This window comes from Pseudomonas sp. GW821-FHT07G10 (genome assembly GCF_059418545.1).
The window spans coordinates 1-104,574 of the sequence record NZ_JBWKQB010000022.1; the positions used below are offsets into that span (position 1 = coordinate 1).

General features: G+C 57.4%; 89 protein-coding genes and 8 pseudogenes. 34 read left to right on the forward strand and 63 right to left on the reverse strand.

Annotated elements, in window-relative coordinates; all coding sequences use genetic code 11:
* Positions 1 to 152: 152 nt before the first annotated feature.
* Positions 153 to 1,961: a monovalent cation:proton antiporter-2 (CPA2) family protein gene (locus AC07O1_RS21715; RefSeq protein WP_495090064.1), complete on the reverse strand. Its 1,809-nt coding sequence runs from the start codon at positions 1,959 to 1,961 to the stop codon at positions 153 to 155.
* Positions 1,962 to 2,156: 195 nt separating this feature from the next.
* On the opposite strand from AC07O1_RS21715, the gene AC07O1_RS21720 reads away from it, so the two are divergent.
* Positions 2,157 to 3,077 (forward strand): LysR family transcriptional regulator, encoded by a 921-nt coding sequence (locus tag AC07O1_RS21720; RefSeq protein WP_495090065.1) that lies wholly within the window; start codon positions 2,157 to 2,159, stop codon positions 3,075 to 3,077.
* Positions 3,078 to 3,100: 23 nt separating this feature from the next.
* Here the strand turns inward: AC07O1_RS21720 and AC07O1_RS21725 are convergent, their stop codons facing one another.
* Positions 3,101 to 3,877: a substrate-binding domain-containing protein gene (locus tag AC07O1_RS21725; protein WP_494995239.1), complete on the reverse strand. Its 777-nt coding sequence runs from the start codon at positions 3,875 to 3,877 to the stop codon at positions 3,101 to 3,103.
* Positions 3,878 to 3,902: 25 nt separating this feature from the next.
* A complete protein-coding gene (locus tag AC07O1_RS21730) occupies positions 3,903 to 5,207 on the reverse strand; it encodes an MFS transporter (RefSeq protein WP_495090066.1) in 1,305 nt (434 codons plus the stop codon).
* A 209-nt stretch (positions 5,208 to 5,416) separates the two neighbouring features.
* Between AC07O1_RS21730 and AC07O1_RS21735 the strand changes: the two genes are divergently transcribed.
* Positions 5,417 to 5,755, forward strand: a complete 339-nt coding sequence (locus tag AC07O1_RS21735; protein WP_495090067.1) for an FKBP-type peptidyl-prolyl cis-trans isomerase — start codon at positions 5,417 to 5,419, stop codon at positions 5,753 to 5,755.
* A 5-nt stretch (positions 5,756 to 5,760) separates the two neighbouring features.
* Here the strand turns inward: AC07O1_RS21735 and AC07O1_RS21740 are convergent, their stop codons facing one another.
* Complete coding sequence (locus tag AC07O1_RS21740) at positions 5,761 to 6,666, reverse strand: LysR family transcriptional regulator (protein WP_495090068.1); 906 nt, start codon at positions 6,664 to 6,666, stop codon at positions 5,761 to 5,763.
* A gap of 110 nt (positions 6,667 to 6,776) precedes the next feature.
* Here AC07O1_RS21740 and AC07O1_RS21745 point away from each other — a divergent pair, with 110 nt between their 5' ends.
* A complete protein-coding gene (locus AC07O1_RS21745; RefSeq protein WP_495090069.1) occupies positions 6,777 to 8,027 on the forward strand; it encodes an SGNH/GDSL hydrolase family protein in 1,251 nt (416 codons plus the stop codon).
* Between the two features lie 14 nt (positions 8,028 to 8,041).
* Here AC07O1_RS21745 and gstA read toward each other — a convergent pair whose 3' ends face one another.
* The 4 genes and pseudogenes from gstA to AC07O1_RS21765 form a co-directional block, all read right to left on the reverse strand.
* Entirely contained in the window at positions 8,042 to 8,647 is a 606-nt protein-coding gene (gene gstA / locus AC07O1_RS21750; RefSeq protein ID WP_495090070.1) for a glutathione transferase GstA, read from the reverse strand.
* A 263-nt stretch (positions 8,648 to 8,910) separates the two neighbouring features.
* Positions 8,911 to 9,246: a hypothetical protein gene (locus tag AC07O1_RS21755; protein WP_494995245.1), complete on the reverse strand. Its 336-nt coding sequence runs from the start codon at positions 9,244 to 9,246 to the stop codon at positions 8,911 to 8,913.
* Between the two features lie 18 nt (positions 9,247 to 9,264).
* A pseudogene (locus tag AC07O1_RS21760) lies at positions 9,265 to 9,561 on the reverse strand (S-type pyocin domain-containing protein); the annotation flags it as partial.
* Between the two features lie 253 nt (positions 9,562 to 9,814).
* On the reverse strand, positions 9,815 to 10,948 hold the full coding sequence (locus tag AC07O1_RS21765; protein ID WP_494995247.1) for a cytochrome P450: 1,134 nt from the start codon (positions 10,946 to 10,948) through the stop codon (positions 9,815 to 9,817).
* An 81-nt stretch (positions 10,949 to 11,029) separates the two neighbouring features.
* On the opposite strand from AC07O1_RS21765, the gene AC07O1_RS21770 reads away from it, so the two are divergent.
* Positions 11,030 to 11,827, forward strand: a complete 798-nt coding sequence (locus AC07O1_RS21770) for an ArsR/SmtB family transcription factor (protein WP_495090071.1) — start codon at positions 11,030 to 11,032, stop codon at positions 11,825 to 11,827.
* Positions 11,828 to 11,840: 13 nt separating this feature from the next.
* Here AC07O1_RS21770 and AC07O1_RS21775 read toward each other — a convergent pair whose 3' ends face one another.
* On the reverse strand, positions 11,841 to 12,449 hold the full coding sequence (locus AC07O1_RS21775; RefSeq protein ID WP_494995249.1) for a LysE family translocator: 609 nt from the start codon (positions 12,447 to 12,449) through the stop codon (positions 11,841 to 11,843).
* Between the two features lie 105 nt (positions 12,450 to 12,554).
* Here AC07O1_RS21775 and AC07O1_RS21780 point away from each other — a divergent pair, with 105 nt between their 5' ends.
* The gene (locus AC07O1_RS21780) at positions 12,555 to 13,448 is read left to right on the forward strand and encodes a LysR substrate-binding domain-containing protein (RefSeq protein WP_495090072.1); all 894 of its coding nucleotides are present in this window, start codon (positions 12,555 to 12,557) and stop codon (positions 13,446 to 13,448) included.
* A gap of 98 nt (positions 13,449 to 13,546) precedes the next feature.
* Here the strand turns inward: AC07O1_RS21780 and AC07O1_RS21785 are convergent, their stop codons facing one another.
* The 5 genes from AC07O1_RS21785 to AC07O1_RS21805 form a co-directional block, all read right to left on the reverse strand.
* Positions 13,547 to 14,566: a branched-chain amino acid aminotransferase gene (locus tag AC07O1_RS21785; RefSeq protein WP_495090073.1), complete on the reverse strand. Its 1,020-nt coding sequence runs from the start codon at positions 14,564 to 14,566 to the stop codon at positions 13,547 to 13,549.
* Between the two features lie 234 nt (positions 14,567 to 14,800).
* On the reverse strand, positions 14,801 to 16,186 hold the full coding sequence (gene lpdA, locus AC07O1_RS21790) for a dihydrolipoyl dehydrogenase (RefSeq protein ID WP_495090074.1): 1,386 nt from the start codon (positions 16,184 to 16,186) through the stop codon (positions 14,801 to 14,803).
* An 18-nt stretch (positions 16,187 to 16,204) separates the two neighbouring features.
* Positions 16,205 to 17,488, reverse strand: coding sequence for a dihydrolipoamide acetyltransferase family protein (locus AC07O1_RS21795; RefSeq protein WP_495090075.1), 1,284 nt, complete (start codon positions 17,486 to 17,488; stop codon positions 16,205 to 16,207).
* Positions 17,489 to 18,547 carry an alpha-ketoacid dehydrogenase subunit beta gene (locus tag AC07O1_RS21800; protein WP_494995254.1) on the reverse strand — a complete coding sequence of 353 codons (1,059 nt, stop codon included), beginning with the start codon at positions 18,545 to 18,547 and terminating at the stop codon, positions 17,489 to 17,491.
* Between the two features lies 1 nt (position 18,548).
* Entirely contained in the window at positions 18,549 to 19,784 is a 1,236-nt protein-coding gene (locus tag AC07O1_RS21805) for a 3-methyl-2-oxobutanoate dehydrogenase (2-methylpropanoyl-transferring) subunit alpha (RefSeq protein WP_495090076.1), read from the reverse strand.
* Positions 19,785 to 19,978: 194 nt separating this feature from the next.
* On the opposite strand from AC07O1_RS21805, the gene bkdR reads away from it, so the two are divergent.
* Complete coding sequence (bkdR, locus tag AC07O1_RS21810; RefSeq protein WP_018929722.1) at positions 19,979 to 20,467, forward strand: Bkd operon transcriptional regulator BkdR; 489 nt, start codon at positions 19,979 to 19,981, stop codon at positions 20,465 to 20,467.
* 219 nt (positions 20,468 to 20,686) lie between these two features.
* The gene (locus tag AC07O1_RS21815; protein ID WP_495090077.1) at positions 20,687 to 23,470 is read left to right on the forward strand and encodes a TRAP transporter substrate-binding protein; all 2,784 of its coding nucleotides are present in this window, start codon (positions 20,687 to 20,689) and stop codon (positions 23,468 to 23,470) included.
* On the opposite strand, the gene AC07O1_RS21820 is transcribed toward AC07O1_RS21815, so the two are convergent.
* On the reverse strand, positions 23,457 to 24,320 hold the full coding sequence (locus tag AC07O1_RS21820) for an MBL fold metallo-hydrolase (protein WP_494995257.1): 864 nt from the start codon (positions 24,318 to 24,320) through the stop codon (positions 23,457 to 23,459). The genes AC07O1_RS21815 and AC07O1_RS21820 overlap by 14 nt on opposite strands.
* Before the next feature lie 162 nt (positions 24,321 to 24,482).
* Between AC07O1_RS21820 and AC07O1_RS21825 the strand changes: the two genes are divergently transcribed.
* From AC07O1_RS21825 to AC07O1_RS21835, 3 genes are all read left to right on the forward strand, one after another.
* Complete coding sequence (locus AC07O1_RS21825; RefSeq protein WP_495090078.1) at positions 24,483 to 25,283, forward strand: sulfite exporter TauE/SafE family protein; 801 nt, start codon at positions 24,483 to 24,485, stop codon at positions 25,281 to 25,283.
* 187 nt (positions 25,284 to 25,470) lie between these two features.
* Positions 25,471 to 27,138: an MFS transporter gene (locus tag AC07O1_RS21830; protein WP_495090079.1), complete on the forward strand. Its 1,668-nt coding sequence runs from the start codon at positions 25,471 to 25,473 to the stop codon at positions 27,136 to 27,138.
* Positions 27,135 to 28,283 carry an HlyD family secretion protein gene (locus tag AC07O1_RS21835; RefSeq protein WP_495090080.1) on the forward strand — a complete coding sequence of 383 codons (1,149 nt, stop codon included), beginning with the start codon at positions 27,135 to 27,137 and terminating at the stop codon, positions 28,281 to 28,283. Before AC07O1_RS21830 ends, AC07O1_RS21835 begins: the two co-directional genes overlap by 4 nt.
* 122 nt (positions 28,284 to 28,405) lie before the next feature.
* On the opposite strand, the gene copD is transcribed toward AC07O1_RS21835, so the two are convergent.
* Positions 28,406 to 29,281, reverse strand: a complete 876-nt coding sequence (copD, locus tag AC07O1_RS21840) for a copper homeostasis membrane protein CopD (RefSeq protein ID WP_495090081.1) — start codon at positions 29,279 to 29,281, stop codon at positions 28,406 to 28,408.
* Between the two features lie 3 nt (positions 29,282 to 29,284).
* Positions 29,285 to 29,650, reverse strand: coding sequence for a copper homeostasis periplasmic binding protein CopC (copC, locus tag AC07O1_RS21845; RefSeq protein ID WP_494995262.1), 366 nt, complete (start codon positions 29,648 to 29,650; stop codon positions 29,285 to 29,287).
* 177 nt (positions 29,651 to 29,827) lie between these two features.
* Here copC and AC07O1_RS21850 point away from each other — a divergent pair, with 177 nt between their 5' ends.
* Positions 29,828 to 30,448, forward strand: coding sequence for a TetR/AcrR family transcriptional regulator (locus tag AC07O1_RS21850; RefSeq protein ID WP_494995263.1), 621 nt, complete (start codon positions 29,828 to 29,830; stop codon positions 30,446 to 30,448).
* Between the two features lie 130 nt (positions 30,449 to 30,578).
* On the opposite strand, the gene preA is transcribed toward AC07O1_RS21850, so the two are convergent.
* The 3 genes from preA to hydA all read right to left on the reverse strand — a co-directional run bounded on the left by preA (position 30,579) and on the right by hydA (position 34,813).
* Positions 30,579 to 31,853, reverse strand: a complete 1,275-nt coding sequence (preA, locus tag AC07O1_RS21855) for an NAD-dependent dihydropyrimidine dehydrogenase subunit PreA (RefSeq protein WP_495090082.1) — start codon at positions 31,851 to 31,853, stop codon at positions 30,579 to 30,581.
* Positions 31,854 to 33,221, reverse strand: coding sequence for an NAD(P)-dependent oxidoreductase (locus tag AC07O1_RS21860; protein ID WP_495090131.1), 1,368 nt, complete (start codon positions 33,219 to 33,221; stop codon positions 31,854 to 31,856).
* A gap of 152 nt (positions 33,222 to 33,373) precedes the next feature.
* Positions 33,374 to 34,813: a dihydropyrimidinase gene (hydA, locus tag AC07O1_RS21865; protein ID WP_494995265.1), complete on the reverse strand. Its 1,440-nt coding sequence runs from the start codon at positions 34,811 to 34,813 to the stop codon at positions 33,374 to 33,376.
* A gap of 623 nt (positions 34,814 to 35,436) precedes the next feature.
* Here hydA and AC07O1_RS21870 point away from each other — a divergent pair.
* On the forward strand, positions 35,437 to 36,921 hold the full coding sequence (locus tag AC07O1_RS21870) for an NCS1 family nucleobase:cation symporter-1 (RefSeq protein WP_495023444.1): 1,485 nt from the start codon (positions 35,437 to 35,439) through the stop codon (positions 36,919 to 36,921).
* Between the two features lie 163 nt (positions 36,922 to 37,084).
* The gene (locus AC07O1_RS21875) at positions 37,085 to 38,368 is read left to right on the forward strand and encodes a Zn-dependent hydrolase (protein ID WP_495090083.1); all 1,284 of its coding nucleotides are present in this window, start codon (positions 37,085 to 37,087) and stop codon (positions 38,366 to 38,368) included.
* 88 nt (positions 38,369 to 38,456) lie between these two features.
* On the opposite strand, the gene AC07O1_RS21880 is transcribed toward AC07O1_RS21875, so the two are convergent.
* The 10 genes from AC07O1_RS21880 to AC07O1_RS21925 all read right to left on the reverse strand — a co-directional run bounded on the left by AC07O1_RS21880 (position 38,457) and on the right by AC07O1_RS21925 (position 51,063).
* Positions 38,457 to 39,572, reverse strand: coding sequence for a Gfo/Idh/MocA family protein (locus tag AC07O1_RS21880; protein WP_495090084.1), 1,116 nt, complete (start codon positions 39,570 to 39,572; stop codon positions 38,457 to 38,459).
* Positions 39,573 to 39,748: 176 nt separating this feature from the next.
* A complete protein-coding gene (locus AC07O1_RS21885; RefSeq protein ID WP_495090085.1) occupies positions 39,749 to 40,471 on the reverse strand; it encodes an amidohydrolase family protein in 723 nt (240 codons plus the stop codon).
* Between the two features lie 611 nt (positions 40,472 to 41,082).
* Positions 41,083 to 42,489 (reverse strand): phenylacetate--CoA ligase family protein, encoded by a 1,407-nt coding sequence (locus tag AC07O1_RS21890; RefSeq protein ID WP_495090086.1) that lies wholly within the window; start codon positions 42,487 to 42,489, stop codon positions 41,083 to 41,085.
* A 37-nt stretch (positions 42,490 to 42,526) separates the two neighbouring features.
* Positions 42,527 to 43,780 (reverse strand): saccharopine dehydrogenase family protein, encoded by a 1,254-nt coding sequence (locus AC07O1_RS21895; RefSeq protein WP_495090087.1) that lies wholly within the window; start codon positions 43,778 to 43,780, stop codon positions 42,527 to 42,529.
* A 20-nt stretch (positions 43,781 to 43,800) separates the two neighbouring features.
* Entirely contained in the window at positions 43,801 to 45,165 is a 1,365-nt protein-coding gene (locus tag AC07O1_RS21900) for an MATE family efflux transporter (protein WP_495090088.1), read from the reverse strand.
* Between the two features lie 2 nt (positions 45,166 to 45,167).
* The gene (gene asnB / locus AC07O1_RS21905; protein ID WP_495090089.1) at positions 45,168 to 46,862 is read right to left on the reverse strand and encodes an asparagine synthase (glutamine-hydrolyzing); all 1,695 of its coding nucleotides are present in this window, start codon (positions 46,860 to 46,862) and stop codon (positions 45,168 to 45,170) included.
* 18 nt (positions 46,863 to 46,880) lie between these two features.
* The gene (locus AC07O1_RS21910; RefSeq protein WP_495090090.1) at positions 46,881 to 47,321 is read right to left on the reverse strand and encodes a hypothetical protein; all 441 of its coding nucleotides are present in this window, start codon (positions 47,319 to 47,321) and stop codon (positions 46,881 to 46,883) included.
* Entirely contained in the window at positions 47,308 to 48,483 is a 1,176-nt protein-coding gene (locus AC07O1_RS21915) for an aminotransferase class I/II-fold pyridoxal phosphate-dependent enzyme (RefSeq protein WP_495090091.1), read from the reverse strand. Before AC07O1_RS21915 ends, AC07O1_RS21910 begins: the two co-directional genes overlap by 14 nt.
* A gap of 705 nt (positions 48,484 to 49,188) precedes the next feature.
* Positions 49,189 to 49,956, reverse strand: a complete 768-nt coding sequence (locus tag AC07O1_RS21920) for an SDR family oxidoreductase (RefSeq protein ID WP_495090092.1) — start codon at positions 49,954 to 49,956, stop codon at positions 49,189 to 49,191.
* Positions 49,957 to 49,995: 39 nt separating this feature from the next.
* Positions 49,996 to 51,063: a phosphotransferase family protein gene (locus tag AC07O1_RS21925; protein ID WP_495090093.1), complete on the reverse strand. Its 1,068-nt coding sequence runs from the start codon at positions 51,061 to 51,063 to the stop codon at positions 49,996 to 49,998.
* A 231-nt stretch (positions 51,064 to 51,294) separates the two neighbouring features.
* Between AC07O1_RS21925 and AC07O1_RS21930 the strand changes: the two are divergent.
* A pseudogene (locus AC07O1_RS21930) lies at positions 51,295 to 51,483 on the forward strand (DUF4280 domain-containing protein); the annotation flags it as partial.
* 20 nt (positions 51,484 to 51,503) lie between these two features.
* Here AC07O1_RS21930 and AC07O1_RS21935 read toward each other — a convergent pair.
* From AC07O1_RS21935 to AC07O1_RS21960, 6 genes and pseudogenes are all read right to left on the reverse strand, one after another.
* A pseudogene (locus AC07O1_RS21935) lies at positions 51,504 to 51,854 on the reverse strand (toxin-antitoxin system YwqK family antitoxin); the annotation flags it as partial.
* A 33-nt stretch (positions 51,855 to 51,887) separates the two neighbouring features.
* A pseudogene (locus tag AC07O1_RS21940) lies at positions 51,888 to 52,043 on the reverse strand (hypothetical protein); the annotation flags it as partial.
* Positions 52,044 to 52,079: 36 nt separating this feature from the next.
* Positions 52,080 to 53,033, reverse strand: coding sequence for a 2-hydroxyacid dehydrogenase (locus AC07O1_RS21945; protein WP_494995272.1), 954 nt, complete (start codon positions 53,031 to 53,033; stop codon positions 52,080 to 52,082).
* 305 nt (positions 53,034 to 53,338) lie between these two features.
* Positions 53,339 to 53,881: a cysteine hydrolase family protein gene (locus tag AC07O1_RS21950; RefSeq protein WP_495090094.1), complete on the reverse strand. Its 543-nt coding sequence runs from the start codon at positions 53,879 to 53,881 to the stop codon at positions 53,339 to 53,341.
* A gap of 213 nt (positions 53,882 to 54,094) precedes the next feature.
* A pseudogene (locus tag AC07O1_RS21955) lies at positions 54,095 to 54,193 on the reverse strand (TetR family transcriptional regulator); the annotation flags it as partial.
* Positions 54,194 to 54,536: 343 nt separating this feature from the next.
* Positions 54,537 to 54,920: a tautomerase family protein gene (locus AC07O1_RS21960; RefSeq protein ID WP_495010893.1), complete on the reverse strand. Its 384-nt coding sequence runs from the start codon at positions 54,918 to 54,920 to the stop codon at positions 54,537 to 54,539.
* Positions 54,921 to 55,183: 263 nt separating this feature from the next.
* Between AC07O1_RS21960 and AC07O1_RS21965 the strand changes: the two genes are divergently transcribed.
* The 4 genes from AC07O1_RS21965 (at position 55,184) to AC07O1_RS21980 (ending at position 58,188) form a co-directional block, all read left to right on the forward strand.
* Positions 55,184 to 55,900, forward strand: a complete 717-nt coding sequence (locus AC07O1_RS21965; RefSeq protein ID WP_495090095.1) for a helix-turn-helix transcriptional regulator — start codon at positions 55,184 to 55,186, stop codon at positions 55,898 to 55,900.
* Positions 55,901 to 55,954: 54 nt separating this feature from the next.
* Complete coding sequence (locus tag AC07O1_RS21970; RefSeq protein ID WP_494995276.1) at positions 55,955 to 56,296, forward strand: nuclear transport factor 2 family protein; 342 nt, start codon at positions 55,955 to 55,957, stop codon at positions 56,294 to 56,296.
* An 89-nt stretch (positions 56,297 to 56,385) separates the two neighbouring features.
* The gene (zapE, locus tag AC07O1_RS21975) at positions 56,386 to 57,507 is read left to right on the forward strand and encodes a cell division protein ZapE (RefSeq protein WP_495090096.1); all 1,122 of its coding nucleotides are present in this window, start codon (positions 56,386 to 56,388) and stop codon (positions 57,505 to 57,507) included.
* Positions 57,508 to 57,696: 189 nt separating this feature from the next.
* Positions 57,697 to 58,188 carry a GNAT family N-acetyltransferase gene (locus AC07O1_RS21980; protein WP_495090097.1) on the forward strand — a complete coding sequence of 164 codons (492 nt, stop codon included), beginning with the start codon at positions 57,697 to 57,699 and terminating at the stop codon, positions 58,186 to 58,188.
* 157 nt (positions 58,189 to 58,345) lie between these two features.
* On the opposite strand, the gene AC07O1_RS21985 is transcribed toward AC07O1_RS21980, so the two are convergent.
* Positions 58,346 to 58,567: a hypothetical protein gene (locus AC07O1_RS21985; protein WP_495090098.1), complete on the reverse strand. Its 222-nt coding sequence runs from the start codon at positions 58,565 to 58,567 to the stop codon at positions 58,346 to 58,348.
* Positions 58,568 to 58,923: 356 nt separating this feature from the next.
* Here AC07O1_RS21985 and gnd point away from each other — a divergent pair, with 356 nt between their 5' ends.
* Both gnd and zwf read left to right on the forward strand, forming a co-directional pair.
* Positions 58,924 to 59,904, forward strand: a complete 981-nt coding sequence (gene gnd, locus AC07O1_RS21990) for a phosphogluconate dehydrogenase (NAD(+)-dependent, decarboxylating) (protein ID WP_494995280.1) — start codon at positions 58,924 to 58,926, stop codon at positions 59,902 to 59,904.
* On the forward strand, positions 59,901 to 61,421 hold the full coding sequence (gene zwf, locus AC07O1_RS21995) for a glucose-6-phosphate dehydrogenase (protein ID WP_495090099.1): 1,521 nt from the start codon (positions 59,901 to 59,903) through the stop codon (positions 61,419 to 61,421). The genes gnd and zwf overlap by 4 nt, the downstream gene beginning before the upstream one ends.
* 127 nt (positions 61,422 to 61,548) lie before the next feature.
* On the opposite strand, the gene nhaB is transcribed toward zwf, so the two are convergent.
* Entirely contained in the window at positions 61,549 to 63,051 is a 1,503-nt protein-coding gene (gene nhaB / locus AC07O1_RS22000; protein WP_495090100.1) for a sodium/proton antiporter NhaB, read from the reverse strand.
* 125 nt (positions 63,052 to 63,176) lie between these two features.
* On the opposite strand from nhaB, the pseudogene AC07O1_RS22005 reads away from it, so the two are divergent.
* A pseudogene (locus tag AC07O1_RS22005) lies at positions 63,177 to 63,455 on the forward strand (aldehyde dehydrogenase family protein); the annotation flags it as partial.
* Between the two features lie 152 nt (positions 63,456 to 63,607).
* Here AC07O1_RS22005 and AC07O1_RS22010 read toward each other — a convergent pair.
* Positions 63,608 to 63,874, reverse strand: coding sequence for a hypothetical protein (locus AC07O1_RS22010; RefSeq protein WP_494995283.1), 267 nt, complete (start codon positions 63,872 to 63,874; stop codon positions 63,608 to 63,610).
* Between the two features lie 352 nt (positions 63,875 to 64,226).
* Here AC07O1_RS22010 and AC07O1_RS22015 point away from each other — a divergent pair, with 352 nt between their 5' ends.
* Positions 64,227 to 65,552, forward strand: a complete 1,326-nt coding sequence (locus AC07O1_RS22015; protein WP_495090101.1) for a sigma-54 dependent transcriptional regulator — start codon at positions 64,227 to 64,229, stop codon at positions 65,550 to 65,552.
* A gap of 57 nt (positions 65,553 to 65,609) precedes the next feature.
* Here AC07O1_RS22015 and fapF read toward each other — a convergent pair whose 3' ends face one another.
* The 8 genes from fapF to pnuC all read right to left on the reverse strand — a co-directional run bounded on the left by fapF (position 65,610) and on the right by pnuC (position 72,041).
* Positions 65,610 to 66,890 carry a fibril amyloid transporter FapF gene (fapF, locus tag AC07O1_RS22020; RefSeq protein WP_495090102.1) on the reverse strand — a complete coding sequence of 427 codons (1,281 nt, stop codon included), beginning with the start codon at positions 66,888 to 66,890 and terminating at the stop codon, positions 65,610 to 65,612.
* Positions 66,891 to 66,937: 47 nt separating this feature from the next.
* On the reverse strand, positions 66,938 to 67,678 hold the full coding sequence (gene fapE, locus AC07O1_RS22025; protein WP_495090103.1) for a fibril amyloid subunit FapE: 741 nt from the start codon (positions 67,676 to 67,678) through the stop codon (positions 66,938 to 66,940).
* Positions 67,679 to 67,711: 33 nt separating this feature from the next.
* On the reverse strand, positions 67,712 to 68,392 hold the full coding sequence (fapD, locus tag AC07O1_RS22030) for a fibril amyloid maturation endopeptidase FapD (protein WP_495090104.1): 681 nt from the start codon (positions 68,390 to 68,392) through the stop codon (positions 67,712 to 67,714).
* 70 nt (positions 68,393 to 68,462) lie between these two features.
* Positions 68,463 to 69,563 carry an amyloid-like fimbrin subunit FapC gene (fapC, locus tag AC07O1_RS22035; protein ID WP_495090105.1) on the reverse strand — a complete coding sequence of 367 codons (1,101 nt, stop codon included), beginning with the start codon at positions 69,561 to 69,563 and terminating at the stop codon, positions 68,463 to 68,465.
* 52 nt (positions 69,564 to 69,615) lie between these two features.
* A complete protein-coding gene (fapB, locus tag AC07O1_RS22040; protein ID WP_495090106.1) occupies positions 69,616 to 70,188 on the reverse strand; it encodes a fibril amyloid subunit FapB in 573 nt (190 codons plus the stop codon).
* A gap of 1 nt (position 70,189) precedes the next feature.
* Positions 70,190 to 70,627, reverse strand: a complete 438-nt coding sequence (fapA, locus tag AC07O1_RS22045; RefSeq protein WP_495090107.1) for a functional amyloid chaperone FapA — start codon at positions 70,625 to 70,627, stop codon at positions 70,190 to 70,192.
* Between the two features lie 329 nt (positions 70,628 to 70,956).
* Positions 70,957 to 71,481: an AAA family ATPase gene (locus AC07O1_RS22050; RefSeq protein ID WP_495090108.1), complete on the reverse strand. Its 525-nt coding sequence runs from the start codon at positions 71,479 to 71,481 to the stop codon at positions 70,957 to 70,959.
* Positions 71,478 to 72,041 (reverse strand): nicotinamide riboside transporter PnuC, encoded by a 564-nt coding sequence (gene pnuC, locus AC07O1_RS22055; protein ID WP_495090109.1) that lies wholly within the window; start codon positions 72,039 to 72,041, stop codon positions 71,478 to 71,480. The genes AC07O1_RS22050 and pnuC overlap by 4 nt, the downstream gene beginning before the upstream one ends.
* 436 nt (positions 72,042 to 72,477) lie before the next feature.
* Between pnuC and AC07O1_RS22060 the strand changes: the two genes are divergently transcribed.
* Both AC07O1_RS22060 and AC07O1_RS22065 read left to right on the forward strand, forming a co-directional pair.
* Entirely contained in the window at positions 72,478 to 73,308 is an 831-nt protein-coding gene (locus AC07O1_RS22060; protein WP_495090110.1) for an undecaprenyl-diphosphate phosphatase, read from the forward strand.
* Positions 73,305 to 73,730, forward strand: coding sequence for a DUF1294 domain-containing protein (locus tag AC07O1_RS22065; protein ID WP_495090111.1), 426 nt, complete (start codon positions 73,305 to 73,307; stop codon positions 73,728 to 73,730). Before AC07O1_RS22060 ends, AC07O1_RS22065 begins: the two co-directional genes overlap by 4 nt.
* Here the strand turns inward: AC07O1_RS22065 and AC07O1_RS22070 are convergent.
* On the reverse strand, positions 73,725 to 74,084 hold the full coding sequence (locus tag AC07O1_RS22070; RefSeq protein WP_495090112.1) for an MmcQ/YjbR family DNA-binding protein: 360 nt from the start codon (positions 74,082 to 74,084) through the stop codon (positions 73,725 to 73,727). The genes AC07O1_RS22065 and AC07O1_RS22070 overlap by 6 nt on opposite strands.
* Positions 74,081 to 74,989 carry a LysR substrate-binding domain-containing protein gene (locus AC07O1_RS22075; protein ID WP_495090113.1) on the reverse strand — a complete coding sequence of 303 codons (909 nt, stop codon included), beginning with the start codon at positions 74,987 to 74,989 and terminating at the stop codon, positions 74,081 to 74,083. Before AC07O1_RS22075 ends, AC07O1_RS22070 begins: the two co-directional genes overlap by 4 nt.
* Positions 74,990 to 75,118: 129 nt before the next feature.
* On the opposite strand from AC07O1_RS22075, the gene AC07O1_RS22080 reads away from it, so the two are divergent.
* The gene (locus AC07O1_RS22080; protein ID WP_495090114.1) at positions 75,119 to 75,730 is read left to right on the forward strand and encodes an FMN-dependent NADH-azoreductase; all 612 of its coding nucleotides are present in this window, start codon (positions 75,119 to 75,121) and stop codon (positions 75,728 to 75,730) included.
* A 251-nt stretch (positions 75,731 to 75,981) separates the two neighbouring features.
* Positions 75,982 to 77,019, forward strand: coding sequence for an alpha/beta hydrolase family protein (locus tag AC07O1_RS22085; protein WP_495090115.1), 1,038 nt, complete (start codon positions 75,982 to 75,984; stop codon positions 77,017 to 77,019).
* Between the two features lie 6 nt (positions 77,020 to 77,025).
* Here AC07O1_RS22085 and AC07O1_RS22090 read toward each other — a convergent pair whose 3' ends face one another.
* Positions 77,026 to 78,210: an MFS transporter gene (locus AC07O1_RS22090; protein WP_495010878.1), complete on the reverse strand. Its 1,185-nt coding sequence runs from the start codon at positions 78,208 to 78,210 to the stop codon at positions 77,026 to 77,028.
* 253 nt (positions 78,211 to 78,463) lie between these two features.
* On the opposite strand from AC07O1_RS22090, the gene ampC reads away from it, so the two are divergent.
* Together ampC and AC07O1_RS22100 are read left to right on the forward strand one after the other, a co-directional pair.
* A complete protein-coding gene (ampC, locus tag AC07O1_RS22095; RefSeq protein WP_495090116.1) occupies positions 78,464 to 79,645 on the forward strand; it encodes a class C beta-lactamase in 1,182 nt (393 codons plus the stop codon).
* A 37-nt stretch (positions 79,646 to 79,682) separates the two neighbouring features.
* Positions 79,683 to 79,814 (forward strand): annotated as a pseudogene (locus tag AC07O1_RS22100) (IS5/IS1182 family transposase); the annotation flags it as partial.
* A gap of 9 nt (positions 79,815 to 79,823) precedes the next feature.
* Here AC07O1_RS22100 and AC07O1_RS22105 read toward each other — a convergent pair.
* The 11 genes from AC07O1_RS22105 to AC07O1_RS22155 form a co-directional block, all read right to left on the reverse strand.
* Positions 79,824 to 80,768, reverse strand: a complete 945-nt coding sequence (locus AC07O1_RS22105; RefSeq protein ID WP_495090117.1) for a carbohydrate kinase family protein — start codon at positions 80,766 to 80,768, stop codon at positions 79,824 to 79,826.
* 14 nt (positions 80,769 to 80,782) lie between these two features.
* A complete protein-coding gene (gene xylB / locus AC07O1_RS22110) occupies positions 80,783 to 82,279 on the reverse strand; it encodes a xylulokinase (RefSeq protein WP_495090118.1) in 1,497 nt (498 codons plus the stop codon).
* Between the two features lie 120 nt (positions 82,280 to 82,399).
* Positions 82,400 to 83,875: a mannitol dehydrogenase family protein gene (locus tag AC07O1_RS22115; protein WP_495090119.1), complete on the reverse strand. Its 1,476-nt coding sequence runs from the start codon at positions 83,873 to 83,875 to the stop codon at positions 82,400 to 82,402.
* Between the two features lie 16 nt (positions 83,876 to 83,891).
* Positions 83,892 to 84,995: an ABC transporter ATP-binding protein gene (locus tag AC07O1_RS22120; protein ID WP_495090120.1), complete on the reverse strand. Its 1,104-nt coding sequence runs from the start codon at positions 84,993 to 84,995 to the stop codon at positions 83,892 to 83,894.
* A 108-nt stretch (positions 84,996 to 85,103) separates the two neighbouring features.
* The gene (locus AC07O1_RS22125) at positions 85,104 to 85,934 is read right to left on the reverse strand and encodes a carbohydrate ABC transporter permease (protein WP_494991692.1); all 831 of its coding nucleotides are present in this window, start codon (positions 85,932 to 85,934) and stop codon (positions 85,104 to 85,106) included.
* Positions 85,935 to 85,944: 10 nt separating this feature from the next.
* Positions 85,945 to 86,871, reverse strand: a complete 927-nt coding sequence (locus AC07O1_RS22130; RefSeq protein WP_495090121.1) for a carbohydrate ABC transporter permease — start codon at positions 86,869 to 86,871, stop codon at positions 85,945 to 85,947.
* Positions 86,872 to 86,953: 82 nt separating this feature from the next.
* Complete coding sequence (locus AC07O1_RS22135; RefSeq protein WP_495090122.1) at positions 86,954 to 88,264, reverse strand: ABC transporter substrate-binding protein; 1,311 nt, start codon at positions 88,262 to 88,264, stop codon at positions 86,954 to 86,956.
* A gap of 334 nt (positions 88,265 to 88,598) precedes the next feature.
* Positions 88,599 to 89,504 carry an AraC family transcriptional regulator gene (locus tag AC07O1_RS22140; protein WP_495090123.1) on the reverse strand — a complete coding sequence of 302 codons (906 nt, stop codon included), beginning with the start codon at positions 89,502 to 89,504 and terminating at the stop codon, positions 88,599 to 88,601.
* Positions 89,505 to 89,606: 102 nt separating this feature from the next.
* Positions 89,607 to 90,464, reverse strand: a complete 858-nt coding sequence (locus tag AC07O1_RS22145) for a phosphatidylinositol-specific phospholipase C domain-containing protein (protein ID WP_495090124.1) — start codon at positions 90,462 to 90,464, stop codon at positions 89,607 to 89,609.
* 252 nt (positions 90,465 to 90,716) lie between these two features.
* The gene (locus AC07O1_RS22150) at positions 90,717 to 92,009 is read right to left on the reverse strand and encodes a glycosyltransferase (RefSeq protein ID WP_495090125.1); all 1,293 of its coding nucleotides are present in this window, start codon (positions 92,007 to 92,009) and stop codon (positions 90,717 to 90,719) included.
* A 197-nt stretch (positions 92,010 to 92,206) separates the two neighbouring features.
* Complete coding sequence (locus tag AC07O1_RS22155; protein WP_495090126.1) at positions 92,207 to 95,164, reverse strand: hypothetical protein; 2,958 nt, start codon at positions 95,162 to 95,164, stop codon at positions 92,207 to 92,209.
* A 411-nt stretch (positions 95,165 to 95,575) separates the two neighbouring features.
* Here AC07O1_RS22155 and AC07O1_RS22160 point away from each other — a divergent pair, with 411 nt between their 5' ends.
* A complete protein-coding gene (locus tag AC07O1_RS22160) occupies positions 95,576 to 97,960 on the forward strand; it encodes a hypothetical protein (protein WP_495090127.1) in 2,385 nt (794 codons plus the stop codon).
* 15 nt (positions 97,961 to 97,975) lie between these two features.
* On the opposite strand, the gene AC07O1_RS22165 is transcribed toward AC07O1_RS22160, so the two are convergent.
* Positions 97,976 to 98,344, reverse strand: coding sequence for a response regulator (locus AC07O1_RS22165; protein ID WP_495090128.1), 369 nt, complete (start codon positions 98,342 to 98,344; stop codon positions 97,976 to 97,978).
* Positions 98,345 to 98,607: 263 nt separating this feature from the next.
* Here AC07O1_RS22165 and AC07O1_RS22170 point away from each other — a divergent pair.
* Positions 98,608 to 98,995, forward strand: a pseudogene (locus tag AC07O1_RS22170) (histidine kinase); the annotation flags it as partial.
* Between the two features lie 45 nt (positions 98,996 to 99,040).
* Entirely contained in the window at positions 99,041 to 99,418 is a 378-nt protein-coding gene (locus AC07O1_RS22175; protein WP_495090129.1) for a response regulator, read from the forward strand.
* 166 nt (positions 99,419 to 99,584) lie between these two features.
* On the opposite strand, the gene AC07O1_RS22180 is transcribed toward AC07O1_RS22175, so the two are convergent.
* Entirely contained in the window at positions 99,585 to 100,640 is a 1,056-nt protein-coding gene (locus tag AC07O1_RS22180; protein WP_495024011.1) for a tetratricopeptide repeat protein, read from the reverse strand.
* Between the two features lie 323 nt (positions 100,641 to 100,963).
* Here AC07O1_RS22180 and AC07O1_RS22185 point away from each other — a divergent pair, with 323 nt between their 5' ends.
* The 3 genes from AC07O1_RS22185 to AC07O1_RS22195 are packed head-to-tail and all read left to right on the forward strand — an operon-like array spanning position 100,964 to position 104,280.
* On the forward strand, positions 100,964 to 103,111 hold the full coding sequence (locus AC07O1_RS22185) for an FUSC family protein (protein ID WP_495090130.1): 2,148 nt from the start codon (positions 100,964 to 100,966) through the stop codon (positions 103,109 to 103,111).
* Complete coding sequence (locus tag AC07O1_RS22190; RefSeq protein WP_494995315.1) at positions 103,101 to 103,301, forward strand: DUF1656 domain-containing protein; 201 nt, start codon at positions 103,101 to 103,103, stop codon at positions 103,299 to 103,301. The genes AC07O1_RS22185 and AC07O1_RS22190 overlap by 11 nt, the downstream gene beginning before the upstream one ends.
* 4 nt (positions 103,302 to 103,305) lie before the next feature.
* Complete coding sequence (locus AC07O1_RS22195; RefSeq protein ID WP_494995316.1) at positions 103,306 to 104,280, forward strand: HlyD family secretion protein; 975 nt, start codon at positions 103,306 to 103,308, stop codon at positions 104,278 to 104,280.
* Positions 104,281 to 104,574 lie beyond the last annotated feature (294 nt).

Genomic DNA, 104,574 nt, shown 5'->3' on the forward strand with positions numbered 1-104,574 from the left:
CGGTGTATGCCGCTCTACCTTTCTGCCGTTTTTGTAGGAGCCGAGCTTGCTCGCGATGGCGACCTGACAGTCGACCTATCTCTCGCAGACGTATGCGAATCAAAACTGTGGGAGCAAGGCTTGCCCGCGATATGGCGCCGTCACTTACACCCTCAATTTTTGCCCGTCTCTTCCTCAAGTTGATCCGCCTCGAACAGCCGCGCCAGTTCGGCTCGGGCTTCCTGGGCGCTCTGCATGACTTTCGCGGCATCGTCGTAGATCGCGTGCTGGGCTTCGAGCACTTGTTCGTCGTGATGCTTGAAACGCTCGATGCGGGCATCGGCCTGGGTCTGGCTCAAGCCCAGACCGAGCAGGGTCCGGCGACTCATTTCCAGGCTTGAATAATAGGTTTCCCGGATAGCCTCGGCACCGAGGTCGACCAGGCGGTGCACATGCTGACGGTTACGGGCGCGGGCGATGATTTTCATGTGCGGGTAGAGCTTGCGCACCCGCTCGGCGGTCTTGATGTTGGTGTCCGGGTCATCGGTGGCGATCACAAAGAATTCCGCCTGCCCGACCTTGGCCGCGCTGAGGATCTCCGGGCGCATCGGGTTGCCATAGAACACCGGTACGCCGCCAAAACTGCGGGACAGCTCGATGGTTTCCACCGACGTGTCGAGGGCGACGAACTGGATTTTTTGCGCTCGCAGAATCCGCGCCACGATCTGTCCCATGCGGCCCAGGCCGGCGATCACCACGCGAGGGGCGTCAGTGTCGATCTCGCGTAGGTGGGGCGGCACGGCGACAGGTTGGATTTTCGATTTCACCAGTCGGCCGCACATCAAAAGCAACAGCGGTGTCACCGCCATGGACAGGGTGATGGTGAGCACCTGAAGGTCGTACATTCGTGGTTCGAACAAGCCTTGATCGCGGCCGATCTTGAACACCACGAACGCAAACTCACCACCCGCCGCCAGAACGATACCCAGGCGCAGTGCACTCAGCCGGCTCAGGCCTGCGGCCAGCCTGCCGACGACAAATAGCAGAGGCAGCTTGAGCATGATCAACAGCAGCGTCAGGCCTAACACGGTCGCCGGAGCGCTGAACAACAGGCTGATATTGGCGCTCATGCCGACGCTGATGAAAAACAGCCCTAGCAGCAGCCCCTTGAACGGTTCGATCTGGGCTTCCAGTTCATGGCGGTATTCCGAGTCCGCCAGCAGCAGACCAGCGAGGAATGCACCGAGCGCCATTGACACACCCACCAGGTCCATCAGCCACGCGGTGCCGATCACCACCAGCAGCGCAGTCGCGGTCGAGACTTCCGGCAAGCCGGTTTTGGCGACGACGCGAAACACCGGTCGCAACAGATAACGCCCACCGATCACCACCACCGCGATGCTGCCCAGCACTCGCAGAACATGGTTCAAGTCCTCAGCGGCGGTCGTGGTGTGATCACCGCCGGCGAGCAGCGGCACCATGGCGATCAGCGGGATTGCGGCGATGTCCTGAAACAGCAGAATGGCAAACGCCAGCCGCCCGTGAGGGCTGGTCAGTTCCTTGCGTTCAGCGAGGCTTTGCAGGCCGAATGCGGTGGACGACAACGCCAGCCCCAGACCGAGCACGATGGCACTGTTGAGCGCCTGGCCGAACACGTAGAACGCCAGCACGCCGATCACCGAACCGGTCAACAGCACCTGCGCCAGACCGACACCAAACACTGCTTTGCGCATCACCCACAGCCGTCGCGGTGAAAGCTCAAGGCCAATGATGAACAGCAGCAACACCACGCCGAGCTCGGAAATATGGCTGACGCTTTGCGGGTTGCCGATCAACCCCAGCACCGATGGCCCGATGATTACCCCGGCCAGCAGATAGCCCAACACCGCGCCCAGTTGCAGACGTTTGGCCAAAGGCACGGTGAGCACCGCCGCGAACAGAAAGACCACAGCGGCTTGCAACAGGTTGCCTTCATGGGGCATGGCTTACTCCTGGGAATACGTCGAGCGACAAAAATTGCGGAAAATCATGGGTCAGGAAGGCGCGCAGGATAAAGGTTGCGCCGGCATCAGTCAGTCATGAGTGCCGGCTATCGCGGATTAGCGCGTTACAATTTGCATCAATTTGTTACATTCATAGGATAAGCTGATTAATTCGTTTGTCGCTGAGTGGGCGCCATGGCCATCAATTTCGACCTGAATGACTTGCAGGCTTTTCGCGCCGTGGTCGAGCAGGGCAGCTTTCGCAAGGCCGCCGACACGGTGCGCATCTCCCAACCGGCGCTGAGTCGACGGATTGAAAAGCTCGAAGACGCGCTGGGCGTCAAGCTGTTTGAGCGCACCACCCGCCGCGTTAGCCTGACGCAGGCAGGGCGAGCGTTTGCGCCCAGTGTCGACCGTTTGCTGGATGACCTGGATGTGGCACTGCTGGGGCTCAGCGATGTCGCGTCGACCCGTTTGGGTTACGTCACCGTGGCCTGCGTGCCTTCGGCGGCCTACTACTTCATGCCACGGGTGGTCGCCCAATACCATCAGCGGTTTCCACGAATCAAGGTCAAGGTTCTCGACTCGAGCGCCCATGACGTGCTGAGTGCGGTAGTCAATGGCGAGGCGGATTTCGGCTTGAGTTTCATGGGCACACTGGAGGCCGAGGTCGAGTTCGAACCACTGGTGCAGGAGCGCTATGTGGTCGCCTGTCGACGCGATCATCCCTTGGCCAGTCGCGCAAGCGTGAGCTGGAGCGAGCTGTACCAGCAGGATTACATTTCCCTCGACAAGACCTCGGGCAATCGTTTTCTGCTGGATCAGGCGCTGAGCGGGATCGTACCGGCGCGTCAGAGCATCTGCGAAACCCGTCATGTCACCACGATGATCGGCCTGGTCGAAGCCGGGTTGGGTATTGCCGCGGTGCCGTTGATGGCGATGCCCGGCAGTGACCACCCGATTCTGACTCATGTAATGCTGACCGACCCGCAAGTGATGCGCAGCGTTGGCCTGCTCAAACGCAGGGGACGGACCTTGACGCCTGCGGCGTTGGAGCTGGAGCGATTGATCGTCGAAATGAAGGTCAGCCAACCGCCAGAACCGGTCTCAGCGTAGACCGGTTCTGGCCGGCGCCAGGTTTAGCGGCTGACCGAGTCGAGTCCGGTTGCCGTGACATCTGGTTGGGCGGCCGGGGAGGCGAGGTAGTCGAGCAACGCCTTGGCTTGCGCCGGGTGTTGCGCGTCGACCGGAATGCCAGCGGCGAAGCGTGTCACCGACTGCACGGATTCCGGGATCTTGCCGACGAATGTCACGCCGGGCACCGGAAGTAATTCACTGACCTGTTGGAATCCCAGTTGGTAGTCGCCAGTGGCAACCACGGAGCCCACCGGGACTTTGGGCACCATGGTGGATTTGGCTTTGAGCTGCGGTTCGATGCCCAGGCGCTTGAACATCTGGTCCTGTATGTACACACCGCTGGCGCTGTCGGAGTAGGCTACGGACTTGGCGTTCAACAATGTCGCCTTCAGCGCCTCGACCGAGCTGATGTCCGGCTTCGCCGCACCCTCGCGCACCACCAGGCCAATCCTCGAATCGGCCAGTTCAACCCGCGACTCGGGCAAGACCTTGCCTTGTTTGATCAACTCATCCAGGGCGTAGCCAACCATGATCACCACATCTGCGTGCTCGCCACGGGCCAGGCGATTGGGAATTGCCTCAGGCGACTTGCCCATGGACGGACCGAGTGCGGTGTCGAGGGTGTTGCTGGTGGCGGCGGCGAACTTCGGGCCAAGTACTTTGTAGGCGGCGGTAAAGCCACCGGAGGTCATCACCCGCAGCTCTTCGGCTTGCACAACGGTGCTCAGGCCCATAGCGCCGAGCAATGTCAGCGCCGCGAGGTTCAGTAATTTTTTCATCGACACATCTCTGTCAGGGGTTGGCTTATTGCACGGCGGCTTGCAAACGACCGGTCGAGCGCCGGTACAGGTAAAGCGTTGCGCACAACGCACACAGGGCGGCGAAGCTCATCCAGTAACCGGGGGCGGCCTTGTCGCCGGAATACTGGATCAAGAAAGTCGAAATCGCCGGGGTAAAGCCGCCGAATACCGCAGTTGCCAGGCTGTAGGCCAGGGAGAATCCCGCCACGCGGACTTCCACCGGCATGATTTCGGTCAGTGCTGCAACCATTGCGCCGTTGTACAAACCGTAGATGAACGACAGCCACAACAGCACCAGCAACATGTTGATGAAGCTCGGTGCCTGCACCAGGTATGACAACGCCGGATAGGCTGTGGCCAGGGTCAGCAAGGTCATGGCGAGCAACACCGGACGTCGGCCGATGCGGTCAGACAGCGCGCCACCCAGTGGCAGCCAGCAGAAGTTCGACACGCCGACCAGCAAGGTCACCAGCAGCGCATCGGAAGTGCTCAGGTGCAGCACGGTTTTGCCGAAGGTCGGCGCGTAAACGGTGATCAGGTAAAACGCGGTGGTGGTCAGCGCCACCATCAGCATCCCGGCGATTACGATCTGCCAGTTCTGCAGCAGCGTGCCGAACACCTGGCGCATGCTAGGGCGGTGGCGGCGAGCAGTGAACTCTGCGGTTTCTTCGAGATTGCGCCGCAGTAAAAAGATGAACGGCACAATCATGCAACCGACGAAAAACGGAATGCGCCAGCCCCAGTCGGCAATTATCGTCGCCGGCATCCATTGGTTCAGCCCATAGCCCAGCGCGGCGGCAATGACGATCGCCACTTGCTGGCTGGCCGATTGCCAACTGGTGAAAAAGCCCTTGCGGCCCGGTGTGGCGATTTCCGCCAGGTACACCGACACGCCACCCAACTCAGCACCTGCGGAAAACCCTTGAAGCAGCCGGCCGATCAACACCAGCGCCGGGGCAAACAGGCCGATGGTCTCGTAGCCGGGCACCAGCACAATCAGAATCGTGCCGCTGGCCATGATCGACAGGGTGACGATCAAACCTTTGCGGCGGCCGACATCATCGATGTAGGCACCGAGAATCACTGCGCCCAACGGGCGCATCAAAAAACCTGCGCCAAACACCGCGAAGGTCATCATAAGCGAGGCGAATTCACTGCTGGCAGGGAAGAACGCCGCCGCGATATAGGTGGCGTAAAAACCGAAGAGGAAGAAGTCGAACTGTTCCAGGAAGTTGCCCGAGGTGACCCGGAAAATTGCACTGGCCTTGCTGCGAGCGGATGTCGCTGGCGGATGGGTAGTAGCTTGCATGTTTTGTCTCCCGCGCTTTTTATGACATGCGCAACGTGGCGCATGGATCTTATTAGGGCGCAATACTGGAGCAGGTCGATCGATATGATAAGTGCATATTTAGCATCTATTGATGCGTGAAGGTTATCACTCCAACAGAATTGCCCTGCAACGTAAAATCTGAGAAAACGCGGTCCGTGTTTAGGGCCATCGCTAACGAGAGAGCAGTAATGAACGAAGAATTGCAGGTCATCGACCTTGAATTGGGTAACGGCAAAGCGGCCGTCAAAGGCGCCTTGATTACCACCCAATACCGCGGTTTTCTGGAGGACGGCACACAGTTCGATTCTTCCTGGGATCGCGGCAAACCTTTTCAGTGCGTGATTGGCACTGGTCGAGTGATCAAGGGGTGGGATCAGGGCTTGATGGGGATGAAGGTTGGCGGTAAGCGCAAATTGCTGGTGCCGGCGCACCTGGCCTATGGCGAGCGTTCGATGGGCGCCATCACGCCCAATTCCAATCTGATTTTCGAGATTGAATTGCTCGAAGTGCTGACGCGCGACGACTGACGCTGTTACGCCTCGAACCCCGGTAACTGGCCGATTCGCGCGCTGAGAAACTCCGTGAGCAACCGTGCGCGCAACGGTCGGTAGCGGCGTTCCGGGTAGAGCAGGAACGCTTCGTTGGCCGGGCCGTTCCACTGTGGCAGGACCCGCACCAGTTGGCCGTTTTCCAGCAGATCGCTGACCAGCCAGGCCGGGGTGATGCACAGCCCTGCGCCGAGCAGCAGGCCGTCACGGATCGCCAATGAGCTGTTGGCTCGATAGCGTCCTTGAGCAATGACGGTTGCGCGTTCACCCTCGGGGCCGCTCAGTTCCAGTTGATCGCCGGTGGTCAGCCAGGCGAAGCGCAGGAAGTTGTGTGGGGCCAGATCTGTCGGGTGCTTCAAAGGCGGATGCTTGCTCAGGTAAGCAGGCGCAGCCACCAGAATCCGTGGCGATGTTGCGACACGGCGGGCAATGACATTCGGCGGTAGTACGCCTCCCAGACGCAGTGCCAGGTCGACGTTTTCCTCGGTCAAGTCGACAAAGCGGTCATTGAGGATCAGCTCGACCTCGATCTCCGGGTACTGCGCCATAAACTCCAGCAGCAAGGCATTCAGGCGCAACACGCCGAGGCTGACCGGCGCGTTGATACGTAGCAAACCTTCAGGCCGCTCGCTCAGCCCCCGCACGTCGGCCACTGCTTCGTTGTACTCCTCCAGAATTCTTTTCGTGTGCTCGTAGAAGCGTTTTCCTTGCTCGGTCGGTGTCAGCCCGCTGGTGCCGCGGGTCAACAGGCGGGCGCCCAATTGTTTTTCCAGGGCCGCGACCAGCTTGCTCGCGGTCGGTTGAGTGGTACCCAGTTCCCGTGCGGCCGATGACAGACTGCCCAGTTCGAGGGCGCGGACGAAGCAGTGCATGGCTTTGAGGCTGTTCATGGGTATTCGATATTTGAATGAGCTATATGCAATTCGTCCTTCTACCACGGTTATTTTGAATAGAACAAGCTGGTCTTCTCGAAATATCACTGCCTCAAGGAGATACCAGGATGAAAGTTCTTCGCATGACATTGCCGCTGTTTCTGTCGCTCACGGTTCTGACGGCGACGCCGGTCTTCGCCAGGGAAAACTGGGTCACTAGCTGGACGGCCAGCCCGCAGCCGATCTGGGGAAATGAGCTGCCACTGCCCACGCGAATTCCTCAGGCGCTCAGCGATAGCACTGTCCATCAGCGGTTACGGATCAGCAGCGGTGGCGATCGCGTCAGGGTGGTGATCTCCAACGAATATGGTGCCCAACCACTGGTGATTGGTGACGCTCGTGTGGCCCTTGTTCAGGGTGCTACACAGATTCGCGCCGGTTCCGGACATGCCCTGACCTTCGACGGCCAGCAACAGGTGACGATTGCCCCGGGGCAAAAGCGCGTCAGCGACCCGGTCGACCTCATGGTTCCTGCCCTCGGCGAGCTGGTCATATCGCTTTATCTGCCGCAGAGCACCCCGTTGACCACCTTCCATTGGGATGGCAAACAGACCGCCTTTATCTCGGCGGGCAATCAGCTTGGCGCTCCGCGACTGGAAGGTAGCGAACAGCTGGAGGCGCGGTTGTTTCTCAGCGATGTGCTGGTGGAGGCGCCGGTCGATACCCGCGCCGTGGTGGTGCTTGGCGACTCCATCACCGATGGCAATGGTTCGACGCTGGACAGCAATCGGCGTTGGCCGGACTTCCTCGCACAGCGATTGAGCACGCAAAATATCGCTGTGCTTAATGCCGGAATATCCGGCGCTCGTTTGCTAGACGATGGCATGGGCGTCAGTGCGTCGAAGCGCTTCGAACGTGATGTGTTGAGCCAACCCGGCGTATCCAGCGTGGTGCTGATGCTGGGGATCAATGACATCAGCTGGCCGGGCAGCACCTTCGCGCCGAATGCGCCGCTGCCATCAATCGAAACGCTGGTCACCGGCTACCAGCAGCTGATCGGGCAAGCCCGACAACACAAGATTCGCATCGTCGGGGCGACGTTGTTGCCTTTCGAAGGCGCTCTGGAGGGAAGCATCATCGAGCATTACCACAGCGCGAAGAAAGAACAACTGCGTCAAGAGCTCAACCGGTGGATCCGTAGCAGTGGAGCGTTTGATGCAGTGATCGACTTCGATAACATCGTCCGTGATCCGCAGCATCCTGCGCGGCTGTTGCCGGCATTCGACTCTGGAGACCACCTGCACCCAGGGGATCTGGGCAATCAGGCAATGGCCGAGGCGATCGACCTGAAAGCCCTGTTCCAGGTTCCTCGGCCGTAGCTTGCGAACAATGATCAGATCAAGCCTTCTACTTTCAGTGCCTGTTGCACGGCGGGGCGGGCGCCAACTCGCTTCTGGAAGGCCGAGATGGCTGGCCAGGGTGTCAGGTCGATGGCCATGTAGCCGGCCCAATTGATGATGGTGAACAGGTAAGCGTCGGCCACGCTGAACTGGTCGCCAGCGAGATAGTCCTGGCCAGTCAGGGCCTTGTCGATCAGACCCAGGCGACGGGCAATGGAGGCACGGGCGCTGTCTTTGAGTTCATCCGGGCTGGTGGGGTTGAACAGCGGTGCAAAGCTTTTGTGCAGCTCGGTTGCGATGAAATTCAGCCATTCCTGCACGCGGCTGCGAGCCATGGACCCGGTGGGTGGCAGAAGGCCGGCGGTCGGCTTCTGGTCGGCCAGGTACTGGACGATGGCCGGCCCTTCAGTGAGCAGTTCACCGTTGTCCAGCTGCAACACCGGGACGTAGCCCTTGGGGTTGATCGTATAGAAATCCACGCCACTGGCGGTGGTGTGGGACTTGAGATCAACCTTCTCCGTTTCGTGGGCCAGTCCCAGTTCGCAGAGGACGATGTGTGGCGAAAGTGAGCAGGCACCAGAGGAGTAGTAGAGCTTCATACCTTCCTCCATTTCGGCAAGTGACGTCGGGAGTCCAAACCGAGATGTCAAAAAATCAGGGAGTGGGGAACTGGCTATAAAGCATAGCGCAACAAAATGAGTCCGATGGTGGCGTTATTATGGCCTTGGCGCCTTGGCCGCATGCCCTTGATTCGTTCCCAGTGGTCGTTTCTTAAGGTATGTCTTTTTGTCATGCCGTTTCATAAGGACGCCTCCAGGCTCGAATCAGCGTCGATTATTTTTCAATTGATGAAACGCGCTGGTCAGGTAAATAGCTCGATATCTTCGAGGGTGTCCGAGATGACAGGTTCAAGAGAGGGGAATCTCGCCTTCGCACGTTCAAAGGCTGCGAGTACTTTCTCTACCTCCAACTGACCGTGTCGGCGTGCCACATGGCCAAGGGCTGTGATGGCTGCTGATGCAACGTTTTCACTCCCACTGTTCAGATAGTGCAGGCAAGTGTTCTGGGCCCACACTCCATCTGGCTCGTTAAGACCGATGGAAATCAGTGCGGCGATGACATCCGTCTCCTTTCCTTCAGCAAGAAGAGTGCTCGCTTTGTCATGGTTCATCGATGGATCTTGATAGAGCAGGCTCACTTTTTAACTCCCTGAATGTTGCCTTTGTTGTCGACCGTTCTCCAGCGCTGGGGTTGTCGAGGTATTGTCCGGAGTGACGGCCGGAGTCCGTATCAAGGTAATACCATCACCCAGATCGGCCACTTGCCGGGAGCCTTGGGCCTTAAACGTGACAACAGGAATGAGCTCCCATTCACGGCGACTCTGGGTGTTGTAGCCGTAACCTTTTAGAGTTCCGTTGGCGTTTTCTTCGACACGCAATCGAACACGTGTACGGGTGTGTTTAAGTGTCCTGAGTTGCTCTTGCGTGTACAGGGCGCTGTCGCCCAGGCTGGCTGTCGAGCTTCACGCTCTGCAAGCTCGGTTGGCGTCATGTATCGGGAGGTGCGGTAATGACCGTCACCTGACGGAGGATTCCAGACTTTTGGTATGTCCTTGTTATAAGCCATGCGCGTCCTTGTTTCGCCTGTTAAATGCGACGAGACGCTATCTCAAGTATGAGTGTCGTGGCTGTAGGACGGGTCTGAAAATGTGTCCCGGTAACGCTCGCGATGTCCGGCATGGGGAAGGGCTTCGAACACTATCGCACTCATCGCTGAACCTCCAACCGCTCGCGAAATAACGGAATACGCCCGTTCAAGGAAGGGCGGTAATCCCAGGCAAGCTGATCCAGCGCACCGTTGTGCGTCAGGATTTCGCTGAGTGTGGCGCTGGCGATGCTCAAGGCCAGTGTCTGGCCAGGGCATTGATGGCGGCCGGTGCCGAAGGTGAAGCTGCGGCGGGCCGGGCGGTAGAGGATCAAGGCGTCCGGGTTGTCGTTGAGTTGTGGGTCGCGGTTGGCTGAGGCCAGCAGCACCAGAATGACATCGCCGGGCTTGAGACTCACACCGTCGACTTCACAGGGCGCGCTGACGAAGCGCCGGGTGTTCTGGACCGAAGGATCATGGCGCTGGACTTCCGCCAGCAGGTTGCTGACCTGCGCCGGGTCGCGCAGCATTTCAGCCTTGAGGTGCGGGTTGCGGATCAATGCCAGCACGGCGTTGCCGATCAACCCGGCGGTGGCCTCATAGGTCTGGGAAAGCAGGCCAATCAGGTTTGCGAGCAGGGTGTCGGGGTCTGCCAGGCGTTGGCGAATCCCCTCAAGTAGAGGGCTTTGGTGATCCTGCGCGCTGAGGCGTTCTTTGAAGTAACCGTTCAACTGTTCCGCCGCTGCATGGGCCGTGTCCAGCAGGGCCGGGCTGCTCAGGGGCGACAGGCATGCGACGAAATCAGCCGTCAGTTCGCTGAGGGTTCGACGTTCTGCTGGAGCAAAGCCGAGCAGCGCAGCAACCACGCAAACCGGCCCCATGAACATTGCCTTGTGCAGTCCGTCGGCGGATGGGCTGGTCAACCGGGTGCGGACCAGTTCGCTAACCGCTTCGGTGTCGAGCATTTCCAGTCCCGGTTGTATGGCTGACCGGGGGCAGCGCTGGCGCTCGCCGTCGTTCATTCGCATCAACTGACCAAACACCTTGCCGGCCGCGCCGTATGCAATGGCGTTGGGCACCGGCTCGTGGGTCGGACGGACCTTGCAGTCGGGATGAGCGAGTACGGCGGTGACGGCCTGGGCGCTGCTGGCCACCCACAAACCCAGTCCCTGATGAAATGAAAGACCACCTTCGGCCCGCAGGCTGGCGTAATAAGGGTAGGGATCGGCATGTGTAGCGGCGATGATCGGGTCCACAAGGTGCTGCCTTATTCGTTGGTGGAAAGTGTTGCTACTATCTCCAGTCCGAAAGGGGCACGATTCGTCCGGGAGCGAAATATGAACGTATCGAACGTAGTGAGTGGAGAGAACGTAGAACGACACGACATCGGCGTCTCGCAGGTGGCGGCGGCGATTGCCGAGCCGGCCCGGACGAAAATCCTTTGCTCGCTGATGGACGGCCACGCGCGCACCAGTACCGAACTGGCAGTGATCGCCGACGTCAGCGCTTCCACCGCCAGCGCTCATCTGGCGAAACTCAAGGAACTTGCGTTGGTGCGGCTGCATGTTCAGGGCCGCCATCGTTATTACAACCTGGCAGATCAACGGGTCGCCCAGGCTCTGGAAGCGCTGATGGTGATCGGCCAGAACGCCGCGCCCACCTTTACTCCCCGCACCCCGGATCGCCTGCAATTCGCCCGCACCTGCTACGACCATATGGCCGGCACCTTGGCGGTGTTGATGCACGACCGGATGCTGGAAGCAGGTTGGTTGGCGATGTCGGAGCAAGGCGATCAGCAGTACGCGCTGAGTGAAACCGGTGAGTGGTTTTTCGAAGGGCTGGGCATCGAAGTGAAGTCCTTGAGCAGTCTGCGTCGACGCTTTGCCTGTTCCTGTCTCGACTGGAGTATGCGTCGTCCGCATCTCGGCGGCTCATTGGGCGCGGCGTTGCTGCAAACGGCGATCAAGCACAAATGGCTGACACAGGATCTGGACAGTCGGGCGCTGGCGTTGACGGCGACTGGACGTAAAGAGATCACGGCCAGATTCGCGATTGAGCTGCCGGCTCTGGCGAAGGTGAACCTGCGTGGTGCCACTGAGCCAGGCAGTCGCTCGGTCGCCAGCCCTTCGCCTTAGCGCCAGGTGTTCACTATCGACTGGCCGAGGCCATCAGCACGCCAAAGCCTGCGAAGGTGACGCCTGACACCTTCGCGGCCAGCCAGGATCCTTTTTGACTCGACAGCCAGCCTTTGGCCGCATTGGCGAGCAGGGCATAGCTGCCATGGATCACGATCACCAGCACGCTGTAGGAACTGACCAGGGTAAAAAACTGGCTGTAGTAGTGCGCCGAGGTGTCGATGAACTGTGGAAACACCGCAAGAAAGAAGAACACGGCTTTGGGGTTCAACAGCTGGATCGACGCCGCTTCGATGAAGCGATACCCGGGGCTGGACGAGCTCACTTCACGCTCAGGGATGAAACGATCGGTGCGCCAGCTTTTGTAACCCAGGTACAAGAGGTACGCCGCGCCTGCATATTTCAGCGCGGTGAACGCGCTTGCGGAGGTCGCGAGTATCAGGCCAACGCTGGTTGCGCTGATACCGGCAACGACAAAGGCCCCCAGGGCGATACCCAAAATACCCGGCAGCGCGCCGCGCCAGCCATGGCGCAGCGCGTTGGAAAGCGTCATGACCACGCCAGGCCCAGGACTCAGAATGGTCAAGGCGGCGAACAGTAAAAATAACCCGTAGCTATTCATCTCTCACTCCATCAGGTGGCGCTGGCTGCGTGCCCGCAGATTGGCGTGACGAGGTGAGCGTGACAAACGCTTTAATTGCACGGCATATGTGACTAAATTAGACGCATGATCAATCAACTCCCTCCCTTGAATGCTGTTCGCGCTTTCGCGGCCGCCGCTCGTCATCAGAGCTTCAGCCTCGCGGCCGAGGAACTGCATGTCAGCCACAGTGCTGTCAGTCGTCACATCAAACGGCTTGAGGAGCACCTTGGCGTGCTGCTGTTCGAGCGGCGTATCCGGCAATCGGTCCTGACCCCGGCAGGTCAGAGCTTCTTCGAACAGGTCAGCGCTGGACTGTCACAGATTGCCAACGCCGCAGCGGCACTCAAGCAACAGGCCTCGCTGCGCACAGTGAAGATCAATGTCCGTCCGACCTTTGCCCAGCGCTGGCTGACTCCCAGGCTGGCGGATTTCATGGCGCTGCACCCGGACATCAAACCTGAGGTGGTCACTTCCACACTGGCGCCCGATCACGCACGGGACGGGTTCGACATTGTTATTCGACGTGGCCGCGACGGCTGGGCACCCGACATTCAGGCACAGGTACTGTTCGAAGATGAATTGCTGCTGGTCGCGGCGCCTTCGCTGATCAAGCGTCTACCGCTCGACGACTTGAACGCCCTGAGCCGACATACCTTGCTGACCGCCAAGACACGCCGCGAGGATTGGCACAACTGGGCCCTGCGTTTTGGCGAAGCGCAGTCAGCGACTCAGTCGGCGCTGCAATTCGATCACATGCATCCGGTGCTTCAGGCCGCTGTAGAGGGACAAGGCATTGCCTTGTGTCCGGCCTCGTTGCTGGGCAGTGACCTGTCGAGCGGTCGACTGATCTGTCCGCTGCCTGACTTGCGTATGCCGTTGCCGCGTTATTACTACGGTGTCTCGCCGGACGTGACGACGCAGACTCAGGTGTTTCTGGAGTGGTTGTTTGCCAAAATCGAAGAGGACGCCATGCGGTAGGTCGGTTGATCGCAGGATAATTGAGGTCTTGAGCGCCCGCAAAAAGCCCACCCACCGCGCAAGCGATGGATGGGCTTTTTAGTGCCGCAAGCGCTGGATCAGACCTTGACGATCCAACCCTCTGGCGCTTCGATGTCGCCAGTCTGCACACCGGTCAGCTCTTTGTAGAGCTTCTGGGTGACCGGGCCGACTTCCGTCTGGCTGTAGAACACGTGCAGTCTGTCGTTGTAGTCGATGCCGCCAATCGGCGTGATCACGGCGGCAGTACCGCAGGCGCCGGCTTCCTTGAAGTCGCCGATTTTGTCGATGAACACGTCACCTTCAACGACTTCCATGCCCAGACGACTTTTTGCCAGTTCGATCAGCGACAGGCGGGTGATGCCCGGCAACACTGAAGGGGATTTGGGCGTGACGAATTTGTTGTCGTGGGTGATACCAAAGAAGTTGGCCGAGCCGACTTCTTCGATTTTCGTGTGGGTCATTGGGTCCAGGTAGATGCAATCGGCGAAATGCGCCTTCTTGGCCAGGGAACCGGGCATCAGGCTGGCGGCGTAGTTGCCGCCGACCTTGGCTGCGCCGGTGCCTTGTGGTGCAGCGCGGTCGTAGCTGGAGATCAGGAAGTTGTGCGGGGTCAGGCCGCCCTTGAAGTAGGCGCCGACCGGGATGCAGAAAATCGAGAAGATGAACTCGGGAGCGGTGCGCACGCCGATGTTGTCACCCACGCCGATCACGAACGGACGCAGGTATAGCGCGCCGCCAGTGCCGTACGGCGGAATGAAGCGCTCGTTGGCACGAACTACGGCCTTACAGGCTTCGATGAAATCTTCGGTTTCGACCTGCGGCATCAGCAGGCGAGCACAGCTGCGCTGCATGCGCAGGGCATTCTGGTCCGGACGGAACAGGTTGATCGAGCCGTCCTTGCAACGATAGGCCTTCATGCCTTCGAAGCATTGCTGGCCATAGTGAAGGGCAGTGGAGCCTTCGCTGATGTGCAGCACGTTGTCTTCAGTCAGGGTGCCTTTGTCCCACGCACCGTTACGCCAGTACGACAGAAAACGCTTGTCTGTCTTGATGTAGTCAAAACCCAGCTTGTCCCAATTAATGCTTTCGTTACCCATGACACCCTCTATCACTTAACAACCGTCGGAACGGTTCAAGGCTTCTGACGTTTTTTTGGATGGGGACAACAATACTTCATTCCGGGCCTAAATCGCAGCCCGGAATGCGGTTACTGATCGTTCCCATGCTCCGCGTGGGAATGCCTCAACGGACGCTCTGCGTCCGCTTCCGGGGCGCGGAGCGTCCCGGGCTGCATTCCCACGCAGAGCGTGGGAACGATCATGGTGGGGTGGTTACAGGTGTAGCGCGTGGCCCAAAGCGCGCAGCGCCGCTTCCTGCACCGCTTCACCCAGTGTCGGGTGGGCGTGGATGGTGCCGGCGATGTCTTCCAGTCGTGCGCCCATTTCCAGGGATTGGCCGAACGCCGTGGACAACTCCGAAACACCGACCCCGACCGCTTGCCAGCCGACGATCAGATGATTGTCGCGGCGTGCCACAACCCGTACGAAGCCGCTTTTCGACTCCAGGGTCATCGCCCGGCCATTGGCGGCAAACGGGAAGTTGGCAACGATACAATCCCAACCTGCGGTCTTTGCTTCATCCGGGGTCTTGCCGACCACTACCAGTTCCGGGTCGGTAAAGCACACGGCAGCAATGGCGGTGGGATAGAACTCGCGGTGCTTGCCCGAGATCAACTCGGCGACCATTTCCCCCTGTGCCATGGCCCGGTGGGCGAGCATGGGTTCGCCGCTCAGGTCGCCGATGGCCCAGACATTACGCATGCTGGTCTGGCAACGGTTGTCGATCTTGATTGCCGAACCGTTCATGTCCAGGTTCAGGGCTTCGAGGTTCCAGCCTTGGGTGTTGGCGCGACGGCCCACGGCGACCAGCACCTGATCGGTTTCCAGATTAAGGATCTCGCCGTTTGGGTCGCGCACTTGCAGGGTGTTGGCTTGCGCATCGAAGCCTTCGACGCTGTGCTTGAGATGCAGCTTCACGCCCAGCTGTTTCAGCGCGTCAGCAACCGGTTGCGTCAGTTCCTGATCGTAAGCCGGCAGAATCCGATCCTGCGCCTCGACCACACTGACTTCAGCGCCGAGCTTGCGGTAGGCAATGCCCAGTTCCAGCCCGATGTAGCCGCCACCGACCACGATCAGCCGTTTTGGCACGCTTTTCGGCGCCAGGGCTTCGGTGGAGGAGATGATTGGCCCACCGATTGGCAGCATCGGCAGGTTGACGCTTTTCGAGCCAGTGGCCAGCAACAGGTGCTCGCACTGGATGCGGGTATCGCCAACTTCGACGGTCTTGCCATCAATGACCTTGGCCCAGCCCTGTATGACCTGGACCTTGTTCTTCTTCAGCAATGCCGCGACGCCAGTGGTCAGGCGATCGACGATGCCATCCTTCCACTCGACGCTTTTACCAATGTCCAGGGTCGGCGCCGAGACGTTGATCCCGAGGGCCGAATGCTGGCTGTGATGCTGGGTCTGGTGGAACTGCTCGGCTACATGAATCAGCGCTTTCGACGGAATGCAGCCGATGTTCAGGCAGGTGCCGCCCAGTGCCTGGCCTTCGACCAGAATAGTGTTGATGCCCAGCTGGCCAGCGCGAATTGCCGCCACATAACCGCCAGGGCCGCCGCCGATGATCAGCAGCGTGGTGTTTAGAGTCTGTTGCATGCGTTGCTCCACAAATGCTTATTCCACAAACAGCATGGCGGGTTGTTCGAGCAAGCCACGCATGGCCTGGATGAATTGCGCCGCGTCCATGCCATCGACCACGCGATGGTCGAAGGAACTGGAGAGGTTCATCATCTTGCGAATCACGATCTGGCCTTTGATCACCATCGGCCGTTCGACGATTTTGTTGACGCCGATGATCGCCACTTCCGGCAGGTTCAACACCGGGGTGCTGACGATGCCGCCAAGAGCGCCGAGGCTGGTCAGGGTAATGCTTGAGCCGGACAATTCATCGCGGCTGGCCTTGCCATTGCGCGCGGCAGTCGCCAGGCGGGAGATTTCTGCGGCGCTGTCCCACAAGCTGCGAGCTTCGGCGTGACGCACAACCGGCACCATCAAGCCGATGGCGCTTTGGGTGGCGACGCCAACATGCACCGCGCCGAGGCGGGTGATGACCTGGGCTTCGTCGTCGTAACGGGCGTTGATCTGCGGGAAGTCGCGCAGGGCAACGACTATGGCCCGTACCAGGAATGGCAGCAGGGTCAGCTTGCCGCGGCTGGCACCGTGTTTTTCATTCAGATGTGCGCGCAGTTCTTCCACGGCGGTCACGTCGATTTCTTCGACATAACTGAAGTGTGCAGCGCGCTGGGTGGCTTCCTGCATGCGCTGGGCAATCTTGCGCCGCATGCCGATCACCGGGATCTGCTGTTCGTCATGGCGTGCGGTGTAAGCAGCGCCAGCGGTCGACTGAACGGACGGACCGTGGGCGAGATACGCGTCGAGGTCTTCATGCAGAATCCGGCCGGCAGGGCCAGTGCCCTGAACCAGACGCAACTGAATGCCGGCGTCGAGTGCACGTTTGCGCACGGCCGGGGAGGCCAATGGACGTTCGTCGGCCTCGCGAGCCACCGGCGCTTGTGGCGCAGGGCGAGAGGCTGACGCGGGTTTGCCGGCGACCACGGTTTCAACCTTGGGTGCCGCAACGGCGGCGGCTTTCGGCGCCTCTTCTTTGACTTCTTTTACAGCAGGCGGTTGCGAGGACTCTTTAACGTTGCCCGCGCCTTCGACTTCAATGCTGATCAGTATGCTGCCAACCGCCATGACTTCGCCCGGTACACCGCCCAGCGCAATCACCTTGCCGTGAACCGGCGAAGGAATGTCGACCATCGCCTTGTCGGTCATCACATCGGCCAACACCTGATCTTCGACGACCATGTCGCCGACCTTGACGTGCCACACCGACAATTCAACTTCTGCAATGCCTTCGCCAATGTCCGGCATCTTGATAACGTGCGTGCCCATTCAGACCTCCATAACCCGATGCAAAGCCGCGCCCACACGGGACGGACCAGGGAAATACGCCCATTCCTGAGCATGCGGATACGGGGTATCCCAGCCAGTGACGCGCTCGATAGGCGCTTCCAGGTAGTGGAAGCAGTGCTCTTGCACCAGGGCGACCAGTTCGGCGCCGAAACCGCAGGTGCGGGTCGCTTCGTGAACGATCACGCAACGTCCGGTTTTCTTCACCGACTTGACGATGGTTTCCAGATCCAGCGGCCACAGGCTGCGCAGGTCGATTACTTCAGCATCGACACCGGTTTCTTCGGCCGCGACTTGCGACACATAGACCGTGGTGCCGTAGGTGAGGATGGTGACATCCTTGCCCGGACGGGCGATGGCCGCCACGTCCAGCGGTACGGTGTAGTAACCGTCCGGCACTTGCGCGGCCGGGTGTTTCGACCAAGGGGTTACCGGGCGGTCGTGGTGACCGTCGAACGGGCCGTTGTAGAGGCGTTTGGGCTCAAGGAAGATCACCGGGTCATCGTTTTCGATGGAGGCGATCAGCAAGCCTTTGGCGTCGTAGGGGTTGGATGGCATGACGGTGCGCAGGCCGCAGACCTGGGTGAACATTGCCTCAATGCTCTGGCTGTGGGTCTGGCCGCCGTAGATGCCGCCGCCGCATGGCATGCGCAGGGTCATCGGCGCGGTGAACTCACCTGCCGAGCGATAGCGCAGACGCGCCGCTTCGGAAATGATCTGGTCCGACGCCGGGTAGACGTAATCGGCGAACTGGATCTCGGCCACCGGCCGCAAACCGTAGGCGCCCATGCCCACGGCGACGCCGACGATGCCGCTTTCGGAGATCGGCGCGTCGAACACCCGCGAGGTGCCGTACTTGCTCTGCAAGCCTTCGGTGCAGCGGAATACGCCGCCGAAGTAACCTACGTCCTGGCCGAAGACCACGACGTTGTTGTCACGCTCAAGCATCACATCCATGGCCGAGCGCAGGGCCTGGATCATGGTCATGGTGGTTGTGGTCATGGCGGTGTCCAACTGGATATTGTTGTTGTGATCGTTCATGTCAGATCCCCAACTCTTGACGCTGGCGCTTCAAGTGCTCCGGCATCTCTTTGTAGACGTCTTCGAACATCGTCGCGGCGCTCGGAATCTGGCCACCGGCGAGGGTGCCGTACTGCTCGGCTTCTTTCTGCGCAGCAATGACTTCGGCTTCGAGTTCGGCGCTGACAGCGGTGTGTTCTTCTTCAGACCACTGACCGATTTTCACCAGGTGCTGCTTGAGGCGCGCAATCGGGTCGCCCAACGGGAAGTAGCTCCAGTCGTCGGCAGGACGGTATTTGGACGGATCATCGGACGTCGAGTGCGGGCCGGCGCGGTAGGTGACCCATTCGATCATGGTCGGGCCAAGGTTGCGGCGGGCGCGTTCGGCGGCCCAGGCAGAGGCGGCGTAGACCGCGACGAAATCGTTGCCATCGACCCGCAGGGAGGCGATGCCGCAACCGACGCCACGACCGGCGAAGGTAGTGGCTTCACCACCGGCAATCGCCTGGAACGTGGAGATTGCCCACTGGTTGTTGACCACGTTGAGGATCACCGGCGCGCGGTAAACGTGGGCGAAGGTGAGGGCGGTGTGGAAGTCTGATTCAGCGGTGGCGCCGTCGCCAATCCAGGCCGAGGCGATCTTGGTGTCACCCTTGATCGCCGAAGCCATGCCCCAGCCCACGCCTTGTACGAATTGGGTGGCCAGGTTACCGGAAATGGTGAAGAAGCCTGCGTCTTTAACCGAGTACATGATCGGCAACTGACGGCCCTTGAGCGGGTCGCGCTCGTTGGACAGCAACTGGCAGATCAGGTCCACCAGCGGCACTTCGCGAGCCATCAGGATGCTTTGCTGGCGGTAGGTCGGGAAGCACATGTCGTCGATGTTCAAGGCCAGGGCCTGAGCGCTGCCGATGGCTTCTTCGCCAAGGCTCTGCATGTAGAACGACATTTTCTTCTGACGCTGGGCGACCACCATGCGGTTATCGAAGATCCGCGTTTTGAGCATGGCGCGCATGCCTTTACGCAGGATCTCGACCGGCACGCCTTCGGCCCACGGGCCGAGGGCATTGCCCTGGTCGTCGAGCACGCGAATCAGGCCGCGGGCCAGGTCGGCCGTGTCGGCGGGTTCAACGTCGATTGGGGGTTTGCGCACCAGGCCTGCGTCGGTCAGATGCAGGTAGGAGAAGTCGGTTTTGCACCCCGGGCGGCCCGAAGGTTCGGGAACGTGCAGGCGCAGCGGTTCGTACGGTTGGTTCATGGCTTCTACGCTCGATCTTGTGAATTTCTTGTAGTGGGCGCGCTAGCTGACGATCTTTCTTTGGGTAAAAGAAATCTTGTCCTACAACAATCATAGGCCTCGCCAAGAAGAATATTTCTCTGTGTTTCGTTGCGCTTTAAGTCATTTGAGGATAAAAATTCTGCATAAACATAAAAAACAGGTGGTTTATTCTCATGCGCAAACTGGATCGTACCGATATCGGGATTCTCAACAGCCTCCAGGAGAACGCCCGCATCACCAACGCCGACCTCGCACGCTCGGTCAACCTGTCGCCGACGCCATGCTTTAACCGGGTCAAGGCGATGGAAGAACTGGGGCTGATTCGCGAGCAAGTCACGCTGCTCGACGCCGATTTGCTCGGGCTGCACGTCAACGTGTTCATCCACGTCAGCCTCGAGAAACAAGTCGAAGAAGCCCTGCAGCATTTCGAAGAAGCGATTTCCGACCGACCGGAAGTGATGGAGTGCTACCTCATGGCCGGCGACCCGGATTACCTGATCCGCGTACTGGTGCCGACCATCCAGTCGCTGGAGCGTTTCATGATGGACTTTCTGACCAAGGTCCCGGGTGTGGCGAACATCCGTTCAAGCTTTGCGCTCAAACAGGTCAGGTACAAGACTGCGTTGCCATTGCCGGCCAATGGCTTGACGCTGGCGGGATAGCTCCATCAGGGATAGCTCCATTAAGGATAGCTCCGTTCATCACAGGACTTTGCCATAACGCTTGCGCGGTGCTTTATTCATAAAAGTGCATAAGAGAGCCCGTCGCCCTCATCTGCGCAAGCCGATAAGCGTTGCCGAGCCTGAGGTGATGAGATGGGCGAATGGGAGGTTTGCGAGTGCAAGGGCGCAGCTTCCTGGTCAGGTTGGCCCAGACTGCTTTTGGCTCTGCTGGTGTGCGTTGCCTCGCAGGTCGTACCTGCTCAGGATCGGCCCGTTCTGATCGCCATCGCTATCCCCCATAACCAGACATTTGACCAGGCAGCGGGCGCTATCCAGGAGGGCCTGGAAGACGTTGCAACCGTTAGACACCTCAATGTGGCGTCTGCCGATAGCGTGATCAAAAGTGTCATGCAAGGGGAGACCGATTTAGCCGTCGTCCCCGTTTCTGCCCTGAGTGAATTTGTCCCTGCCTTCGCAATCTACGGCCTGCCATTTACCTTTTCCGAGAGCAAACCCTTTTCATTTTTCATGAGCTCGCAGTTGCAGCCGCAACTGGCCGAGCAACTTAAAGAGCAGGGATTGCAGGCGTTGGGCGGGGTCTGGTACGGGGGAACGCGGGTTATTGCCAGCCAGCTTCCCCGGCGTTCGCCTACGGACTTCAAGGGCACCAGGCTCGCGGTTTCCAGCGATGATTGGCAGTCGATGGATTTTTCAGGCGTGGGCGCCAAGTCGATCAAGATGTCTGATACGGACATGGCGTCGGCATTGGCCACCGGGGCGGTAGATGCGGCAGAAGTCCCTTGGGATCGCGTTACGAAAATCAAGGCCGCATTCGTGACGCAAAGCGATCATCGCTTCAGCGGGTTGATTGCCGTCTACAAGGCTTCGCGTTTTTCAGCATTGCCTGCTCCAGCGCGCGAGCGCATCACCCAGGTCATGAACTACGCCGAGGAATATGTCACATCGAACACTATCGCTCGGGAGAGTGAGGCGATCGAAGCGGTGCAGTCCTCCCCGTACATCACCTGGATGGGCGTCGATGAGGGGATGCGTGCTCAATGGCAGGTGGCATTGGCCAACCGCCAGGCATCGGCTATCGAGAAAATTGGTCCATCGCTGGTGAGCGAGGCGAGAAACAATCCGAATTACACACTGCGCTTGAGCAAGGCGATCCCGACCTTTTCCATCAACTGGAATGCCTGGTTTCAATCCTCGCCCAGGCAGGTCAAGAATGTGTTGGCCGCAGGCAAACCCTATGATTTTGTACTGGATCTTGGTCGGGGCATCTATCCCGGGGCATTGAGTAGCGGGATCAGCAGCCTGCTGCAGCAAGAAATCGCTGCGGATCCGGACAGCGACGAGATCCACTTACTGGTTCGACCAGTGCTGATGGGCGGCATACTCGAGCCAGCACCGGGATCGGATTTTCGGGCTCGCAGATTCAATGTCCACCGCGATCGCCTGCCAGCCAGGACCGCTGACAAGTCTCTGCGGGAAAAAGCGCGCCATCACCTCATCGGCTTGAGCGACCTGGCCAAGGCATTGAGTGTCGATGCGCCCATGGCGTGGTCGCTTATCGCCCGCCAGGCGGGTTGTGCGCAGGTTGTCCTCTCGATCTGGGATGCCGCGGGGCTGCGGCCTCTGGACTACATCGTGGTCAGTGTGCCGGTGAGCGACGTCGGACAGCAGTACCCGCCGGCGTGCGACACCAGCCTGAGAGGCGGAGAACTGGTGTCCGGGTTGGAGAGGCTGCTGGAACTCGGAAAAAATGCGCGGCAGACGTCGTCCGCAGACGCCGCCTTACATTTGTTTGACTCGATTCCCAGGGGCGAGGGCGATGCCGCGACGGTTGCGGTGTACGTTGATCACTCAGAGTTTGACGCCGCCCAGCGTCAAGGAAATATGCCGTCAGTCTATGCGTGGGAGCTTGCAGGCAATCTGACGCACTTTCTGGAGCAGGACTCCATGTTGCCAGCCTCAATCGCGAACACCCGCGAGCACCTGGGCTCCGCCCAGCCTTACACCGATGTCGTCAGGCAGATGAACAATATGCTGTTCAACGGCCGTACCCCGGAAGATCAGCGAAATGCTGACGCGGCAAGGGCGGCCATGCAGCGTCTGACACAACGAGTCGAAGCCCCGGTGGTATTGGTGCGTTACTTCGATTCGTGGGGGAAAATGCAAAACCTGCCGCTGGCCTTGTTGGGCGCCGATGCGCTTGACCAACTGTTCTCCCATCGAATTACCGTTGTCCAGCCGTTACAGGACGCCCAGACGCTCGAACCCGGCGCCTGTTTCAGCGGTTGGGACTTTGCAATTCCCAAAGCACTGGATGGCGTGGGGGCCGAGTCCGCGGAATTGTTGATGAAAGATGACTGGCGGATGCAAGGGCGTGATGTCAACTGGTATCAGAACAACACCGACTTGCTCAAGTTCATGACCCAGGCTGACACACCTTCGGTGACCAGCAGCGCCTTGGTGCTTCTCGCGCATCACGGCAAGGGTGACGTCACGTTCTCCACCTCAGGGCTTCCTGGCCGGGTGCTGGACTCTGACATGAGAAGGCATTTCACGCCGGGTAGCGTGGCAATCCTGACGGCGTGTTCCACCCTTGGCGTCTCGGCCGCCAGCCAGACTTTCGTCAATATGCTGGTGCGTCGAGGTGTGGGCGCCGTGGTTGCTTCACCTTTCCCGGTGGACTCGGATTTCGGTACCCGGCTTTCGGTCAGTTTCGTTGCGGTGGCTCAGCAGTTGCGGGCAAGTGGTACGTCCGCACGGGTCATCGATATTTTCAATCAGGCCTTGCAGAAAACCATCGATGCCTATGGCAAGAACTCGGGCTATGCGGACATGGCCCTGGAATTCCAGATCATAGGTGATCCTGAGTTACGCATGTGTGGTGCCCCGACAGGATCAAGTCAGCAAACGGGAGAGGTCAACGGGCGCTTCAGAGTGCCAGGTGGTCGACTGTCGGTGAGCCGCTGGCACTTCACAACCGATTGATCGGAATCTTCAGGTAAGTCACGCCATTGTCTTCGGCGGGCGGCAGATTCCCTGCGCGCATGTTGACCTGAATCGCCGGCAGCAACAGTCGCGGCATGCATAGCCCGGCATCACGCCGGGTGCGCATGGCGACGAAAGCGGCTTCGTCGATACCGTCATGCACATGGATATTGCTTTTGCGCTGTTCGGCGACGCTGGACTGGCACGCAAATGCCCGGTCCGCAGGCGGGTAGTCGTGGCAGACGTAGAGGCGGGTGCCTGCGGGGAATGCCAGCAGCTTGTGTATGGAGGCGAACATTTGCCGCGGGTCACCACCGGGGAAGTCGCAGCGTGCGGTTCCCACGTCGGGCATGAACAAGGTGTCGCCCACCAGAATCAGTTCATCGTCGATCAGGTAGGCCATGTCCGCCGGGGTATGTCCCGGCACATGCAACGCCCTGGCCTTGAGGTTGCCGATGGTGAACTCCTCGTCCGGCGCAAACAGATGGTCGAACTGCGAACCGTCGATTTTGAATTCCGGCTCAAGGTTGAACAGGGTTTTGAACACGTCCTGAACCTTGCAGATCAGCTGGCCGATGGCGATCTTGCCGCCCAGTTCCCGGCGCAGGTAGGGCGCCGCGGACAGGTGGTCGGCGTGGGCGTGGGTTTCCAGCAGCCACTGCACCTGCAAACGATGTTCGCGGATGAAGGCAATCACTCGGTCGGCCTGGGTGGTAGCGGTTCGCCCCGATGCGGGATCATAGTCGAGCACCGAGTCGACGATCGCGCAGTGCCCGCCATCGAGTTCAAAGATCACGTAGGTGTACGTCGACGAGGCTTCGTCCAGGAAGGCTTGAATCAACGCTGACATGGGTCGGATCCTTTCGGGATGACTCCAGAGGGTAAATAGATTGTCTGCACCCTGACCAGCATTGATGTGATTCAAGTGCGGATAAGTTGTCGTGGGTTGTATTGTAGGGGGATTCCAGTGCCGGTTTTTTCCGGTTGTCTTAAAAGTCGATCAGAGCGTTTTATGCTGCTTGCAACATTCTTTGGTGTGGTAATGGGCTTGGTCCTGGGCTTGACCGGTGCCGGTGGTGGCATTCTCGCGGTGCCGGCTTTGGTGTTGGGTTTAGGCTGGAGCATGACCCAGGCGGCACCGGTGGCGCTGTTCGCCGTGGGCAGCGCGGCGGCGGTCGGTGCCATCGATGGCTTGCGACACGGCCTGGTGCGTTACCGTGCAGCGTTGTTGATCGCATTGCTCGGGGCGCTGTTCTCGCCGGTGGGTATCTACTTCGCCCATCGCTTGCCGGAAAAAGTCTTGATGATTCTGTTCAGCCTGCTCATGGTCATCGTGGCGTGGCGGATGCTGCGGCGCGAGTCGCGCGATTGCGGGCCGAGTGATCATGGCAGCGCTTCCTGGGGGCAGAAAAACTGCATGCTCGATCAACGCACCGGGCGCTTTTCCTGGACCGCTAAATGCACGGCGACCCTCGCGGCATTGGGCGCTGTCACGGGCATTGTTTCCGGTCTGCTCGGAGTCGGCGGCGGTTTTCTGATCGTGCCGGCCTTCAAGCAACTGACCGATGTACAGATGCGCGGAATCGTCGCCACCTCGTTGATGGTGATCAGCCTGATTTCGGCGATAGGGGTTATCGGCGCGTTTCAGGCAGGGGTGTTCATTAGCGCTACGGGTGGGGCTTTTATTGTCGCGAGCATCGTCGGAATGCTGTTTGGTCGACGGCTGACATCTCACGTTTCGGCCAGAGGGTTGCAGGTGGGATTTGCCAGCATTTGCATCGTCGTGGCCGGCTACATGCTGTTCAAGGCGTGAGGGGCAAGGCTCACTGAAATACCATCAGTGACGCGCATAGAAGTTCCTGATAGCGGGTAATGTCTTTTGCAGCGGTGCAAACGGTGTAACTGGCAAGATGCACCCTGCTCAGGTTTACTAGTAACACTGCAATGGCATTACTGTGCGCAGTCGTGGTTACAACAGGCACAGACATCAAGGTTAAAAAATGGATCACTACGCCCCGCGATCCTGGCAACCCCACGAACGGCCCAGCTTGCCGGGTTCGCCGTCGACCCCGCTGCACCCCACACGCAAACGTCTGGCCTATGCGCTGGTCGGACTGCTGGTGGCGTTGACCGGCGGTTTGGGGAACTCGCTGGTAATCGCCAATCTGCCTTACCTGCAAGGTGCGCTGGGGGCGACCACCGCCGAGATGGCCTGGTTGCCGGCGGCCTATGTCATGACCAACGTGTCGATGAACCTGTTGCTGGTGAAATTTCGTCAGCAGTTCGGTCTGCGGGCGTTTACCGAGGTATTCCTGGTGCTGTATGCGCTGGTGACCTTTGGCCATTTGTTCGTCAATGACCTGAACTCGGCGATTGCCGTGCGGGCCGCCCATGGCATGGTCGGCGCAGCGCTGAACTCGTTGGGTTTGTATTACATGATCCAGGCCTTCCCGGCGAAGTGGCGAATGAAGGCACTGGTGCTGGGGTTGGGCACCTCGCAACTGGCCTTGCCGCTGGCCCGATTGTTTTCCGAAGATCTGCTACAGATCGCCGAATGGCGAGGGCTGTATCTGTTCGAGCTGGGGCTGGCGCTCACCTCGCTGGGCTGTGTGTTCCTGCTCAAGTTGCCGCCGGGCGACCGCTTCAAAACCTTTGAGAGACTCGACTTCCTGACGTTCACGTTGCTGGCCAGCGGCGTCGCTTTGCTCTGCGCGGTGCTGTCGCTGGGGCGTATCGACTGGTGGCTTGAGGCACCGTGGATCGGCATTGCTTCGGCGGGCTCGATCATGCTGATCATGGCCGGGCTGGCCATCGAGCATAACCGCAGCAATCCGATGCTGATGACCCGATGGCTGGGCAGCGGGGCGATGATTCGTCTGGCGTTGGCGGTGATCCTGATTCGTATGGTGCTCTCGGAGCAGTCCACCGGAGCGGTGGGATTTTTGCAGGCGCTGAACATGAGCAGCCAGCAGATGCGCACCCTTTATGCCGTCATGTTGCTGGGCAGTATTGCCGGCCTGGCGACCAGCGCCCTGACCATCAACCCGGCGCATCTGTTCCTGCCTGTGGTCATCTCTCTGGCGTTGATGGCGGTGGGCTCGGTGATGGACAGTTTTTCGAACAACCTGACCCGCCCGGCCAACATGTACTTCAGCCAGTTCCTGCTGGCCTTTGGCGGAACGTTTTTTCTCGGGCCGACCATGGTCTATGGCGCACGCAATGTACTGACCAATCCGCGCAATCTGGTGAGTTTTTCGGTGCTGTTCGGGATCTGTCAGAACCTCGGCGGGCTGATCGGCTCGGCGCTGCTGGGGACGTTCCAGATCGTGCGCGAGAAGTTTCATTCCAACACTATCGTCGAGCACCTGACGCTGCTCGACCCGCGGGTAGCCGGCCGCGTGCAAAGCGGCGGCTCGGCTTATGGATCAATCATCGCTGACCCGGATTTACGCACCCTCCAGGGCATACGCAGCCTCGCTAGCGCAGCGACCCGTGAAGCCAACGTGCTGGCCTATAACGATGTGTTCATGCTGATTGCGGTGATCGCCGTGCTGACCATGCTCTGGATTTTTCTGCGCAGCCTGTGGCTGATGAGCACGACCAAAGCGCCCAAGCCTGTGCCTGCCACCCCATCTCCCGTTCAACCCAGCGGTGCCACCTCTCCATGACCGAACTGACGAAGACGACCACCAACGCCATTGCCGCGACGCCCGAGGGCACCGAGCCGCCGTCAACGCCGGCCACCGAGCCGCGCTCGCTACGGGTGCGGATTATCTCGTCCATGGGCTTTGCCGCCATTGCCATCGTCGGAGTGTTGATTGTGCTGTATGCCTGGCAATTGCCACCGTTCAGCAGCGCCATCGAGACCACGGAAAACGCGTTGGTCCGGGGCCAGGTGACGATCATCGGGCCGCAGCTCAGCGGCTATGTGTATGAGGTGCCGGTGCAGGATTTCCAGTTCGTCAAAGCCGGGGATCTGCTGGTGCGCCTGGACGACCGCATCTACAAGCAGCGTCTGGATCAGTCGCTGGCGCAACTCGCGGTGCAGAAGGCGGGGTTGGCCAATGTGGTGCAACAACGCAACAGTGCCGAAGCGACCATCAAATTGCGTCAGGCCGCGTTGGTCGACAGTCAGGCCCAGGTCCGTAAAAGTGCAGCAGACCTGCGGCGTAACGAAGAGCTGATCATTGACGGCTCGGTCTCCAGGCGCGACCTGGATGTGGCCCGCGCGGCCAACGCGCAAACCATCGCCGCCGAGGCTCAAGCCCAGGCGACCCTGGAAATCGCCCGGCAGGACCTGCAAACGGTGATCGTCAATCGCGGTTCGCTGGAGGCGGCGGTGGCCAGCGCTGAGGCGGCGGTAGAACTGGCCCGCATCGATCTGTCCAATACCCGGGTCATCGCCCCACAGGACGGTCAGCTCGGGCAGATCGGCGTGCGTCTGGGGGCCTACGTCAATTCGGGCGCGCAGTTGATGGCGCTGGTGCCGAACCAGCTGTGGGTGATCGCCAACCTGAAAGAAACCCAGATGGACAATGTTCAGACTGGCCAACCAGCGACTTTTACCGTCGACGCCCTCAATCACCAGAAATTCCACGGTCGGGTGCAGCGGATCTCTCCGGCCACCGGCTCGGAGTTCAGCCTGCTGCAAGCCGACAATGCCACCGGCAACTTCGTCAAAATCGCCCAGCGGGTTCCGGTGCGTATTACCGTCGATCCCGATCAGCCACAAAGCGAACGGCTCCGACCGGGGATGTCGGTGGTGGTGAGCATTGATACGGCGGGGGAAGAGGGCGTTGCAGGCAAAAATTGATCGTTCCCACGCCCCTGCGTGGGAAGGCATCTCATGACGCTCTGCGTCACATCAAGGGCGGACGCAGAGCGTCCAGGGCGGCATTCCCACGCGGAGCGTGGGAACGATCAATCAAGGTGACTCTAACTCGCCATCATTGGTGGCATCGTCCCCAGCAACGATACCGCTGCCACGGCGGCAATGCCCAGCAGCCACTCAAGCATCACACTGGTACGCAGTGTCGACAGGCGCTTGTGGCAGTCTTTCACTCTAAGGCGATTGAACAGCGCCAGACCCAGCATGCCGCCGACCAGCAGCACCTTGATCAGCAGAATCAGCGCAAAACCGGACAGCAACGGCGTCGGCCAAAAGACGCCGGTGAGTACGCGGACGTTGATCAACCCGGTGACCAGCAAACCGGCCACCAGCCCGTAACCGACACCGCTGAATCGTTGCAGTATCAAGCTGACCGGATGGGTTGCTGGTTGCAGCACAATCATGACCAACAGCATCAACCCACCGAGCCAGGCGCCGACGCACGCTAGATGAATCACCTGGTTGAGGATCAGTAACTGGCCGTTGAGACCATCGAGCATTGCGCCGTGTCCGACCGGCGCCAGCGTTGCCAGCAGCAGGCTGCTCAGGGCCAGTCGTAGAGGAAACGATCTGCCTGGCGGTGTGATCAGGCACACCATTAACAACAGATTGAGCAGCAGGTGCCAGCTCCAGACCTGCCCGAAAAACGTATTGCTCAGGACTAACTGCAACGTCGGCAGGTCAATCGCCGCCTGCCATGAACCAGCCATGCTGCCGGTGATCAGCAACAGCCAGCAAACCCCGCTGGCGAGCGCCAACGAGGCGAGCAGTTTCGTTACGCCAGCGAGACGTCGATCCAGTACGCCAAGCGCCTCTGTAAGCGGCTCGCGGCGTAACAGCAGGGGCCTGAAGACACAGGCACCAAACAGCATCAGCACCCCGGCGAAATGCAGGAATCGGCACAGGACCAGCGCGCTCGACATGAATTATTGGCCGACCTTGAAGCTGTAGTTGCCTTCACTTTTATGGGTGTCGACCGAGACCGCGTGCCACTCGACCTTGTAATTGCCCGCTGCCAATGGAGCTGCTGGAGTCACGATCAGGGTCTTTTTGTCGCTGCCTTCGGTGGTGATGCTTTTGACCGCGACATCAGCGCCGTCCTTGCTGAGGGTGACTTTGGTGAAGGCTGCTTCAACACCTTCGGAGAACACCAGTCGTAATTCCTTGGGGGCAGCAGCGGTACTGTCAGCGGCCGGCGTTTCGCTTTTCAGGTGCGCGTGGGCAAACACCGAAGAGGCGGCGAGCAGCGCGCTCAGCAGGGCGGTGGTAGTCAGGGCTTTTTTGATCAGCATTGGCAGGTACCTTCATTGAATACGAGGGGGCGCTAATAGAGCATGACGCAGGTGCCGAGCGAAATGGTACTCAGCGTTTTCTCGGGGGAAGTCTAGCGTACGAAGTTTCGTTTGCGGCTGTCGCCCCGAACTAGAGCGGATGCTAGTCTTGGCCAACGCTGTCGTCAGGGAGCCCTCATGGGCAATCACAAGATCGAGATTCGTCGCAGTAACGTCGAAAAAATTCTGCTGGCGGCCGAAAAAATCTTCGCCGAGAAAGGATACGGCAGCACGGCGATGGCCGATATTGCCAGGGAAGTGCAACTGCCGCGCTCCAACCTGCACTACTACTTCAGCACCAAAAGTGAGCTGTACAGCGCCGTGCTGTTTGATCTGCTGGATGTGTGGAAGCAGGACGCGTTGTGCTTCGAGATGTTCGATGATCCGCGGGTGGTGCTGAGCAGCTACATCCGCGCCAAGATGAACCATTCCCGTAGCCGGCCTTATGGCTCGAAAGTCTGGGCCAATGAAATCATTCATGGCGCACCGACCCTTGGAGAGGCGCTGGATGCGAGCCTGTACGACTGGGCGAAAATGAAGGAAGCGAAAATTCGTCAGTGGGTGGAAGACAAACGCATCCTGGCGGTGGAACCCTCCGCGTTGCTGTACATGATCTGGGCCTCGACCCAGCATTACGCTGACTTCGATCACCAGGTGATGATCCTCAACGATCACCAACCGCTGTCGGATATGCAGTTTGAACGGGCGGTACAGACCGTGACCAGCGTGATTCTGCGGGGGATTGGGTTGGAGCCGTGAACCCACGCAGCTCGTTCCCACGCTCTGCGTGGGAATGCAGCCCGTGACGCACTGCGTCACAAAAGCGGACGCAGAGCGTCCTGAGAGGCATTCCCACGCAGAGCGTGGGAACGATCATCCGCAGGTCTGTTTAAACCGCCACGCGATACGGGTTCCTCGGATCGTGGTCCCAGTCCAGGAATGGCTTGCCGGTGTCGATGGGTACCATCTCGATACAGTCCTGAACCGGGCAGGTGATCTGGCATAGATTGCAGCCCACGCACTCGTCGTCGATCACTTCATATTGATGCGTGCCGCCAGGCTGCTTGAGGCTGGCGATGGCTTGGTGCGCGGTGTCTTCACAGGCGATGTGGCAGCGACCGCAGCCGATGCACGCGTCCTGGTCGATTTTGGCGATGACCTGGTAGTTCATGTCCAGGTACTTCCAGTCCGTGGTATTGCTCACCGCCCGACCCGAAAATTCCTGCAGGCTGGTGTAGCCTTGGCTGTCCATCCAGCGCGACAGACCGTCCTTCATCTCCTCAACGATGCGAAAACCATGCAGCATCGCTGCCGTGCACACCTGCACCGCGCCGCTGCCCAGGGCGATGAATTCTGCCGCATCGCGCCAATTGCCAATGCCGCCAATGCCACAAATCGGCAGGCCACGGGTTTGTGGGTCGCGGGCAATCTCGGCCACCATGTTCAGCGCAATCGGTTTGACCGCCGAGCCGCAGTAACCGCCATGGGTGCTTTGGCTGCCAACCATCGGATGAGCGACCATGCGATCCAGGTCGATACTGGTGATGGAGTTGATGGTGTTGATCAGCGACACCGCATCGGCACCGCCACGGTGGGCGGCGCGGGCGGCAACGCGAATGTCGGTGATGTTGGGCGTGAGTTTGACGATCACCGGCAGTGAACAGTAAGTCTTGCACCAGCGGGTAACCTGCTCGACGTATTCCGGGACCTGGCCGACCGCTGCGCCCATGCCGCGTTCAGGCATGCCGTGAGGGCAACCAAAGTTCAGCTCGACACCATCAGCGCCGGTGGCTTGCACCAGCGGCAGGATGGCTTTCCACGACTCTTCGACGCAGGGCACCATCAAGGACACGATCAGTGCGCGGTCCGGCCAGTCCTTTTTGACCTGGGTGATTTCCCGCAGGTTGATTTCCAGTGAACGGTCAGTGATCAGCTCGATGTTGTTGATGCCGATGACCTCGCGGTTGGCGCCGAAGTGAGCGGAGTAGCGCGACGACACGTTGACCGCCGCCGGGTCCTCACCGAGGGTTTTCCAGACCACGCCACCCCAGCCGGCCTCAAAGGCGCGGACTACGTTGTAGGCTTTGTCGGTGGGCGGTGCGGAGGCCAGCCAGAACGGATTAGGGGCTTTGATGCCAGCGAAGACAATCGACAGATCGGCCATTTATGCAGCCTCCACATTGAGCATGAGTTGGGCATTGATGGCTTCAGCGGCCAGCTTGCCGTGCTGCACGGCCTGGACGGTGAGGTCCTGGCCGAGGCTGGTGCAGTCGCCTCCGGCGTAGACTCCGGGGATGCTGGTGCGCAGCTGTTCGTCCACCAGAATGCGCTCGCCCTCGCGCTTGAGTTCACGGGCCAGCGGATCGTTCAGCGCGGCGTCGTCGAAGGACTGGCCGATGGCTTTGAAGATCGCGTCGGCGGCCAGCTCGAAGGTCTCGCCGGTGCATTGCAGGCGACCGTTTTCCAGCCGCGTGCGGGCAAAGCGCATGCCGCGTACCTGACCCTTTTTATTGAGCAAGACTTCTTCGGGCTGAGCCCAGGTCAACAGACGTACCTGATTGGCCTTGGCAATGTTCTGTTCATGCTCGGTGGCGCCCATTTCCGCAAGGCCGCGTCGGTACACCAGGTTCACGTCGCGAGCGCCGAGGCGAGCCATTTGCACAGCCATGTCGATGGCGGTATTGCCGGCGCCAAGGACGATGCAGCGATCGGCCAGTGGTAATTGCGTCAGGTCATCGGCCTGGCGCAGCTCACGGATGTAATCGGTGGCAGCGAGCATGCCGGGGGCGTCTTCGTGGGCCAGACCGAGCTGCTTGCTGGCAGCCAGGCCGAGGCCGAGGAACACCGAATCGAACTGCTGATGCAGTTCAGTGAGACTGAGGTTGTCGCCGAGTTTGTGCCCGTGACGGATCTCGATCCCACCGATACCCAGTAGAAACTCCAGCTCCTGTTGAGCGAAGTCGTCCACCAGCTTGTACTTGGCGATCCCGTATTCGTTGAGTCCGCCGGCTTTCTCGCGGGCCTCGAAAATCACCACCTCATGGCCATGCATCGCCGAGCGATGAGCGCAGGACAACCCCGCCGGCCCGGCACCGACCACGGCGATGCGTTTACCGGTCGGCGCGGCACGTTTGAATGGGTGTTCGCTGAACTGCGCGTTGTCCACGGCGTAACGTTGCAGCAAGCCGATCAGCACTGGCGCGCACTCTTGAGCGTTGTTGCGCACGCAGGCCTGCTGACACAGGACTTCGGTCGGACAGACCCGTGCGCAACTGCCGCCCAGGATGTTCGCCGAAAGGATTGTCTGCGCGGCGCCCTGAACGTTTTCCTGATGGATATTGCGAATGAACGACGGGATGTCGATCTCGCTCGGGCACGCATTGACACACGGTGCGTCGTAGCAATACAGGCAGCGCGAGGCTTCCAGTGTGGCCTGACGGGCATTGAGCGGCGGCGCCAGATCGGTGAAATGGCCGGCAAGGGCGGCCGCGTCCTCATGGGGATGCGGGAGGTGGCTCAGGGTCTTGATCACGGTGATGGCCTCACGGTTTTTGAGGTACTGCCTCTGATGGGCATTGGTATTGGGGTATCGCACGTTCTACCTGGTGATCGTTCCCACGCTCTGCGTGGAAATGCAGCCCGTGACGCTCTGCGTCACAAGCGTGGGAACGATCAGCCCCGGATTCAGCGCTTTACGGGAACTGGTCGCTGCAACTCGGCGCGTTTGTTCAGCAGATCGAACACCGCCGGATAGGCCGGGCGTTCGATATAACGCCCGGCACCGCGTTCGGCCCGCAGGTCGCCGTCGACCCAGACCAGCCGACCCTGGCTGATGGTATGGCTGGGTACGCCGCGCACGGTCTTGCCTTCGAAGATATTGAAGTCGACCTGCTGGTGATGGGTCTTGGCCGAAATGGTGCGGGTGCCTTCCGGGTCCCAGAGCACCAGATCGGCATCGGCACCGACGCGAATCGCGCCTTTGCGTGGGTAGAGGTTGAAGATCTTCGCGGTGTTGGTTGAGGTCAGGCCGACGAATTCCTGCATCGACAGCCTTCCGGTGTTCACCCCTTCATCCCAGAGCACGGCCATGCGGTCTTCGATACCGGCAGTGCCGTTGGGGATTTTGCTGAAGTCATCACGGCCGGCGGCTTTCTGTTCGGCGCAGAAGCAGCAATGGTCAGTGGCGGTGGTGTGCAGGTTGCCCGATTGCAGGCCGTGCCAAAGCGCGTCTTGATGGCCGCGAGGACGGAAGGGCGGGCTCATCACATAACCGGCGGCTGTTTGCCAATCCGGGTGCTGGTAGACGCTGTCGTCCAGTAGCAGGTGTCCGGCCAGGACTTCACCGTAGACCGGCTGACCCTTGCTGCGCGCATAGGTGATTTCATCCAGTGCCTCACGGGTCGAGACGTGGACCAGATACAGCGGCGTACCGAGTGTTTCGGCTATCCGGATTGCGCGGCTGGCCGCTTCGCCTTCAACCTGGGATGGCCGCGACAACGGATGCGCCTCGGGGCCGGTGATGCCTTGGGCCATCAGTTTGCGTTGCAGGTGATAGACCAGTTCGCCATTTTCCGCGTGCACTGTCGGCACCGCACCCAACTCCAGACAGCGTTCGAAGCTGGCCACTAGCGTATCGTCGGCGGCCATGATCGCGTTCTTGTAAGCCATGAAGTGCTTGAAACTGTTCACGCCATGGTGACTGACCAGCTCGGCCATTTCCTCGCGAACCTGCTCGCTCCACCAGGTGATGGCGACGTGAAAACCGTAGTCTGCGGCGGACTTCTCGGCCCAGCCGCGCCACTGATGAAAAGCCTCCAGCAACGATTGCTGCGGATTGGGAATCACGAAGTCGATGATCGAAGTGGTGCCACCGGCAAGTCCGGCTGCGGTGCCGCTGAAAAAGTCTTCGCTGGCGACGGTGCCCATGAAGGGGAGTTGCATGTGGGTGTGGGGATCGATGCCGCCGGGCATCAAGTATTGACCGCTGCCATCGAGCACTTCGCAGTCGGTGGGAATATCCAGATTATTGCCGATTGCCTGGATCAAACCGTCAGCGCAAAGCACGTCAGCGCGGTAACTTTCATCATGGGTAACAACGGTGGCGCCACGGATCAACAGAGACATTCCGAGTTCCTCACAGGCTTGACCGGCTAATGCCAGTTCTAGGTGTTGTCGTTACGGCAAGCTGGAGGAAGTTATATTCCTGTCAGTGCTGTCAGGAATAAACGCTAGCTGGTGTTCTTTGAATGAGCAAGAATATTTTTTATAAGCTTATAACGTATTTAACTCATTGAAAATAAACGAATAATTATGAAAATCACCAAAATGGTGAGGTCGCTCACCATTTTGACGCACTTGACAGGATCCAAATATGGTCAAGATTTCCTATGTGAAATCAGCCGTTTGAGCTATGCCTGTCAGCGGGCGAAATCATTTTAAAAAATAGTGATGCACCAGATTGAGTCCTGACTGTTCGGACAACTTGCCTGACATTCAGCCTGAGTGAATGGGCAAGTAGCCAAGGGCTCAATGAGTCATTAAATAAAACTGATGAACATCAGTTGTTTACATGGATTTTACGGAGTGGCAAGTGAGCCAGTGGGATACCCGGCACGTTTATTGAGTGCCGCCGCTGACACGCTGGCCGGTCCGCAGAAGTCGTAAGTACTCCGGCCATCGCCCGGTTTGCGGTTTAACCCGCCAGCCAACCCGATGAGCAAAATAATCAAAAGAACAGTGGAGCGGCCATGCAACAGATCAGATCACAGGTGACCGAACGCCAAGGCTTGTACGAGCTGGATGCCGGAAGCGACGTACTCGACAGTCCTCGTTACAACCACGACATTGCGCCGACCAAAGTGCATGAGCGCACCTGGAACAAATGGCACATCACGGCACTTTGGATCGGCATGTCGATCTGCGTACCGACCTACACCCTCGGCGGGGTGCTCACCGCGTATTTCGGGCTGTCGGTCGGCGAGGCGCTGCTGGCCATTCTTTTCGCCAATATCATCGTATTGATCCCCTTGACCCTCAACGCCTTTGCCGGCACCAAGTACGGCATCCCCTTTCCGGTACTGCTGCGTTCGTCATTCGGGGTGATTGGCTCCAACGTGCCATGTCTTATCCGGGCTCTGGTGGCCTGTGGCTGGTTCGGCATCCAGACGATGTTCGGCGGCCTGGCCATTCACTTGTTTCTCGGTTCGGTATTCGAGGGCTGGAAAGCTCTCGGCGGCACCGGTGAGGTCATCGGTTTCATGCTGTTCTGGGCGCTAAACCTGTGGGTGGTGCTGCGCGGCGCGGAATCGATCAAATGGCTGGAAACCCTGTCTGCGCCGTTGCTGGTGCTGGTGGGCGCAGGTTTGCTGGTCTGGGCCTTGCCAAATGTCTCGTTGACTGAATTGATGGCGCAACCGCCCAAACGCCCGGAAGGTGCTGGCGTGGCCGGTTACTTCTTTGCCGGGCTGACCGCCATGGTCGGGTTCTGGGCGACGCTGTCGCTGAACATTCCGGACTTCAGCCGCTACGCGAAAAGCCAGAAGGACCAGATCCTCGGGCAGATCATCGGTTTGCCGCTGACGATGTTCCTGTTCGCCGCGCTTGGCGTGGTGATGACGGCCGCATCCGCCAGGCTGGTAGGGGTGACGGTCTCCGATCCAGTGACCCTGATCGGTCATATTCAAAGCCCCGTCTGGGTGGCGCTGGCCATGGCGCTGATCATCATTGCGACCTTGTCCACCAACACTGCGGCGAACATTGTTTCGCCGACCAACGACTTCCAGAATATCGCGCCCAAGCTGATCAATCGGACCACAGCGGTGATGTTGACCGGGTTGGTGGGGCTGGCGTTGATGGCTCACGAGCTGCTGAAAAAACTCGGCTTGCTGGTTTCGGATATCAGCCTGGAAACCGTGTATTCCAACTGGTTACTGGGCTACTCCAGCCTGCTCGGGCCTATCGCCGGGATCATGGTGGTGGACTATTTCCTGATCAAGAAACAGCAGCTCGACCTGGCGGGGCTGTACCGCGATGACGTGTATCCGGCGTGGAACTGGAACGGCTTTATCGCGTTCGGCATCCCGGTGGCGCTGACCTTGCTGTCGTTGGGCAGCAACGCCTTCAGCTGGTTTTACAGCTATGGCTGGTTCACCGGCTCGGCGTTGGGTGGGTTGTTGTATTACGGGCTGTGCTCGATGCAGCGGAGCCCGACTGTGGCGAAATCTGCGGCGTGACGGATGGCCTCATCGCGAGCAAGCTCGCTCCCACAGGGTTTTGTGAACATTGGAGATCCAGTGTGGGAGCAGCCGGTCGACGCTCGATTGCTCGCGATGGCGGCCTCGAATACACCAAAGAAATACCTGAAGAAACCCATAACAACTGTCTGAGGAGATCATCATGAACGCTGCCCTTGACGTTCTGCAGTCCACCCATCAGCACATCAACCGCGACCGTCTGTGGCAGTCGTTAATGGAACTGGCCAGACTCGGCGCCACGGTCAAGGGCGGCGTCTGTCGCCTGGCCCTGACCGACCTCGACCGCCAGGCCCGTGACATCTTCGTGCAATGGTGCGAGGAGGCTGGCTGCACCGTGAGCATCGACGCTGTCGGCAACATCTTCGCCCGTCGTGCCGGGCTCGATCCAACGCTGCCGCCGGTGATGACCGGCAGCCATATCGATACTCAGCCCACGGGTGGCAAATTCGATGGCTGCTTCGGCGTGTTGGCCGGTGTGGAAGTGTTGCGCACGCTCAATGATCTGGGCATCGAAACCGAAGCGCCGCTGGAAGTGGTGGTCTGGACCAATGAAGAAGGTTCACGGTTTGCTCCGTGCATGATGGGCTCTGGAGTGTTCGCCGAGAAATTCACCCTGGAGCAAATCCTGGCCAAGACCGATGCCCAAGGCGTGACGGTCGGCGAAGCGCTGAACGCCATCGGTTACGCCGGCAGTCGCAAGGTCAGTGGCCATGCTGTGGGCGCCTATTTTGAAGCGCACATCGAACAAGGGCCGATCCTTGAGGATGAGCGCAAGACCATCGGCGTGGTGATGGGCGCGCTGGGGCAAAAGTGGTTCGATCTCAAACTCAAGGGCGTTGAAGCCCATGCCGGTCCAACCCCGATGCACCTGCGCAAGGACGCACTGGTCGGCGCGGCGGCGGTGGTCGCGGCGGTCAATCGTGCCGCACTGAGTCATCAGCCTCACGCCTGCGGCACCGTGGGTTGTCTGCAAGCCTACCCCGGCTCGCGCAACGTGATCCCCGGTGAGGTGCGCATGACCCTGGACTTCCGTCACCTGGACCCCGCGCGGCTGGATTCGATGATTGCTGAGGTCAGGCAGGTGATCGACACCACTTGCCAGGAGCACGGCCTGAGCTTCGAGCTGACGCCGACCGCCGATTTCCCTGCGCTGTATTTCGACAAAGGCTGCGTCGATGCCGTGCGCAGTGCCGCCCAGGGCTTGGGCCTGTCGCACATGGACATCGTCAGCGGCGCCGGGCATGACGCGATTTTCCTCGCTGAACTGGGCCCGGCCGGGATGATTTTCGTGCCGTGCGAAGGCGGGATCAGCCACAACGAAATCGAAAACGCCGCGCCGGACGATCTGGCGGCTGGTTGTGCGGTGCTGTTGCGGGCAATGTTGGCGGCGTCGGCGGCGATTGCCAGCAGGAAGTTGGCGGCTTGACAGGCGTCATTACCAAGACCTGAAGCGATTGGTGGGTGGGCTTCGAAGCCGTGGTTTGCTTCGAAACCCACCGCGCCAGAACGTGCAGTTACACCTCATCCACCCTGACCCAACGTTGTTCCAGCGCGGCCAGCCGAATGGCCGTCGCCAGGCGTTCCACCTCCCAGGCTTCTTCAAAGTCGGTACCGTCCGAGCCTTGCCCGGCCAGTGCCATAATCAACCCGTGCACCTCCAGCGTCTTCAACTCGTTGTAGCCCAACTGATGACCCGGTGCCGGACTGAAGGCGGCATAACCGGGCAGGGAAGGGCCGGCCAGTAAACGCTGAAAGCCTTCCTGACCCGCACGGCACAAGCGCAGTTCATTCAAGCGCTCCTGATCGAACGCCAGAGTGCCGCGTGTGCCGCTGATCTCGAAGCTCAGGTGATTTTTGTAACCATGCTTGAGCCAACTGCTGCTGAACGTGCCACGTGCACCGTTGGTAAACCGCAGCAAGGCATGGGCCTGATCATCGACGGCGATGGTGCGTTGTTCATGGCTGCCGGTGGTGGCAGGGCGTTGCCGGTGCACGGTTTGGCTGTCGGCACATACTGCTTCCACATCACCGACCAGGTACCGGGCCATCGCCAGCAAATGACTGCCCAGATCCGCCAGGGCACCACCGGCATGCTGTGCTTCGCAGCGCCAGGACCAGGGTGATTGCGGGTCAGCCATGAAGTCTTCGCTGAACTCGCCCTGAAAACTGATGATCTCTCCGAGCTCGCCACTCTGAATCAACTCACGGGCCAGGCCAATGATCGGGTTGTGCTGGTAGTTGTAACCGACCCGCGTCACCACGCCGGCGGCTTTGGCGGCGCGGCGCATCTGATCGGCCTGTTCGAGGCTGACGGCCAGTGGTTTTTCGCAGTACACGGGTTTGCCTGCGGCCAGGGCGGCCATGGCCATGGGGTAGTGCAGGTGGTTGGGCGTGGTGATTGCTACGACGTTGACCTTTGGGTCGTCGATCAATTGTTGCCAGTCGCCATGGGCTCTTTCGAAGCCCCAGGCGTTGGCGCAGTGTTCGGCACGCTGGGTGTCGGCGTCGGCCAGTGCGGCCAGATGCAGGTGTATGGGGAGTTCGAAGACTGCACTGACGTTGCGAAAGGCCAGGGCGTGGGCGCGGCCCATGAAGCCTGTGCCGATCAAGCCGATTCCAAGTTCGCGCATTGTTGGGGTCCTTTTGGATTTTTGTTTTCAGGGTGCGTATTTATGGAATAAAAATTCCTAACATTCAATAGGTGGAATAAATATTCATTTTTTTTGCATGAGATTTGCTCGTCAAGGCGGCTTGGCACTACCAATCGACTAAGCTCGCAGCTCACAACTCGTGCTTTAGATCCTCTTCAATGGGTGAAAACTGTGCGCCCACGAAACACCGTGCGCTCGACTTTTGCATCAGCAATTTTTTCCGGCGCACCTTGCTCCACCAAGTCAAAGAGGTTGCGATCGATAATGATAAAGTTAGCTAACTTGCCCGGCTCGATAGAGCCATACAGGTGATCTTGGCGAACCGAGCGCGCTCCATTGATGGTGTAGGCATCCAGCATCTGCTCCAGAGTGGCTGATTGACCTGGGTTGTAGGCTTTCTGTCCGGGAAGGGAGCGAGTTATGCCGGATGCAATATTCACAAACGGGTTAGGGTCGCGAGTGTCAACAGGCGCGTCGCTACCGGCCACCAACATCACGCCGGCCTGGTAGGTGCTTGCCACCGGGTAGGCAGCATTCCAGACATAACTGCCTTCGTCGTAAAGCACCTCGGAGATCGGCTGCCCTTTCTTGCTCGGCTGCAGGAATGGCGTCACGGTGACGTCGTATTCGAGTACCCCATCGAGAAAGATTTTGACGACATCAGCGTTGATAAGTGGATTGTCAGCAAACTCCTCACGCACTGCCTTGGCCTTGACCAAGCGAGCAGGGATATCGACCGATCCAGCGTAATCATTTGATGCGAAACAGGTGGCCATGGTGACGTACATGTTGAGCAATTGCCGATTCTGCATGGCGACATATTGATCTCGGATGAAATCAGTTACACAGGCATCCTGAATGCTGGTAATACCGTTCATGGCCAAGAGGTGCGATATAGTCGGCAGGGTTATAGGCACTGGCATGGCCGTCAGATCCAAACAGCATTACCGGGCGATCCATGGATGCCGCATCCAACGCCTGGCGTACCCGTCACGGCCACCCGAATACACTATTTTTTCGCCCGATACCGCCATGGTGTCGACCTGACGGTGTTGGGCATCCTGCGTGTAAATTCGTCCATTGATATAGACGACCCCGGGACTGTTGCTGACTGAACTTGCTGGTTCCTGACTGCATCCGAAAATACCAGTAAGAAGCGGCGACAAGCACCATGATTTTAAATTTCCACGAAAGAATGACATACAAAACTTCCTTTTAATTATGCAGTCTTTGCTTTTTTTAGACTATATAAGCTAGCACTCAGCTGGTGGTCAGGAGCGAACCATATACATGCTAAGGAACGGTGCATGGATGTAGAAGTTTGGCGTCTATGGCGACTGGTAATGCATTTGCGGTCCCGACTGCAAACCTTTTGCTGTCGCACAATAATGCGAAGAGCATAGTTCTTGGGAGGCTAGTCCGTTGTGACCATCGCGCCAGGTAAAAACTGCGAAGCTTTTCGCGTTGAAACAGTTAGCGGATGCTGTTGTCAGGATGTTGCCTGGGCCTCACAGACTATCTTCTTTCTCTTGTAGCTTAGGGTATCCGGCAACGTATCAACCCGATCAATTTTCAACTCGATATTCATTTTCAACAGGTTCTGCAGTTTTTCCACGAAAGCAAAGACAGAGGGGGCTACCAAGTCGATGGTGGCACCCGTATACACAAATGAGAAATCGGTAATAGTGGTGCGCTGAATCAACCGGAACGAGGAGACATGCGGATTCGAATTAAAAAAGCTGTCCAGCGTGTTAGTCACAATGGCAGTAGGCACGTAATGGCCGCTGAGGGTTTTCAGGCAGTCATCTTTGCGACCTTCGACACGTTCAATCGTCCGCCCATGCTGGCCACATTGGCAAAGACTTAAGTCATTTCCGGCAACCGAAACGATGTCGCCATGGTCATAGCGGATGAAAGGCATCGTTCGACACATAAAGTCGGTGCAGTAGACGGTTGCCAGCGTTGAGCCGTTGGCTATAGAAAAGTCTTTAAGCTCGACATGGACGTAGTCGAATTCCGGGTGGTAATGCCGGTAAGAACACTCCAGGGCAATGATCCCGACTTCTTCCGATGAATACTCGTCAAGCACCAGTGTTTGGTAGAGCGATGAATAGTACTCACGCTCGTGTCGAGAACTGGCCTCTGAATTGGTGATAATGGCTTTCAGTCGGAGATTGGCAATTCTCTGAGCATAAGGCTTCAGCAGAGGCAAGTAGCTCGGTAGCAGGTTCAGAATAATGGGGTGCAGCAGCTCCATGTGCCGGACAAATTCTTCAACGTCCACAATATCATTCAATGTGAATGTCGGGTAGCCGCCGGCCATGGAGGAAATCCAGCTTCTAATATGATGGATGTTGTAGATCCATCGATCGGAGCTGAACTCGCTTCCGGCCAAGCGATGGAACATCCGAAAGTAGGTCAGGGAGTTAAACGATACCGAGTCAAGGTCGCTCAAGATGGGAAGGGCGACGCCGCTGGAACCTGAAGTGCTGGACCAGAACATTTCAGTGGCATTATTGTTCAAGCTCCGTGGAATAAAATCCTCCGTCCGTACGCTTTTCAGGATGCTTTTGTTCAGGACCGGAACCGATTCGAAATCTGCGAGTGAGCGCAGGGCTCCGATTTCGTACCCGCTAGCCTTGTAGTACTCGTGATAAAAAGGAATATGACTAAAGGCATAGTCGACTACACCAGCAAGGTGCTGCAGCGTGTAATCCTTTTTTTGCGCATCGGTCCAGTTGCTTCTGGCGATCAGGGTGTCGTGTTCTTTTTGCCAAAGAGCTCGGATATGCTGCTGAATGTCCAGGGTATCGTAACAATCTTCTTGCAATATCATTCGAGAGTTTTGATGGACGGACTTAAGCCCGAAGGTGAACGATTGTGTATCCAGTTTCATCAAGGGGACCTCCATGCAACAACGATTGCGATAGTATTCAGAGCCCTATGAGCTCTGGCTCCTGCACTTTTTCATGTGCCCGCGATTGATAGGTGACGTGCCAATCCAGGCCAAGCTCCCGAATCTTGTCGAGAAACGGATCAGGAGGCAGTTCTTCCGGATGGACCATTGTGCCGACATTCCACTCGCCACTAAGAATCAGTAGTGCTGCGGCCATTACGGGCAATGCAGTGGTATATGCGGTCACTTGTGTGCTCAGGTCTTCATAACAGTCTTCATGCTTGCACACGCTGTGCATAAAAATGGATTCTGATTTTCCATCCTTGGTGCCACTTAGCAATGCGCCCACACACACTGTCCCGCGGTACTCACTGGCAAATGTCTCAGGGGTAGGTAAAATTTTCGCCAGGAAGTCCAGTGGCGTAATACTCGACTTACCAACCTCAATGGGGTCAAGGGAGAGAAGCCCGACCTTATGAAGTGTGTCGAAGGTGGACCGAAAACTGTCCCCGACACGCATCCAGAATTCGATGTTGGCCTCGGGCATGTTCATGGATAGCGAGTGAACTTCGTCATGCCCTACCGAGTACAGTTTTTGTACTCCGATTGCCGGGAAATCGAACTCCATGCTTCTAGAGAATGGTGGCGATGATTGCCATTCACCCTGCTGCCAGAAACCGGTGTTCTCGCAGAGTTCCTTGAGGTTGACCGCAGCATTGAAGTTGGTTGCAAAGAACTGATCGTGTACCCCCGCGTTGGCGCAGAGGATGTCAATAGAGTCGATGGTGTCGAGGTAGTCCTGTCGCACTTTAGCGCAAAATACGTTGACCACCCCAGGGTCAAAGCCAATGGAGAGAATTGCCGTCAAATTTCTCTGCTGAAACTGTTCGCGTAACGCCAGTTCATGTGAGTACCAGGGCGGGGGCATATTGAAGTCGTTGTTCGTCTCGAACACGGCCGTGTCTATGTAATGCGAGCCGACCTCCAGGCAGGCCCGCATTACGCCGATATGTGTATCCGGCGTCGTGACATTGATGACCACATTCGGCTCGATCTCGCTGAGAAGTTGAATCAACGCGTCGGTTTGCAGAACGTCACATTGGTGGCGATGCACGCTCAGCCTATACAGGCGCTCGATGCGGGCCGCTACCTCCTGGGTCGATTGCTCGGTTCGACCGATCAGGTGCAGGTCGTAAGGACACGTTTTGTATTTTTTGGCGAAGGCGGCTGCCAGTACTTTTCCAACTGTACCCATCCCGATAATGACAATATTTGGATTCTTGTTGCTCATTTCGAACTCCTTTTGGTGAGCTAAGCTACGCGCAGACTGCGGTCAAACGATGCACTACATTTCAGGAAATACGCCGCCAGTCCTATGGCAGTAACGAGGAAGCCAATTTGCATGCCGACCCAAACCACCACAGGGCTAGCGGGATAGACTTTGATCAGCAATAACTGTGAGAGCAATCCGAATACCCAGAACCCAACCAGATTCAATGCCAGTGGCCAGCGGGTAATTTCACACCCCCTGAGAATTCCAGTGAGCAGAACAAGGAAGGCGTCGACAAGCAGGAAGGGGAATGAGAACGAAAGGAATTCATCCATGTACCCATAGATCGGCTGAGTTATCTCGGTTACAGGGCCAAGGAATAAAGCATAGATTTCAAAGCGTACGACATACATCACGACCAGTAGCAATGTAATGAAGCCAAACGACGTCGCAGTGACCTTGACCAGGAATGCACGCAGCGAGCGGCTAGTTGCAGTGCTGATGTTCGATGACACATGTATGGCGCAATACTCGTTGAAGCCCAGTATGAAGACGACGATCAGCTCATTGACCTGCAGTATTGCCAGGTGAGCCGCCAGCGGCTGTTCACTGAACCATCCCATCAGGAACACGGAAACGGACAGAAAGGCGACTGTACTAATGATACTCAAGCCAATGGGAAGTCCAATTTTCAGCACTTCGGATATATGGGGCATCAATAAAGTGCGAAAAGTCAGAACATCTCTTACTGGGTGAATTCTTGGGCTGTTGGTGTGCATGTGCACGAACAGCAGGAGTACCCCGGCACCGACCAAAGACCCTATGAAAGTACCAATGCCTGCTCCCAATAGTCCTAGTTCAGGTGCACCCCATTTTCCATAGATAAGGATGTAGTTGAGCACCACATCGGTGAGCAACTGGATCACTGCGCCGACAACCACTAATTTTCCCTTGTCGTGGAAGGCCAGTATTTCCCAATAGTGGATGAACAACAGATTCGGCAGGATCGACAGCCCCAGCAACACGAGATAATCCCGTGACTCATCTACCAGCCTGGGGGATTGCTGAAGGCCCAGAAGGATCTGTGGTCCCATCAGCAGTATGAGGAATGCAAGGACCGCAAAGGCGGTTAGCAGGAAGTAGACAGCCAGTTTGCTGCTGGCCATCTTCCGACTGTCGTCGGCGTCTAGATACCGCCCATAGATCGGCCCGAAGCCAAACACGATGCCTTCGCCCAGCATGAACAGGATCAAGTAGATCTGCATGGCCAACCCACCGGAGGCCATGCTGTAAACATCGTGCTGCCCCAGCATCACTGAGTCGAGCAGGGGCATGAGCACCACAGACATATTGGCAAGACCGAGCGGAATCGCACGCCTGAGAATTTCGTTCGCTTTGACGTCCATGTTCAATACTCCCTAACGGCAGTACCCGAAAAGGCGTTGACTGCGTTCATTCGCCAGTTCATTGCGGGAGCAGCCAGTGAAACATGCTTGATATCACTGGCTGAAAAGAAGCTGGTGGCCGACGCCAACGCCTGCAGGGTGGACAACTTCAAATAGGCAGTTCGAGGTGCGTCAGGGAATGCCTGTTTGCGGCGCAGGCGAATCATGTCGGTCACAACTCCGCTCATGGCCGTCCGAAGCGGCGCTTTTTCGATGCCTTGATGAATCTTTTCTTCGGCGGTGAGCCTCAGTGCGTGCATGACCAGCGCCTGATTCAAAAAGGGCAGGCGAACTTCAACGCCGGACGCCATAGAAAGCTTGTCCTCATGACTGATCATCGCTTGTAAATGCCCCTCCATCAGGATGTTCTGTAGAGATCCGAAGTCGGTCCAGCGAGGCTTCAGGTTTTGTTCGATCAGCGTTCTGATTTCTAACTGTGTGAGGATGTGGTGAATGCCTCTCTCGTTAGAAAGCCGCTGGAAATGATCAATCACCTGCTCGTCATCAGTCGCCTCATAAAGTGATTGAAGGTTGTAGTGATGGTAATACCCACCCCAGAATTCATCGGCCCCCTGGCCGTTGAATGCCACCTTTAGACCCAAGCTCGCAATGTGCTTGTAGATCAAGTATTGCGTAACATAAACCTGGTCGTGCAGAGGCTCTTCGAGCGAGTGTTGGACCGTCTCGAAGTGTTGCTCGATATCGTCGCTGTTGATGCGCAGAATGTGGTGATCAATACCTCCTAAATGATCAACCAGATACTCAGCGCAACGCAGATCCTCATTTCTGCTATCGATATAGGCAGCAGTAATGGCAACGAATGGTCTGTTTTGCATTTCAGTTTTCAGAAGGGTTGCAATTATGCTGCTGTCCAGACCTCCTGATAACACAACGGCATGAGCATGATGGGCCGGGACCATCGAGCTGACCGCATGTGCAAGCTTTCTTCGCAACGGGTAATCCGGTTTAGTGGCACCCAGACGACTGGTGTAGATCTCCTGCGGTGTCTTGCTGTGTTCGTCGTATTGATACACCTTTCCGGGCAGGCAATTCTTAATACCCTGAAAGTATGTGGTTTCGCGATTCGAAAAGAAGTCGAAGATAAGGTCTGAGAAGACACGTTCGGGATTGAGCGTTCCCTGTCCCTGCACGCAAATAATTGCTTTTGCTTCTGACGCCAGTGCCAGACCGTCACGGTCGACCTTGTACATCAGTTGTTTCTCACCCAAGGGGTCGCGAGAGAAAAATAGCTTTCCGGATTCCAGATCGTAGAGCACGAGGGCCCAGCAGCCTTCCACGACATCCAGGAATGACCAGCCGATTTGTTCAATACCGCGTAGAAGGGTTTCGGTATCGGAGTCTCCAGCAAAGCTCATACCTCGCGCGATGAGATTTGCCCGCAAATCCCGGTGGTTGTAGATTTCACCGTTAAAGATCATGACCGACCTATCCGTTTTCACGGGTTGCCGGCCCTCGTCCGCAGTTGATGTGGACAGCGATAGTAATGTGTGGCCGAGAAAGACTCTGCCATCCAGGGACGAAAAGACGCCTTCCCGGTCCGGCCCACGATGTTTCAGGATATCTACACCACGTGAGTTGAGTCGAGTTGAGTTGAGCGCATCAGTATTATTCGAATAGGCAGCGAACAATCCGCACATATATCTCTCCTGGAATGGTTAGACCATTCGGATCTTGTTGCCACCCCAGGCTGTGGTAAGCCAATTTCGGATAACCGTTTCGAATGATGTTTCGTTTATGGGGGATTCACCGTCACCACGTAACCAAAACGACAGCGTAGGACCTTCCACTGTTGGAATAATGTAGATGCAGCCAAAACAGGTGCTTCTGCTCTGGTTGGTAATTGTGTAGGCGAAGGAAGACCCATCCCGAAACTCTTTCTCATGCCAGCCCAGATCGACGAGATTGTCATGCAGGGTGATATTCAGGGGCCAATTACCTGGAGCTCTGTATTTTTCGTGAAGTTTACATTTGCTGACGTAGACGGCTTCGAAGTCGATGATCACATGGGTCACGGAAAGGGGCTCTACCACAGTGCCGGCGTGCTCGAAACCAAGAGGAGGGCTGATCAGTTCAGGGAAAAGTTTAGGCGAATACATTTGGCACCTCTGTCATATATTCCATTTCAAACTGGAAAACGGCACTTTTGAGTTTGTCGATGCTGGTTTGAAATTTTTCTTGAGAACGTGACAGTGATACACGAAAGGCGGTGTATGGCGGCTTATGCTTACTCCAGTAGAAAAAACGCCCGGGTAATACGTGCACCTCCTTCTTGGCCAGGAAGCCGATGAAGTCTATATCCGAAACTTGGCTGCTGGCTTTTAGCTCGAACCATTCCAGAGGCAGGGTCGCGCGGACTCTGTCGGTGTGGGGTTTGGCGATGGAGCCTGAGAGTTGTTTGATCAAGTAGGCATGGCGGGTATTCACAGGCACCTGAATGCTGGCGGTGATACCTGTAGACCGGCTACGATCGAAGAGTGCTTCGAACATAAGCATCGCGAATCGGGAGTGGCACAGATATACCTCATCGTAGAGGGCTTCGAAGTGCTTCGAGCAGTTGGAAGAATAACTTATAAGACTGGCTTTCAGGTCATGTGTGGGCCAGGTCTTGCCGGTGTCTTCGATGATGAAATATCTACAGCCGTTTTTTTCAAAATGTGCGCGCTCATCAATTTGGTCGAAAGCATACAGGCGGAAAGTAGTATCAAGTACCAGGGTCTTGTTTCGTTGCGCACAATACTCCGATATCAGCACCAGATATTCAGGTTCGATGACCGTTCCTGTTGGATTGTTAGGGTTGACCAGGAACAGGGTGTCGAAGTCGAGTGAGTCGAGCAAGTGAAAGAGTTCAGGCGCGCAGAGGAAACTCCTGAAGTGTTCATCGCCTATGGATTGCAGAGTACAGCCGCGACGCCGTAACAGTAGCGCGAGATTATCGAACGTTGGTTCTACCAGCAGAACACGAGGCGCCTGCGCAGCGAGATAAGCAGCTACCAAATCAATGGAGTTAGATGCCGTAGGTGAAATTTTGTAGCAACTGCTTTCTTCTAGCGTCTGCGAACCAATCAACTTGGCCAAGGCACTTTTGAAGCGCGCTTCAGCAACATGGACTTTCGTCATTTCACTGTCTCTCCAGATTTCTGGCAGCTGAGACGGGAAACCAGGGAAGCTTTCGTTGATGTCATGATAAGCATGCCCATCGGAGAGATTGTAATTCCCTTGCAGTCCGATAAGTTCGAAATCTGTCAGTTGCTGGATCATTCCACTACCTTTGAATTAAAAGTCCATGTGATGATTTTTTTTGCTATTTCTTTATCTTCGAAGCTAACTACTATTTTGAGTGAATGGAATAGGGGGACATTAAAAACAGAACAATCCTACAAGCCTTTCTGGGTGTACAGAGCTTGTAGGTGGTTGGAGTTAATCCTATGTTGGTGGGGTAGGTGTTCGATTGTATTGGTCGTGAAAACGCAGTCGAGATATTACAATTCGTTGAACTGGCTAGGGCCCAGGCATTTACCGAGAAAAGGCGTCATAGGGTCATTGTGGGGGAACTCACTGAAATGCTCAGCATCTTGCAGCGTTGTGCGCTGCATCTCGAAGCCGTGCATATCTGGTGCGGAAGGAGTGGGGAGCAAAGCAAAAAGCTTTCGTGGCAGTTCTTCAATTCTCTTGATTTAGCCCATTCCTGACAGGCCAGGACCCGGCCCCTTTTCCAGTAGAGCCGGAGGGCGGGTAGCCAGTGTGGGCGAGTCCATACATAAGGGCGAAACCCTAAGCCGCCGTCACCGCAGAAATGGATATGTACCCAGTCAAAATCAATGGTGAATACGAAGCAGCCATCGCGGGCAAGCCTCGCTCCTACAGGGATTGTGCGGCACTGTCCAAGGCAATGGTGGAACCACAATCGCCGGAGAAACAAAAGGCAGCCTGGTTGGCTGCCTTCCACTCACTACAAGCCCTGAATCAGGACAAAAATCCACCATCCACATTCAGCGAAACTCCAGTGGTATAGCTCGAAGCATCACTGGCAAAATACAAAACCGCTCCCGCCATTTCACTCGGATCCGCCACACGCTTGAGCGGAATCTGCTGCAACGCCGTCTTCAAAATCGCGTCATTTTTCACCAGCGCCGAAGCAAACCTGGTATCAGTCAGCCCCGGCAGCAACGCATTGCAGCGAATGCCGAATTGCGCGCATTCCTTGGCAAAGACCTTGGTCATGTTGATCACCGCAGCCTTGGTCACCGAGTAGATGCCCTGGAAGATCCCCGGCGAGATGCCGTTGATCGACGCGACGTTGATGATGCTGCCGCCACCGGTCTCGCGCATCAGCTTGCCGGCTTCCACCGACATGAAGAAGTAGCCGCGAATGTTCACGTCGACGGTTTTCTGGAATGCACTGAGGTCAGTATCCAGTACGTTGCAGAACTGCGGGTTGGTCGCCGCGTTGTTGACCAGAATATCCAGACGCCCGAACTGCTCGCGAATCCCGGCGAAGACCTGGGTGATCTGTTCCATTTCACCGATATGGCAGGCGACGGCTGTGGCCTTGCCACCGTCGGCGATGATGGCGTCGGCAACGTGCTGGCAACCGTCGAGTTTGCGGCTCGAGACGATGACGTGGGCGCCTTGCTGGGCCAATAGTTTGGCAATGGCTTCACCGATACCGCGGCTGGCGCCGGAAACGAAAGCGATCTTGCCGTCAAGGTCGAACAGCTGAGTCTTGGACATGGTTTTCTCCTTGTTGTATGCCAGGTGCGAGGCGCGTAGTCAGAGGCTGGATGTGTGGATGACTTGCAGGCTCATCTGCTCCAGCAGTTTGTTCATGTGAATGAACTGCGCGAAGCGTTTGTCCTGGGTCTGGCCATGGAAGAAGCGGTAGTAGATCTGCTGCACGATACCGGCCAGGCGGAACAGCCCATAGGTGTAGTAGAAGTCGAAGTTGTCTATCTGCAGCCCTGCGCGTTCGGCGTAGTAATCGACGAACTGGCGGCGGGTCAACATGCCGGGCGCATGGCTCGGCTGGCGGCGCATCAGTTGCACCGGTGCCGGGTCGCCGGCTTCGATCCAGTAGGCGAGGGTGTTACCCAGATCCATCAGCGGATCGCCGAGGGTGGTCAGTTCCCAGTCCAGCACGCCGATGATCTGCATCGGGTTGTGCGGGTCGAGGATCACGTTATCGAAGCGATAGTCGTTGTGCACGATGCTCGAGGTCGGGTGATCGGCGGGCATCTTGTCGTTGAGCCAGGCTTTGACGGTTTCCCAGCTCGGTGCGTCGGGGGTCAGTGCCTTGTCGTAGCGATCGCTCCAGCCGCGAATCTGCCGCTGGACATAACCTTCGGGCTTGCCCAGATTGGCCAGGCCGCAAGCCTTGTAGTCGACCCGGTGCAGTTCGACGAACTTGTCGATGAAGCTCTTGCACAGCGCTTCGGTTTTCTGCGCATCAAGGCCCAGTTCCGCTGGTAGGTCGGAACGCAGGATGATGCCATTGACCCGCTCCATCACATAGAACTCGGCGCCGATCACCGACTCGTCGGTGCAGTGCACGTAGGCTTTCGGGCAATACGGGAAGCCGTCTTTGAGCTGATTGAGAATGCGGTATTCACGGCCCATATCGTGGGCCGACTTGGCCTTGTGGCCGAACGGTGGTCGACGCAGGACAAATTCCTGCCCGGGGTATTCCAGCAGGTAGGTCAGGTTCGACGCGCCGCCCGGAAACTGGCTGATCTGCGGTGTCCCGCTCAGGCCAGGAATATGCGCCTTGAGGTACGGATCGATGCGACTGACATCGAGTTCTTCGCCGGAGCGGATACGGGTGGACTGGTCAGTAAGCGCCATGCTTATCCCTTCTGCTTATTTTGGAGGCCCGACATTATTGGCTAATCTAATTCGCACAGCGGTGCGCTCACAAGTGCCGCAAGGCCTTATAGGTTAGCGTGTTGCCGGATAATCAGTGTTCTTGATGGGCTGATTGGCGTTCAGCCGTGCAGGCCGGGCACCTGCGAGCTATGGTTGATCATTGGCGAGGGTCAGTTGCCATGAGTTATCCATCCGCACAGGAGGTGTCAGGTGGGATGTCCGCAGGTGTGTGCTACCGCTACCTTGCAATGCAGTTTCGGTGTGGCCCCGACGGTGCTCAATGTGCTGCCGGTCAATCGCACGCTCACCGGCGGGCTGCCGGCGGCGAATATCATGGACCACATTCCGCTGGTGAACATTCCCACCTTCGGCATGTGCCAGAGTCCGGCCAACCCGCTGGACCCCGAGGGCAAGCCCATGTCGCGGTAATGCTCCAGTTCAGCCAGTTGCCCATCGGGAAAGTAATTACTCGCTTCGCCATGCAGCAGCCCCTTGCGATAGGTGGCCTTGCGTTGCAACCAGCCCTCAGGTGCATGAAAGGTTGCCATGCCGTGCAGCTTGCCGCTGACATAGGGCAATAGCGCGCTGACCTTGCCGTTGGGGTGATAGAGAGTGCTCGCCCCCTGCAATTGCCCCTGGCTGTAACTGAGGTCGGCTTGCTGGCGACAGGCTTCTTCAATGCGCAACGGGCCTTCCAGCTCGCTGTCGAGCAGGCGGCCGGTGAGGTGACTGTCACCCCGGAACAGCTCAAGCCTGGTGGATTCGCTCATGGCATTTGCTCAATTGACCTTCACCAAACCGCCCTTGATGGTCAGGCTGATGCTGCCGGTCTGGATCGCCACGCTGCGTTTGCCTTTTCCCAGGGTGACCGTTTCGTCGCCTTCCTTCACTGTGCCGGTGCGGGCGTTCTGGACGCTCAGGATTTCATCGTGGCCGACGGTGGCGGTGGTGTCGTTATTGCCATGCACCCGCAACAGCCCGGAGCTCCGTCCTTTTTAGTCGCGCGGGGGAGGCAGCGGGATCGGGGTAAGCACCGCTTTGCCGGAGAAAAACGCCAGCAGGTTTTCGGCCACCAAATGCACGGTCGCCTGCGTCGCCTCCGGCGATAGCCCGGCGACATGGGGTGTCAGTACCACGTTGTTCAGGATCTTGAGGGCGTCCGGCACTTGCGGTTCGTCATCAAAGACATCCAGCGCCGCGCCGGCGATGCGCCGATGTTCCAGGGCACTGATCAGCTCGTCAGTGACGATCACGCTACCCCGGGCGATATTGACGATGAAACCCTTCGGCCCGAGGGCATCAATGGCTTTTTTATCGATCAGGTGGCGAGTGCTGGCGCCGCCGGGAGTGGCGATGATCAGGAAGTCCGAAGCACGTGCCAGTTCGGTCGCCGAATCACAGTAGTTATAAGGGACGTCGTCGCGCTGCTGGCGGCTGTGGTAATTCACCGACATATCGAAGCCCTTGGCGGCGCGTTTGGCGATGGCCAGACCCACCGCGCCCAGGCCGAGAATGCCCAGGCGCTTGCCAGCCAGTGAAGGCCGCATGATCTTCGGCCATTCGCCGCGCCGGACCGCCGCATCGGCTTGAGGGATGCCACGTACCAGAGACAGCAAGAGCGCCATCGCGTGATCGGCCACCGACGAAGCGTTGACCCCCGCGCCGTTGGTCACGGTAATGCCCCGATTGCTGGCGGCCTGCAGGTCGACATGTTCATAGCCCGCGCCGATCACGCAGATGATTTCAAGCAGCGGCAGAGCAGCGATTTCTTCGGCGTAAAACCCAAGCGGACCGCGCGTCAGTACCGCCCGGATCTGTCTGGCGTGGGTCTGAATGGCGTGGGCTCGCTCGGCGGGTGTTGGTGCAAGAATCAGGTGAAACCCCTGGCTTTCAAGAATCGGCAAATAGTCGTTAATGGTTTCAACCAGTACCAGAACGGTGATGGGCATGCTGCGCTCCTGATGACTTCAAAGGGTGGATTTGCCGACGCTGAAAATAGTGTTTTACCCATCCCCGGGACATCTCTGAAAAGACCCGGGATTGCTGGCTCGGGAACTGTTTGACAAGGGTAGCTGGCGCGGCGCGGCATGGGTCCAAAGATCGCAGCTTATCGAAACAGCTGTCCCGAGCAAGATCAAAAGATCGCAGGCTGCGCCAGCTCCTACAGGGGATCGGTACTCATCTCGGTCGGCGTAGCAACAGTGTTTCATCACGTCGCGTTCGGACAATCTTTTGGCGGCGGGTACCTATCCCGTCAAAATTGAACATCTGCCGTGTTCAGCAGCTTCACGAAAGCCCCGCCAAGCGTCGCATTATGGTGTTCGATGATCGCTTTGGCCGGCAGCGCTGGCGTGTCCATGCAGGTATGGGCGTCCGCTACCAGTATTGGTTGAAATCCCAGTTCGACGGCAACACGGCAAGTGGTATCGATGCAGTACTGGGTTTTCATGCCGACGATGACCAACTCATTGATCCCGCCCGCTGTCAGCTGATCAGCCAGACGGTTACCGAAAAAGCAGCTGGGTCTGGTTTTATCGAACAGTGTGTCAACGCTCGCATCAAGCTCAAGGGTGGGCAGCAGTTGCCACAGTGGGCTCCCGGAGGCGATGGGCGAACCTTGGGGGCCGGTATGCCTCACCGCAAAAATTGGCGCGCCGGTCTGACGAGCCTTGGCGATCAGTTGATTGATGTTGGCCAGAACGCGCTCTGCGTCATGGGGTTTGTGCGGTCCATTGAATAGCCCGACCTGCATATCGATGATCAATAGAGCGGGGTGCCTGGTGCTGAGTGACGGCATGATGTTTCTCCTTGTGTGCCAGGTGGACGGAGAAACAAAAGCCCCTGTCCATTGCTGGCCGGGCTTTGGGTTCACTGCGCGATGTTCAATCCACGTAACGACCTCACGACCCGCCGGAGGCGGTCGTGGTGGTGCGGGTGAGATCAAACGCGAGAATGTTCATAGGCCGATCATGCTGTTGGCCGTCGAAGCTTGTCAACGGCACCGTCAGTGCTGCGCCGATTGCTCGAATGCACGAACACATGCCTCCTGCGCCAGGGCTTCCCTGGAATCGAAGTGACGGTAGAAACCACCATGGGTCAGCCCGGCAGCACCCTTGGCGAAGGCGTAGTAGATCACCGTCGCCTGTAAGGCCATGACCATAAAATGGTGTCCGTGACGCAGATGCGACCAGCTCGGTGCGCGCCGACTGAGGGCGAAAATCAGAATTGGCACAAAGCCGAACAGCACGCGCAAAAAAAACGATCTGTATCGGCGAAATCCAGTCCGCCGCCCATTTCATGAAGATGAAGTTGGTGCGCCAGATCAGGCCCGACAAGGCGAAAGCGAAATAAGCGCGTTATTCATGGATAGCTCCCCGGGATCGGGGCGTAAGCCACGATCAAGCGGTGTGTTTGCAGAGAATGCTGCGGCAAACGATCAGCGTCCAGTTCAATCAATCGGCGTACTGAGCAACCCCATTGCCGAACGACCAATTCTCTTTCTTGACCTCCACCAGGTTGATGAAAACATCTTCCAGGCGCACGGCCAGTTCGGTGTTGAGGCTCTCGGCGATGGCCTTGTAGAGCAGTTTCTTCTGCTCGGTGCTGCGGCCTTCGTTCAGGGTGATCTGGATGATCACCAGGTTGTCGGTGCGGTTGATGCCCAGGTAAACCGGGTCGTAGATGAAGTGCTGTTCATCGTGCTCGGCGAGGATCTGGAAGTTGTCGTGATCGGGGACGCCGATAGCGGTGTGCATGGCGTTGTAGATCAACTTGCCGACCCGTTTTACGTAGGTGGGATCCTGATGCTTTTTGATGTCGACACGAACTAAAGGCATGGGATGACTCCAGAGGCGGGTGGCTGTTGAATGGATCAAAAATACATCTTGGGCAGCCCCTATAAAATAAATTTCTATTGGAATCTATTTTCTTCTGCATAAATATCCATTGTTTGTCAGATCGTCATCACGCAGGCATGCCCGCGAGGCATTTTTCCGGGCACAGCTGTGAGTGGCGGTTCACCGCCTATTTCTCTGCTGACAATTTCTGACAGGATGCTCTGCTAATCTTCACGAACCTTTCGAACAGGAGCGTGATCAGCGTGTCGCGTACCACCCGTCTATTAACGTTGCTGCAAGTACTGCGCGGCAAGAGCCGCCCGGTGACGGCAGCGGCGCTGGCCAGCGAGCTGGAGATTTCCGAGCGCACGATTTACCGCGACATTGCCGAATTGACCGCCCTCGGAGCGCCGATCTTTGGCGAGGCGGGCATTGGCTACGTACTGCGCAGCGGTCTGTTTCTGCCACCGTTGATGCTCAACGCCGACGAAACTGAAGCCATTGTGTTGGGTTTGCGTTATGTCGATCAGCGCGGCGATGAAGTGTTGAGTAAAGCGGCGGCCGATGCCCTGGCGAAGATCGCGGCGGTATTGGCACCGGCGGCGCATGATGCCTTGCGCAATCCGACGGTGTTGCCCGGACCGCCCGGTTATGGGTATCCGCAGAATGCCGTGGAGTTGAATGTCTTTCGCCAGGCCATTCGCGGCCAGGCAAAGCTGCACATCGATTACGCAGACGTGAATAAAGTCCCCAGCCAGCGGCTGATATGGCCGTTGGCGTTAGGCTTTTTCAATGAGGTGCGGGTGATTGTCGCCTGGTGTGAGTTGCGTGAGGCCTATCGGACTTTTCGCACCGACCGGATTGCCGCCGCCAGCGAGCAGGGTGAGCGCTATCCGGGGCGTCGCAGTGATCTGTTGCGGGCCTGGCGCAAGTTGATGCAACTGGATGAGGCGGGGCGCTTCACTCCTGACAAGAATTGACACATGGCTGTCTTAGCATGGCTCCAGAATCAACAAACAAGGAGCCGTATCAACATGTCGAATCCAGCCTCTTCACTCGCGCCCGCCATCGCCGCTTACATTGCTGCCACCAATGCCCGTGACAGCTCGGCGGTCGCCAGTTTCTTCGCCGAGGATGCCAACGTTTTCGATGAGGGCGAGCATCGGGTCGGCACCATTGCCATTGCCCAATGGATGGAGGACGCCGCCCGACGTTACCAACCGCGGGTTGAAGTCCTTGACGTGCAACAACGCACCGGTAAGGTGCTGGTCAAAAACCAGATCCGCGGCACCTTTCCCGGAAGCCCGCTGGAGCTGCGCTATGTGTTCCGGCTCGACGAGCAAGGCAAGATCGCTCGGCTGGATATTTCGTTGTAACTGTACGCTCCTGTAGTCGCAGGCTTCGCCAGCTGCTAAATGGGGCATGGCATACTGTCCGGCTTCAGCCCCCGGACCCATTTGCCCGTATGACCTTCGATTCCCCCCTCAGCGCCTATCAACACGCCATCGAGCAAAAGGGCTTCGTCCAGGACGACGCCCAATGGCAAGCGGTGCAGGCGCTTGAGCAGTGTCACAGAACGCTGCACCAGGGCCATAAGCACATCAGCGGCGTCTACCTCTGGGGGCCGGTGGGCCGAGGCAAGACCTGGTTGATGGATCAGTTCTACCAAAGTTTGCGGGTACCGGCCCGACGTCAGCACTTTCACCATTTCATGGGCTGGGTGCATCAGCGCTCGTTTCAATTGACCGGTACTGCCGACCCGCTAAAGGCGCTGGCCCGTGAGCTGAGCGCTGAGGTGCGGGTACTGTGTTTCGACGAGTTGTTCGTCAACGATATCGGCGACGCGATCATTCTCGGGCGATTGTTTCAGGTGATGTTCGAGGAAGGCGTGGTCATCGTGTCCACCTCCAATCAACCTCCGGTGCAGCTCTACGCCGATGGCTTCAATCGTGAGCGGTTTGTGCCGGCCATTGAAGCGATCAAAAACCAAATGCAGGTGGTGGCAATGGATGGCAGGGAAGACCATCGCTTGCATCCGGGCCTCGGAGTTCAGCGTTATTGGGTCCGTACGCCTGGCCAACCGGACGTCATGGACGAAGTGTTCAAGGGATTGGCTACCGGGCATGCCGTTTCCAGTGAGCCGGTCAGCATCGGTTACCGTAGTCTCACTGTCGTGCAGTCCAGCGAAACCGTGCTCTGGAGTCTTTATGCGGACCTGTGCGAGCAACCCTTTGCAGCGATGGACTTCATGGCGTTGTGCGACAGGTTCAACGCTATTCTATTGAGCGAAGTACCGAACCTCAGCGCTCACAAGCGTCCCGGGCGAATTGCCCGCGGCACCGAAGACGGGGTCGAGCGGGTCGATGCAGGAGATCGGGAGCTGCCGCAGTTGTCGGTGCATGACGACAGCGTGCGGCGCTTCATCGCGTTGGTCGATGAGTGTTACGACCGTAAGGTTCCTCTGTACATCGAGGCCCAGGTGCCGATGGAATCGTTGTACACCGAGGGTTACCTGGAGTTTGCGTTTCGCCGCACCCTCAGTCGCTTGCGGGAGATGCAATTGCAGCGGTTTTCTGGAGCGCGTTGAAATCTGGACCGAAGAGCAGATTTGGGGCGTAAGACGCTGACGCTGACGCCGACGGAAAATTCCAGGGACTACAGCAATCTCACGCAGGTGTTGTCGGAACCGGCCCGGTCACGATAAGGTCCGTTGACCTTCTCCGTCGTCTGGAGACGCGTTGAGGGAGCGAACATCACTATGCGATCGAGGATGGAAATGGAATCCGCAGAAATTCTGGTACTACAAGCCAGCTATACCAACCCGGTGCATGCCGAAGCCATCAGCATTGTCCTGAATCAGTACGCCGAAGATCCCATGGGCGGCGGCGAGTCATTATCGGCCGATGTGTTGCACAATCTGCCCGGCGAACTGGCCAAGCGTCCCCATGCATTCAGTGTTTTAGCATTCGTCGGAGGCGAGCCGGCCGGGTTGGTGAACTGTTTCGAAGGGTTTTCAACGTTCGCCTGCCGTCCATTGGTCAACGTTCATGACGTGTCTGTAGTGAAGAAATTTCGTGGGCGTGGCCTGAGCCAGAAAATGCTGAAAAAGGTCGAGGACATTGCCCGCCAGCGTGGCTGCTGCAAAATCACCCTGGAAGTCCTCGAGGGCAATGAGGTAGCTCAGGCGTCCTACGGTAAATTCGGTTTCGCCGCAGGGATGTTAGACCCGGCCCATGGCCGTATGCTGTTCTGGACCAAAGCCTTGTAACATCGTCGGGCACCAGGCGTGCATGAGTGGCTGCGCCGACCAGTAAGGCGGGCGTTACGAATGTTCCAGGCATAAAAAAGGCGTCCGGAAGGACGCCAAGGTTAATCTCTGCCAAAGGAGCGGTATTGCCAGAGTTTCATAGATTGCTGCGTAGGGATCAGGCGCTGGTTTTTTGTTTCTTTACTGCCTGATCGTCATTGGCAGGTGCGGTTTTAACCGTGTCGGCAGACGCCGTGTTATCGGATTTGCCATGGACTTCTTGCTGACTCAGATTGAAGTTGTCCCAATGCTGTCTGGATCGTTCGGCGCCCCCTTCGGCGAACACGGCGGCAGAACTAACGGCCATCAGGCCAGCGAGGATCAGAGTTGAAAGTTTCATGCTGTGTTTTCCATCAAGAATGTGTGGTGCCTGCTTCGTCCGTGATATGAGGTCATGGGCGCAGTGTGTGGCCATTCTATTAAGCGCAAGTTAACAGTTGCATGGGGCGAAGAAGTGGTTGTGATCCTCGTTGCGAGGGCGGGAAGCAGCCGGTGCCGTTTCTGATTTCTTTTTTTCTGCGAATGGAACTTTTTTATTTCTAATTGTCGTCTGTCTTCTTCGTAATGTCTCAGGTGATCCAGCGTATTGCTCCGCTTGAGAGGAAACTATGTCTGGACGCTTTCGACTAACCTTCATTAGCCTCATTGCGCTATAACTTTTAAAACATATTTATTTGTAGTAAGGAGCATCAGTACATGCAATTGGGGATTATCGGATTGGGCCGCATGGGCGGCAATATTGCGCGGCGACTGATGCTCAATGGGCATTGCACCGTGGTTTACGACCGCAACGCCGCATTTGTCACCGCCCTGAGCGAAGAGGGCGCAACCGGTGTTGCGGACTTGCCGGCGCTGGTCGCGGGCCTGGAAAAGCCGCGAGCGGTCTGGGTAATGCTTCCAGCCGGTGGGCCGACCGAAGAAACCATCGAAACCTTGAGTCAATTGCTCGATGCTGGCGATGTGATCATCGACGGCGGCAACACCTTTTATAAGGACGACATCCGTCGCGCTCACACGCTGTCGGAAAAAGGCCTGCACTACATCGACGTCGGCACCTCCGGCGGCGTGTGGGGGCTGGAGCGCGGTTACTGCATGATGATTGGCGGCGATGCCGATGTGGTCAAACGTCTGGACCCGCTGTTCGACAGCCTGGCGCCGGGCCTGGGCAACATCCCGCGGACCAAGGATCGGGTGGCCGAGGATGATCGCGCCGAACGCGGTTACATCCACGCCGGCCCGGCGGGCTCCGGGCACTTCGTGAAAATGATTCACAACGGCATCGAATACGGAATGATGCAGGCGTTTGCCGAAGGTTTCGACATCCTCAAAACCAAAGCCTCGGAAAACCTGCCGCAAGATCAGCGCTTTGATCTGAACGTGGCCGACATCGCCGAAGTCTGGCGCCGTGGCAGCGTGGTTTCCTCCTGGCTGCTGGACCTGACCGCCGATGCGCTGGCCAGCGATCCGAAACTCGACGGTTATTCTGGCGCCGTGGCCGACAGCGGCGAGGGGCGCTGGACCATCGAGGCGGCCATGGAGCAATCGGTGCCAGTACCGGTCTTGTCCAACTCGTTGTTCGCGCGCTTCCGCTCCCGCCAGCAAAGTACCTATGGCGACAAATTACTGTCAGCCATGCGCTTCGGTTTTGGCGGCCATGTCGAGACACCCAAGAAATGACCTCGCGCCGAAAAAAATCCAAGGCTGAACCCGCGCCGGCGACCACGCTGTTTCTGTTCGGCGCCCATGGTGATCTGGTCAAGCGCCTGCTGATGCCGGCGCTGTACAACCTCAGTCGCGACGGTTTGCTGAGCGATGGCCTGCGCATCGTGGGCGTCGATCACAACGCGATCAGCGATGCGGACTTCGCCAAGAAGCTCGAAGATTTCATTCGTACCGAGGCGGCCAACAAAATCGGCAAAGGCGACGACGTCCTTGAACCAGCGTCGTGGTCCAGACTGGCCAAGGGCATCAGCTATGTCCAGGGCGATTTCCTCGACGACAGCACCTACGAGGCACTGGCGGCAAAAATCGCCGCCAGTGGCACCGGTAACGCAGTGTTTTACCTGGCGACGGCGCCGCGCTTTTTCAGTGAAGTGGTGCGTCGTCTCGGATCCTCCGGCCTGCTCGAAGAAGCGCCGGAGGCCTTCCGCCGGGTGGTGGTCGAAAAACCTTTCGGCTCCGACCTGCAAACCGCGCAAGAGCTGAACGCCTGTCTGCTCAAGGTCATGACGGAGAAGCAGATCTACCGGATTGACCATTACCTGGGTAAGGAAACGGTTCAGAACATCCTCGTCAGCCGGTTTTCCAACAGCCTGTTCGAGGCCTTCTGGAACAACCATTACATCGATCATGTGCAAATCACCGCGGCGGAAGCCGTCGGTGTCGAGACACGCGGCAGCTTCTACGAACACACCGGCGCGCTGCGGGACATGGTGCCCAATCACCTGTTCCAGTTGCTGGCAATGGTCGCGATGGAACCACCGGCCGCTTTCGGTGCCGATGCGGTGCGTGGGGAAAAGGCCAAAGTCATTGGAGCGATTCGCCCTTGGTCCACCGAGGAGGCGCTGGCGAACTCGGTGCGCGGCCAGTATGCAACGGGCGAACTTGGCGGCAAGCCGCTGCCCGGTTACCGCGATGAGCCTAAGGTAGCACCCGACAGCAACACCGAAACCTACGTCGCGCTCAAGGTCATGATCGATAACTGGCGCTGGGTCGGCGTGCCGTTCTACCTGCGTACCGGCAAACGCATGAGCGTGCGCCACACGGAAATCGCCATCTGCTTCAAACCCGCGCCGTACGCGCAGTTCCGCGATACCGAAGTTGATGAATTGCAACCGACCTATCTGAGGATCCAGATCCAGCCCAACGAAGGCATGTGGTTCGACTTGCTGGCCAAACGCCCCGGGCCGGCGCTGGCCATGGCCAACATCGAGCTGGGATTCGCCTACAAGGATTTCTTCGAGATGCAGCCGTCCACCGGCTACGAAACCTTGATCTATGACTGTCTGACCGGCGACCAGACGTTGTTCCAGCGTGCCGACAATATCGAGAATGGCTGGCGCGCCGTGCAGCCGTTCCTTGATGCCTGGAAGGAGGACTCCACCATTCAGACTTACCCGGCAGGTGAAGACGGCCCGGCGTCGGCAGAGCAATTGCTGGCCCGTGACGGACGCGCCTGGCACCGTCTCGGGTGACCGGCAGCAATGTCGAGGATGGCGCGGCAGGGGCCTTCGAGCGGTCTATCCTGCCGCGCTGAAGCCGGCTCTTCGTAGCAGTTGCCGAACGCAGCCTTCGGCAGCTGCTACGCGATTATCTTTCGGCTTACAGCCAGTAACTGACCGCAAACCAGCCGAGCACACCCATTACCACCGTATATGGCAGCGCCATCCATACCATTCGCCCGTACGATAAACGAATCAGCGGCGCAATCGCCGACGTCAGCAAAAACAAAAACGCTGCTTGCCCATTTGGCGTCGCCACGCTCGGCAGGTTAGTGCCAGTATTGATGGCGATAGCCAGGGTCTCGAAGTGTTCGCGACTCATATGGCCGGAAATGAACGCCTGTTTCACTTCTGTGATGTAAATCGTCGCCACGAACACGTTATCGCTGATGGCCGATAGCAGGCCGTTGGCGATAAACAGCATGCCCGGTTGTTGCTCGGGCGGCAGGGCCAGCACCCACTGAATCAATGGGGTAAACAGCTGTTGATCGTGGATCACCGCCACCACCGCGAAAAACACCACCAACAATGCGGTGAATGGCATTGCGTCCTTGAAGGCGTTGCCGATGCGGTGTTCTTCAATGATGCCGGTGAACGAGGTGATCAGCACGATCACCATCAAGCCGATCAGGCCGACTTCGGCGATGTGAAACGCCAGCCCGGCGATCAGAATCAGTGCCGCCAGGCTCTGAACCAATAGCGCCGCGCGCTGACGGGAGGTGCGTTCGGCGTTGTCTTCAGCGGCATAGTTGGCCAGTACTGCGCGCACGTTATCCGGCAGCAAGGTGCCGTAACCGAACCAGCGCAACTTCTCCAACAGCACGCAAGTCACCAGGCCTGCCACCAGGACCGGCAGCGATACCGGGGCGATCTTCAGGAAGAACCCGGAAAAGTGCCAGCCCATCTCATGGCCGATCAGCAAGTTCTGTGGCTCGCCCACCAGCGTACAGACACCACCCAGGGCGGTGCCCACTGCGCCGTGCATCAGCAGGCTGCGCAGAAAGGCACGAAACTGTTCGAGGTCTTCGTGGTGCAGCTTCGGCAGGTGTTTGTCGTCGCTGAACTCGCCGTCCTGGCGTGGATCATTGCCCGAGGCAACACGGTGATAGACCGAGTAAAACCCCACCGCGGCGCTGATGATCACTGCCGTTACCGTCAAGGCATCGAGAAACGCCGACAGAAACGCCGAGAGAAAGCAGAACATCAACCCCAGCAACGCCTTGGACCGAACCCCCAGCAGCAGGCGCGAGAACAGGAACAGCAACAGGTCTTTCATGAAATAAATGCCCGCCACCATGAACATCAGCAGCAGGATGACCGGGAAGTTATGCAGCAGTTCGTCATACAGTGCCTGAGGCGTGGTCATGCGCAGCAGCAGGGCTTCGACCATCAGTAATCCGCCGGGCATCAGCGGGTAGCACTTGAGTGCCATGGCCAGGGTAAAAATGAACTCCACCACCAGCAGCCAACCGGCAGCCACCGGGCCGACGGTCCAGAGCACCAGCGGGTTGAGGATCAGGAACGCGACAATGCCTGCCTTGTACCAGCGTGGTGAATGCCCGAGAAAGTTGTGCGCGAACGCCTGGGCCATTGAACCGGACATCGGCAGCTCCTTGTAGTGAGAGGCGCGCAAGTTGCCGTAAGCGAAAGGGAAGATCAAGTGTGGGAAAAAGCCTTCAGGCCTGAGGATCGTTCCCACGCGGGAGCGTGGGAATGATCTGCAATTGAGTCCTACACCTGACGCGAGTTGTCAATGCCGAAGAGGCGCTGGCCAAGGCAAACGATACCGAATACGGGCTCACGGCGAGTGTGTGGACCCGCAGCTTGTCGGCTGCCATGGACCTGACACCGCGCATTGAGGCCGGTACGGTATGGGTCAACAGCCACACACTCATTGATGCGAACATGCCTTTTGGTGGTTTCAAACAGTCTGGAAACGGGCGAGATTTCGGCGCCGATTGGCTCGACGCGTTCACTGAAACCAAATCTGTTTGCATACGACATTGAAAATCGTAAACGGGAGGGAACCGGGGGAACTTCAAGAAGCTGATATACCGCCGGATCGCTTTCAAGCATTAAAGCAAACGCGACGAAAGGCGGTATATCCAGAGTTGGGCGAGAGCATTGCGCGGATCACTGGTAGTGATCCGTGGGCGTGCTTACTCCGGCATTGTCCAGGATTGCAGTTTATAACCTTCCTGGCTCAACTCGGCACGTACCTCTTCCAGCAGACTTTCCAGTTGCGCCGGGTCGGAATAGGCACTGCTCGGAATCTGTTTGCGGCCAATATGGGTGTTGGTCCGGTCGATAACGGTCAGGCTGAGTTCGCCATTACCGTCTTGCGGGGCCCAGGCAACGCATTGAAAAGGCTCGAATGCGTGGCCGGCAATCAAAAGTGCTTCGTTGATGCGGAGCGGGGCGTTCATGGGGTCTTCTCTCCTTGTGCCCAAACAAGTGATGTGCCGTCGGTTGGGCTTACCTTTCGGCTGGTTACTTGTACTGATGCCCGCAGAGTGGGGGCAGGTCACACACGATAACAAGTTTTTTAAACTTTTTTTATTCACAATGCTTAAACCGCGATTTTGAAAGCTGAATGAAAGGTTTTAATTAGTTAGGCAGCTAATAGCCTTCCCCCTTATAACGAACTCGGAAAGATTCGGTCTTAGCCCTATAATCAATTGATACAAGAGGGCGTCAAAATATTGCTAATGTTACAACTGGTTCTGCCAAATGACTGTTTCTAATAACATTTCATAAATTTGGCGCCAAGGAACAGTCATGATCGAAACACCTGCCTTACGACGATTGCTAGTGGTCGATCCCTGTGATGATTGTCACCGTCTGCTGCCCGGATTGCGCTCGGTGGGTTGGGACGTAGACAGTTGTACGCTGGAATCGGCCTCTGACCGTTCCTGCGATGTCGGCCTGCTCCGGCTGCAGCCGTTTCACCTGGAGCGACAGGAGGCGGTCAAGGAATTGATCAGCCACAGCGGAACCGAATGGATCGCTGTGCTTAGCCAGGACGTTCTGCGTTTGCAGAATGTCGGTGATTTTGTCTGCGAATGGTTTTTTGACTTTCATACCTTGCCGTTCGATGTGTCCAGGGTTCAGGTAACCCTGGGGCGTGCATTCGGCATGGCACGGTTGCGCGGCCAAGGCTCGATTCATGTTTATAAGCTGGAACATGAATTGCTCGGTGACAGTCGGCCGATTCGCGAGTTGCGCAAACTGTTGAGCAAACTGGCGCCTACCGAATCGCCGGTATTGATCCGCGGCGAGAGCGGCACCGGCAAGGAGTTGGTGGCTAGAACCTTGCACCGGCAGTCACAACGCCGCAGCAAGCCGTTTGTGGCGATCAATTGCGGTGCTATCCCTGAACATCTGATTCAGTCCGAACTCTTTGGTCATGAAAAGGGCGCTTTTACCGGCGCTCACCAGCGCAAGGTCGGACGTATCGAGGCGGCCCACGGCGGCACGCTGTTTCTCGACGAGATCGGCGACCTGCCGTTGGAGTTACAAGCCAATCTGCTGCGGTTTTTACAGGAAAAGCACATTGAGCGGGTCGGTGGTAGCCAGCCTATTCCGGTCGATGTACGGGTACTGGCAGCGACCCACGTCGATCTTGAATCCGCTATCGAGAAAAAGCGTTTTCGTGAAGATCTGTATTACCGGCTGAACGTTTTACAGGTCGTCACCGCGCCTTTACGCGAGCGCCATGGTGACCTGCCGAAGCTGGCCAACCATTTTTCCCACTTTTACAGCCAGGAAACCGGGCGGCGTCCGCGCAGTTTCAGTGAGGACGCGCTAATTGCCATGGGCAAACATGACTGGCCGGGCAATGTGCGTGAACTGGCCAACCGTGTTCGCCGGGGATTGGTCCTGGCCGAAGGGCGGCAAATCGAAGCCCGGGACTTGGGGTTACTCAGCCATCAGGCCATTGCAGCGCCCATGGGAACACTTGAGGACTACAAACACAGCGCCGAACGCCAGGCGCTGTGCGATGTGTTGAATCGCCACAGTGACAACTTGAGTATCGCGGCAAGAGTGCTCGGTATTTCGCGGCCTACCTTCTACCGCTTGTTGCACAAGCACCAGATACGCTGACGTTCAAGCTTCAAACGACAAAGCCCGCCGAAACGGGCTTTGTCGTTTGAGTGGCCGTTAGAAGTAGTACGGGAATTTCAGGCTGAAGGAGAAGGCCGGTGCGTCCTGGGTCAAGCCGATGGCGAGGTTGGGGACTATCGTCAGTTTGTCGGTTGCCGCCAGGGTCAGGCCGATGTTGAAGTTGGCAGCGTTGTAGTCGCTGTCCGGGATTGTTGACCAGCCCTGGCCGTCCGGTCTGACTTTGCTTTTGTGGGCGAATTGGTCGGAAAACGAAAACGACATACTCATCTTCTCGTTCAAGGCAAACGCAATGCCGGCGCCGACCTGCCAGTAATCGCCCAGTTTCACGTCTCCCGGGACCTTGGTATTTATAGTGGGGCTGATATCGCTGAATGAATCCTGCTTGTTGTAGGTGTAGGCCAGGCTGCCGAAGAGCACGGCAGGGTCGTAGGTCTTGACCAGCGAGATACCCGGGGTAATCGACCAGACACCGTTGCCGGTAGGGAGTGACTGAGGTACCGACAAATTGTTGTTGTTCGGGTCATTGACCAGCTTGATTCCGTACGGATCTTTACCCGTCGGCGCCTTGACCCGCAGAGTGACGACCGCATCGGGCAGATTGACCGATTCATCCAGGAACTTGTAGGCAATACCAAAGTTGACATCGCCTATGGTCGGATCGCGGGTAACGGTGGCCTCGGATGAGACCGGGGCTGCGCCTCCTGCACCACCAGAAGAGTACGTCGATTCGCGATAGACGACCGGGACGTTGACGTCGAATTGCCAGCGTTGCGCCAGGTTGTAGCGGGCTGTCAGGTCCAGGGTCCAGGTGTCGGCCTTGATCTTGTCGATGTTGATGTTGCCGAGAAAAATCGAGTCCAGTGCCAGAAAACCGTTTAGAACCAGCTGCCGGGTATCGTAGTGGGTGTAGGTCAGGCCGGTTTCGACACTGAACTTGCCCCCGCCGAAGAAACCGCTGGCTTCGTCGTAGAGGTTGGAAACGCTTTGTGCCGGTGCCGAATCTTCCTTGAGCGACTGCCCGTAGGAGCTGCCCGTGGTTCCAGGTGCACCGGTGGCCACCGCCTGACCACCTCTGGGCTTTTCGGCCGGGGATTTGGTCAGGCGTTTGGGGACAGGTGTTGCAGGTGTTTCTTCGACTTGCTTAACGCGCTGTTCAAGTACCATCAGCGCCTTCTGTTGTGCTTCGTAACGTGTTTTCAGCTCCGTGAGTTCTTGTTTTAGGGCTTCTACCTGGGGGTCCGGTGCTGCTTGCAACAATGTGGCCGGGACCAGGGTACTCAAACAAACGACTGCTTTTAACGAAAACGATCGGTGCATGGGTTAGCCGTCCCTTCTGACTACATTTTTATGAGACTGAGCGTAGATCAGTATCCCAGAGTGCGTAGGCCTTTTAGTTGGTCCAGACTGCAGTCCAGCGCCCCGGCTGTCGGCAGGTTGTTGCGCAGGACGACATTGAGGGACGTCAGGTTGTTCACCTGGTTTCTGCCACCGAGCAAGGTCGCGTTCTGCATCAGGCCGCCCTGGGCAATACGTTGCATGGAACTGCCCTGATTGTTGTTGGCCTGGATGTTCAACTGCACGCCCGCGCTACTCGACGACATACTGAAGGTCCCGGCACCGTTGGAGGCGGACAGGGTCGTGCCGGCGGTCAATGGCTGGCCCTGGGTATCCATTTGTGGTGCCTGGTTGGCTTCTTTGACGTTGATGTCGACATTGTTGGACGCGCTGTTGTAGTCGCCGGCGGCGCGCACGACCTGGGTTACACCCTGGGTGGTGCTGAGGCCGCCGCCGCCGCTGACATTGCCGGCCCCTTGCGAGGGCGCCGAGCCATCACCTTTTTTGTCGATTATCGACACATAGAACTGCGGCTTGATGGTCGATTCTTGAATCTGCATCGAGGAGGTTGCCCCGATCATTTCACCGCTGGCATTTTGCCAGGTGCTGGTCATGACAATCCCGAAACTGATGATCCGGCCCGGCATGACATACCGGCCGCGAAGGGTCGCCAACTCCTGATCCTTGAGTTCAATCGGTTTGAACGCTTGTGCCTGGATCGGCAGGCTGGCGGCCAGGCAGACGACGGCCAGCCAGTATGGAGTCTTCATTGGATGCTCCCGGAGCTTCGTGCTCCCTTGCCATTAGAAGAAGTCGCTCTGGATGAATCCGAAATCCATCAACTCTGCGTCCTGCACCGGGCTGAAGGCGTTGATGCGGTTCTTGGCGGTCAGTGGCATAGGTGGTTCGCGCAAGACGTTGGTCTTGTCGTAGCCCTGGCCTATGACGGCGAAGATGATGCCGTTCCAGCCTTTGACAAAGTCGTCGAACTTGAAGCGTTTGTGACCGAGTACCGGATCACCGATATACACCCAGTCTTTCTCCGCTTTTTGCATGACCACGAAGTGCTTGTAGCCGCGGATGTCCATGAGCACGATGACCGGAATGGCGACACTGGTCAGACCTTCCGGCGATACCCGGTAACCACGGGCCCGCATGCCGATACTTTCCACGTAATGCTTCATGTCGAGCATGGAGAAGCCCTGGACGCGGACCAGATCCTGGTCGGAGTGAGCCAACATGCCTTCGATGATTTGTTCTTCATTCACGTCCAGCCAATAGGCCTGGCGCAATATGGTCGCCAGGGAAGCTGCGCCGCAACTGAAGTCGGTTTTCTGTTGGACCAGGTCGGCGAATTTGCGCTCACGTACGCTCTGGATCGGTTTGAAAACGACCGTTCCACCTGGCAAGACGGAAAGCGGCATTTGTCCTGCTTCGCTCAGGCCAGCCAGACAAAGCAGGAGCGCTAGGGCGAAAATACGCATGGTCGGATGCCTTCGTGTAGTAGTGAGAAAAGGCCCCCCGAAGGGGGCCCTCCAGACCCTGGAGATTAGCTTACAGGCAAGTTTTGCAACCGGCTGCAATGGACAGCGAGTTGCTTTGTTGGTTGCCAACACCGGCAGCCACGTTGACGCCCAGGTTGCCACTGCCGCCATTAACCGAACCGTTCAAGGTAGCAGTGTTGGTCACAGGGTTTGCCCAGCCAGTTGGGGTCAGCACTTGCCAAGACACTGTGTTGCTCAATTCAAAAGAACTGCTCTCACTGAATTCGCGCGATTTGTCGAACGAATTGTCGACCTTTTCGTGGACCTTTTTGTCGAACGATTTTTCGACCGATGCGTCAACCTTTGCCTTGAGCGATGCGTCGAAAGTTTCACTGCGGCGCACGTGACGGCCATCATCCTTAGTAACGGTCTTGGCAGCGTCCACATCAACTTTCACATCAACTTTCACAGCAACTTTCTTATCAACGTCCTTCTCAAAGCGCTTATCAACGTGCTTCTCAACATGCAAACTGGATGAATTACTGGAAGAGGAATGACCGCTGGATGAGTTGGTAGACGACAGCGTATCCTTGCGGAACGTCCGATCGGCTTTGTTATTCACCATCAGGCCAAGGCCTTGCTGATCGGCACTTGCGGTTGCGTCAGCGTGCTTGCCGCCAGACACAGCGATCGCCATGGTGTTTTTCTGTTGGTTAAGGTCGCCGGCAGTCATGTTGATGCCCAGGTTGCCGCTGCCGCCGTTGGCCGAACCGCTCATAGTGGCGCTGTTTGTAGTGGAGAAGTTGTCGACCGAGTTACTGTCGCCGGTTTGCGTGACCTGAGCGGTTGCCAACGCTGAACCAAAGACAAACGAACCATCGCCGCTGGCAATGGCGGCAGCGTTGTCTTGTTGGTTGCCGTCGCCTGCTGCAACGTTGGCGCCCACGTTACCGGAGGCGCCCGTGGCCGAGTTGTTCATCTCGGCTTTATTTTTAGTCCCTTCATTGAGGATGTAGTTGCCAATGCTGGTTTGTGTATCCCAGGCTTTCGCGGTGCCGCCGGCGTTGGTGGTGTCTTTTGGATTTGGTTGTGGATCTGCAGCTTGTACAGCAACAGCCATGACCGCAGCAATTGCGAAAACCAGAGGCTTGATTGCCATCGAGGGTTTCATGGTGATTCTCCGTACTTTATTTTAGGTTAAGTGTTGTTCTTACCTGTTTGGGTCAATCCGCGACCCGTACGCTCAGGGTGTTGGCCGTTCGGTTTCCCACCCCGGCGCTCTGATTCAACTGGATCACCCCACGGCTACCGGTGAAGGCCTGGTCGCTGGTAGCGACCTGGCGATGGCCAGGAGTAAGATCGGTTGAATCGGAGTTGTTGAGCAGCGCCACGTTCTGTTGCATGAGGACGCTGTCGTCGATACTTTGCGGCGTAGCACTGATGCTTATCCGCAGGGCGTTGGCTTGCTGGTTGCTGGCGCCCGAGCTCTGGTTGACCCCCAGTACGCCATTGCCGTTACTGAAGGAGTTGCCTTTAATGGTTGACTGGGCATCGATCCTGGGATCGACATGAGTACGCAACCGTTGGCGAATCTGCGTGGTGGCGCTGGCGTCGGTGTTAATGGCGATGGCTCGGGCGTTGGCCTGTTGTTGCTGATCGCCGGCAGCCTGGTTGACCGAGAAGTTGCCCTGGTACTGACTGCCGGAGTTTTCGATGGTGGCAGTATCGATGGCGGGAGGTTGGGCAAAGGTCGGCGCACTGCAAAACATGGCCAGAATCAGCAGAGTGCGATTCATTTCAACGGTCTCCCGAGATCATTTTCAGACCGCCCAGGCCTTGCTGGATGGTTCCGTTGATCCTGTTGGCAATACCGTTGCCGGAACCTGGGGAATGTCCAGCGGACACGCCGGGCAGCTGTGTCTGATCGTTGATGTTGCCGCGCAGCGTGCCGGTGCCTTGAGCGATAAATCCGGCGATGCTTGCACCGCTGCTGATGCTGGCAAAGTCGCCGTCCGTCAATTCGTTCGTTGCATTGATGACTTGCCTGGAGGGGTTGGCATTGGCGGTCAGGGGGTTAGGGTCGGGAACCAGAGGGGGGCGGGTCGCGGAACGCGGTTGGACCTCCCGCATCAGGACGATGACCCCATCACCGGCCTGTACAGGCAGACTGATACTCGAACCCAATGCACATCCGATCAGCAGGAGGCGAAAAATGCCTTTATCGATATTCCCCACGACGGCAATTCCTTCTTAAAGTGCGCTGGCCCTTCTCAGCGTTGCGAGGAAGAGAGCAGAAGGTGTGCCGCCTTTTATTTTTATAGTTAAAACAGTGGGTTGTGATTCTTTGTGGCAGGAGTCAACATTTGTTGTAACGACGCTGAGACAGATGGCCTGGCATTGCGCCGTTTATCTGTCCGCCATTGCTCATCATGGACTGTGTGGATCGACTGTTTCCGTTGATTAACACTTTGCCCCCGGCGAGGCTTGAGCCGCTTCATTTGGCGGGTTTGTGGGGAGGAGGGTGTTTCAGGAATGGACATTTTGCCGGGCGGGGCCTGCTGAAGTCAGGCGCCCAGCAGCCGATTAACCGCCTCGAATGCATCGCGCCTGCGCTGTGCCCAGTCGCCACGCAGCATCTGGTAAGTCTGCTGGTGCCGGTCGAGCCAATCGCGACTGGCCTGGAAAAATGCCTGGCGATCGGCAAGATCCGGCTGACAGCGTTGACCGTCGTCAGTCCAGACGACCGCCTCCGGGCTGAGTAGCAGGTGTAGATCGTAGTGCCGCGCCAGCAAGGCTTCTTCGATCCAGGCCGGGCAGTCACCGAACAGCGCATGGCTCCAGAGCATGTTGCTCAGCAGGTGGGTGTCGAGGATCAACAGTGACGGTTGTCTGGCGCGAGCCCTGTCCTCCCACCGTAGCTGGCCAAGTGCAATCGCCGAAATATCCTCGTAGCAGGTTTCGCGGGCCTCCTTTTCGATAAAGCGCCGCACGTACTCGCCCACCAGCAACCCGCCGAAACGGGCTTGCAACTCGGCGGCCAGCCAACTCTTGCCGCTGGATTCCGGGCCGCTCAAGACCAGTACTTTCATGCGCGCAACGCCGGAGCAGCGCGCCATTCCCGCCAGCCTTGCACGGCCAGCAGGGTAAACAGGCCATAGAGCGCGGCGGTCAGGTACAGGCCCTTGTAGACGAACAGACCAACGAAAATCACATCCACCGCAATCCACAGTGGCCAGCACTGCACGCGCTTCTGCGCCATCCACAGTTGTGCGACCAGGCTGAATCCGGTCAGCGCGGCGTCCAGCCATGGCTGGGCCGCATCCGTCCAGTAGGCCATGGCGGCCCCCAGCAGCAGACTGGCGACTGCACCGACGACAAGGCCAAGCAGCATCGATGGAGTGTCCAGTTGACTGACTGGTCGTCCCTGCCGAGTCTCGCCCGCGCGAGTCCATTGCCACCAGCCATAGAGCTGCAACGCGGCATAGATCACTTGCAGGAGCATGTCCGAATACAGTTTCACCTCAAAGAAAATCCAGCTGTAGAGCAGCACCATGACCAGGCCGATCGGCCAGCACCAGGGGTTCTGTTTGACTGTCAGCCAGACGGCGATCACACCGAGCGCGGCGGCAAACAGTTCAAGCCCGGACATGCGGATTCCTTGGGGTAGTCGAAGAGGGGGGGCGATTGTAACCAGAGAGTGGCCTGACGCGTTAATCAACGTGAACGGGGTATTCGCGTAAAGATCGGAGCTTTGCGCACCGGCCCGGACTGCATCAATAGCCGCATTGAGCACACGCTATTGATAACCCGTCACGGCGCATTCTTTTTCTTGTCATAAATGCCCGCCAGCATCCCGGAACGCTTTGGGGGCCAACGTTACCCAAGTGTACTAACGCCAAGCGCTAATCGGGTATGTCTGGTAGCATTTCGGCCGCGCATGAAAAACCTGAATACGGCTTGTTTTTTCAAGAGTTTTTACGGTTTTTGTTGGTCTTGTGCGCGCAGGAATTCAGCTGCGCTATCGCACTGTACGCTATGAAATATATTAACGAGGCATGCCTGGGGCATGGCTTCATGGGGGATAGATGGATCTTTGGACCGCCGCTCAGGCATTGATTTTAGGAGTTGTAGAAGGGCTCACAGAGTTCTTGCCCATTTCCAGTACCGGGCACCAGATTATTGTCGCGGACTTACTGAATTTTGGTGGGGAAAGGGCCATGGCCTTCAACATCATCATTCAGCTCGGGGCGATTCTGGCTGTGGTCTGGGAGTTTCGCCGCAAGATCCTGGATGTTGTTCTCGGGTTGCCGACACAACGCAATGCCCAACGATTTACCGTCAATCTGCTGATTGCCTTTATGCCGGCCGTGGTGTTGGGGGTGATTTTCGCCAACCTGATTCACCATTACCTCTTTAACCCGATTACCGTCGCTACAGCGTTGGTGGTGGGCGGGATCATCATGCTCTGGGCCGAGCAACGTCAACATGAAGTGCATGCCGAAAGCGTTGACGAAATCACCTGGAAAGACGCGTTGAAAGTCGGCTTTGCCCAGTGTCTGGCGATGATTCCTGGCACCTCCCGCTCCGGCTCAACCATTATCGGTGGCTTGCTGTTTGGCCTGTCGCGCAAAACCGCTACGGAGTTTTCGTTCTTTCTGGCGATGCCAACCATGGTTGGTGCGGCGGTGTACTCGGGCTTTAAGTACCGTCATTTATTCCAGCCCGATGACTTTCCAGTCTTCGCCATTGGCTTCGTTACCGCGTTCATCTTCGCGATGATTGCGGTCAAGGGGCTGCTCAAGTTCATTGCCAGCCACAGCTACGCGGCATTTGCCTGGTATCGAATTGCCTTTGGCCTGCTGATTCTCGCCACCTGGCAGTTTGGCTGGGTCGACTGGGCAGCTGCCAAACCGTGATCGAGCTTCGGCCGCGTGGCAACTGCGGGCCAAAGCCCGGGGTTGCCATTCAAAACCCGCGATTCAAAGGGCTGGTGTTCCTGGTGTTGTGTGCGCTGCCGGTCTTCGGCTCGGTGCTCCTGTGGCTGCGGGGTATCTCTTTGATTCCCTTGGCAGCCTATGGAATTGTCAGCGTACTGGCGTTTTTCCTGTACTGGAGTGACAAGCGCAAGGCCCGCGCCGACAGTTGGCGAACTCCGGAGAACGTTCTGCATGCCCTGGAACTGGCCGGTGGCTGGCCTGGGGCTTTGTTGGCTCAACAGTTGTTTCGGCACAAGACGCGCAAGGTCTCGTATCAGTTGGTGTTCTGGGCGATCGTCCTGCTGCACCAGGTGTTCTGGGTCGACCGGTTGTTCCTCGGCGCCAGGCTGTTTTCCCTATAGTTGTAAGCCGATCTGCAGGCGCTTGGGCAACTTGCTGACCACCAATTGATGGGAGCGTTGCAGCAAGCCTTGCAGTTCTTCGGTGGCCAGCGGGTAGGGCGTTTCCATGATGATCCACTGCGCCCGTGCCAGATAAGGCGCAGGATGAATGCCCGGGCGGTCTACATGGCCGAGAAACAGCTCTTTATCGACCTTGAAGGCCAGTGACGCACCCCGCAGGTTCTGCAGCGCAAACATCTTGTTCCCGGCAATCGAGAACACCCGCACACCACCCCATTTGTAATCTTCCCTGGCACCGGGCAGTGCCAGGCAGAAGTGCGCCACATCTTCTTCAGTCATGGGCCTGGCTTTCATAGCAGTCGATCTCCGCAGCTTTTGAACGAATCGGTCAGATGATCAATCCAGGCGCGCACCGCAGGCAGCAGGCCGCGTCGATGAGGGTAGACCGCCAGCAGCCATCCGCCAGGCATCGACCAATCGGGCAGTAGCTGCACCAGCTGGCCGTTTTCCAGCTCCTGCTCGCAATACATCATCGGCAGGATAGTGAAGCCCAAACCTGCCAGCGTGCTGGCTTTGCGCACAATAAAATCATCGATGCCCAAGCGCGCTTCAAGGGTCAACTCACAGATTTTTCCGTGCTTATCCAGCATGCGTAAATGCACCATGCGGTCGGCCTCCAGCGCGCCCAGCACCGGGACATTTTTCAAGTCCTCAGGACTGTTGATTTCCCGTTCGCGCAGAAAGGCCGGGCTTGCAATCATCACCATTTGGGCCTGGCGCAGACGGCGGGTGACCAGCAGTGGATCTTCATCCCCGATTTCTCGCACTCTCAAGGCGACATCGATGCCTTCGGTCACCAGGTCAACGCGGCGGTTGAGTAGCGTCATCTCAAGCTGAACCTGGGGGAATTTCTCCAGGAAAGTGCTGATCACCGAGGGCAGAAACTCATGGGCCAGGCCAACCGGGCACGACACCCGCAGGCGTCCGCGAGGTTCGCTGGACATGCTGGCGACTGCTTCGTCGGCCATTTCCGCTTCCAGTAGCATGGCTTGGCAGTGCCGCAGGTAACGTTCACCGACGGCGGTCAACTTCAATTGGCGTGTGGTGCGCTGCAGCAGGCGGGCATTGAGTCGCTCCTCCAACTCGGCAATGCGCCGGGACAGACGCGACTTTGGAATGCCCAGCAAGCGCCCTGCGGCGGCGAAGCCACCGGCTTCCACGACCTTGGCGAAATAGTAGAGGTCATTGAGGTCTTGCATGGTCAGGACTCGATTGTTCTATCAGTGGGACGAACTATCGCATTATTGTCGACTAATCAGCCATTGGTTTCATCTGTAGGATTGTCCTCACTTGATCGCCCGGTGGCGATCCTCACTTGGAGATCCCACATGAAACTCTTGCATATTGATTCGAGCATCCTGGGCGACAACTCGGCTTCCCGTCAGCTCAGCCGCAGCGTCGTTCACGCCTGGCAAGCCGCAGAGCCGGCAGCTATGGTGACTTACCGTGACCTGGCAAGCGACGCGATCAGCCACTTCTCTGCCGCCACTCTGGTTGCCGCCGGCACCACCGCTGAACTGCGCGATGCTGCACAGCAGCACGAAGCGCAGCTGAGTGCTTCGACCCTGGCCGAATTCCTCGCGGCTGACGCCGTAGTCATCGCCGCGCCAATGTACAACTTCACCATTCCAACCCAATTGAAAGCCTGGATCGACCGCATCGCAGTTGCTGGCCAGACCTTCCGTTATACCGAAGCCGGTCCTGAAGGCCTGTGCGGTAACAAGAAAGTCGTCGTGGTTTCGACTTCCGGCGGTATGCACGTCGGCCAGGCTACCGGCGTCGGCCACGAAGAGTACTTGAAAGTCATGCTCGGCTTCATGGGCATCACTGACATCGAGTTCGTCCGTGCCCACGGCCTGGCCTACGGTGACGAAGTCCGCGTTAAAGCCATGAGCGATGCCCAGGCGCAAATCAGCGAGCAGTTGTTCGCCGCTGCGTAAAGCTAGTGTAAAAAAGTAAATAGCTCAGGTAATACCCACTAAACTCTGTACCCTGCCCATCAGTAGATGGTCAGGGTACGGAGTTTTTTGTTTTTGACGTTTCAGGTTTTGGCCCGGGTTATGCAGTCATGGGTTACCGACCCCGCGCTGTGCATGCCTCAGAAGTGGCCAGGACTGGCACAAAGCCTTGGTTGTAAGGGCTGGCAGCAAAAAACGGGCTTTCTTATTACGCAGCAAAGGTAGGGCATCCCATGATGCGTCTTTGTGCAGTGTTACTGATCTGCCTGCTCAGCAGCCTGAATACAGTGCAAGCCGCACCTGCGCCGCACCCTCATTGGAGCGTCGGCTTCCATGAGATGAGCTTTCTCGATCCGCTGGATTTGCAGCCAATGCGGGCGATTGCCTTCTACCCATCGACCGGCATAGAGCATTCAAGCAAGGTTGAGGGGTATAAGATCGAAGCCTCCAAAGATGCCAAAATTGCGATTGGCCGGTTTCCGATGCTGATGTTGTCCCACGGCAATACCGGAACCCCGCTGGCTTTGCATGATCTGGCCACGTCGCTGGCGCGCAAAGGTTTTGTGGTGGTAGCGGTGATACACCCCGGCGACAACTACAAGGATCACAGTCGCCTCGGCACATTGAGCAATCTGTATGGCCGGCCGATCCAGATTTCCGAAGCGATTACCGCAACCCTGTCTGATCCGATGCTGTCGCCGTTCGTCAATGCCGATCAGGTCGGCGTGATTGGCTATTCGGCCGGCGGCGAAACCGCATTGATCCTGTCCGGTGCCACGCCGGATCTGGATCGCCTGCGCCGTTATTGCCAGGAGCGCCCCGACGACAACGACGCCTGTAACACCCAGGGCGAATTGATCGTCGATCGTGATGACTTGCGGCCAGTCGCTGACCCGAGGGTTCATGCATTGTTACTGATGGCCCCGCTGAGCCTGAAGTTCGGTCGTAATACGCTGTCCGGGGTGCATGTGCCGGTGCTGCTTTATAGCGGTGATGGCGACAAACTGGTGGCTATCGATAAAAACGCTGCTGCACTGGCGCGAAAACTGCCGACTGCTCCGGATTTCAAGCTGCTGGCCGGTGCCGGGCATTTTGTGTTCATGGCGCCCTGTACAGAGGAGCAACTGGTGGCGATGCCGGCCTTGTGTACCGACGCTGTCGGCGTCGACCGCGAAGACATTCACCGCAACTTGATCTCTGAAGCCGGCCGCTTCTTTTCCCATGAGCTGGGCAAGCCAAGCAGGGCAGGGTTGCAGACTGCCGATCAATAGTTGTTCCTACACGGATCGGTACTTCAATAACAGGGTCAGACCCAGCCCCGTCATCGAAAGCAGTGCTGCGCAGAAGAAGATCCACGAGTACCCCAGGTTCAGCGCCACGGCGCCCATCAATGGCCCGGCAATCGCCAGCGCCAGATCGAAAAACACCGCATAAGCACTCAGCCCCGCACCGCGACTGGTGTTGGGTACCTGCTTGATCGCCTCGACGCCCAGGGCTGGGTAGACCAGCGACAAACCGAATCCGGTCATCCCGGCGCCCATCAAGGCAACGCCTGTCGATGGCGCAAGCCAGAGCAATACCAGCCCCACGGTTTCGATGCACATACAGGCAATCGCCGCTGTGAAACCACCGAACCGGCTGATGCTGGAGATAAAAAGCAGACGCGACAGAATAAAACACATCCCGAATACCGTCAGGCAGTACGCGGCACCGGTCCAGCCGCGGCTGACATAGAAGAGCGTAATAAAGGTGGTCAAGGTGCCATAGCCGATCGATGCCAGACTCAGGCTGGCACCAAACGGGGCAATGCGGCCAAACACGGCCCAGAAGGGCAGGCGCTCGCCGCGAATGACGGGAACCGAGGGTTTATTGCGAATCATCAGCAAGGCTGCCAGTGCCAACAGCGACAGGGCGATGCCCAGACTGGTAAAGCCCAGCTCACCGACCATCACCACTCCCAGCGGCGCGCCAATGGCGATGGCGCCATAAGACGCTATGCCATTCCAGGAAATCGAGCGGGCGGTATGCTCCACGCCAACCTGGCCCATGCACCAACTGATGGTGCCGACCCCGATCAAACCTTGGGCGATGCCCAGCAATAAGCGGCCGCCGATCAAAATCAGCAGACTCAGCAGCGGCAAGCTTTGCAGCAAGGTAGAGATCAGCGTGAGCCCGCCACTCAGAACAATCCCTATCAGGCCATAAATGATCGCGCGCTTGGTGCCGATGCTGTCCGACATGCGTCCCGCCATGGGGCGGCTGAGCAGGGTCGCAAGGTATTGCGAACCGATGGTCAGCCCGGCCACCACGGCACTGAACCCAAGTTGTTCATGGACGTAACCGGGCAGCACGGCGATCGGCAAGCCGATGCACAGAAATGCGATGAAGGTATAGAAAACGATGGAGACGATCTGCCGGGTGATCGCCATGGAGCTGAGTGTGGCCATTTGTTGCGCGGACATGAGGGCTCGTTCGCTGGCGGCGGTTGGAGAGTTGCATCATGGCGTGGACGTGGAATAAAAGGAAGCAGGCTAACGATTTGTTTGCCGAGGCGGGGACTGCCGATGTCTCGGTGGGTGGGATTCGTTTGGTGGATGGAATGCTTGATCGTCGCTACGGAGCTGGCGAAACATTTCGTGATAGAACACCTTTTGGAGCGGTCGGATTGAGATGATAGTTTCCGTCCCCCATTAAAAAGACCTGAGGACAATCCGAATGCGCCCAATCGCAAAGCGTTGCGCAGAATTTCTCTTGCTCGCCTGCGCAGTCTTTTTCGGCAACTTCGCCATGGCCAATACCCAACAGCCGGATCTCGATACCCTCGTGCAAGATGCCGCTCGAGAGGTCATGCAGCAATACAACATTCCCGGCCTGGCCATTGCGGTTACGGCCAATGGCAAGCAGCGGTTCTACAACTACGGCGTGACCTCCAGGGAAACACAGCAGAAGGTTACGAGCGATACGCTCTTTGAAGTCGGCTCGATCAGCAAAACATTCACGGCCACGTTGGCGACATACGCTCAGGCCAATGGGCAGCTTTCACTCACCGACAGCCCAGGCAAGTATCTGCCTCAACTCCAGGGCAGTCATTTCGACAAGGTGACGTTGATGAATTTGGGGACTCACACGGCTGGAGGCTTCCCTCTTCAGTTCCCTGACGACGTACAGAATACCGGGCAGATGATGGACTACTTCAAGGCCTGGCAGCCCAGCTACGCCCCTGGCACGTACAGGACCTATGCCAACCCCAGTATCGGGATGCTCGCCATGATCGCGGCCAAGAGCATGAACATGCCTTTTGGAGAGGCGATGGAGCAACGGCTGTTTCCCAAATTGGGTATGCCTGAGAGCTTCATCAACGTTCCGGCAAGCAAGATCCCCCTCTACGCTCAGGGCTACGACAAAGAAGATGCTCCGGTCCGGTTGAACTCCGGTGTACTTGGAGCTGAAGCCTACGGTGTGAAAACCACCGCCAGGGATCTGATTCACTTCGTCGAGGCCAACCTGGGCCTCACGCAGGCAGAGACAAAACTCAAACGTGCGATCCTCGATACCCATACGGGCTACTTCAAGCTGGGCTCGATGACACAGGATCTGGTCTGGGAGCAGTACAGCTACCCGGCGGAGCTGAATGCGCTGATCGAAGGCAACTCCGACAAGATGATTTATCAGAGCAATGCCGTCACAGAACTGAATCCGCCCCTGCCGCCGCAGGAGGCTGTCTGGATCAACAAGACCGGCTCGACCGGTGGTTTTGGTGCCTACGTGGCCTTTGTGCCTGTGAAGCAGCTCGGCATTGTGGTGCTGGCCAACAAGAACTATCCCAACGAGTCCCGGGTTCGCCTGGCGCACCGAATCCTGAACAAGCTGGATTGCTGTTTACCAATAGCGAACTGAGGTCGCCTGGATAGACGGGTTGCTTACGGACACCGCCGAGCGGATGTTTGACTGGCTGAACGAAAGCCGACGGATCGGTACCCGCTACGACAAGCCGGCAAGAAGTTTTGCTGCCATGGCCTCGCTGGCTTGCACGCCGGGGTGCCTATGGCAGCACCATTGGTTCAGAGCCGGACCGTCAGCGAAGATCCAGCTGATGCCGATACGGCAAATCCGGGCCGGTTTTGCTGCAGGTCAGGGCGGAGGCGCTGACAGCGAAGGTGAGCATGGCGCTGATCTGTTCGCGGGTCAGGCGTTGCAGGCCTTCGATTGAATCGAGTTGCTGTTCCGTCAGCCAGGCGATCAGGGCCGCCTGGAAGGTGTCGCCGGCACCCACGGTGTCAGCCGTCACCACGGGGCAAGCCGGTACCGACCAATTGCCATGGCGGCGGCTGAATACCGTTGCGCCCTGACTGCCACGGGTGAGGAATACCAGCTGGCAGCGGTGTTCCAGCCAGCCTTCGATCACGCTCTGCGGATCACACTCCGGGTAGAGCAGCTTCAGGTCTTCATCGCTGACCTTGATCAGGTCGGCATGTTCGACCAGTGTGCTGATGCGCTCGCGCCACCGTTCGATATCCGGTTCGGGGTTGAGCCGTACATTGGGGTCGAGGCTGATCAGACGCTTGCCGCTTTCCCGGCGCACCAGGGCAAGCAGGGTATCGGCAATCGGCTGCACCACCAACGCGAACGAACCAATATGCAAGCCGCGCACATCGGCGCCCAACACAGGCAAATGTGCAGGCAACAGCAGACGATCAGCACAGCCTTCACCGCGGAAGCTGTAATGCGGCGAGCCATCGGTGCCGACGGCGACCATCGCCAGAGTGGTCGGTGCGTCGAAGTCCAGCAGGTAGTCCGGGCGCACGCCTTCCTCCTGCAACACCTGCCGCAGACGTCGACCCAGGTAGTCGTTGGACAGCCCGGCGAGCAGCGCCACGTCGATGCCCAAACGCCGTAAACCTACGGCCACGTTGAACGGTGAACCGCCAGCAATCGCTTTGTAATTCACTTTCGAAGCCTGGCCGCTGATGTCGTTTTCACTGAAGAAATCGAACAGCGCTTCACCACACACCAAATACATAGTCGTTCTCTCTTTTAAAGGGTTGCCACATGCTGTTGATAGCGTTCATAGGCCTGTTGATAGGCGTTTACGCTGGCCACGCCCGGCAAGGTTTGACTGACTGGATCGAGGCTGACACAACGCTCGCACAGTTCAAACAGGCTTTGTTCTGTTCCATTTGCCCAGGACTGGCACCAGGCAGCCTGAATCGCCGCACCGAGGGCCGCGGCTTCGCTTTGTTCGGGGCAGATCACGGGGGTGTTCATGATATCGGCGACCATCTGCCGCCAAATCGGGCTTTTTGATCCGCCGCCAGTCAGCCGAATACTGCGGCTCTGCAAACCGTTGTTGCGCAACAGATCCAGACCATAGCGCAAACCGAAGGTGGTGCCTTCGACCACGGCGCGGCACAGGTTGGCCTGAGTCAGGTTGGTCATGTTCAAACCCAGCAGGCTGCCGCTGGCCTGGGGCAGGGCAGGGACCCGTTCGCCGTTGAGGAACGGCAGCATGCACACACCTTCGGCGCCAATTGGCGCCTGGGCGACAAGCTGGTTGAAGCGATCGATGTCCAGCTCGAACAGCTGGCGAATCATCCCCGTGGCGTTGGTCAGGTTCATGGTGCAGATCAGCGGCAGCCAGCCGCCGCTGGATGAACAGAAGCTTGCCACCGACGCGTCCGGGCTGACGTGCGGCTGTTCGGCGTAGGCATACACAGTGCCGGAGGACCCGAGGCTCATGGTGATCGCCCCGGGCTGAATGTTGCCGGTGCCGATGGCGCCCATCATGTTGTCGCCACCGCCACTGGATACCAGTGCTTTGGGATTGACACCCAACAGCTCAGCGATGTTTGCAAGCAAAGTGCCCACCGGCGTACGGGCTTCGATCAGTTGTGGCAAGGCCGCGGCCAGCCGACCGCTGGGGTCGATATGGTTGAGCAATGACACATCCCATTCACGGCTGCGCACATTGAAATAACCGGTGCCTGAGGCATCACCGTATTCGCTGCAACGGCGGCCGGTCAGCCAGTAATTAAGGTAGTCGTGGGGCAGCAATATTGTTGCTATCTCGGCAAAAACCTCAGGATGCCGCTCTTTGGTCCAGAGCAGTTTCGATACCGTATAGCCAGGTGCGATGACCACGCCGAGGCGTTCCAGCGAACCACGTTCGCCGCCCAGATGAGCCAGCAGCCGATCATTTTCCGGGGTGGACTCGGTATCGCACCAAAGCTTGGCCGGGCGCAGTACCTGACCTTCATCATCGAGCAGCACCAAGCCATGCTGCTGGCCGGAAACGCCGATGCCAAGGATGTCCTGACCACTGACATCGGCCGCCTGCAGCGCTCTGCGCGTCGAGAGTATCAGGGCGCCAAGCCACTGGTCAGTGTCCTGCTCGCGACGGCCATTGGCGCCGCTGATCATGCTATGGCTGGCTGCGCCATGGCCCAGAACCTTGCCACTGACCGAGTCGAGGACAATGGCTTTGGTACCTTGGGTGCCGCAGTCGATGCCCAGGAATAGTTTTTGGTTTGCCATGCAAAGACCTTGATCGTTCCCACGCTGCGCGTGGGAATGCTTCACTGGACGCTCTGCGTCCGCTCTTGGAGGTGACGCGGAGCGTCACGGGCTGCATTCCCACGCAGAGCGTGGGAACGATCAGTTTGCGAGTAGCTTCTCTAACGTCCTGGTCACCCCATCCTCGCGCAAGCTGTTAAGGCACCGCTCAAACGCCGCGACAAACTCGGCCGACTCAGGAATCGCCGTACCAAAAATCTCCTCGACCGCGAGCAACCGCTGAGTGACCAGCAGATCATCAGCCACCAATGCCTGACAGAACTCAGCCCGCGGATCGAGAATGCTAAAGCTGTCGCCATTCTCATCGACGCCTTTGAGGTACAGGGCCCAAGCGGCAACAACCAAAGCTGCGCGTTCTGTCTGCTGACCATCGGCAATCAATCGATTGATGGTCGGCACGGTGAACTTGGGAAACTTCGAGGAGCCGTCAGAACACACCCGTTCAAGCTGATCGGCAATCGCCTGGTTGGAGAAGCGCTCTACCAGAGTGTCTTTGTAACGTGTCAGATCGATTCCCGGGACCGGCGTCAGTTGCGGCGTGACGTCGAGGTCCATGTAGGCGCGCATGAAACGTACGAACAGCGGGTCGTTCATGGTCTCGTGGACGAAGCGATAACCTTTGAGAACTCCCAGATAGGTCAGCGCCAGATGGCTGCCGTTGAGCAGTTTGATCTTCATCTCTTCATAGGGTGTGACGTCGTCGGTGAACTGCACGCCGACCTTTTCCCAGGCCGGACGACCGTTGACGAATTTGTCCTCCAGCACCCATTGCACAAAGGGCTCACAGACCACCGGCCAGGTATCGTCGATGCCGTGTTCGTCGTGCAGTTGCAGGCGATGGGCGGCGCTGGTCATCGGCGTGATGCGATCGACCATGGCGTTGGGGAAGCTGACGTGGGCGCCAATCCAGTCGTGCAGGTCAGCATCGCGCAGGGCAGCAAAGGCCAGCAGCGCCTTGCGGGCCACCGCGCCGTTGTGCGGCAGGTTATCGCAGGACATCAGGGTGAACGCTGGAGTGCCGGCGGCGCGGCGTTTGGTCAGGGCTGCACAGAGAAAACCGAACACGGTTTTCGGGCTGCCCGGATGGGCCAGATCATGCTGGATTTGCGGCAAATGCGCCATGAACTCGCCGTTGCTGTCGTCAATGCAATAGCCGCCCTCGGTGATGGTCAGCGAGACGATGCGAATCTGCGGGCTGGCGAGCTTGTCGATCAGCGGATCGGCACCGTCTTCGGCCAGCAGTATCTCGCTGATGGCGCCGATCACTCGCACCTGGGTGTCGTCGGTGTCGCCCAGTTCATAAAGGGTAAAGAGGTAATCCTGGCCGGCCAGGTCATCCCGGGCGCGGCGATCCTCGGGGCGCAGGCCGACGCCGCAGATGCTCCAGTCCAGGCCTTCACCCAAGTTCATCAAGGCGTCGGTGTAATACGCCTGATGGGCGCGGTGAAAACCACCGACACCGATATGCGCGATACCTTGCCGGGTGTCCGCCACGGCATAGGCGGGCACCGCCACTTCAGGCGCCAGACGGCTAAGGTTCTGCTTGTTCAGTTTCATGTTGAGCTCTCGGCAATCAGGCGGCGGCGCGTAGCGGTCGGGTAACCGCCACACCGTTGGCATCGAATAAATGGCAGTGTTCAGCGTCCAGGTGCAGGCTCAGCTTCTCGCCATATCGGCTGGCCATGTCTCCACGTATGCGCATGGTCAGGGCTTCGCCGGAGGCGGTCAGGACGTGGCAGAAGGTGTCGCTGCCCAGGCGTTCGCTGACATCGGCTGTGACCTGCAAGGTGCAGTCGCCCGGTTGCGCCAGGTTCAAGTGTTCCGGACGAATCCCCAGGGTGATCGGGCTGCCAACGCTCAACGTCGCACCACTGAGCGGCAGGCGGATGCGGGTGCCGGCGTCCAGTTCGACTTCACAGCCCTGAGCGTCGATACGGCTGACCTTGCCTTTGAGAAAGCCCATTTTTGGCGTGCCGAGGAAGCCAGCCACAAACAGGTTGGCTGGCTGGTGATAGAGCTCCAGTGGCGAGCCGACCTGCTCGATGCGTCCACCATTGAGTACTACCACTTTGTCGGCCAGGGTCATGGCTTCGACCTGGTCGTGGGTCACGTAGATCATCGTCGCTTGCAGTTCTTTGTGCAGCCGCGCCAGTTCCAGACGCATCTGCACCCGCAGGGCGGCGTCGAGGTTGGACAGCGGTTCGTCGAACAGGAAGATTTTCGGATTACGCACGATGGCCCGACCGATAGCCACGCGCTGGCGTTGACCGCCGGAAAGCTGCTTCGGTTTGCGCTCCAGCATTGGCGCAAGTTCCAGAATCCGCGCGGCGTCGTTTACCTTTTTATCGACTTCGGCCTTGGCCACGCCAGCGAGGTCAAGAGCGAAGGACATGTTTTTGCGCACGCTCATGTGCGGGTACAGGGCGTAGGTCTGGAACACCATTGCCAGGTCGCGTTTGGCCGGGCTGACTTCGGTGATGTCGCGGCCATCGAGCTCGATGGTTCCGCTGCTGACTTCCTCCAGCCCGGCGATCAGCCGCAACAGTGTGGACTTGCCGCAACCGGACGGACCAACAAAGACCACGAACTCGCGGTCGTTCACTTCCAGGTCGATGCCTTTGATGATGGAAAAGCCTTCGAAGCCTTTTTGCAGGTTCTTGATTTTCAGGTTGGCCATGATGGGCCTCCATTTTTAATTGTTCTGATTGGGTTTATGCAGGAGCCGAAGATCAAAAGATCACAGGCTGTGCCAGCTCCTGCATTGGATCGTGTATGCCTCGTGTCCCTACTTCACCGCGCCAAATGACAAACCACGCACCAGCTGTTTCTGGCTGATCCAGCCGAAGATCAGGATCGGCGCGCAGGCCAGCGTCGATACCGCCGACAACTTGGCCCAGAACAACCCTTCGGGACTCGAATAGGAGGCGATCAACGCGGTCAGCGGCGCGGCTTTCGACGAGGTCAGGTTCAGCGACCAGAACGCCTCGTTCCAGCACAGGATCAGCGACAGCAGCACGGTGGACGCCAGGCCGCCCTTGGCAATCGGCAGCAGCACCCGAAGCATTTCCTGAGCGAGCGTGGCGCCGTCGAGGCGGGCGGCTTCGAGGATGTCTTTAGGAATGTCCTTGAAGTAGGTGTAAATCATCCAGACCACGATCGGCAGGTTGATCAGCGTGTAGATCACGATCAGCGCGATGCGCGTGTCGAGCAGGCCGAAACTCTTGGCCAGCAGGTAGATCGGCATCAGCACGCCCACCGGAGGCAGCATCTTGGTCGAGAGCATCCACAGCAACGTGCGTTTGGTACGCTGGGTTTCGTAGAACGCCATGGAGTAAGCCGCCGGCACCGCAATCAGCAGGCACAGGGCCGTCGCGCTGAAGGAAATCACCACGGAGTTCCAGGCGAAACTGAAGTAGTCGCTGCGCTCGTTGATGTGCAGGTAGTTCTCCAGGGTTGGGGTGAAGAGGAACTGCGGTGGCGTGGCGAACGCGTCGATTTCGGTTTTGAAACTGGTCAGCACCATCCAGAAAATCGGGAAGAAAATCAGGATCGCGATGGCCCAGGCCAGAGTGCCCAGCAGCAGGCTTTGCAGACGACGGGATTGTTGAAGGGTCATGGCGCAGGCCTCAGGCTTTGTCTGTCAGGTTTTTGCCGATCATCCGGACCAGGATGATCGCCGCGATATTGGCAATCACCACCGCAATCAAGCCGCCGGCCGACGCCATGCCGACATCGAATTGCACCAGCGCCTGGTTGTAGATCAGGTACGCGAGGTTGGTCGAGGCATAGCCGGGGCCGCCGTTGGTGGTGGTGAAGATTTCGGCGAACACCGAGAGCAGGAAGATGGTTTCGATCATCACCACCACCGCAATCGGCCGGGCCAGGTGCGGCAGGGTCAGGTGCCAGAAAATCGCGATCGGCCCGGCACCGTCCAGGCGCGCGGCTTCTTTCTGTTCCTGGTCCAGGGACTGCATGGCGGTCATCAGGATCAGGATCGCGAAGGGCAGCCATTGCCACGAGACAATGATGATGATCGACAGCAGCGGGTAATGCGCCAGCCAGTCCACCGGTTGCGCGCCGAACAGCTTCCAGACGTAGGCGAGAATCCCCGACACCGGATGGAAAATCAGGTTCTTCCAGATCAACGCACCGACGGTGGGCATGATGAAAAACGGCGAGATCAGCAGTACGCGGACGATGCCGCGACCGAGAAACTCGCTGGCCTCCAGCAAGGCGCTGATCAACACGCCCAGTACCACGCTGATCAGCAACACGCTGCCGACCAGCAACAGGGTATTGGTGGCGCCGGGCAGGAAGCCCGAATCGCTCAGGAAGTAGGTGAAGTTCTCCAGCCCGACGAACTGGTTTTCACCAGGGTAGAGCAGGCTGTAGCGGATCAGCGAAAAGTACAGGGTCATGCCCAGTGGCACGATCATCCACAGCAGTAACAGCGCCACCGAAGGGCTGACCAGAAACCAGCCGGGGTTGGCCAACCGGCTTTTGCGTACCGTCTGGGGAATATCCATATGTGCTTTGAGCGTTGATGTATTCATGGTGATCACAACCGATTGGTGACAGGCAGATGAAGATCAAAGGTGGGAGCGACGGTGCGGCGATCCCACAGGGGGTTTCGGGTTATTTGGGATAACCGGCGCGCTTCATTTCACGTTCGGTGGTTTGCTGGGCGGAGGCGAGGGCCTGGTCGACGCTGCTCTGACCGGTCAATGCGGCGGAGAACAGCTTGCCCACCTGAGTGCCGATTGCCTGGAATTCAGGAATGGTCACCAACTGGATACCAATGTAAGGCACGGGTTTGATAGTCGGTTTGCTCGGGTCGGCTGCTTTCAGCGATTCCAGCGTCACCCTGGCGAACGGAGCGGCGCTCATGTAGGCCTCGCTGTAGGTAGAAGCGCGGGTGCCTGGGGGAACGTTGGCGATGCCGTCTTTCTCGGCGACCAGTGCGCCATACTCTTTGGAAGTCGCCCAGCTGGTGAAGGTTTTTGCCGCATCCTTGGCTTTGGAGCTGGTCGGGATCGCCAGGGACCAGGAGTAAAGCCAGGCCGAACTCTGGTCACTCACTTGATGGGGCGCATAAGCAAAGCCGACATGCTCGCTGACCTTGCTCTGGGTTTTGTCGGTGACGAAGGAACCGGCCACCGTGGCATCAATCCACATGGCGCATTTGCCGCTGTTGAACAACGCCAGGTTTTCGTTGAACCCGTTACTGGACGCGCCTGGCGGGCCGGATTTCTTCAGGGTGTCGACGTAGAAATTCACCGCGTCTTTCCATTCGGGGCCGCTGAATTCCGGCTGCCATTTCTCATCGAACCAGCGCGCTCCAAAGGCATTGGCGATGGTAGAAATCAGCGCAATGTTCTCCCCCCAGCCGGCCTTGCCGCGCAGGCAGATGCCATATTGGTCCTGCCCGGGTTTGTTCAGCAGGGTGGCGAACTCGCCGATCTGCTTCCAGGTGGGATGTTCAGGCATCGTCAGCCCGGCATCCTTGAACAGGTCGGTGCGGTAGTAGGTCATGGAGCTTTCGGCATAGAACGGCAGGGCGTAGAGCGTACCCTTGACCGACAGGCCTGCACGCACCGAAGGGAAAACATCGTTGAGGTCGTAGGAGGCGGGCAGGTCCCGCATCGGCTCCAGCCAACCCTTGGCGCCCCAGAGTGCGGCTTCGTACATACCGATGGTCAATACGTCGAACTGTCCGCCCTGGGTGGCGATGTCTGTGGTCAGTCGTTGGCGCAGGACGTTTTCTTCCAGAACGACCCAATTGAGCTTGATATCCGGGTGCTCGGCTTCGAAGGTCTTCGAGAGCTTTTGCATGCGGATCATGTCGCTGTTGTTGACCGTGGCAATGGTCAGGGTTTGTGCGCCAAGGCTGACGCCGCTGAGGGTCATGCAGGTGGTGACAAGCAGAGCTTTTACAGAGGGTTTCATCGCGCACTCCTCTTCTACGCCCGGTGGGCAGCAGAAGGACCGTTATTGTTTTTGTGTCTTCCACAGGTAAGGAAGAATGTGGGCTGATTACAGCCCTCAAACGGTGCGATGACAAATCATCCATGACACTTGAATCGATACTATTTTGCACTGGGGGAAAAAACAGGCGTAAACCGGGATAAACGATTCAGCAGAATATCAGCGCTGATCGTTCCCACGCTCCGCGTGGGAATGCGTTCCGTGACGCTGCGCGTCACAATCGCGTACGGACGCGGAGCGTCCAGGGCGGCGTTACCACGCGGAGCGTGGGAACGATCAACATTTTGATTTTGGTTCAGCCCAGATTTTGCTCAGTCAACCGTTGCACCGCCAAGCGCCGATAGTGCGAAGGCGTCATGCCCTTGAGCTGCTGAAAACGCCGGTTGAAATTGGAAATATTGTTGAAGCCAGATTCGAAACACACATCGGTGATCGGCTTTTTGCCATCAGCCAGCAGCTCGCAGGACTTGCTGATGCGCAAACGATTGACGAACTCGATGAAGCAGCGCCCCGTGGCCTGCTTGAACACCCGGGAAAAATACGTAGGTTTCATGCCCAGATATTCGGCGACTTCTTCAAGCGGCAATTCGCGGGCGTAATGAGCAAAGATGTAATCCACCGCGCGGTTGGTGCGGTCGATATTGTGCTCATCGGCCAGTTGCGGGGTAGTTGCGCCCGAGAGCACCTGGTAATCGTCGCACGCGCTGAGCAGTTCCAGCAGTATGAAAAAGTGCCCAAGCCGGGTAGCACCTTTGGAGTCGGCGATGTGTTGCATCAAGGTCATTGCCTGGCCAATGGTGTGTTTGCAGCGGAACTCGATTCCGTAATGCGCGCGCTCGAGCAAAGGCGTGAGAGCCTTCAGCTCGGAGAATACCTGATGGCCGTTTTCGAACAGCTCGTCGGTGAAGTTCACCAGCATGTCGCGCTTGGGCACCACTTCTTCTTCGGCAACCTGGCTGATCCAGTTGTGGGGTAGGTTGGGGCCGGTGAGGAAGAGCGTTTCGGGGTAGAAATTGCCGATGTAATCGCCAATGAACACCTTGCCGGAGCTGGCAACGATCAGGTGCAGTTCGTACTCCTTATGGAAATGCCAGCGCACCAGAGGGCATGGGAAGCCGTGCTGCCGATAGATGATGGACAACCCGTTGTGGTCGTCCATCAATTCGTAGGAAGGGTCGGTGATTCTGGCTGCTCGGGTCATCTTGGGGCGCTTTTATTGTTCTTGCGTCCTGATGATGCCCTCTCCAGACAGGCAGCACCAGCCCGCCGTACCCGTGGGAGAGGTATCGGCTTTTCCAACGGTTCAGTTTTTGTTTCGCCCCGTAGCCATGTTGACTTCCCGGCAATAATCAACGAGCAAAGTATCGCCCAAAAAATCGACATTGATAATGCTGCATTTTGGTGTCCAGCCAGACGTTGGACCAAACCATTCATTCAGCTCTTTGGCAATTCTTTTCACCCCCGCCAGTTTTTCATAACTGGTTGCAGATAGTGACCAGGGCATTGCACCCGAAGGTGGGGATTTTAATGTGCGAGCAATGTGTTGTTTCAGTTCATCAGGGGAAGTAATGTCGTTACCACTCCACTTATGTTCGATCTTCGGCCAGAATATCGGGCTGTCCATGTCAGGATGCCTCTGGGTCGCCAGTACAATTCGTTGCTGGTTGCTAATCTTCTTTAATTCCCCCAGCGTCAAGTATTTATTTTGTTTGGGGATCAGTCGCGATCCCAGTGCCTCCAGAATGGCACTGTTAAAACCTTTGAAATCGAAAGATTGCTGTTTTGTACCCATCAATTCGTGCATGTCCAGGAGGATGAATTCATCCGGATTTTCGTCAAGAAAGAAGTTCAGGGTTCTAATCAGCTCACTTAATGAACGACCGGTAGCAGGTCCGTGGAATGTTTCAAACTTTTTGACCCCCACCCAGTGTTCATTTGAGTAAAATCGAAGGTCAAGTGCTCGTGCACCCTCATTCAGTTGCTGAATGAACGGGCCGTGCTGGCATACGAACCAGTTTTCTCCGAGCGTTAGGTAAGGATAGGAAAAATCGTAATCCACGCCCGCATTGTGAGTGCCGGGCCAGACAACCTCTCCGATTGATAGATTGTCCATGTAAAGAGTTTCGCTCATCCATTTTTTGTGCGGGTGTGAAGTCGCCATAATGCATTCCATCGCTCAATATCAATAGGGTAATAAGTTGCTTTGTAGTGTGATTCACGGTGTGTGTCGCCAGGGCTGCTGGTCACGCAGTTTTATATATAGTTCAATGATCGGCGAGTGGCGGGGAATTGAAATGTCTGGATAACTAATCGCACCGTGACACCTTGCTGGCGGAGCCAGCAAGGTTAATGTCAGGGGCAGAAGTGCAGCGTATTCAATGGCGAAAAATCATGAACCACTGAAGTGTGTGGCTTAAGGGGCAGTTCGGTTCTTCGCCTCGATCCACTGCGCCATGTATTGAGTGCTTTTATGGTGGTGGTGCCGAAGCATACTGCCGGTAAAATTGTCCCGTCGTAGTTGCAACAGATCTTTTCGGCACGACTGCAAGCGTTCAATCAACGCCGGGCCATGGACCTGTTGCTGGTAACGGGCGGCCAGTAGTTCACGGCCACGATCCTGAGCCTGATTCCACAGCGTCTTGTCCTTATAGAGCTGCACCGAGGCATAGGCCAGCGTGCTCGCGGTTTCGGCTATGGCGCCTGGCCAAGGCAGGTCGCCACCCATGGCTTCGGCGCCAATCGGGGTCGTGACGTTAGGGGTGCCACAGAGCATGGCATCGACAATCTTGCCTTTGATCCCGGCGCCGAAACGCAGCGGTGCAAGACAGATTCGCGCCGCCGCCATGACCTGTAAGGCGTCCTCAGCCCAATTCATCACATGGAAGCCTTGGGCCGGGTTGTGCAACGCTGTGGCCTTGGGTGGGGTATAGGCACCATAGATATGCAACTGGGCACCGGGCAGTTGCTGACGGATCAATGGCCAGAGGGTGGTTTTCATCCAGAGCACCGCATCCCAATTCGGCGCATGGCGGAAGTTGCCGATGCTCAGAAAGTGCGCGCGGTCTTCGAACGGGACGAACGACTGTGCTGGCGGGTCGAGCATCAGTGGGCACCAGTGCAGCAAATTACGCGGCACCTTGAATTGCTCGACCAGCAGTTCGATTTCGACCTCGGAGATCATCAGGCTGAGATCGCAGCGATAGAGTGCGGCGATTTCCCGTTTGGCCAGATCAGTTTCGGCCATGTGCTCGAATTCTTCGCGCAGGGCAGGTGCGAATAGCGTACGGAAGTCATCCTGATCATCGCTGGCTTTGAGGCGGTCCTTGAGCCGCTGATGACGCGCATGCCGCAGGCTTTGCAGGTCCGACGTCTCCAGCACGCGCAGGGCGTCGGGGCATTGTTTTTCGACGCGCCAACCGAATTGCTCTTCCATCATGAACTGGTCGAACAGCACGATATCCGGCGCCAGCTCGGCGACAAAGGCGTCGAAGCTGCTGTTGTTCAATTCGATCGGGCATTCGCGAATGCCCAACGCAAGCAGGTCCGCCTTATGTTCCCCTATGCCCGCGGGACTGCTGAAGGTGACGTCCCAACCCTGTTGCAAAAAAGTCTCAAGGATCTGCATCACATGCCCGCTGGCGGCGGATGAGCGTGGCTCGGGCCAGACGTAACCAATGACCAGGACTTTGGTTGAAGGCTGACTCATAGAACGGTTCCTTTGATGCGAACGGGCGGCAGGGGGAGCGAAAAGGGCGCAATTAAACCACGCTTCAGATGAAAGTCGCTTCGCAGATTCTCACGGCAATCCAGCCTGGTGAGTTGGCGCCCGGCAGCCACCTCAAAGAGCTGGAGCTGACCGGGTGGATTGGGTCTTGTTAAAGCTCAATCAGTGATGGGTGATGCTCAACGTGCTGCTGTCGGTGATGGGGCAATTTCTAACTGAAAACTCATGAGTTTGGGTCCCCTCGGCGTCAGCGTGTCCAAGTCCAGCATGTACCAATCAATACCTTTTTTTACGATAAACACATCAACTGCTTTGGAAAAATTACCGTTAGCAGCCCATCTTGCTTGTTGAATATCGGCGTGGTCGGTGGACTTGATCAAGTCGGAATGCTGGCTGGTAGTGGATGCTTTACGCAGTCGCCCAGTTGCCGTGCGCGTCGTCTTCAGACCCGTGTGCGTCAGTAATAGAAGCCCTCCTTTTGTAAGTGTAGATCCTGTACTCAGCAGATCCTTGACGCCACTGAGCGGGTTTACGAGGGATAAGGAAAAGGTTGCGCCGAACCTGGTCAAGTTGAAAATTTTTGCTGATCTGGAGCTCGCCTTGACAGCAATGGATAACAACTTGGGTGCGGCTCCCACTATCGCGCCAATGGTCACCAGCCCATCGAGTACGCAGCCGACCGTACCTTGCTTTTCTCGGTCAGGATCTCCAGACGTCAGGTCTTCTATACACCCTTTAAATGGAATGATTAAATTGAGGATAAGTTGTAAGTTTTCGTCATTATTTTTTCGAAACGCCTCGAGTTCTGTTACTCCCTTGGCTGCCTCGAACAGCTCATCAAATGTGGCTGGCGGGTAATGATCGACAATCAAGTTGACGATGCTCTGAATTTTTTTAGAATTATAGGTTTCGACGGGCCCCAGTTGCTGTTTTTCGCTACCTGCTACTGCCCATGATTGGTAGGCTTTCTCTACAACAACCCAGGACTTTTTACCCTTGATCGATTCTGATCCTGTGAGATAGGCATCCACATCGAGCGGCCACTCGAGGTGTTCAGCTTTTTTATGCATATGGGTCTTGTCAAAAGTAGTGCCAGGCTCGCGGTAGCTGATATCGGTCATCTCGAATGTGCTGTTGAACTCCGGGCGTTTGTAGCATTTACCGCGTAAAGTGAACAATTCATAGTAATGACTCTGGCTTTTATAGGTGGCGCAAATAATCAGTCCGTAGCGACCTCTCGCCTTATCCCTCATCTTCTGGGTTTCTCCGGGGTGAGGGACTTCGATTTTTTTTCTAACGGAATATAAGCTTATATCACCATACTCCAGTGCAAGTCGATCTGTTAAGGGCATTTGTGACAATGCAAGCCTCAAGATGATGCGAAAGGCTTCATTTAATGAAGTGTAATAGCTATTAAAGGCCGTCAGGAAAAGTGCATTGATGTCTTTCAAGTGGCGAAATTTTGACACTGCACCGGACGGCCATGACCCTAAATCAAGGTGGCGCAGGTTGGGGTTGAACTTGTTGCCCAGTATTCCGTCAGACAACAGATCACCCGACATGAATAACTGAACAGCGGATTGGGCATACTTTTCATCTATGGGGAGCGGCCCCTGAGAGACAAGCAGGTTTTTATTTTTAAGATAATGACCGGCAGGCAAAACCCTTTCCAGTTCCTCTAATGCCACAGCTTCTCGAGTGGGCAGAGGCGTCGCCAGTGCTTCGGCACATTGACTCAAACTGTCTATGTACTTATCAAAGTCAGTGCCGGCAGTAATGAGCTGTTCTTTGCTGTATTCGCCGATTGCGCTGTAAGCGATCAAGCCGTTCATTGCTGCCCAGTTCAATATCGGGTTGATTGCCATGATACTGTAAAGCACTTGAAGTTCAGCGTTGATTGGTTGAATGTCGGCGAACGCCATGACGTCGCTGTAAGTCATCAAGCGCGAAGCCCCCGCGGAGATAGCTTCGATATGGGCAACGGCATGTGCAAAATTTACCCACCCGGATGAACCGATGAGTAGTGACTCAGGAATCTTTTGTACCAGAAACTCAGGAGCAATACCGGCTAATAGCAAATGGGCAGCCAACGGCGCAGATTGAGTACTGGCAACTTTTTTGGACGTTAAGTGTTCTTCAATCTCAAGCCAAACCTGCAGGTGGTTCCGTTGAGCATTGGCGGGTTTGTAGAGCTCATAATCGAATACACGATTTCTGAATTCATTCTGGCCAACGGCAGGATGAATGTTAAGCAATACAGCGGTTATGAGCAGTTGCTGAAGATCCTCTTCCGAAAGGGTTTGTCCAGGCTCGACGCCGTACCAGCCCAAGGGCTTCATATAATTACGGGCGTAGAACTTTGCAATCGGACTGTCGAGAAGACTATTCAGGTTGCGTGGAATATTGGATCTTATTGTTTCTGCACTCCTTTCTCCCAGTATCTGATTGGTTAACCGTTCGAGAAGTGTTATTCCAGTCGATAGCGTCGTTGAGACAACTCTGCAAATCTCCTCCCGTTGCGCATGGGAGAGTACCAGTGGTGACTGATCCGGGTCAGTCAACGCTTTTCGATAATTACCCAGTTTCGGGCCTTCGATCAGATTGAGCTTCAAAAATTTGCTGAGGTTTTCAGCCTGAATCAAGGTTTTGGGGATGGGGTGTTTATAAAATTCGAGCCATTGCTCGACATTGATTTGTAATGCCTGATGAACAAAGCCTCCTGCTTTTGCTGCCAGTTCACAGATGGAATCAAGTTGATTTTTTAGATTTGGTTTGCCATCAATATAGGGGGTGAGGATCGTCCATCCCGTGTTTGTCAATGCATGGAAATTCCTGTCTGAATCGCAGCGCATAGGCGCGTCGTCAGGAATGGAGTGTAGCTTTATCAATAATTGAAATTCCGCGCTTCTTACCATTTCAATTAACGCTTTTCGCCCGTCTTGATGCACGCTATCAAGCGAAGAATCGGCAGTGAGCGGTACTGTCAGTTCGGACAGGCTGATTTTATCAGGTGTGTGACTGACAAAGTCGGCAAGCTTTTCAGTAACCAGCTCTTTTTCTTTAAGATTGGCTGTTCTGATGTTGTCGAGCTGATTGGAAAGTGATTTCAGTCTGTTTTGTAGAGTGCTGTCGTCCATGTTGCATCCTGTAGCTATGTATTTAAAATTTGGCTTTGAACTGCACTCGCTCGATGTGGCGCTGAAGGTGCTATTTGATTGATTGCGGAGCACGTCGCCATAACTGCGAATGTGGTTCGCCAGTTTGCCGGTCAGTGGTGCTGTTTGTGTTTTTGGTCCTGCGATAAAATTAGTTCGATAGTCTGATCTTGGCTAGCGTGCTTGTTTGACCACTTGTTTCTCTATTGAATATGACCCTGGCGCTTCCGGGGATCGAAATCCAGTGCGGATGGTTAGTGTCAGGTAATAGTTGCTAACAACAGAATATTTTTTCTGGCGGCGTCATTGTCTATGGTTTGTGGTGCCCGCTAGCGATGTCCTTTGCTTGGCGGAAAGCGTGATTCCCATCCATATGATTTTAGTAGGTGATGTATGACGGCTCCCCAAGAACGACCTGAAGATGACTCACTGTTATGGCTGCTCGATCCATTGGTGGACTTATATGATTCTGATGATGCACCTTTGCTCAAGGCAAGAACCAACGCTGTCGAAAGCTCGAGCGAAAGCAATGAAGTGGTTCCAGGTTTAACCCTGGACCAGATAAGTGAACAAATAGTCGGGGGCTGCCTGGCAGTCTCAGCTCCCTGGAGTTTCGACCCTGTCTTTTTCATCCGTCAGCGGATTGAAGATACCGTGCAGAACTCAGACTCTCCCGCAGACATAAAAAGCCGTATAAAATTCGACTCGAGTATTGATGTTAGATACATTGAACCCAGCCCCGTCCGTCGAAGTGACTGGTTAAAAGGCGAAAAAGCACCTGCTGACTGGCGCTATCAAATGTTTACGCTGGCGGAGATCTGCACTGACTACCATCATCAGGTACTGAAAGATAAGGGTTACATACGAGTAGATTGGCCTGAAATTTATTCCAGTGACCTGAAGGATTCATTCGAGGATGCAGATTATCAATCTGATTTCAGGCGTCATGTGGCAGATACATTGAGGCAACCGACAGCACAGGCATTGGGTGAATTGCTAAAGACAGCCGAATTGAAAAAAGAAGTTGTCAAATACATGCAGAGCGATGAACACTCTATGGAGAGTCGCATCATTGCCTTTGGGTTTCTCAAAGGCATCATTCCAGCCCGTACATTGAACTTGCATAGCGATCCCGACCTTGAAGCCGATAATGTCGTATTTATCGGTCGGCATAATCTGGCCAAAGGGGTTCTGTTTTTTCTGGGCGGTGATAATGCAACCTTTGAGTTTCCCGAGGGGCATGAGGCACGAGGCAGGGTTCTTGAAGAAAACCAAACACTGCAAAAAATGCTGTTGAAGCGAATTCCGCTTCGTGACCAGCAAAGAACCTATGTAAGAGACTTCAAGTATAAAGGTCCTGTATATTCGTTATTCGCCAGACGACCCGTTTACAGGGAAATTGTATTCCAGCCCCAGGCGGACATAGGCAAAGCACTTTTCGAACGCCACATTGCACGAGCGCTGGCTGATATCGACACCCTGGTGTCCACTAGCGCCGAACGGTTGACTGATATGGCCCTGGAGTCGGTGGGGTACCTGTTGCAATGCCTTTCTATCGTGGCGACATTACCTATAGGCGGGACGGGCGCTTTGGCGACGGCACCGGCGAGAATGATGATTTCATTTTTGTTGGGAATGGGGGTTTCAGCCGCAGATCTGGCGCGCGCGGAGTTGTCTGATGACCCCGAAGAGGCTGATCGGTTGAGGATGAGTGCGGCAATCGGGGTTATTGTCGAACTCGCCGGACCGATTGCTGAAAAGGTCGTCGGCAATGCGCTTTCCAGCGTTGCAAAAAAGGAAATCGGCCGTCGCGTCGGCACATTGTTGAACTCAACCCACAGGTATTCCCTGCTGCGCGAGTCTTCATCGAGTATCGCTAATCAGATAACCGCCACCGCGGGAATGGAAATCCCTGGTGTCGCGAAAGGTATCAGTGTGTCTACTCAACTGGGGCATCTTGCAGGAGGACCGCACCTGGCTCAGAAACTGGCGAGCGAGACCCAGTGGGTCCGGCTTTCTGGTCCTGAAAAAGGCTATGTGTACCAGGGCTTTGTATTTCGCGGTGATATGCGGGAACCGTCGATCATCTTCGAAGAGGGTTTCAGGTTAAGAACGCCCATCACTGATATCAATCAAGTGAACGGCTTCAAAGGGGGCTATGGAGGCGCCCATGACGCTCTGGCCTTCGACGGTGCCGGAATATCGACATCGGCCTTCTACAAAAAAGATGGTGCGGGGGCCTTTGTATATGGTGGCGACAAAGGCGGCTTCACCTATTTTATCGATGCTCGGCAAATTGAAGGTTTCCACCTTTATGCCAATACTGAGCTGGCGTTTCGTCCCGACTCGCCACTCAAGCAACTGCCGCCCCTTGAAATAAACTATGGTGTTGATCTGCCCCCCTCAGCAGTACTTGGCGCCTACGACAAGGATGGCGTATTTATTTCCAACCCCAAGGCTATTACCCGGGCTATCAATTCAAGTCATAACGAAGTTTCCGATGGCATCGCGGGAAGGACGGTAAAAGAGGGTATTAAAGAAACCAGTCCTGACGGCGATATTCTTAACCTGCATTTCGGTAATGAAGCCATTGCCGGCACCGGAATAGATGGGCAGGTGGCTGATGCCGGAGCGCTCAACCGGGTAACCTCAAGCGACATCGATGCTTTCAGAGAAAGGCATGCCGAGAGACTCAACCGGGTAACCTCGAGCGATATCGATGCGTTCATGGCAAGGCGAGCCGAAAAACACAGTCGCGAAAATAATCAAGAAGGCTGAACTCTAAAGCGGCGTTCAGCGCCCTTGTCGGAGCATGCTCTGAACCTTGTCCCGCAGTTGATCAATAGAGAACGGCTTGCCGATGACCGACATGCCGACAGGGGCTTCAATGCTTTCGGCATAACCGCTGGCAAACAGAACTGGCAATGTGGGTCGAAGCTCACGGGCACGGACCGCCAGTTCTTTACCGTCCATGCCCGGTAGTCCGACGTCTGTCATCAACAGGTCGATGGTCTGCCCGCTGTCCCCGAGAAGTTTCAAGGCGGTTTCGCTGCCATCGGCTTCAAGCACCTTGAGCTCCAGCTCTTGCAACACGTCAACGATCAGCTCGCGTACGATGGCGTCGTCTTCGACTACAAGGATGGTGGAGGCGATGGCGGACATTACGGGGCTCTCTAAAAGTGAAGGCGCGGGTGCCGGTCGGCGAAACAGACTCGCTACTGGCATGAGCCGTTAGCGAGTCCCGACAAGTTCTCGAGGTTGTACAAAACAGCATAGCGGTATACCGGCCGAGAAGAATAACCTTCCGCTTGACCCAGGGCAGGTACGACATAGACATTGCGCGCTAAGCTGTCAGAAAAATAGCAGCCCGGCTCGGGAGCAAGCCCCGTGTTTCAGCACTTCACCAAGGCCTTTAAGCGGTGCGCATGCGCGATATTTCGCGGTTGCGTACCGGCAAGCTGTCGATCCTCTCCAGCCGGTTTTATCTGGCACAATTTGTGCTTTTTCTGTTGCAGAACTTCGCGCTGCAAGTCGATTCGGCTGAATCCTCGGTGAGCTTCGTTGCCGATCTACCGGTAGAAGGCAACCGGGACGAGTCCCCCATCGAACAGGTAGTATCCAGCCTGCTGACAAATGCTTTGCGTTATGGCGCCAAGGGTCCGATCGACCTGCACGTGTACACCGAAGGCGGCCAGGCACGGCTCGAAGCCCATGCGGGCTCCATCACTGTTGAATGCAAGATTATGAAGGCTCCTTATTTCGCGTTTGCCTGCCGTTGTAGAAACAGCTACAAGCGACGCAACCTCTGCTTGACCGGATGGTCGTATCCGGCAGCTATTGAACGAACAAAGGCTTCCCATGAGTGAAGATGCACAAGACGTCGTACTGATCGTCGAAGATGAACCGGTAATCCTGATGCTTCTCGCCGACTACCTGTCGGGCCTGGGCTATCGGGTATTACAGGCCGAGAATGGCGAGCAGGCCTTCGAGATTCTGGCCAGCAAACCGAACCTGGACATCATGATCACCGATTATCGACTGCCCGGTGGCATTACCGGGGTGATGATCGCCGAGCCTGCGCTCAAGCTTCGCCCGGACCTGAAAGTGATCTTTATCAGTGGTTACGCGGCTGAAATTCGAGAATCTGGCAGCCCTATCACGCGGACTGCACCGGTCCTGGAAAAGCCCTTCAACCTGAGTACCTTGCAGCAGAAAATTCAGGAGATGCTGGCGTAGCGAGCGGTTGTTCTCTACGAGACCGCAACCGGCGGACCAGGCATTCGCGCAGATCCTGCATCGACCTGGTACAGCCGTGGATGATCAGGTGTACGCATAACCTGCAGGAGTTGCCGAGCCCGCGTTCGGACGATCTTTCGGGGGGGGGGGGGGCGCAGGCTTGGGCCTACAACCCCTGCTGCAACGCCGGGTCATCCGGATTCTGTTGTTCCAGCTGCGCCAGCAGGATTTGCACGTTTTGCAGTTGCCCGCTTTCTTTCCAGTAGTTGATCAGCAGTACCCGCGCCTTACGATTGGCTGGCTGGCGTTGAACGATCTCTTCGAGCTGCTTTTGTGCGGCCTCAAGTTCTTTTTCGCCGTGCAGTGTGGTGGCCAGGTCGTAGCGGTATTCGTTGTTGTCCGGTTCAAGCTCCACGGCTTTGGACAGACCCAGCAAGGCGTATTCACCTTGCCCGTGATGCAACAGCCAGAGACCCAGGGCATGCTGCAGATAAGCCGAGCCGGATTGCTCTTGCAACTGCCTGGCAAGCAACTGCCGGGCAGCATCAGCCTGACCTTGTTTGTCCAGCACCTCAATCTGCGTGACGACGGCGCGTAGATTTTCAGGCTGCAGGCGCAGCACCGTTTCGAGAGCCTGTTGTGCCTCTTTCAATTGAGCGTTGTGCAGGTGCAGGCGCGCCAGTTGGTATTGCGCCTCGACACTCTGGGGCTGGGCCTTGAGGACTGATTCATACTCGTCGAGGACTTGCTCCAGGGGACCGAAATACAAACCCAGATCGTCTGGCGAAAGCCCCAGTAGCGCGTTAGCCGTGGCGAAACGCACACTTTGTTCCCTGTCCTCGAGCAACGGCCCGAGCAACAGGCTCCTTTGCCCGCCAGGCACCAGCCCGACAATGCTCTGTATCGCCGCCTGACGAACCACTATCGAGGGGTTGAGCAAATCGGCTTCGGCCAGTTTCAAGGCTTGCGGGCTGGGGTAGTCGGGAAGTTCGGCATGTAGCCTGACCCGTTGGCTGTCCGACAGGTCCGGGCGGGCCAGTTGTTGATAGAGCACCCGCGCCGCGCCCGGTTGGCCATTGTGGGCCTGTTCCAGCGCTTTGCCATAACCCTGCTTCACCGCAGGAGGCACGACTGGCGCAGTACTGCGCATAAAAAACCAGGCAATGGCGCAGGCAAACACGATAAGCAGACCGATGATCAGATAGCGGCGGGGCTTGGGCATGCAGGAGTCCGGGGGCTGGCAGCTTTTACAAAGGCGTCAGCTTCGGCCAGGAGGGGCCAGGAGTCAAACCCTGACTCAGGTCAGTACGTACTCGATCGGCTTGGGACGCACAATCATGGGGCTGGGCTTTATCGAGTGACGCTTTCGCAGCGGTTCCAGCCAGGAAGCGCGGCTCGTTTCTGTCCAACCGCTATGGCTGACAGGGTGATCGAGCGTATCTATCGGAAGCGTCTGACCCATCGGCGAGTTTGCCTGGAGCGTGTGTCGAGACTGAAACCTGTCGAGGCACCGAAGCAGTGACTACGCTTGCTGGAGATGACTCGATGAGTGTTCCCATGCAACCGCTACTTCAGTACTTCAAGGCGATACTCAACCCCGGGCAAGGGGTGCTGTTGTTCGCCCTGAGAACCATCGCGGCCGGGCTATTGACGCTGTATCTGGCCTTCTTGTTCGACCTCGACCAGCCCAAGTGGTCGATCATGGCGGTGGTCATCGTCAGCCAGCCACTGGGCGGCATGGCCCTGGCCCGCAGTTTCGGTCAGGTCATCGGCACCACGCTCGGGGCGGCTGTGGCGGTGGTGATCATGGCGATCTTTCCCCAGGCGCCGCTGCCTTTTATCACCACCCTGGCCTTGTGGCTGGCGCTGTGTACCGCTGGTGGCACCTTGCTGCGCTACACCAGTTCCCAGGCGTTTGTTTTGAGCGGATACACGGCAGTGGTTGTTGCACTGCTGGCGGTGCCTGATCAGGACGGCACGTTCCTGCTGGCCGTCACCCGCGTGACCGAGACGCTCTTGGCGGTTGCCTGTGTGTGCGTTGTCAGCCTTCTTACGGCGCGACCGGAAACCGTAGCCCGGGATTACTTCGCCAAGATCGATCAAGTGATCAAGCTGCTCGCGACCCACGCTGCTGCCGTCATTCGAACCGAAGAAAGCGAAGCCGATTTCCACCGGCGCCAGATGCAGCTGCTAGGCGCGATCAGCGCCCTGGAAGGCGTACGTCGGCATTTGTATTTCGATGCCCCACGTTTGCGCAGCGCCAATGGGCTGGTGCAGTTGCTGGGTAATCAGCTGGTGCTGCTGACCTCGCGGTTGACGGCTTTGCGCCACCAGCGGGAGCTGCTTACCGAGCGCTGGGAAGGCGCGTTGCCGGAGGAGATACAGCGTTTGCGCGCCGAAGAGCTGGCCTTTCTCGATGAATTGGCCCAGCAGGGACGCTCGTTATCAGCCGAGGCTCGCCATCATTTCTCGGCGCTGCAACAGCGCTTCGATGACCAGGCCTACAAGGCCGAACAACTCACCGAGACGATGCCTGCCACACTACGCTCACTGGCCTGGGCTCTGCGCTGGGAGCAGGCGCGGATGCTGGAGCAGCTCGGCCAGACTCTCGAACTGAGCGACGCGATCCAGGACGGGCGTGAAGCCAGTTGCGTGTTTCGCGGCCAGGACAATCCGCTGCATCTGGACTTCACCCTGGCGGCGATGAACGCGATCCGGGCATTTACCGCGTTGCTGGTGGCCGGCCTGATCTGGATCGAGACCGCTTGGGACGGAGCTCGTGGCGGGATGATCGTGCTGGGGATTCTCTGTTCGCTGATGGCGACTTTTCCGCGACCGTATCTGGCCAGCCAAAGCTTTGCCAGGGGGCTGGGTCTGGCCTTGGTGGTGTCGGCGCTGTATCAGTTCATGCTGGTACCGATGATCAGTGACTTCGAGTTACTCGCCTTGTTGTTCGCCCCATTGCTGTATGCCGTCGCGGTAGGGCTGGCCAGTCCACCAACCACTGGCACAGGCATTGGGCTTGGACTGACGACGATGCTGTTGCTGGGCCCGCAAAACGTGGGAATCGGCCAAAACACGGCCATTCTGTGGTTCGAGTTTGCCGCTGCGTATACCTGCGCAGCCACGCTTGCGCTCAGTGTCTACGCCTTGATCTTTCCGTTCAGGCCCGTTTTGCGGATGCGCCGGCTGTTCAAAGAAAACTGCGAGCAGGTCTACGCTTTGCTGAAGACACCGGCCACCGATGAGCAGCAATTTGCGTTTGAAAGCCGCATGGTCGATCGTCTGACCATGATGTTGGGATTATTACCGGCCACCCACGACAAGCAGTCCAGCGAGCTGTTCGAAGTCAGCCTCGGGTGCATGGCACTGGGTGTGGCGTTGAACCAGCTAAGGCAACAGGGGCGAAGCAACACGCTGCTGAGCACTGAACAACAAAACCGTCTGCTGGCTGCAGTCCGTGAGGCTGGACGATTGGTCGCCGGACGGCCAGGGATTGACCTTGAGCAACTGCTCGGAAACCTGCGGGTCCTGGGCGACGAAATGGACGACTTGCATTTAGACGTTCATGAACACCTGTGGTCGGTCTTCAGGATGCGCGTGGCGCTGCTGATTGTGGTGTCGTTTCTGGAGCGACATCGCAAACACTTTCAACCCGTAGACATGGAAGGAGTTCCGGCCCTTGCCCATTGATCTGGAAGTGGGTGGCGTCTACTTGCCGCCAATCGCCCAGGCGCTGCTGCTGGCCTTTCCGGTTTTCCTGCTGCTGGACTGGATCCTGCGCCGCTTCGGTGTGCTGCGGTTCGTCTGGCATGAAGCCTTGTTCGAAGGCGCGTTGTACGCCTGCGTTTGCGCAACGCTGATTCTGGTGATGGGAGCTTGATGCGTTGAAGAAGATCCTTGCCCGACTCGTGACGGTGGCGGTGGTATTGCTGGCCTTTGTTCTTGGCTGGTTTGCCTGGGAGCATTACACCCGCGCGCCCTGGACGCGGGATGCACGGGTACGTGCCGATGTGGTGACCTTGTCCGCCGATGTCTCGGGGCGCATCGTCGGCCTGGGCGTCCAGGACAACCAGCATGTGGACAAAGGCCAGCTGCTGTTGGAGATCGACCCGGCGCGCTACGTCCTGGCGGTGGAGCATGCCAAGCGCTCGGTGGAGGTGGCGAAAGCCACCCTGGGTCAATCCGAAGCAACGATTGTTGCCAGTGAAGCGCTGCTCAGCCAGCGTCAGAGTGAAGAGCGCCGACGGCGCACCCTCAAGCAGCGCTTCGCGATCTCCGGCGAAGAGTGGGAAAAATCCAGCACGGAAGTGGCGGTGGCGCAGGCTGAGTTGCTGCGCAACCAGGCCAACCTGGGGTTGGCTCAGGCCAACGTGCAACTGGCAATCGCCGCATTGACCCAGGCTGAACTGGATTTGCAGCGCACCCGGGTCGAAGCGCCTGTCAGTGGTTACGTCACCAACCTGCTGACCCGCCAAGGCGACTATGCCGCCGCCGGTGGCGCGCTGTTGGCGCTGGTGGACAGTGACTCGTTTTATGTCAGCGGCTACTTCGAAGAAACCAAGCTGCCGCGAATCGAGGAGGGCGACCGCGTCAGGATCGAATTGATGAGCGGCGAAACCTTTGGCGGCACCGTGCAAAGCATTGCCTTCGCCATTGCCGACCGGGAGAACTTGCCCGGCGGTCGCTTGCTGGCCAACATCAACCCCAGTTATACCTGGGTCAAACTGGCGCAACGGGTGCCGGTGCGGATACAGATCGATCCTGACTATGCCGGTAAACGTCGGCTCAGAGCCGGTACCACCGCCACCGTCACGGTGCTTGAAACCAATGTGGTTCCTGGGTCAGAACGCGGTCCGTAGCAGCTGCCGAAGGCTGCGTTCTATCGTTACCACGCAGGAGCGTGGGAACGATCAAACGTCCTTCGCGAGCAAGCTCGCTCCTACACAGAAATTGCTCCATCAAGGGGCGACCGTTTGCTCACCCCTTTTTTGTCTGCGCTTGATCGTTCCCACGCTCTGCGTGGGAATGCCGCCCTGGACGCTCCGCGTCCACGTGACGCAGAGCGTCACCGGGATGCGTTACCACGCAGGAGCGTGGGAACGATCAAACGTCCTTCGCGAGCAAGCTCGCTCCTACACAGAAATTGCTCCATC

Excerpts from the sequence above, each read along its gene's own strand:
- AC07O1_RS21715 (WP_495090064.1), bottom strand. The coding sequence starts at position 1,961 with ATGCCCCATGAAGGCAACCTGTTGCAAGCCGCTGTGGTCTTTCTGTTC.
- AC07O1_RS21720 (WP_495090065.1), top strand. The coding sequence starts at position 2,157 with ATGGCCATCAATTTCGACCTGAATGACTTGCAGGCTTTTCGCGCCGTG.
- AC07O1_RS21725 (WP_494995239.1), bottom strand. The coding sequence starts at position 3,877 with ATGAAAAAATTACTGAACCTCGCGGCGCTGACATTGCTCGGCGCTATG.
- AC07O1_RS21730 (WP_495090066.1), bottom strand. The coding sequence starts at position 5,207 with ATGCAAGCTACTACCCATCCGCCAGCGACATCCGCTCGCAGCAAGGCC.
- AC07O1_RS21735 (WP_495090067.1), top strand. The coding sequence starts at position 5,417 with ATGAACGAAGAATTGCAGGTCATCGACCTTGAATTGGGTAACGGCAAA.
- AC07O1_RS21740 (WP_495090068.1), bottom strand. The coding sequence starts at position 6,666 with ATGAACAGCCTCAAAGCCATGCACTGCTTCGTCCGCGCCCTCGAACTG.
- AC07O1_RS21745 (WP_495090069.1), top strand. The coding sequence starts at position 6,777 with ATGAAAGTTCTTCGCATGACATTGCCGCTGTTTCTGTCGCTCACGGTT.
- gstA (WP_495090070.1), bottom strand. The coding sequence starts at position 8,647 with ATGAAGCTCTACTACTCCTCTGGTGCCTGCTCACTTTCGCCACACATC.
- AC07O1_RS21770 (WP_495090071.1), top strand. The coding sequence starts at position 11,030 with ATGAACGTATCGAACGTAGTGAGTGGAGAGAACGTAGAACGACACGAC.
- AC07O1_RS21775 (WP_494995249.1), bottom strand. The coding sequence starts at position 12,449 with ATGAATAGCTACGGGTTATTTTTACTGTTCGCCGCCTTGACCATTCTG.
- AC07O1_RS21780 (WP_495090072.1), top strand. The coding sequence starts at position 12,555 with ATGATCAATCAACTCCCTCCCTTGAATGCTGTTCGCGCTTTCGCGGCC.
- AC07O1_RS21785 (WP_495090073.1), bottom strand. The coding sequence starts at position 14,566 with ATGGGTAACGAAAGCATTAATTGGGACAAGCTGGGTTTTGACTACATC.
- lpdA (WP_495090074.1), bottom strand. The coding sequence starts at position 16,186 with ATGCAACAGACTCTAAACACCACGCTGCTGATCATCGGCGGCGGCCCT.
- AC07O1_RS21795 (WP_495090075.1), bottom strand. The coding sequence starts at position 17,488 with ATGGGCACGCACGTTATCAAGATGCCGGACATTGGCGAAGGCATTGCA.
- AC07O1_RS21800 (WP_494995254.1), bottom strand. The coding sequence starts at position 18,547 with ATGAACGATCACAACAACAATATCCAGTTGGACACCGCCATGACCACA.
- AC07O1_RS21805 (WP_495090076.1), bottom strand. The coding sequence starts at position 19,784 with ATGAACCAACCGTACGAACCGCTGCGCCTGCACGTTCCCGAACCTTCG.
- bkdR (WP_018929722.1), top strand. The coding sequence starts at position 19,979 with ATGCGCAAACTGGATCGTACCGATATCGGGATTCTCAACAGCCTCCAG.
- AC07O1_RS21820 (WP_494995257.1), bottom strand. The coding sequence starts at position 24,320 with ATGTCAGCGTTGATTCAAGCCTTCCTGGACGAAGCCTCGTCGACGTAC.
- AC07O1_RS21825 (WP_495090078.1), top strand. The coding sequence starts at position 24,483 with ATGCTGCTTGCAACATTCTTTGGTGTGGTAATGGGCTTGGTCCTGGGC.
- AC07O1_RS21830 (WP_495090079.1), top strand. The coding sequence starts at position 25,471 with ATGGATCACTACGCCCCGCGATCCTGGCAACCCCACGAACGGCCCAGC.
- AC07O1_RS21835 (WP_495090080.1), top strand. The coding sequence starts at position 27,135 with ATGACCGAACTGACGAAGACGACCACCAACGCCATTGCCGCGACGCCC.
- copD (WP_495090081.1), bottom strand. The coding sequence starts at position 29,281 with ATGTCGAGCGCGCTGGTCCTGTGCCGATTCCTGCATTTCGCCGGGGTG.
- copC (WP_494995262.1), bottom strand. The coding sequence starts at position 29,650 with ATGCTGATCAAAAAAGCCCTGACTACCACCGCCCTGCTGAGCGCGCTG.
- AC07O1_RS21850 (WP_494995263.1), top strand. The coding sequence starts at position 29,828 with ATGGGCAATCACAAGATCGAGATTCGTCGCAGTAACGTCGAAAAAATT.
- preA (WP_495090082.1), bottom strand. The coding sequence starts at position 31,853 with ATGGCCGATCTGTCGATTGTCTTCGCTGGCATCAAAGCCCCTAATCCG.
- hydA (WP_494995265.1), bottom strand. The coding sequence starts at position 34,813 with ATGTCTCTGTTGATCCGTGGCGCCACCGTTGTTACCCATGATGAAAGT.
- AC07O1_RS21870 (WP_495023444.1), top strand. The coding sequence starts at position 35,437 with ATGCAACAGATCAGATCACAGGTGACCGAACGCCAAGGCTTGTACGAG.
- AC07O1_RS21875 (WP_495090083.1), top strand. The coding sequence starts at position 37,085 with ATGAACGCTGCCCTTGACGTTCTGCAGTCCACCCATCAGCACATCAAC.
- AC07O1_RS21880 (WP_495090084.1), bottom strand. The coding sequence starts at position 39,572 with ATGCGCGAACTTGGAATCGGCTTGATCGGCACAGGCTTCATGGGCCGC.
- AC07O1_RS21885 (WP_495090085.1), bottom strand. The coding sequence starts at position 40,471 with ATGAACGGTATTACCAGCATTCAGGATGCCTGTGTAACTGATTTCATC.
- AC07O1_RS21890 (WP_495090086.1), bottom strand. The coding sequence starts at position 42,489 with ATGAAACTGGATACACAATCGTTCACCTTCGGGCTTAAGTCCGTCCAT.
- AC07O1_RS21895 (WP_495090087.1), bottom strand. The coding sequence starts at position 43,780 with ATGAGCAACAAGAATCCAAATATTGTCATTATCGGGATGGGTACAGTT.
- AC07O1_RS21900 (WP_495090088.1), bottom strand. The coding sequence starts at position 45,165 with ATGGACGTCAAAGCGAACGAAATTCTCAGGCGTGCGATTCCGCTCGGT.
- asnB (WP_495090089.1), bottom strand. The coding sequence starts at position 46,862 with ATGTGCGGATTGTTCGCTGCCTATTCGAATAATACTGATGCGCTCAAC.
- AC07O1_RS21910 (WP_495090090.1), bottom strand. The coding sequence starts at position 47,321 with ATGTATTCGCCTAAACTTTTCCCTGAACTGATCAGCCCTCCTCTTGGT.
- AC07O1_RS21915 (WP_495090091.1), bottom strand. The coding sequence starts at position 48,483 with ATGATCCAGCAACTGACAGATTTCGAACTTATCGGACTGCAAGGGAAT.
- AC07O1_RS21920 (WP_495090092.1), bottom strand. The coding sequence starts at position 49,956 with ATGTCCAAGACTCAGCTGTTCGACCTTGACGGCAAGATCGCTTTCGTT.
- AC07O1_RS21925 (WP_495090093.1), bottom strand. The coding sequence starts at position 51,063 with ATGGCGCTTACTGACCAGTCCACCCGTATCCGCTCCGGCGAAGAACTC.
- AC07O1_RS21945 (WP_494995272.1), bottom strand. The coding sequence starts at position 53,033 with ATGCCCATCACCGTTCTGGTACTGGTTGAAACCATTAACGACTATTTG.
- AC07O1_RS21950 (WP_495090094.1), bottom strand. The coding sequence starts at position 53,881 with ATGCCGTCACTCAGCACCAGGCACCCCGCTCTATTGATCATCGATATG.
- AC07O1_RS21960 (WP_495010893.1), bottom strand. The coding sequence starts at position 54,920 with ATGCCTTTAGTTCGTGTCGACATCAAAAAGCATCAGGATCCCACCTAC.
- AC07O1_RS21970 (WP_494995276.1), top strand. The coding sequence starts at position 55,955 with ATGTCGAATCCAGCCTCTTCACTCGCGCCCGCCATCGCCGCTTACATT.
- zapE (WP_495090096.1), top strand. The coding sequence starts at position 56,386 with ATGACCTTCGATTCCCCCCTCAGCGCCTATCAACACGCCATCGAGCAA.
- AC07O1_RS21980 (WP_495090097.1), top strand. The coding sequence starts at position 57,697 with ATGGAATCCGCAGAAATTCTGGTACTACAAGCCAGCTATACCAACCCG.
- AC07O1_RS21985 (WP_495090098.1), bottom strand. The coding sequence starts at position 58,567 with ATGAAACTTTCAACTCTGATCCTCGCTGGCCTGATGGCCGTTAGTTCT.
- gnd (WP_494995280.1), top strand. The coding sequence starts at position 58,924 with ATGCAATTGGGGATTATCGGATTGGGCCGCATGGGCGGCAATATTGCG.
- zwf (WP_495090099.1), top strand. The coding sequence starts at position 59,901 with ATGACCTCGCGCCGAAAAAAATCCAAGGCTGAACCCGCGCCGGCGACC.
- nhaB (WP_495090100.1), bottom strand. The coding sequence starts at position 63,051 with ATGTCCGGTTCAATGGCCCAGGCGTTCGCGCACAACTTTCTCGGGCAT.
- AC07O1_RS22010 (WP_494995283.1), bottom strand. The coding sequence starts at position 63,874 with ATGAACGCCCCGCTCCGCATCAACGAAGCACTTTTGATTGCCGGCCAC.
- AC07O1_RS22015 (WP_495090101.1), top strand. The coding sequence starts at position 64,227 with ATGATCGAAACACCTGCCTTACGACGATTGCTAGTGGTCGATCCCTGT.
- fapF (WP_495090102.1), bottom strand. The coding sequence starts at position 66,890 with ATGCACCGATCGTTTTCGTTAAAAGCAGTCGTTTGTTTGAGTACCCTG.
- fapE (WP_495090103.1), bottom strand. The coding sequence starts at position 67,678 with ATGAAGACTCCATACTGGCTGGCCGTCGTCTGCCTGGCCGCCAGCCTG.
- fapD (WP_495090104.1), bottom strand. The coding sequence starts at position 68,392 with ATGCGTATTTTCGCCCTAGCGCTCCTGCTTTGTCTGGCTGGCCTGAGC.
- fapC (WP_495090105.1), bottom strand. The coding sequence starts at position 69,563 with ATGAAACCCTCGATGGCAATCAAGCCTCTGGTTTTCGCAATTGCTGCG.
- fapB (WP_495090106.1), bottom strand. The coding sequence starts at position 70,188 with ATGAATCGCACTCTGCTGATTCTGGCCATGTTTTGCAGTGCGCCGACC.
- AC07O1_RS22050 (WP_495090108.1), bottom strand. The coding sequence starts at position 71,481 with ATGAAAGTACTGGTCTTGAGCGGCCCGGAATCCAGCGGCAAGAGTTGG.
- pnuC (WP_495090109.1), bottom strand. The coding sequence starts at position 72,041 with ATGTCCGGGCTTGAACTGTTTGCCGCCGCGCTCGGTGTGATCGCCGTC.
- AC07O1_RS22060 (WP_495090110.1), top strand. The coding sequence starts at position 72,478 with ATGGATCTTTGGACCGCCGCTCAGGCATTGATTTTAGGAGTTGTAGAA.
- AC07O1_RS22070 (WP_495090112.1), bottom strand. The coding sequence starts at position 74,084 with ATGAAAGCCAGGCCCATGACTGAAGAAGATGTGGCGCACTTCTGCCTG.
- AC07O1_RS22075 (WP_495090113.1), bottom strand. The coding sequence starts at position 74,989 with ATGCAAGACCTCAATGACCTCTACTATTTCGCCAAGGTCGTGGAAGCC.
- AC07O1_RS22080 (WP_495090114.1), top strand. The coding sequence starts at position 75,119 with ATGAAACTCTTGCATATTGATTCGAGCATCCTGGGCGACAACTCGGCT.
- AC07O1_RS22085 (WP_495090115.1), top strand. The coding sequence starts at position 75,982 with ATGATGCGTCTTTGTGCAGTGTTACTGATCTGCCTGCTCAGCAGCCTG.
- AC07O1_RS22090 (WP_495010878.1), bottom strand. The coding sequence starts at position 78,210 with ATGTCCGCGCAACAAATGGCCACACTCAGCTCCATGGCGATCACCCGG.
- ampC (WP_495090116.1), top strand. The coding sequence starts at position 78,464 with ATGCGCCCAATCGCAAAGCGTTGCGCAGAATTTCTCTTGCTCGCCTGC.
- AC07O1_RS22105 (WP_495090117.1), bottom strand. The coding sequence starts at position 80,768 with ATGTATTTGGTGTGTGGTGAAGCGCTGTTCGATTTCTTCAGTGAAAAC.
- xylB (WP_495090118.1), bottom strand. The coding sequence starts at position 82,279 with ATGGCAAACCAAAAACTATTCCTGGGCATCGACTGCGGCACCCAAGGT.
- AC07O1_RS22115 (WP_495090119.1), bottom strand. The coding sequence starts at position 83,875 with ATGAAACTGAACAAGCAGAACCTTAGCCGTCTGGCGCCTGAAGTGGCG.
- AC07O1_RS22120 (WP_495090120.1), bottom strand. The coding sequence starts at position 84,995 with ATGGCCAACCTGAAAATCAAGAACCTGCAAAAAGGCTTCGAAGGCTTT.
- AC07O1_RS22125 (WP_494991692.1), bottom strand. The coding sequence starts at position 85,934 with ATGACCCTTCAACAATCCCGTCGTCTGCAAAGCCTGCTGCTGGGCACT.
- AC07O1_RS22130 (WP_495090121.1), bottom strand. The coding sequence starts at position 86,871 with ATGAATACATCAACGCTCAAAGCACATATGGATATTCCCCAGACGGTA.
- AC07O1_RS22135 (WP_495090122.1), bottom strand. The coding sequence starts at position 88,264 with ATGAAACCCTCTGTAAAAGCTCTGCTTGTCACCACCTGCATGACCCTC.
- AC07O1_RS22140 (WP_495090123.1), bottom strand. The coding sequence starts at position 89,504 with ATGACCCGAGCAGCCAGAATCACCGACCCTTCCTACGAATTGATGGAC.
- AC07O1_RS22145 (WP_495090124.1), bottom strand. The coding sequence starts at position 90,464 with ATGGCGACTTCACACCCGCACAAAAAATGGATGAGCGAAACTCTTTAC.
- AC07O1_RS22150 (WP_495090125.1), bottom strand. The coding sequence starts at position 92,009 with ATGAGTCAGCCTTCAACCAAAGTCCTGGTCATTGGTTACGTCTGGCCC.
- AC07O1_RS22155 (WP_495090126.1), bottom strand. The coding sequence starts at position 95,164 with ATGGACGACAGCACTCTACAAAACAGACTGAAATCACTTTCCAATCAG.
- AC07O1_RS22160 (WP_495090127.1), top strand. The coding sequence starts at position 95,576 with ATGACGGCTCCCCAAGAACGACCTGAAGATGACTCACTGTTATGGCTG.
- AC07O1_RS22165 (WP_495090128.1), bottom strand. The coding sequence starts at position 98,344 with ATGTCCGCCATCGCCTCCACCATCCTTGTAGTCGAAGACGACGCCATC.
- AC07O1_RS22175 (WP_495090129.1), top strand. The coding sequence starts at position 99,041 with ATGAGTGAAGATGCACAAGACGTCGTACTGATCGTCGAAGATGAACCG.
- AC07O1_RS22180 (WP_495024011.1), bottom strand. The coding sequence starts at position 100,640 with ATGCCCAAGCCCCGCCGCTATCTGATCATCGGTCTGCTTATCGTGTTT.
- AC07O1_RS22185 (WP_495090130.1), top strand. The coding sequence starts at position 100,964 with ATGAGTGTTCCCATGCAACCGCTACTTCAGTACTTCAAGGCGATACTC.